Source organism: Geminicoccus roseus DSM 18922, from assembly GCF_000427665.1.
GTDB lineage: Bacteria > Pseudomonadota > Alphaproteobacteria > Geminicoccales > Geminicoccaceae > Geminicoccus > Geminicoccus roseus.
On the sequence record NZ_KE386572.1, the window covers coordinates 4,115,186 to 4,226,999 of the forward strand.

General features: G+C 70.6%; 103 protein-coding genes, 1 tRNA gene, 1 other RNA gene, 5 pseudogenes and 1 riboswitch (2 of these 111 cut by a window edge). Of the genes and pseudogenes, 58 read left to right on the top strand and 52 right to left on the bottom strand.

Annotated elements, in window-relative coordinates; genetic code table 11:
* Positions 1-164 carry the start of a hypothetical protein gene (locus tag GEMRO_RS0120430; RefSeq protein ID WP_027135491.1) on the bottom strand. The gene continues 280 nt to the left of window position 1, outside the view, so only the first 164 of its 444 coding nucleotides appear in the window; it begins with the start codon at positions 162-164; its stop codon lies off the left edge, out of view.
* Between the two features lie 172 nt (positions 165-336).
* Here GEMRO_RS0120430 and ku point away from each other — a divergent pair, with 172 nt between their 5' ends.
* From ku to GEMRO_RS0120470, 8 genes are all read left to right on the top strand, one after another.
* Positions 337-1,239, top strand: a complete 903-nt coding sequence (gene ku, locus GEMRO_RS0120435) for a non-homologous end joining protein Ku (protein WP_027135492.1) — start codon at positions 337-339, stop codon at positions 1,237-1,239.
* 9 nt (positions 1,240-1,248) lie between these two features.
* Positions 1,249-3,834 carry a DNA ligase D gene (gene ligD / locus GEMRO_RS30855; RefSeq protein WP_051329289.1) on the top strand — a complete coding sequence of 862 codons (2,586 nt, stop codon included), beginning with the start codon at positions 1,249-1,251 and terminating at the stop codon, positions 3,832-3,834.
* Between the two features lie 231 nt (positions 3,835-4,065).
* Positions 4,066-5,151: a fatty acid desaturase gene (locus tag GEMRO_RS30860; protein ID WP_051329290.1), complete on the top strand. Its 1,086-nt coding sequence runs from the start codon at positions 4,066-4,068 to the stop codon at positions 5,149-5,151.
* Positions 5,152-5,581: 430 nt separating this feature from the next.
* Positions 5,582-5,717, top strand: a riboswitch (TPP riboswitch).
* Between the two features lie 46 nt (positions 5,718-5,763).
* Positions 5,764-6,765 carry an FAD-dependent oxidoreductase gene (locus GEMRO_RS0120450; protein WP_027135493.1) on the top strand — a complete coding sequence of 334 codons (1,002 nt, stop codon included), beginning with the start codon at positions 5,764-5,766 and terminating at the stop codon, positions 6,763-6,765.
* Positions 6,762-6,959 (top strand): sulfur carrier protein ThiS, encoded by a 198-nt coding sequence (thiS, locus tag GEMRO_RS0120455; protein ID WP_027135494.1) that lies wholly within the window; start codon positions 6,762-6,764, stop codon positions 6,957-6,959. The genes GEMRO_RS0120450 and thiS overlap by 4 nt, the downstream gene beginning before the upstream one ends.
* A gap of 6 nt (positions 6,960-6,965) precedes the next feature.
* Positions 6,966-7,736: a thiazole synthase gene (locus GEMRO_RS0120460; protein WP_035485708.1), complete on the top strand. Its 771-nt coding sequence runs from the start codon at positions 6,966-6,968 to the stop codon at positions 7,734-7,736.
* 4 nt (positions 7,737-7,740) lie between these two features.
* Positions 7,741-8,343 (top strand): thiamine phosphate synthase, encoded by a 603-nt coding sequence (locus GEMRO_RS0120465; RefSeq protein WP_027135496.1) that lies wholly within the window; start codon positions 7,741-7,743, stop codon positions 8,341-8,343.
* Positions 8,340-9,311 (top strand): HesA/MoeB/ThiF family protein, encoded by a 972-nt coding sequence (locus GEMRO_RS0120470; RefSeq protein WP_027135497.1) that lies wholly within the window; start codon positions 8,340-8,342, stop codon positions 9,309-9,311. Before GEMRO_RS0120465 ends, GEMRO_RS0120470 begins: the two co-directional genes overlap by 4 nt.
* A gap of 348 nt (positions 9,312-9,659) precedes the next feature.
* On the opposite strand, the gene GEMRO_RS0120475 is transcribed toward GEMRO_RS0120470, so the two are convergent.
* From GEMRO_RS0120475 to GEMRO_RS0120485, 3 genes are all read right to left on the bottom strand, one after another.
* On the bottom strand, positions 9,660-9,854 hold the full coding sequence (locus tag GEMRO_RS0120475) for a hypothetical protein (protein ID WP_027135498.1): 195 nt from the start codon (positions 9,852-9,854) through the stop codon (positions 9,660-9,662).
* 99 nt (positions 9,855-9,953) lie between these two features.
* Positions 9,954-10,577: an MlaC/ttg2D family ABC transporter substrate-binding protein gene (locus GEMRO_RS30865; protein ID WP_027135499.1), complete on the bottom strand. Its 624-nt coding sequence runs from the start codon at positions 10,575-10,577 to the stop codon at positions 9,954-9,956.
* Positions 10,578-10,722: 145 nt separating this feature from the next.
* Positions 10,723-12,321, bottom strand: a complete 1,599-nt coding sequence (locus GEMRO_RS0120485; protein ID WP_027135500.1) for a glucan biosynthesis protein — start codon at positions 12,319-12,321, stop codon at positions 10,723-10,725.
* Positions 12,322-12,475: 154 nt separating this feature from the next.
* Between GEMRO_RS0120485 and betI the strand changes: the two genes are divergently transcribed.
* The 6 genes from betI to GEMRO_RS0120515 all read left to right on the top strand — a co-directional run bounded on the left by betI (position 12,476) and on the right by GEMRO_RS0120515 (position 20,235).
* Positions 12,476-13,090 carry a choline-binding transcriptional repressor BetI gene (gene betI / locus GEMRO_RS0120490; RefSeq protein ID WP_240476726.1) on the top strand — a complete coding sequence of 205 codons (615 nt, stop codon included), beginning with the start codon at positions 12,476-12,478 and terminating at the stop codon, positions 13,088-13,090.
* A complete protein-coding gene (gene betA, locus GEMRO_RS0120495) occupies positions 13,090-14,757 on the top strand; it encodes a choline dehydrogenase (protein ID WP_027135502.1) in 1,668 nt (555 codons plus the stop codon). The genes betI and betA overlap by 1 nt, the downstream gene beginning before the upstream one ends.
* A 27-nt stretch (positions 14,758-14,784) precedes the next feature.
* Positions 14,785-15,726: a choline ABC transporter substrate-binding protein gene (locus tag GEMRO_RS0120500; RefSeq protein ID WP_035485713.1), complete on the top strand. Its 942-nt coding sequence runs from the start codon at positions 14,785-14,787 to the stop codon at positions 15,724-15,726.
* Positions 15,727-15,816: 90 nt separating this feature from the next.
* Positions 15,817-16,671, top strand: a complete 855-nt coding sequence (gene choW / locus GEMRO_RS0120505) for a choline ABC transporter permease subunit (RefSeq protein WP_027135504.1) — start codon at positions 15,817-15,819, stop codon at positions 16,669-16,671.
* The gene (choV, locus tag GEMRO_RS0120510) at positions 16,668-17,855 is read left to right on the top strand and encodes a choline ABC transporter ATP-binding protein (protein ID WP_027135505.1); all 1,188 of its coding nucleotides are present in this window, start codon (positions 16,668-16,670) and stop codon (positions 17,853-17,855) included. Before choW ends, choV begins: the two co-directional genes overlap by 4 nt.
* 223 nt (positions 17,856-18,078) lie before the next feature.
* A complete protein-coding gene (locus GEMRO_RS0120515) occupies positions 18,079-20,235 on the top strand; it encodes a calcium-binding protein (protein ID WP_027135506.1) in 2,157 nt (718 codons plus the stop codon).
* Here the strand turns inward: GEMRO_RS0120515 and xylB are convergent.
* Positions 20,228-21,739, bottom strand: a complete 1,512-nt coding sequence (gene xylB / locus GEMRO_RS0120520) for a xylulokinase (protein WP_027135507.1) — start codon at positions 21,737-21,739, stop codon at positions 20,228-20,230. The two genes, GEMRO_RS0120515 and xylB, sit on opposite strands and share 8 nt — an antisense overlap.
* A 334-nt stretch (positions 21,740-22,073) precedes the next feature.
* Between xylB and GEMRO_RS0120525 the strand changes: the two genes are divergently transcribed.
* Both GEMRO_RS0120525 and GEMRO_RS0120530 read left to right on the top strand, forming a co-directional pair.
* A complete protein-coding gene (locus GEMRO_RS0120525) occupies positions 22,074-23,249 on the top strand; it encodes a flagellin N-terminal helical domain-containing protein (RefSeq protein ID WP_027135508.1) in 1,176 nt (391 codons plus the stop codon).
* A 138-nt stretch (positions 23,250-23,387) separates the two neighbouring features.
* Positions 23,388-23,879 (top strand): YciE/YciF ferroxidase family protein, encoded by a 492-nt coding sequence (locus GEMRO_RS0120530; protein ID WP_027135509.1) that lies wholly within the window; start codon positions 23,388-23,390, stop codon positions 23,877-23,879.
* A 121-nt stretch (positions 23,880-24,000) separates the two neighbouring features.
* Here GEMRO_RS0120530 and GEMRO_RS0120535 read toward each other — a convergent pair whose 3' ends face one another.
* Positions 24,001-24,951: a hypothetical protein gene (locus GEMRO_RS0120535; RefSeq protein ID WP_027135510.1), complete on the bottom strand. Its 951-nt coding sequence runs from the start codon at positions 24,949-24,951 to the stop codon at positions 24,001-24,003.
* A gap of 120 nt (positions 24,952-25,071) precedes the next feature.
* Between GEMRO_RS0120535 and hisG the strand changes: the two genes are divergently transcribed.
* The 6 genes from hisG to GEMRO_RS0120565 all read left to right on the top strand — a co-directional run bounded on the left by hisG (position 25,072) and on the right by GEMRO_RS0120565 (position 29,574).
* Complete coding sequence (hisG, locus tag GEMRO_RS0120540) at positions 25,072-25,950, top strand: ATP phosphoribosyltransferase (RefSeq protein ID WP_027135511.1); 879 nt, start codon at positions 25,072-25,074, stop codon at positions 25,948-25,950.
* A 40-nt stretch (positions 25,951-25,990) separates the two neighbouring features.
* Positions 25,991-26,581: an imidazoleglycerol-phosphate dehydratase HisB gene (hisB, locus tag GEMRO_RS0120545; protein WP_027135512.1), complete on the top strand. Its 591-nt coding sequence runs from the start codon at positions 25,991-25,993 to the stop codon at positions 26,579-26,581.
* Positions 26,578-27,171 (top strand): imidazole glycerol phosphate synthase subunit HisH, encoded by a 594-nt coding sequence (hisH, locus tag GEMRO_RS0120550; RefSeq protein ID WP_035485716.1) that lies wholly within the window; start codon positions 26,578-26,580, stop codon positions 27,169-27,171. The genes hisB and hisH overlap by 4 nt, the downstream gene beginning before the upstream one ends.
* Before the next feature lie 2 nt (positions 27,172-27,173).
* Positions 27,174-27,926 carry an imidazole glycerol phosphate synthase subunit HisF gene (hisF, locus tag GEMRO_RS0120555; RefSeq protein WP_027135514.1) on the top strand — a complete coding sequence of 251 codons (753 nt, stop codon included), beginning with the start codon at positions 27,174-27,176 and terminating at the stop codon, positions 27,924-27,926.
* A complete protein-coding gene (gene hisE / locus GEMRO_RS0120560; protein ID WP_027135515.1) occupies positions 27,923-29,167 on the top strand; it encodes a phosphoribosyl-ATP diphosphatase in 1,245 nt (414 codons plus the stop codon). Before hisF ends, hisE begins: the two co-directional genes overlap by 4 nt.
* A 62-nt stretch (positions 29,168-29,229) precedes the next feature.
* A complete protein-coding gene (locus tag GEMRO_RS0120565; RefSeq protein ID WP_157505671.1) occupies positions 29,230-29,574 on the top strand; it encodes a hypothetical protein in 345 nt (114 codons plus the stop codon).
* A 49-nt stretch (positions 29,575-29,623) separates the two neighbouring features.
* On the opposite strand, the gene GEMRO_RS0120570 is transcribed toward GEMRO_RS0120565, so the two are convergent.
* The 3 genes from GEMRO_RS0120570 to GEMRO_RS0120580 are packed head-to-tail and all read right to left on the bottom strand — an operon-like array spanning position 29,624 to position 33,188.
* Entirely contained in the window at positions 29,624-31,243 is a 1,620-nt protein-coding gene (locus tag GEMRO_RS0120570) for an acyl-CoA dehydrogenase (RefSeq protein WP_027135517.1), read from the bottom strand.
* Positions 31,243-31,755 carry an O-acetyl-ADP-ribose deacetylase gene (locus GEMRO_RS34730; RefSeq protein WP_027135518.1) on the bottom strand — a complete coding sequence of 171 codons (513 nt, stop codon included), beginning with the start codon at positions 31,753-31,755 and terminating at the stop codon, positions 31,243-31,245. The genes GEMRO_RS0120570 and GEMRO_RS34730 overlap by 1 nt, the downstream gene beginning before the upstream one ends.
* A complete protein-coding gene (locus GEMRO_RS0120580; RefSeq protein WP_051329291.1) occupies positions 31,752-33,188 on the bottom strand; it encodes an FAD-binding oxidoreductase in 1,437 nt (478 codons plus the stop codon). The genes GEMRO_RS34730 and GEMRO_RS0120580 overlap by 4 nt, the downstream gene beginning before the upstream one ends.
* Before the next feature lie 132 nt (positions 33,189-33,320).
* On the opposite strand from GEMRO_RS0120580, the gene dapD reads away from it, so the two are divergent.
* The 5 genes and pseudogenes from dapD to GEMRO_RS30870 all read left to right on the top strand — a co-directional run bounded on the left by dapD (position 33,321) and on the right by GEMRO_RS30870 (position 37,499).
* A complete protein-coding gene (dapD, locus tag GEMRO_RS0120585; protein ID WP_027135520.1) occupies positions 33,321-34,163 on the top strand; it encodes a 2,3,4,5-tetrahydropyridine-2,6-dicarboxylate N-succinyltransferase in 843 nt (280 codons plus the stop codon).
* Complete coding sequence (gene dapE / locus GEMRO_RS0120590) at positions 34,163-35,329, top strand: succinyl-diaminopimelate desuccinylase (protein WP_035485722.1); 1,167 nt, start codon at positions 34,163-34,165, stop codon at positions 35,327-35,329. The genes dapD and dapE overlap by 1 nt, the downstream gene beginning before the upstream one ends.
* 4 nt (positions 35,330-35,333) lie before the next feature.
* Entirely contained in the window at positions 35,334-35,894 is a 561-nt protein-coding gene (locus tag GEMRO_RS0120595) for a hypothetical protein (RefSeq protein ID WP_027135522.1), read from the top strand.
* A gap of 242 nt (positions 35,895-36,136) precedes the next feature.
* Positions 36,137-36,220 (top strand): annotated as a pseudogene (locus tag GEMRO_RS35430) (IS5/IS1182 family transposase); the annotation flags it as partial.
* Between the two features lie 53 nt (positions 36,221-36,273).
* Positions 36,274-37,499 (top strand): annotated as a pseudogene (locus GEMRO_RS30870) (IS3 family transposase).
* A gap of 710 nt (positions 37,500-38,209) precedes the next feature.
* On the opposite strand, the gene queF reads toward GEMRO_RS30870, so the two are convergent.
* The 4 genes from queF to def all read right to left on the bottom strand — a co-directional run bounded on the left by queF (position 38,210) and on the right by def (position 41,010).
* Positions 38,210-38,674: a preQ(1) synthase gene (queF, locus tag GEMRO_RS0120610; protein WP_027135524.1), complete on the bottom strand. Its 465-nt coding sequence runs from the start codon at positions 38,672-38,674 to the stop codon at positions 38,210-38,212.
* A gap of 80 nt (positions 38,675-38,754) precedes the next feature.
* The gene (gene truA, locus GEMRO_RS0120615; protein WP_027135525.1) at positions 38,755-39,519 is read right to left on the bottom strand and encodes a tRNA pseudouridine(38-40) synthase TruA; all 765 of its coding nucleotides are present in this window, start codon (positions 39,517-39,519) and stop codon (positions 38,755-38,757) included.
* The gene (gene fmt, locus GEMRO_RS0120620; RefSeq protein ID WP_240476727.1) at positions 39,516-40,505 is read right to left on the bottom strand and encodes a methionyl-tRNA formyltransferase; all 990 of its coding nucleotides are present in this window, start codon (positions 40,503-40,505) and stop codon (positions 39,516-39,518) included. The genes truA and fmt overlap by 4 nt, the downstream gene beginning before the upstream one ends.
* On the bottom strand, positions 40,495-41,010 hold the full coding sequence (gene def / locus GEMRO_RS0120625; protein WP_027135527.1) for a peptide deformylase: 516 nt from the start codon (positions 41,008-41,010) through the stop codon (positions 40,495-40,497). The genes fmt and def overlap by 11 nt, the downstream gene beginning before the upstream one ends.
* Positions 41,011-41,222: 212 nt before the next feature.
* Between def and GEMRO_RS0120630 the strand changes: the two genes are divergently transcribed.
* Positions 41,223-42,185: a calcium/sodium antiporter gene (locus tag GEMRO_RS0120630; RefSeq protein WP_027135528.1), complete on the top strand. Its 963-nt coding sequence runs from the start codon at positions 41,223-41,225 to the stop codon at positions 42,183-42,185.
* Between the two features lie 17 nt (positions 42,186-42,202).
* Here the strand turns inward: GEMRO_RS0120630 and GEMRO_RS0120635 are convergent, their stop codons facing one another.
* From GEMRO_RS0120635 to ffs, 5 genes are all read right to left on the bottom strand, one after another.
* Positions 42,203-42,415 carry a hypothetical protein gene (locus tag GEMRO_RS0120635; RefSeq protein WP_027135529.1) on the bottom strand — a complete coding sequence of 71 codons (213 nt, stop codon included), beginning with the start codon at positions 42,413-42,415 and terminating at the stop codon, positions 42,203-42,205.
* 114 nt (positions 42,416-42,529) lie between these two features.
* The gene (gene recR, locus GEMRO_RS0120640) at positions 42,530-43,138 is read right to left on the bottom strand and encodes a recombination mediator RecR (RefSeq protein ID WP_027135530.1); all 609 of its coding nucleotides are present in this window, start codon (positions 43,136-43,138) and stop codon (positions 42,530-42,532) included.
* 32 nt (positions 43,139-43,170) lie between these two features.
* The gene (locus tag GEMRO_RS0120645) at positions 43,171-43,494 is read right to left on the bottom strand and encodes a YbaB/EbfC family nucleoid-associated protein (protein ID WP_027135531.1); all 324 of its coding nucleotides are present in this window, start codon (positions 43,492-43,494) and stop codon (positions 43,171-43,173) included.
* Positions 43,491-45,206: a DNA polymerase III subunit gamma/tau gene (locus tag GEMRO_RS30880; protein ID WP_051329292.1), complete on the bottom strand. Its 1,716-nt coding sequence runs from the start codon at positions 45,204-45,206 to the stop codon at positions 43,491-43,493. The genes GEMRO_RS0120645 and GEMRO_RS30880 overlap by 4 nt, the downstream gene beginning before the upstream one ends.
* 60 nt (positions 45,207-45,266) lie before the next feature.
* An RNA gene (gene ffs, locus GEMRO_RS33670) (signal recognition particle sRNA small type) lies at positions 45,267-45,362 on the bottom strand.
* Between the two features lie 79 nt (positions 45,363-45,441).
* On the opposite strand from ffs, the gene nudC reads away from it, so the two are divergent.
* The gene (gene nudC, locus GEMRO_RS0120655; RefSeq protein WP_027135532.1) at positions 45,442-46,335 is read left to right on the top strand and encodes an NAD(+) diphosphatase; all 894 of its coding nucleotides are present in this window, start codon (positions 45,442-45,444) and stop codon (positions 46,333-46,335) included.
* Between the two features lie 22 nt (positions 46,336-46,357).
* Here the strand turns inward: nudC and GEMRO_RS34735 are convergent.
* Positions 46,358-46,465 (bottom strand): annotated as a pseudogene (locus GEMRO_RS34735) (aldo/keto reductase); the annotation flags it as partial.
* A gap of 271 nt (positions 46,466-46,736) precedes the next feature.
* Here GEMRO_RS34735 and GEMRO_RS0120665 point away from each other — a divergent pair.
* Positions 46,737-47,150 carry a DUF1801 domain-containing protein gene (locus GEMRO_RS0120665; protein WP_205625042.1) on the top strand — a complete coding sequence of 138 codons (414 nt, stop codon included), beginning with the start codon at positions 46,737-46,739 and terminating at the stop codon, positions 47,148-47,150.
* A gap of 233 nt (positions 47,151-47,383) precedes the next feature.
* Here the strand turns inward: GEMRO_RS0120665 and purN are convergent, their stop codons facing one another.
* A complete protein-coding gene (gene purN / locus GEMRO_RS0120670; protein ID WP_027135534.1) occupies positions 47,384-48,031 on the bottom strand; it encodes a phosphoribosylglycinamide formyltransferase in 648 nt (215 codons plus the stop codon).
* Complete coding sequence (purM, locus tag GEMRO_RS0120675) at positions 48,004-49,098, bottom strand: phosphoribosylformylglycinamidine cyclo-ligase (protein WP_027135535.1); 1,095 nt, start codon at positions 49,096-49,098, stop codon at positions 48,004-48,006. The genes purN and purM overlap by 28 nt, the downstream gene beginning before the upstream one ends.
* 181 nt (positions 49,099-49,279) lie before the next feature.
* Between purM and GEMRO_RS0120680 the strand changes: the two genes are divergently transcribed.
* The 5 genes from GEMRO_RS0120680 to GEMRO_RS0120700 are packed head-to-tail and all read left to right on the top strand — an operon-like array spanning position 49,280 to position 53,585.
* Positions 49,280-50,362 carry a DUF2066 domain-containing protein gene (locus GEMRO_RS0120680; protein WP_157505673.1) on the top strand — a complete coding sequence of 361 codons (1,083 nt, stop codon included), beginning with the start codon at positions 49,280-49,282 and terminating at the stop codon, positions 50,360-50,362.
* A complete protein-coding gene (locus GEMRO_RS0120685) occupies positions 50,311-50,943 on the top strand; it encodes a CDP-alcohol phosphatidyltransferase family protein (protein ID WP_051329293.1) in 633 nt (210 codons plus the stop codon). The genes GEMRO_RS0120680 and GEMRO_RS0120685 overlap by 52 nt, the downstream gene beginning before the upstream one ends.
* 13 nt (positions 50,944-50,956) lie before the next feature.
* Positions 50,957-51,679, top strand: coding sequence for an HdaA/DnaA family protein (locus GEMRO_RS30885; RefSeq protein ID WP_035487689.1), 723 nt, complete (start codon positions 50,957-50,959; stop codon positions 51,677-51,679).
* Positions 51,679-52,458: an SDR family oxidoreductase gene (locus GEMRO_RS0120695; RefSeq protein ID WP_027135538.1), complete on the top strand. Its 780-nt coding sequence runs from the start codon at positions 51,679-51,681 to the stop codon at positions 52,456-52,458. Before GEMRO_RS30885 ends, GEMRO_RS0120695 begins: the two co-directional genes overlap by 1 nt.
* A complete protein-coding gene (locus tag GEMRO_RS0120700) occupies positions 52,455-53,585 on the top strand; it encodes an anhydro-N-acetylmuramic acid kinase (RefSeq protein ID WP_051329295.1) in 1,131 nt (376 codons plus the stop codon). The genes GEMRO_RS0120695 and GEMRO_RS0120700 overlap by 4 nt, the downstream gene beginning before the upstream one ends.
* A gap of 279 nt (positions 53,586-53,864) precedes the next feature.
* Here the strand turns inward: GEMRO_RS0120700 and cobA are convergent, their stop codons facing one another.
* From cobA to GEMRO_RS0120730, 6 genes are all read right to left on the bottom strand, one after another.
* The gene (gene cobA / locus GEMRO_RS30890) at positions 53,865-54,668 is read right to left on the bottom strand and encodes a uroporphyrinogen-III C-methyltransferase (protein WP_051329296.1); all 804 of its coding nucleotides are present in this window, start codon (positions 54,666-54,668) and stop codon (positions 53,865-53,867) included.
* Entirely contained in the window at positions 54,665-55,357 is a 693-nt protein-coding gene (locus tag GEMRO_RS35435; protein WP_051329297.1) for a histidine phosphatase family protein, read from the bottom strand. The genes cobA and GEMRO_RS35435 overlap by 4 nt, the downstream gene beginning before the upstream one ends.
* Positions 55,358-55,492: 135 nt before the next feature.
* The gene (locus tag GEMRO_RS0120715) at positions 55,493-56,365 is read right to left on the bottom strand and encodes a DMT family transporter (RefSeq protein WP_027135540.1); all 873 of its coding nucleotides are present in this window, start codon (positions 56,363-56,365) and stop codon (positions 55,493-55,495) included.
* Positions 56,362-57,108: an ATP-binding cassette domain-containing protein gene (locus GEMRO_RS0120720; protein ID WP_027135541.1), complete on the bottom strand. Its 747-nt coding sequence runs from the start codon at positions 57,106-57,108 to the stop codon at positions 56,362-56,364. The genes GEMRO_RS0120715 and GEMRO_RS0120720 overlap by 4 nt, the downstream gene beginning before the upstream one ends.
* Positions 57,101-58,129 carry an ABC transporter permease subunit gene (locus GEMRO_RS0120725; RefSeq protein WP_027135542.1) on the bottom strand — a complete coding sequence of 343 codons (1,029 nt, stop codon included), beginning with the start codon at positions 58,127-58,129 and terminating at the stop codon, positions 57,101-57,103. Before GEMRO_RS0120725 ends, GEMRO_RS0120720 begins: the two co-directional genes overlap by 8 nt.
* Positions 58,130-58,207: 78 nt before the next feature.
* The gene (locus GEMRO_RS0120730) at positions 58,208-59,188 is read right to left on the bottom strand and encodes an ABC transporter substrate-binding protein (protein WP_051329298.1); all 981 of its coding nucleotides are present in this window, start codon (positions 59,186-59,188) and stop codon (positions 58,208-58,210) included.
* A 128-nt stretch (positions 59,189-59,316) separates the two neighbouring features.
* Between GEMRO_RS0120730 and GEMRO_RS30900 the strand changes: the two genes are divergently transcribed.
* Positions 59,317-59,526 carry a hypothetical protein gene (locus GEMRO_RS30900; RefSeq protein WP_157505674.1) on the top strand — a complete coding sequence of 70 codons (210 nt, stop codon included), beginning with the start codon at positions 59,317-59,319 and terminating at the stop codon, positions 59,524-59,526.
* Positions 59,527-59,536: 10 nt separating this feature from the next.
* Here the strand turns inward: GEMRO_RS30900 and wrbA are convergent, their stop codons facing one another.
* The 5 genes from wrbA to GEMRO_RS0120760 all read right to left on the bottom strand — a co-directional run bounded on the left by wrbA (position 59,537) and on the right by GEMRO_RS0120760 (position 63,704).
* Positions 59,537-60,139, bottom strand: a complete 603-nt coding sequence (gene wrbA, locus GEMRO_RS0120740) for an NAD(P)H:quinone oxidoreductase (RefSeq protein WP_027135544.1) — start codon at positions 60,137-60,139, stop codon at positions 59,537-59,539.
* A 120-nt stretch (positions 60,140-60,259) separates the two neighbouring features.
* Complete coding sequence (locus tag GEMRO_RS0120745) at positions 60,260-61,042, bottom strand: adenine nucleotide alpha-hydrolase family protein (protein ID WP_035485735.1); 783 nt, start codon at positions 61,040-61,042, stop codon at positions 60,260-60,262.
* Entirely contained in the window at positions 61,039-62,208 is a 1,170-nt protein-coding gene (gene larC / locus GEMRO_RS0120750) for a nickel pincer cofactor biosynthesis protein LarC (RefSeq protein WP_084507269.1), read from the bottom strand. Before larC ends, GEMRO_RS0120745 begins: the two co-directional genes overlap by 4 nt.
* On the bottom strand, positions 62,192-63,490 hold the full coding sequence (locus tag GEMRO_RS0120755; protein ID WP_027135547.1) for a nickel-dependent lactate racemase family protein: 1,299 nt from the start codon (positions 63,488-63,490) through the stop codon (positions 62,192-62,194). Before GEMRO_RS0120755 ends, larC begins: the two co-directional genes overlap by 17 nt.
* Before the next feature lie 127 nt (positions 63,491-63,617).
* Positions 63,618-63,704: transfer RNA gene (locus tag GEMRO_RS0120760), tRNA-Leu, on the bottom strand.
* A 105-nt stretch (positions 63,705-63,809) separates the two neighbouring features.
* On the opposite strand from GEMRO_RS0120760, the pseudogene lipB reads away from it, so the two are divergent.
* Positions 63,810-64,550: pseudogene (lipB, locus tag GEMRO_RS30905) on the top strand (lipoyl(octanoyl) transferase LipB); the annotation flags it as partial.
* Positions 64,547-65,080: a pentapeptide repeat-containing protein gene (locus GEMRO_RS30910; protein ID WP_051329300.1), complete on the top strand. Its 534-nt coding sequence runs from the start codon at positions 64,547-64,549 to the stop codon at positions 65,078-65,080. The pseudogene lipB and the gene GEMRO_RS30910, both read left to right, overlap by 4 nt.
* A gap of 24 nt (positions 65,081-65,104) precedes the next feature.
* Here the strand turns inward: GEMRO_RS30910 and GEMRO_RS32885 are convergent, their stop codons facing one another.
* From GEMRO_RS32885 to GEMRO_RS0120785, 3 genes are all read right to left on the bottom strand, one after another.
* Positions 65,105-67,990 (bottom strand): EAL domain-containing protein, encoded by a 2,886-nt coding sequence (locus tag GEMRO_RS32885; RefSeq protein WP_169728419.1) that lies wholly within the window; start codon positions 67,988-67,990, stop codon positions 65,105-65,107.
* A 148-nt stretch (positions 67,991-68,138) separates the two neighbouring features.
* Positions 68,139-69,578, bottom strand: a complete 1,440-nt coding sequence (locus tag GEMRO_RS0120780; protein ID WP_027135548.1) for an NAD(P)H-hydrate dehydratase — start codon at positions 69,576-69,578, stop codon at positions 68,139-68,141.
* Between the two features lie 50 nt (positions 69,579-69,628).
* On the bottom strand, positions 69,629-70,045 hold the full coding sequence (locus GEMRO_RS0120785) for a tellurite resistance TerB family protein (RefSeq protein ID WP_169728420.1): 417 nt from the start codon (positions 70,043-70,045) through the stop codon (positions 69,629-69,631).
* Positions 70,046-70,132: 87 nt separating this feature from the next.
* On the opposite strand from GEMRO_RS0120785, the gene GEMRO_RS0120790 reads away from it, so the two are divergent.
* The 3 genes from GEMRO_RS0120790 to GEMRO_RS32890 all read left to right on the top strand — a co-directional run bounded on the left by GEMRO_RS0120790 (position 70,133) and on the right by GEMRO_RS32890 (position 73,048).
* Positions 70,133-71,047 carry a pseudouridine-5'-phosphate glycosidase gene (locus GEMRO_RS0120790; protein WP_027135550.1) on the top strand — a complete coding sequence of 305 codons (915 nt, stop codon included), beginning with the start codon at positions 70,133-70,135 and terminating at the stop codon, positions 71,045-71,047.
* 137 nt (positions 71,048-71,184) lie between these two features.
* On the top strand, positions 71,185-71,928 hold the full coding sequence (locus GEMRO_RS30920) for an Hpt domain-containing protein (RefSeq protein ID WP_035485738.1): 744 nt from the start codon (positions 71,185-71,187) through the stop codon (positions 71,926-71,928).
* A gap of 214 nt (positions 71,929-72,142) precedes the next feature.
* Complete coding sequence (locus tag GEMRO_RS32890; protein ID WP_051329303.1) at positions 72,143-73,048, top strand: OmpA family protein; 906 nt, start codon at positions 72,143-72,145, stop codon at positions 73,046-73,048.
* Positions 73,049-73,138: 90 nt separating this feature from the next.
* On the opposite strand, the gene GEMRO_RS0120805 is transcribed toward GEMRO_RS32890, so the two are convergent.
* On the bottom strand, positions 73,139-75,151 hold the full coding sequence (locus GEMRO_RS0120805; protein WP_027135551.1) for a CocE/NonD family hydrolase: 2,013 nt from the start codon (positions 75,149-75,151) through the stop codon (positions 73,139-73,141).
* Positions 75,152-75,453: 302 nt separating this feature from the next.
* Between GEMRO_RS0120805 and GEMRO_RS30930 the strand changes: the two genes are divergently transcribed.
* A complete protein-coding gene (locus tag GEMRO_RS30930) occupies positions 75,454-76,608 on the top strand; it encodes a PepSY-associated TM helix domain-containing protein (RefSeq protein ID WP_035485740.1) in 1,155 nt (384 codons plus the stop codon).
* Between the two features lie 22 nt (positions 76,609-76,630).
* On the opposite strand, the gene GEMRO_RS0120820 is transcribed toward GEMRO_RS30930, so the two are convergent.
* Entirely contained in the window at positions 76,631-78,181 is a 1,551-nt protein-coding gene (locus GEMRO_RS0120820) for a trimethylamine methyltransferase family protein (RefSeq protein ID WP_027135552.1), read from the bottom strand.
* A 179-nt stretch (positions 78,182-78,360) separates the two neighbouring features.
* Between GEMRO_RS0120820 and tatA the strand changes: the two genes are divergently transcribed.
* The 4 genes from tatA (at position 78,361) to GEMRO_RS0120840 (ending at position 83,026) form a co-directional block, all read left to right on the top strand.
* On the top strand, positions 78,361-78,600 hold the full coding sequence (tatA, locus tag GEMRO_RS30935; protein ID WP_051329305.1) for a twin-arginine translocase TatA/TatE family subunit: 240 nt from the start codon (positions 78,361-78,363) through the stop codon (positions 78,598-78,600).
* A gap of 119 nt (positions 78,601-78,719) precedes the next feature.
* Entirely contained in the window at positions 78,720-79,751 is a 1,032-nt protein-coding gene (locus GEMRO_RS0120830) for an ABC transporter substrate-binding protein (protein WP_027135553.1), read from the top strand.
* A 9-nt stretch (positions 79,752-79,760) separates the two neighbouring features.
* Positions 79,761-81,974, top strand: a complete 2,214-nt coding sequence (locus tag GEMRO_RS30940) for an ABC transporter permease (RefSeq protein ID WP_035485744.1) — start codon at positions 79,761-79,763, stop codon at positions 81,972-81,974.
* Entirely contained in the window at positions 81,968-83,026 is a 1,059-nt protein-coding gene (locus tag GEMRO_RS0120840) for an ABC transporter ATP-binding protein (RefSeq protein ID WP_027135554.1), read from the top strand. The genes GEMRO_RS30940 and GEMRO_RS0120840 overlap by 7 nt, the downstream gene beginning before the upstream one ends.
* 15 nt (positions 83,027-83,041) lie before the next feature.
* On the opposite strand, the gene GEMRO_RS30945 is transcribed toward GEMRO_RS0120840, so the two are convergent.
* Positions 83,042-84,811 (bottom strand): adenylate/guanylate cyclase domain-containing protein, encoded by a 1,770-nt coding sequence (locus tag GEMRO_RS30945; RefSeq protein WP_276202837.1) that lies wholly within the window; start codon positions 84,809-84,811, stop codon positions 83,042-83,044.
* A gap of 225 nt (positions 84,812-85,036) precedes the next feature.
* Between GEMRO_RS30945 and GEMRO_RS0120850 the strand changes: the two genes are divergently transcribed.
* The 8 genes from GEMRO_RS0120850 (at position 85,037) to GEMRO_RS30960 (ending at position 92,543) form a co-directional block, all read left to right on the top strand.
* Entirely contained in the window at positions 85,037-85,801 is a 765-nt protein-coding gene (locus GEMRO_RS0120850) for a class II aldolase/adducin family protein (protein ID WP_035485747.1), read from the top strand.
* Between the two features lie 55 nt (positions 85,802-85,856).
* Complete coding sequence (locus GEMRO_RS30950; protein ID WP_035485750.1) at positions 85,857-87,440, top strand: ABC transporter substrate-binding protein; 1,584 nt, start codon at positions 85,857-85,859, stop codon at positions 87,438-87,440.
* Positions 87,433-88,389: an ABC transporter permease gene (locus GEMRO_RS0120860; RefSeq protein ID WP_205625043.1), complete on the top strand. Its 957-nt coding sequence runs from the start codon at positions 87,433-87,435 to the stop codon at positions 88,387-88,389. Before GEMRO_RS30950 ends, GEMRO_RS0120860 begins: the two co-directional genes overlap by 8 nt.
* The gene (locus tag GEMRO_RS0120865) at positions 88,389-89,216 is read left to right on the top strand and encodes an ABC transporter permease (RefSeq protein WP_035485752.1); all 828 of its coding nucleotides are present in this window, start codon (positions 88,389-88,391) and stop codon (positions 89,214-89,216) included. Before GEMRO_RS0120860 ends, GEMRO_RS0120865 begins: the two co-directional genes overlap by 1 nt.
* 5 nt (positions 89,217-89,221) lie before the next feature.
* Positions 89,222-90,817, top strand: a complete 1,596-nt coding sequence (locus GEMRO_RS0120870; RefSeq protein WP_035485753.1) for an ABC transporter ATP-binding protein — start codon at positions 89,222-89,224, stop codon at positions 90,815-90,817.
* Positions 90,818-90,846: 29 nt separating this feature from the next.
* Positions 90,847-91,005, top strand: a complete 159-nt coding sequence (locus GEMRO_RS36010) for a hypothetical protein (RefSeq protein WP_169728421.1) — start codon at positions 90,847-90,849, stop codon at positions 91,003-91,005.
* A gap of 76 nt (positions 91,006-91,081) precedes the next feature.
* Positions 91,082-91,459, top strand: a complete 378-nt coding sequence (locus GEMRO_RS36015; RefSeq protein ID WP_240476831.1) for a DMT family transporter — start codon at positions 91,082-91,084, stop codon at positions 91,457-91,459.
* Positions 91,460-91,547: 88 nt separating this feature from the next.
* Positions 91,548-92,543 (top strand): YihY/virulence factor BrkB family protein, encoded by a 996-nt coding sequence (locus tag GEMRO_RS30960; protein WP_051329669.1) that lies wholly within the window; start codon positions 91,548-91,550, stop codon positions 92,541-92,543.
* A gap of 43 nt (positions 92,544-92,586) precedes the next feature.
* On the opposite strand, the gene GEMRO_RS0120890 is transcribed toward GEMRO_RS30960, so the two are convergent.
* From GEMRO_RS0120890 to GEMRO_RS0120915, 6 genes are all read right to left on the bottom strand, one after another.
* Entirely contained in the window at positions 92,587-93,459 is an 873-nt protein-coding gene (locus tag GEMRO_RS0120890; RefSeq protein WP_027135560.1) for an SMP-30/gluconolactonase/LRE family protein, read from the bottom strand.
* Between the two features lie 46 nt (positions 93,460-93,505).
* Positions 93,506-94,378: an SMP-30/gluconolactonase/LRE family protein gene (locus GEMRO_RS0120895; RefSeq protein WP_027135561.1), complete on the bottom strand. Its 873-nt coding sequence runs from the start codon at positions 94,376-94,378 to the stop codon at positions 93,506-93,508.
* Between the two features lie 15 nt (positions 94,379-94,393).
* Positions 94,394-95,170 (bottom strand): SDR family oxidoreductase, encoded by a 777-nt coding sequence (locus GEMRO_RS0120900; protein WP_027135562.1) that lies wholly within the window; start codon positions 95,168-95,170, stop codon positions 94,394-94,396.
* Positions 95,171-95,186: 16 nt separating this feature from the next.
* Positions 95,187-97,262 (bottom strand): ABC transporter permease, encoded by a 2,076-nt coding sequence (locus GEMRO_RS0120905; protein WP_027135563.1) that lies wholly within the window; start codon positions 97,260-97,262, stop codon positions 95,187-95,189.
* On the bottom strand, positions 97,259-98,803 hold the full coding sequence (locus tag GEMRO_RS0120910) for a sugar ABC transporter ATP-binding protein (protein ID WP_027135564.1): 1,545 nt from the start codon (positions 98,801-98,803) through the stop codon (positions 97,259-97,261). Before GEMRO_RS0120910 ends, GEMRO_RS0120905 begins: the two co-directional genes overlap by 4 nt.
* Before the next feature lie 79 nt (positions 98,804-98,882).
* Positions 98,883-100,016 carry a sugar ABC transporter substrate-binding protein gene (locus tag GEMRO_RS0120915; protein ID WP_027135565.1) on the bottom strand — a complete coding sequence of 378 codons (1,134 nt, stop codon included), beginning with the start codon at positions 100,014-100,016 and terminating at the stop codon, positions 98,883-98,885.
* A gap of 159 nt (positions 100,017-100,175) precedes the next feature.
* Here GEMRO_RS0120915 and GEMRO_RS0120920 point away from each other — a divergent pair, with 159 nt between their 5' ends.
* The gene (locus GEMRO_RS0120920) at positions 100,176-100,856 is read left to right on the top strand and encodes a GntR family transcriptional regulator (protein WP_035485756.1); all 681 of its coding nucleotides are present in this window, start codon (positions 100,176-100,178) and stop codon (positions 100,854-100,856) included.
* A 17-nt stretch (positions 100,857-100,873) separates the two neighbouring features.
* Here GEMRO_RS0120920 and GEMRO_RS36020 read toward each other — a convergent pair.
* A pseudogene (locus GEMRO_RS36020) lies at positions 100,874-101,839 on the bottom strand (IS5 family transposase).
* Positions 101,840-102,029: 190 nt separating this feature from the next.
* Between GEMRO_RS36020 and GEMRO_RS0120930 the strand changes: the two are divergent.
* A complete protein-coding gene (locus GEMRO_RS0120930; RefSeq protein ID WP_027135567.1) occupies positions 102,030-102,818 on the top strand; it encodes a methyltransferase domain-containing protein in 789 nt (262 codons plus the stop codon).
* Positions 102,819-103,239: 421 nt separating this feature from the next.
* Here GEMRO_RS0120930 and GEMRO_RS0120935 read toward each other — a convergent pair whose 3' ends face one another.
* From GEMRO_RS0120935 to GEMRO_RS34405, 3 genes are all read right to left on the bottom strand, one after another.
* Positions 103,240-103,671, bottom strand: coding sequence for a DUF1772 domain-containing protein (locus GEMRO_RS0120935; protein WP_027135568.1), 432 nt, complete (start codon positions 103,669-103,671; stop codon positions 103,240-103,242).
* Between the two features lie 11 nt (positions 103,672-103,682).
* Entirely contained in the window at positions 103,683-104,174 is a 492-nt protein-coding gene (locus tag GEMRO_RS30970; RefSeq protein WP_051329310.1) for a MarR family winged helix-turn-helix transcriptional regulator, read from the bottom strand.
* An 879-nt stretch (positions 104,175-105,053) separates the two neighbouring features.
* Positions 105,054-105,410 (bottom strand): hypothetical protein, encoded by a 357-nt coding sequence (locus GEMRO_RS34405; RefSeq protein WP_157505677.1) that lies wholly within the window; start codon positions 105,408-105,410, stop codon positions 105,054-105,056.
* Positions 105,411-106,064: 654 nt separating this feature from the next.
* Between GEMRO_RS34405 and GEMRO_RS0120950 the strand changes: the two genes are divergently transcribed.
* Positions 106,065-107,153, top strand: coding sequence for a BMP family ABC transporter substrate-binding protein (locus tag GEMRO_RS0120950; protein WP_035485758.1), 1,089 nt, complete (start codon positions 106,065-106,067; stop codon positions 107,151-107,153).
* A 1,464-nt stretch (positions 107,154-108,617) separates the two neighbouring features.
* Here the strand turns inward: GEMRO_RS0120950 and GEMRO_RS0120955 are convergent.
* Positions 108,618-109,049 (bottom strand): YciI family protein, encoded by a 432-nt coding sequence (locus GEMRO_RS0120955; RefSeq protein ID WP_027135570.1) that lies wholly within the window; start codon positions 109,047-109,049, stop codon positions 108,618-108,620.
* Between the two features lie 60 nt (positions 109,050-109,109).
* Positions 109,110-109,535 (bottom strand): VOC family protein, encoded by a 426-nt coding sequence (locus tag GEMRO_RS0120960; RefSeq protein WP_027135571.1) that lies wholly within the window; start codon positions 109,533-109,535, stop codon positions 109,110-109,112.
* A gap of 201 nt (positions 109,536-109,736) precedes the next feature.
* Here GEMRO_RS0120960 and GEMRO_RS0120965 point away from each other — a divergent pair, with 201 nt between their 5' ends.
* The gene (locus GEMRO_RS0120965; protein WP_027135572.1) at positions 109,737-110,924 is read left to right on the top strand and encodes a hypothetical protein; all 1,188 of its coding nucleotides are present in this window, start codon (positions 109,737-109,739) and stop codon (positions 110,922-110,924) included.
* On the opposite strand, the gene GEMRO_RS0120970 is transcribed toward GEMRO_RS0120965, so the two are convergent.
* A complete protein-coding gene (locus GEMRO_RS0120970; protein ID WP_027135573.1) occupies positions 110,876-111,694 on the bottom strand; it encodes a carbohydrate ABC transporter permease in 819 nt (272 codons plus the stop codon). The genes GEMRO_RS0120965 and GEMRO_RS0120970 overlap by 49 nt on opposite strands.
* Positions 111,691-111,814, bottom strand: partial view of a carbohydrate ABC transporter permease gene (locus tag GEMRO_RS0120975; RefSeq protein WP_027135574.1) — the final stretch only. The gene runs 740 nt beyond the window's last position; only the last 124 of its 864 coding nucleotides appear in the window; its start codon lies beyond the right edge, outside the window; the stop codon is at positions 111,691-111,693. The genes GEMRO_RS0120970 and GEMRO_RS0120975 overlap by 4 nt, the downstream gene beginning before the upstream one ends.

Below are 111,814 nucleotides of genomic sequence, written 5' to 3' on the forward strand. Positions count from 1 at the left end.
GCATCCTCGGCCATTGCCGTGGCGGAGCCGCCGGTCACCCAGCCGCCGAACCCGAAGCCGACCACGATGGTGGCGATCACGGTGCCGACGCACGACCAGAACCACATGGTCTTGGAAGGCGTGAACTCGTTCCAGCGCTGGCTGACACTCTTGCTGTCGGACATGAGGTTCTCCTGGGAAAGGATCTCTCACCCTAGCCTATTATGAATTTTGGTCAATAATTCATTAATTTTTTATTTAGATTCGGCCGGGCTGCGGCCCCTGGGAACCCGGCGATCCTGCCGGGCGTTGCCGTTTCGGATCGGCCTTTTCGCCGGTGCCGGCATGGGGATCGCCATGGCTTCGCGTCCGACCTGGAAGGGTTATCTGAAACTGGCGCTGGTGACCTGCCCGGTGGCGCTGTTCACCGCGACCAGCACCGCCCACCGGATCTCGTTCCACACCTACAACCGCGAGACCGGCCATCGCGTGCGCCGCCAGTACATCGACGCCGAGACCGGCGAGGTGGTCGAGGACGACGAGCAGGTCCGCGGCTACGAGGTGAAGGACGAGGGCTATGTCGAGATCGAGGACGAGGAATATGCCTCGGTCGCCCTGGAAAGCACCCACACGATCGAGATCGACAGCTTCGTGCCCCGCTCGCAGGTCGACGAGATCTATGTCGACACGCCCTACTACCTGGCGCCCACCGACAAGGTCGGCGAGGAGGCGTTCGCGGTGATCCGCGAGGCGATGCGCAGCCGCAAGATGGTGGGGCTGGCCCGGCTGGTGCTGTACCGGCGCGAGCGGGTGGTGATGCTGGAGCCGCGCGAGAAGGGCATGCTGCTCACCACGCTGCATTACGTCGGCGAGGTGCGCGACGACGCGGAGTATTTCGAGGACATCGGCGACACCCGGATCGGCAAGGACATGCTCGACCTGGCCGGGCACATCATCGACACCAAGATGAGCCGGTTCGACCCGTCCCGGTTCAAGGACCGCTACGAGGAGGCCCTGGCCGAGCTGGTCAAGGCGAAGGCCAAGGGCAAGCAGCCCAAGCCCGCGAAGGCGCCGCGCAAGCCCGGCAACGTGGTCAACCTGATGGACGCGCTCAAGGCCAGCCTCGGCTCCAACGACAACAGCAGCGACGAGGACGAGCCCAAGCCCCGCAAGGGCAGCGCCTCGTCCGGCAGGTCGAAGAGTTCCGGCACGGCGAAGAAGAAGCCCGCCGCCAAGCCGGCCAGGCGCAAGGCCGGGTAGTCGCCGCCCATGGCGCTGGACGAATACGCCGCCAGGCGCGACTTCACCCGGACCGGCGAGCCCAAGGGCGGCAAGGCCCGCTCCGGCGGGAACAGCTTCGTGGTCCAGAAGCACGATGCCCGCCGCCTCCATTACGACCTGCGCCTGGAGATGGACGGCGTCCTCAAGAGCTGGGCAGTGACCCGGGGCCCGAGCCTGGTGGCCGGGGACAAGCGGCTGGCGGTGCAGGTCGAGGACCATCCGCTGGACTACGGGACCTTCGAGGGAAACATCCCGCCCGGCGAGTATGGCGCCGGCTCGGTGATCGTCTGGGACCGCGGGAGCTGGCGGCCCGAGGGCGATCCGCAGGCCGGGCTGAGCAAGGGCCACCTGTCGTTCACCCTGGATGGCGAGAAGCTCGCCGGCGGCTGGCACCTGGTCCGGATGCACCGCAGGCGCGGCGAGAAGCGCGACAACTGGCTGCTGATCAAGCAGGACGACGAGGTCGCCCGATCGGAAGGGGCCCCGGACATCCTGGACGAGGCGCCGGATTCGGTGGCGAGCGGCCGGTCCAACGACGAGGTCGCCGCCGGCGCCGGACCATCCGAGAAGAAGCCCGCTGCGCGCAAGACGGCGTCGAAGGCCAAGCCCCGAAAGAAGGCGAAGCCCCCCAAGGTCCAGCCCCTGCCGGACTTCATCCCGCCCTGCCTGGCCAGGCTGGAGGCGGCGCCGCCCGCCGGCGATCGCTGGCTGCACGAGATCAAGTTCGACGGCTACCGGATCCAGGCCCGGGTGCTGGACGGCCAGGTCACCCTCTTGACCCGCTCCGGCCTGGACTGGAGCAACCGGTTCGGCACGGCGATCCCAAAGGCGCTGGCGGGGCTGGACGCGCACAGCCTGGTGCTGGATGGCGAGATCGTGGTCGAGAACGAGGCAGGCGCCTCGGACTATGTGGCGCTGCGCACCGCCCTGTCCGAAGGCCACGCCGGGCAGTTCCGCTGCTACCTGTTCGACCTTCTGCACCTGGACGGCCAGGACCTGCGCGGCCAGCCGCTCTGGCAGCGCAAGCAGACGCTGCGCCAGCTGCTGCACGGTTTGGGCGACGACCAGCCGCTGCGGTTCAGCGAGAGCTTTCCCGAGCAGGGCGACCTCGTGCTGCAGCATGCCTGCCGGCTCAGCCTGGAGGGCATCGTCTCCAAGCGCAAGGACGCCCCCTACCGCTCCGGGCGCAGCGGCGACTGGATCAAGTCGAAATGCACCGACCGCCAGGAATTCGTGGTGGCCGGCTGGGTTCCGTCCAGCACGTCGTCCAAGGCGGTGGGCTCGCTGGTGCTGGCCTATCACGAGGATGGGGAGTTGGTGCATGCCGGCCGGGTCGGCACCGGCTTTGGCCGGGCCATCGCCAGGGAGCTGTGGGCGCGGCTGCAGGAGCTGGGCAAGGGCCGGATGCCGTTCCGGCAGCGCCCGGAGCGCAGCGACCGCGACGTGCGCTGGGTGCCGCCGGAGCTGGTGGCCGAGGTCGAGTTCCGCGGCTGGACCGGCGACCGCCTGCTGCGGCATGCCTCGTTCCGGGGGCTGCGCGACGACAAGCCGGCCACCGAGATCGTGCGCGAGGTTCCCGAGCAGGCGGAGCCCGCGGAACAGCCGGAGCCCGCGCCGCCTGCGAAGAAGCGCCAGGCCGCCCGCAAGCCGCCCACCAACGCCCGCCTCACCCATCCCGACCGGGTCTACTGGCCGGATGCCGGGATCACCAAGGAGGCCCTTGCCAGCTATTACGCGGAAGTCTGGCCGGCGATGGCGCCGCACGTGGTGGCAAGGCCGCTGTCCCTGCTGCGCTGCCCGGACGGCATCGGCGGCAAGTGCTTCTTCCAGAAATCGCCCTGGCGCGGGATCGGCCAGGCCGTCTCGGTGCTGGAGAACCCGGGCGACGGCGGCGATACCGTGCTGGCGATCGAAAACCTGGACGGGATGATCGCGCTGGTCCAGGGCGGCGTGCTGGAGGTCCATCCCTGGGGGGTGCGGGTCGACGACCTGGGCCATCCCGACCAGCTCACCTTCGACCTGGACCCGGATCCGGGGATCGGCTGGGAGGCGCTGAAGCAGGCGGCGCTGGAGGTGCGCGCGCGGCTGGCGGAGAGCGGGCTCCAGAGCTTCCTGAAGACCACCGGCGGCAAGGGCCTGCATGTCGTGGTGCCGCTGAAGCCCAGGGCGGACTGGACGGCCGCCAAGGCGTTCGCGAAGGATCTTGCCGGCGCCATGGCCAAGGACAGCCCCGGCCTCTACACCGCCACCATGTCGAAAAAGGCGCGGGCCGGGCGGATCTTCGTCGACTGGCTGCGCAACGGTCGCGGCAACACAGCCGTCGCCGCCTTCTCGACCCGGGCCCGTCCGGGGGCGCCGGTCTCCACGCCGCTTGGCTGGGATGAGCTGGGCCCGGACCTGCGCGGCACGCAGTTCAGCCTGGGCAGCGTGCCCGCGCGGCTCGGCCACCTGACGGCCGATCCCTGGAAGGGCTTCTTCAGGACCGGGCAGGTGCTTCCGGCAGGGAGCGGGAGCAAGCGAAAGTCCCCTGGAAAGCCGAAGGAATCCAGGGCGAAGGAGCGAGATGCCCATTGAAAGTGATCGGATGCCATCGCAATGCCGTACCCAGTCTTCAGTTGCGACGCCGGGACAGTCGCTTCATCTACATGGATGGCGGAGTAGTTGCTAATGTGGCCCTGGGGCAAGTGACATCATTTGCCGTTGGCCGGTGGTGAAAGCGCGCCGATCCAAATTGGATTTCTTCGAGTTTCCGCCTATCTGTAATTCGCATTCTGCCATGCGCTCGGATTGGCCGCGCGTGTCCGGATGCATGGACAGGAACGATCGTTGACCGCGAGCACGCCTCTTGACGTTTCCCGGGCCCATGCCGCCCGGGACTGGATGAAGAAACTCAGCCCGTACCGGGAAGCCAGCACCAGGCGCAGCCTGTTCGAGCTCGCCGTCACCGTGGTGCCGTTCCTGGCCGCGTGGATCGCCATGGCGGCCGCGGTGAACTTCGGCCAGTACTGGCTCTATGCGCTGCTGCTGGCCCCGGCCGCGGGCCTGGTGGTCCGCCTGTTCATGATCCAGCACGATTGCGGCCACGGCTCGTTCTTCCCGCGCCGCGGCCCCAACGACTGGACCGGGAGGGTGATCGGCATCCTGACCCTGACCCCCTACGACTACTGGCGGCACAGCCACGCGATCCATCACGCCAATTCCGGCAAGCTGGAGGGCCGCGGGATCGGCGACGTCGACACGCTGACGGTCGAGGAATATCTCGGCCGCTCCCGGCTCGGCCGGATCCGCTACTGGCTGTACCGCCACCCGGTCGTGATGTTCGGGATCGGCCCGGCCTATCTGTTCGTGCTGCAGTACCGCCTGCCGCTGGGCTTCATGGGCAAGGGCCGGCCCTGGCTCAGCACGATGCTGACCAACCTCGCGATCGCCGCCATGGCCGCCGTCCTGATCTGGCAGGTCGGGCTCGCCACCTTCCTCCTGGTCCATGTGCCGGTGGTGCTGCTGGCCGCCGCCGCCGGGGTCTGGCTGTTCTACGTCCAGCACCAGTTCGAGGAGACCCACTGGGCGCCGGATGTCGACTGGAGCATGCCGGAGGCTGCCCTGCACGGCAGCTCGCACTACGACCTGCCGGCGGTGCTGCGCTGGTTCACCGCCAACATCGGCATCCACCATGTCCACCACCTGGTCAGCCGGATCCCCTACTACCGCCTGCCCGAGGTCCTGCGCGACCATCCCGAGCTGCGCGAGGTCGGCCGATTGACCCTGCGCGAAAGCCTGGGCTGCGTGCGCCTGGTGCTGTGGGACGAGACCAGGAAGCGGCTGGTGTCGTTCCGGGAAGTGCGCCGCCAGCGCCGCCTGGACCTGGAAGCCGGCGCCCTGCCGGCCACCTGAGCCGGCACCCGCGCGCTCGCTCAGGAGCGCGCGGGTGCCCGAAAGCCCCGCCCACCGCCAGCGCGTCGCGGACCTGAGGCAGATCGGGCGGGCGGCGAGCCCGGGCGTGAAGCCGCGTCGGCGCGGGCAGGGCGTGAGGCCATGCTGAACCCCGTCGCCAAGCCCCTTGCCGGCCTGCAGCCTGTCCGGCTGCTTTGCCGGCCTGCCGAGGCACGGCGGTACCGGCGGCACCGCCTCGATCGGGGGCGCCCCTGGCTTGCCGGTCCCCGCAGCCTTTGCCGGCGCTCGGCTGGCAACCCGGGGAATGCTGATCCGCTCGGCTGGACGCGCCGCGCCCCGGCGCTCGGCAGGTTCCACGACGGGATTCCGGCCGGGCTTAAGCGCGCCCGCGCCCAACCCATTTGACTCCGGGGCCCGGCGGCCCCACGTTTCGCTCACCTAGGGGAGCCCCGCGAGGGGGCTGAGAGGCCATCGGCATCCGGGCAGCCGCCCGTCGGATGCGGCATGGCGACCCTTCGAACCTGATCCAGTTCATGCTGGCGTAGGGATGGGTGACCGCTGCAATCCGGCAGAGATCGACCCCCCATCGCCGGGATGGGGAGTTGCCGCCGCATGCGCGTTGCCGTCATCGGAGCCGGGGTCGCCGGCCTGACCGCCGCCCTGGCCTTTGCCCGGCGCGGCTGCGAGGTGCGCGTCTACGAGCGGGGACCATCGCTCGGCGCCACCTCCTGCTCGCGCTATGCCGGGGGCATGCTGGCACCCTGGTGCGAGCGCGAGAGCGCCGAGCCGCAGGTCGTCGAGCTGGGCCGGGAGGCGCTGGCCTACTGGCCGAAGGTCCATCCCGGTACCCTGCAGCATGGCAGCCTGGTGCTGGCGCCCAGGCGCGACGAGCGCGAGCTGGACCGCTTCGCCAGGCGCACCAGCCGCTACCAGACCCTCGACGCTGACGGACTGGCCGAACTGGAGCCGGACTTGGCCGGGCGGTTCGGCCGGGGCCTGTTCTTTGCCGACGAAGCCCATCTCGACCCGCGCGCCGCCCTGCCGTCGCTGGCCGACCGCCTGGCGGAGCAGGGAGTCCCGATCCGCTTTGGCGTCGACGCGCTGGCCGAGCCGCCCAAGGCCGACCTGCGGGTCGACTGCCGAGGCCTTGCCGCCCGCGACCGGCTGGCCGACCTGCGCGGCGTGAAGGGCGAGATGCTGATCCTGCGCTGCCGGGACGTGACCCTGAACCGGCCGGTCCGCCTGCTGCACCCGCGCTTCCCGCTCTACATCGTGCCGCGCCCGGACAATCTGTTCATGGTCGGCGCCACCATGATCGAGAGCGACGAGCGCAGCCGGGTGACCGCCCGCTCCATGGTCGAGCTGCTGAACGCCGCCTATGCGCTGCACCCGGCGTTCGGCGAGGCCGAGATCGTGGAGATCGGCGCCGATGTCCGCCCGGCCTTTGCCGACAACCTGCCGCGGGTCCGCCGGGACGGCGACAACCTGTACCTGAACGGCCTGTTCCGGCACGGCTTCCTCTTGTCGCCGGCCCTGGCGCGGATCGCCACGGAGCTGGTCCTGGATAATCAACAGATCCAGGGCATTACCGAGATAACCGGAGGTCATAAATGAAGATCGTGGTCAATGGCGAGCCGGTGGAGACTGCCGCGACCTCGCTGGCGGCCCTGCTGGAGGAACTGGGCTATGGCGCCACGGTGGTGGCGACCGCGGTGAACGGCAGCTTCACCCCGGCGCCCCGGCGGCCGGAGACCGGGCTGAACGAGGGCGACCAGGTCGAGATCCTGGCGCCGATGCAGGGAGGCTGAGCAATCATGGAGGTTTACGGGACGATCCTGAACTCGCGTCTCCTGCTCGGCACCTCGCAATATCCTTCGCCGGCGATCCTGGCCGATTCGGTGAAGGCGGCCGGGTCGGAGCTGGTGACCGTGTCGCTGCGCCGGGAATCCGGGGTCGAGCGGGCCGGGCAGGGCTTCTGGTCGCTGATCCGCTCGCTGGGGGTGCGGGTGCTGCCCAACACCGCCGGCTGCCACACGGTCAAGGAAGCGGTCGCCACCGCGCAGATGGCGCGCGAGGTGTTCGGCACGCCCTGGATCAAGCTGGAGGTGATCGGCAACCACGACACCCTGCAGCCGGACGTGTTCGCCCTGGTCGAGGCGGCACGGATCCTCAGCGCCGACGGCTTCCAGGTCTTTCCCTACACCACCGACGACCTGATCGTCGGGGAGAAGCTGCTGGAGGCGGGCTGCCAGGTCCTGATGCCCTGGGGAGCGCCGATCGGCTCGGGCAAAGGCCTGAACAACCTGTTCGCCCTGCGCAGCATGCGCGCGCACTTCCCCGACACGCCGCTGGTGGTCGATGCCGGGATCGGGCTGCCCTCCCATGCCGCCCAAGCGATGGAGCTGGGCTACGACGCGATCCTGCTCAACACCGCGGTGGCCAAGGCCGGCGACCCGGTGCGGATGGCCCATGCGTTCAAGCTGGCGGTCGAGGCCGGCCGGGCCGCGTTCGAGGCCGATCCGATGGAGCCGCGCGACATGGCGGCCCCGTCCACCCCGGTGCTGGGCACCGCGTTCCGGAGCTGAAGCGATGCTCGATCCCTTCTACCTGATCGTCGATCATCCGCGCTGGATGGAGCGGCTCTTGCCGGTGGGGGTGCGCCTGGTGCAGCTGCGCGCCAAGGACCATCCCGAGCCGGAGCTGCGCCGGATGGTCCGGCAAAGCCGCGACCTGGCCGTAGCCGCCGGGGCGCAGCTGGTGGTCAACGACCATTGGCGGCTGGCGATCGAGGAGGGCTGCGACTTCGTTCATCTGGGCCAGGGCGACCTGGACAGCGCCGACCTGGGCGCCATCCGCGCCGCCAACATCCGGCTGGGCGTCAGCACCCATGACGATGCCGAGCTGGAGCGCGCCCTGGCGCTGCGCCCGGACTACCTGGCGCTGGGACCGATCTACCCCACCATCCTGAAGAAGATGCCCTGGGCGCCGCAGGGGCTGGAGCGGATCGGCAGCTGGAAGGTGCGGACCGGCGGGATCCCGCTGGTCGCGATCGGCGGGCTGACCCCGGAGCGGGCGCCGGGCGTGCTGGCGGCCGGCGCCGACAGCGCCGCGGTGGTGACCGACATCCTGCTCCATCCCGACCCGGAGGCGCGGACGCGCAAGTGGCTGGCGGTCACCCGGAGGCAGGCATGACCACCGACCGCTATGCCCGCCAGAAGGTCCTGGCCGAGGTCGGCGACGCCGGCCAGGAACGCCTGGCCGCGGCCCGGGTCCTGGTAGTCGGTGCCGGCGGCCTGGGCTCGCCGGTGCTGGCCAACCTGGCAGGAGCCGGGATCGGCCGGCTTGCCGTGGTCGACCATGACCGGGTCGAGACCTCCAACCTGCACCGCCAGCCCTTGTTCCGGCAGGTTGATGTCGGGCGGCCGAAGGCGGAGGCCGCCCGCGACGCGCTTCTTGCCTATAATTCAGAGATTTGCGTGGATGCGCTCGTCCTGAAGCTCAAGGCCGGCAACGCCGCAGGCCTGGTGGCCGCCGCTGACATCGTGGTGGACGCGGCCGACAGCCTGGCGGTCACCTACATCCTGAGCGATGCGTGCCGGGAGGCCGGCAAGCCCCTGGTGTCGGCCGCGGTGCTGGGCCTTGGCGGCTATGTCGGCACGTTCTGCGGCAGCGCCCCCAGCTACCGGGCGGTGTTCCCCGACATGCCTACCCAGGTTGGCTCCTGCGCCGCCAACGGCGTGCTCGGCCCGGTGGTGGCCACCATGGGCTCGCTGCAGGCGCACATGGTCCTTCAGCTGGTCCTGGGCCTCGACCCCTCGCCGGCCGGGCGGCTGGTGTCGGTCGACCTGCGTCGTTTGTCGTTCGGCGGCTTCTCCTTCCTGGGCACGCCGGAGCCCGACGGCCCGGCCCTGCCGTTCATCGACCTGGACGGGCTGCAGCCCTCCGACCTGGTGGTCGACCTGCGCGACCCGCAGGAGGCCCCGGCCACGGTGACCGACGCCGCCCGGCGGATCCTGCCGGCCGAGATCGCCCAGGCGCAGCTTCCCCGCGACCGCCGGATCGTGCTGGCCTGTCCCGGCGGCATCCGCGCCCATCGCGCCGCCCGCGTCCTGGCCGGGCGCGACTACCAGGACCTGGCGGTGGTCGCGATCGGCAGCTGACGCCGCGGTGCGGGACTCGGCCCCGGCACCCCACAGCCCGCCGCTCGCCACCCGCCAGGCCTCCTGGCTTGGCCGGCGCGGGCCGGCGCCGGCGGCGGCCGTGGGCTGCCGGCCGCACCGGCTCCGGTCCGCCATGCCGCTCCTGCGCCCGTCCCCCGGCCAGGGTCCGCCTTGCCCAAGAACCCGTGTGCTTGCCCAGGGTCCCGGCAAAAGGACCGGCCCCGCGCGGGAGCCGGCGATCCTTCCTCCGACTGCCGCCCTGCCCGGGCCGGGCATCCGGCCGGCTCGACCCAGTTCGGCCCCATCCGGCCCGGCGGCTTCCACCGGCGGCCTGCCGCAAGCGCGCCGTCAGCCCGGCGGGCGCGGCTCGGCGGGTGCGGCAATGGCGGTTCCCATCAGCTTGGCGAGCTCGGCCCGGAGCTGGTCACCGAAGGTCGAGAGGGTGCCGACCACGGCCACGGTGGCGAGCACCGCCACTAGGCCATATTCCAGGGTGCTGGCGCCGCGCCGGCTGGCCGGCGGGCGGGGAGGCGGCTTGGCCATCGGGATCTCCGGGGCAGGGGGAAGGGGTATCTGCGCCCGATCCTGCCAGCCCCGGGTTAACGCCGCGTTACCGCCGGCACGATTGTTCGCCGGGCGCACTCAGGGCTGCGCCTTCGCCAGCCGGTCGATCAGCCCGTCCAGCCCGTCCTGCTCGATCACCGCGGCGAACTCGTTGCGCCAGGTCAGCACCATGCTGACCCCCTCCACCGAGGCGTCGATGATCTGCCAGCGGTCGCCCTCGTCGCGGACCCGCCAGACCACCTCGATCGGCTGGCCGCCTTGCGCGCTGACGCGGCTGGCGACCAGCACGTCGTCGCCGGCGGGCTTCTGCCCGGCCACCTCCAGCCGCTCGCCGGCATAGCTGTCGAACCGGCGGCTGTAGGTGCCGATTAGGTGCTGCTCGAACACTTCGGTGAAGCGGGCGCGCTGGTCGGGATCGGCGCTCCGCCAGGCCCGGCCCAGCACCAGCGCCGCGATCTTCGGCATGTCGACATCGCTGCGCATCAGCTCGGCGAAGCGGTCGCGGCGGGCGGCGGGATCGTCGCGGGTGGCGTCCAGCGCGGCCACGGCGCGCTCGCCGAACGCCGTGATGAACGCGTCGGGCCCGATCGCGGGTGCGGCCTCGGCGCGGCCACCTGCACCGAACAGGGCGCCGCTCCCCAGGGCCAGGAGGAGGGCCGTCCGGGCGATCAGGCTGGACAGGCGCCGGCGGGTCTGCGGCATGGCTCGAACTCCATCAAGGCCCATGAGATCTGCGGCCCTTCATGACGGAGCCCGGTTAAGAAGATCTTGCATGTTCTGGCGGTGATCTTGGTCACTGCGATGGCAGGCGCCCCGAGCAGGCACCCGCCTACGCATCGACCGTGGCTCAGCGGTGGGCCAGCACCTGCGGATGCAGCTGGTAGAGCCAGGTCTCGGTGATCTGCTCGTCGCCCAGGGTGAGGAAGCAGCGCAACTCCACCGGCTCCTCGCCCTCGAACTTCAGGTCGAACTCCGAGCGCCAGCGGTCGGTGTACCAGATCGGCTCGGCGCGCTGCAGGCTGAGCTCGCCGCGGGACGCCGAGGCCACCACCCTGGGGCGCTCGCCCCAGGGGATCGACTTCAGGACCGGGCCGTCCCACTCGACCACCATCTTGACGACGTCGGCCGGGCGCTCCTTGCCCGGCTCGCCGCCCCGGCCGATCCGGGTCGCCACCGCCTTGGCGAAGTTGGCGACGGGGTAGAACGGCTCGTCCTTCAGCCAGTGCATCCGGTAGCGGTAGGTGAGCGCGTCGCCAGCCTTGGCCGGCTGGTCGGACAGCCAGAACGCCACGATGTTGTCGTAGATCTCGTCGTCGGTCGGGATTTCGACCAGCTGCACCACGCCCTGGCCCCAGTCGCCCATCGGCTCGATCCAGCAGGAGGGCCGCTTGTCGTAGGAGACGCCGTCCAGATAGTGGTCGTAGTTGCGGTCGCGCTGGGAGATGCCGTAGCCGCGCGGGTCCTGGTCGGCGAAGCTGGAGGCGACGATCCGGGGCGGGTTGATGAGCGGCCGCCAGAGCCGCTCGCCGGCACCGTTCCACATGGCCAGGCCATCGGAATCATGGACTTCCGGCCGCCAGTCGTGGCTGTGGGTCGAGGGGTGCTCGCCGTACCAGTACATCGAGGTCAAGGGTGCGATCCCCAGGCGCTCGACGTCGGCGCGCAGGAACAGGTGCTTCTCCACCTCGATCACCACGCCCACGCCGCGATGCATGCGGAAGCGGTAGGCGCCGGTCAGGCTCGGGCTGTCCAGCAGCGCCGAGAACACGAAGGGCTCGCCCTCGCTCTGGGTGGGCTCCAGGTAGAACTCGGTGAAGTCCGGGAACTCCTCCGGCCCCGAGCCGCCGCTGTTCAGGGCGATGCCGCGCGCCGACATGCCCACCTGGCCGAGCTCGCCCACGGTGCGAAAATAGGAGGCGCCGACAAAGGTCGCCCAGGGCTCCCGCTCCGCCCAGTCGCCGGCACGGTTGCTTTCGCGCACCCAGAAGCCCGCGAACGCCGAGGCATCGGTCGGGATCTGCCGGGCGACATGGTCCTCGGGCATGGTGAAGTAATCGGGATCGTAGAGGATCTCGCGCGCCTGGCCGTCGTTGCCGACCGCGCTGATCCGGACGCTCTTCTGGAAGTAGCGGCCCAGATGCACGAAGGTGACCGGATAGACCCCCTCGCCATGCGCCCAGAGCGCGTGCTCGGGCTTGTAGCGCAGCTTGCCGTGGGCGTCGTAGTCGATCTGCTCGGTGACCTCGGGGGCAGGACGGGGCGGCGGCTGGTACTCGGTTCCGGCCAGCTCCCGCGCCCGGTCGACCAGGCCGGCGAAGCTGAACGGCTCCGCCTCGCCAAAACGCAGGCCGGCTTCCTCGGCGGCGCGCAGGCCGGCCGGCGAGGCCAGGAACGCGGCGAGAACGGTGAACGAGGCAAGGGTGTCGCGGCGCGAGAGCGTGGGCATGGGCTACTTCATGTCGTCGGCGATTGTGGCTGGAAATGGCGGGCCGCCGGTGGAGCGTCAAGCCAGCGGCGCGCCGAGAGATCCTTTTCTACAGTGCGGCATGGATTTTTGATTGAACGTCCAACCAGGAATAGGCAGGCTGGATGGAACAAGCATGGGGAGCGCCTTGCCGAAGCTGGGCATGGAGCCGGTACGCCGGGGCCAGCTGATCGATGCCGCGATCGAGACGCTGCGCCGGCATGGCTGGCAGGACACCACCGTGGTCCGGATCGCCCGGGAGGCCGGGCTGTCGCCGGGCATCATCCACCACTATTTCGCCGGCAAGGACGACCTGCTGGCGGCGGCGATGCGCCGGATCCTGGTGGAGTTCCGGACCGAGGTGACCAGGCGGCTGGGCCGGGCCGACTCGCCGCGCGACCGCCTGCAGGCGATCATCGACGGCTGCTTCGACCCCTCGCAGTTCCGCCCGGAGATCTGCGCGGCCTGGCTGGCGTTCTGGGCGCAGGCGCCGTTCGCCCCGGCCCTGGACCGGCTGCGGCGGATCTACCTGGCGCGGATGCGCTCCGGCCTGCTCGCCGACCTGCGCCGGCTGCTGCCGCCTGAGCGGACCGAGGCGGCCGCCCTGTCGCTCGGCGGGCTGATCGACGGCCTGTTCCTGCGCGCCGCTTCCGGCGATGCCAGCGTCACGCCGCAGATCGCCCGGGCCCTCGCCACCGACACCCTGGACCGTTACCTGGCGGACGCCCCCCGCCAGCGGGAGCTTTGCTGATGCCGGCCTCGTCAGGCTTCGACTACGTGATCGTGGGGGCGGGTTCCGCCGGCTGTGTGATGGCCGCGCGCCTGTCCGAGGATCCGGACGTCCGGGTGCTGCTGCTGGAGGCGGGACCGCCCGGGCGGACCTGGAAGATCGCGATGCCGGCGGCGCTCACCTACAACCTGATGGATGACCGCTACAACTGGTACTACCAGACCGAGCCGCAGCCCCACATGGACGGCCGGCGCCTGTACTGGCCGCGCGGCCGGGTCCTGGGCGGCAGCTCCTCACTGAACGCGATGGTCTATATCCGCGGCCATGCGAGGGACTATGACCGCTGGGCGGAGCAGGAGGGCTGCGCCGGCTGGGCCTATGCCGACGTGCTGCCCTATTTCCGCAAGGCCGAGAGCTTCTCGCTGGGCCCCGACGACTACCGGGGCGGCGACGGGCCGCTCTCGGTCTGGCGCGGCACCTCGACCAACCCGCTGTTCGACGCCTGGCTGAAGGCCGGGCAGGAGGCCGGCTACCCGTTCACCCCCGACATGAACGGCTACCAGCAGGAAGGGGTCGGGCGGATGGACATGACCATCCGCAACGGCCGGCGCTGCTCCACGGCGCTGGCCTACCTGAGGCCGGCGATGCGCCGCCCGAACCTGACCGTGGTCACCGGGGCGCTCACCCGGCGGATCCGGGTGGAGCGCGGCCGGGCCACCGGGGTCGACTATGTCGAGAACGGCCTGCCCAAGAGCGTGCGGGCGGAGCGGGAGGTGATCTCCTGCGGCGGGGCGATCAACTCGCCGCAGCTCCTGCTCCTGTCCGGGATCGGCCCGGCCGACGAGCTGCGCGCGCTGGGCATCGAAGTGGCGCACGACCTGCCGGGCGTCGGCGGCAACCTCCAGGACCATCTGGAACTCTATGTCCAGCAGGCCTGCACCCAGCCGGTCACCCTGCTCGAGACCATGAAGCCGCACAACATGGTGCTGGCCGGCCTGCGCTGGTTCGCCTTCCAGGACGGGCCGGCCGCCTCGTCGCACCTGGAGGCCGGCGGCTTCGTGCGCACCGAGGCGGGGGTGGAGCATCCCGACATCCAGTTCCACTTCCTGCCGGCCCTGGTCAGCGACCATGGCCGCTCGGCCGGCAAGCAGCATGCCTTCCAGGCCCATGTCGGCCCGATGCGGCCGCAGAGCCGGGGCCGGCTCACCCTGCGCTCGACCGACCCCAGGGAGCATCCGCGGATCGAGCCGAACTATCTCGCCGAGGAGCGCGACCGCTGGGAGCTGCGCCGCTCGGTCGAGATCACAAGGGAGATCTTCGCGCAGAAGGCCTTCGAGCCGTTCCGCGGCGAGGAGATCCTGCCGGGCAGCCAGGTCCGCACCGCCGCCGAGATCGACGCCTTCGTCCGCGCCAAGGCGGATTCCGCCTACCATCCGTGCGGCACCTGCAGGATGGGCGACCCGGCCGACCCGGCCACCGTGGTCGACCCCGCCTGCCGCGTGGTCGGGCTGGACGGCCTGCGGGTGATCGATTCCTCGATCATGCCCTCGGAGCCGTCCGGCAACCTGAACGCGCCCACCATCATGATCGCCGAGAAGGCCGCCGACATCCTGCGCGGGCGGGATCCGCTGCCGCGCTCGAACGCCCCGGTCTACCTGGCCCCCGACTGGCAGACCCGGCAGCGCTGAACCGACCCCCACCGCGAGGAGCCTCCGATGTCGAGAACCCACCTGGCCGCCGCCACCGCCGCCGCCATCCTCCTGGCCGGCAGCGCGCAGGCCGCCGATTCGGAATCCTGCAAGACCGTGCGCTTCTCCGATGTCGGCTGGACCGACATCACCGCCACCACGGCGCTCACCTCGGTGGTGCTGGAGGGGCTGGGCTATGATCCCACCGCCACGATCCTGTCGGTGCCGGTGACCTACCAGTCGCTGGCGAACAGCGACATCGACGTGTTCCTCGGCAACTGGATGCCGACCATGGAGGCCGACATCCGGCCCTATCTGGACGCCGGCACCGTGGAGAGCGTGCGCGCCAACCTGCAGGGCGCCAAGTACACCCTGGCGGTGCCGACCTACCTGGCCGAGCAGGGGCTGAAGGACTTCGCCGACATCGCGACGTTCGAGGACGAGCTGGACGGCAAGATCGTCGGGATCGAGCCCGGCAACGACGGCAACCGGCTGATCCAGTCGATGATCGACCAAAACCAGTTCGGCCTGGGCGACTTCCAGCTGGTGGAGAGCTCCGAGCAGGGGATGCTGGCCGAGGTCAACCGGGCCAGCCGGCGCAAGCAGCCGATCGTGTTCCTGGGCTGGGAGCCGCATCCCATGAACGTCAACTACGAGCTGACCTACCTCACCGGTGGCGACGAGGTGTTCGGCCCCGATTTCGGCGGCGCCACCGTCCATACCAACGTGCGCACCGGCTATCTCCAGGAATGCCCGAATGTCGGCCGGCTGCTGGAGAACCTGACCTTCACCCTGCCCATGGAGAGCGAGGTGATGGGCGCCATCCTGGACGAGGGCGAGGAGGCCGAGGATGCCGCCGCCGACTACCTGAAGGCCAATGCGGACGTGCTGGAGCCCTGGCTGGACGGCGTGACGACGCTGGACGGCGAGGACGGGCTGGCAGCGGTCCGCACGCATCTGGGCCTGTGACCGGCATCCACTGAGCGGCACGCGGGACGGGGCCGGCCGCCGTCGTTCCGCGCCGCGTTCGTTGCCGCGGCCGTCGCTGGGAGGACGCCCATGGAATGGCTGACCGAACACAAGATCCCGCTCGGATCCTGGATCTCGGCAGGGGTGGATCTCCTGAACGAGCATGCCTGGTGGATCTTCGACTTCATCTCGATGGTGCTGGGCACCGCGATCGAATCGCTGATCGACCTGATGAAGGCCTGCCCGCCGCTTTTGCTGATCGCCCTGTTCGGCCTGCTCGCCTGGGTCCTGCACCGCTCCTGGCAGCTGGTGGCGCTGGTGGTGCTGTCCTTTCTGCTGATCGCCAATCTCGGCTACTGGACCGAGACGATCGAGACCCTGGCGCTGGTGGTTTTCGCCACCGTGGTGTGCCTGGTGATCGGGATCCCGCTCGGGATCGTGGCGGCGCACCGGCCCTGGGTGATGACCGTGCTGCGGCCGATCCTGGACCTGATGCAGACGATCCCGACCTTCGTCTACCTGATCCCGACCCTGATCCTGTTCGGCCTGGGCGTGGTGCCGGGCCTGATCTCCACGGTGATCTTCGCCCTGCCGGCGCCGATCCGGCTGACCCATCTGGGCATCTCCTCGGTTCCGAAGCCCTTGCTGGAGGCCGGCGAGGCGTTCGGCGCCACCCGCTGGCAGCGCCTGGTCAAGGTCGAGCTGCCCTCGGCCGCCCCGCAGATCATGGCCGGGCTCACCCAGTGCATCATGCTGGCCTTGTCCATGGTGGTGATCGCGGCCCTGGTGGGCGCGGACGGGCTGGGCAAGCCGGTGGTGCGCGCCTTGAACCAGGTCAACGTCGCGCGCGGCTTCGAGGCGGGCCTCGCGATCGTGCTGGTCGCGATCGTGCTGGACCGGCTGTGCAAGCAGCCCGGGCCGCGCGGCCCTGGAGGCCGCTCTTGAACGCCGTCCTGTTCGACCGGGTCGACATCCTGTTCGGCAGCCGGCCCGAAACCGCCCTGCCGCTGGTCGACCAGGGCGCCAGCCGCGAGCGGATCCTGGCCGAGACCGGCCAGGTGCTGGGGGTGGCCGGCGCCTCGCTCGCCATCGAGAAGGGCCAGATCTGCGTGCTGATGGGCCTGTCCGGCTCGGGCAAGTCGACCCTGCTGCGCGCGGTCAACCGGCTGAACCGCACCACCCGCGGCCGGGTCCTGATCGAGGACGAGGGCGGCCAGGTCGACGTGCAGAGCTGCGACCCGACGACCCTGCGCCGCCTGCGCACCCGGCGGATCGCCATGGTGTTCCAGCAGTTCGCGCTGCTGCCCTGGCGCACGGTCGAGGAGAATGTCGGCTTTGGCCTGGAACTGCGCGGCGTTCCGGCACCGGAGCGCCGGCGGATCACCCAGGAGAAGCTGGCGCTGGTCGGGCTGGAGCCCTGGGCCGGCAAGTACGCCCACGAGCTGTCGGGGGGCATGCAGCAGCGGGTGGGCCTGGCGCGCGCGTTCGCCACCGACGCCGACATCCTGCTGATGGACGAGCCGTTTTCCGCCCTGGACCCGCTGATCCGGATGCGGCTGCAGGACGAGCTCCTGGAGCTGCAGCGCCGGCTGAACAAGACCATCATCTTCGTCAGCCATGACCTGGACGAGGCGCTGAAGCTGGGCTCGACCATCGCGATCATGGAGGACGCCCGGATCATCCAGGCCGGCCATCCCGAGGAGATCGTGGCCAGGCCCGCCACCGACTATGTCCGCGACTTCGTGGCCAACGTGAACCCCCTGAACGTGCTGACCGCCTGCAACCTGATGCGCGAGCGCCGGGAGCTGGAGCCCTGCCCGGACGGCTGGCTGTGGCTGGACCGGCGGCGCACCGTGGCGGTGCTGCTGGACGAGGACGGCGTGCTGGTGCGCGCCCGCCAGGGCGAGCGGGAGCTGGCGCCCCGGCCGATCGGCGAAGCCGGGGCCGCGGCCGATGCCGCCCGGCTGGCGGTGGGCGGCGCCAGCACGCCGATGCGCGAGGTCATCCAGGTCATGAACGCCAGCGGCGGGCCGGTGCCGCTGGTGGACGGCACCAACCGGCTGGTGGGCTCGGTGGGCATGCGCGACGTGCTGGGCGCGATCCTGCGCCGGAGCGAGAACGGCGGTTGAGGCGGTCGGGCAAGGTCGCGCCATTTCAATTATTTGGCGACGACTTCTCCAGCTATTGTTCATTTCGTCTTGCTGGCGACTTGCGGGTTCACGTCGAATGTAACCACAGGTAGAAAAATCCTTTGTAATTAAAGTGCTGCCCAACTAACCTGCAGGTAGATTGGTATTCACGGGCAGTCGCTGTCTCCGCGCGGTATTCCGCCGGCACAGCGGGAGAATGGCCATGTCTCTCCAGGCGACGGGCGGGGTGGAGCAGGGCGGCGTGGCCGCGGGCGCGCTGCAGCTGGAGGACGAGCGCAAGCCGCGTCCGGACAACAAGGCGGCCGAGCGCCGCCGCCGCGCCGACCCGGCAGCGCTTGGAATGCCGCTGGGGGCGGCGTTCGTCGGCCTGCTGATGGCCCAGGGCCACCAGGCCTTCGCGGCCGATGCCCGGGCCGGCCAGGGCGAGGCCGGCCAGGCCGGGCGGCTGGGCGATCGCGGCCTGGCGCCGGCGCGGGGCGAGGCGTCGTCCGGCGGCGCCGGCCAGGCGCCGGGCGCCCTGGCGGCCGGGGCTGCCGTGCCGGTGCTGGATCCTTCCGGCTCGATGCTGGCGGCGACGACCGGGATCCTGTCCGGCGGGCAGGGCTCGCCGGCGCTGGCCGGGTCGGCCGGCGGCGACGAGCTGCAGGCGCGCGACGACCTGTCGGGCCTCGGCGGGATCAGCACCTCCCTGACCGTGAGCCGGCCGGCTTCCACCGAGGTGCCGCCGGTCGAGATCGACGATTCCGACCGGGGCGGCGAGGGCCTGGGCCCGATCGGCAAGGTGGTCCGGGGCGGCAGCGGCGACGACACCATCATCGGCACTGACCGCGACGACGTCATCAAGGGCGGCGACGGCGACGACTATATCGACGGGCGCGACGGCAATGACGACCTGGACGGCGAGGCCGGCGACGACGTCGTGCTGGGCGGCCGGGGCAACGACATCATCCAGGGCGGCTCCGGCAACGACCTGGTCGACGGCCAGGACGGCGACGACATCGTGGATGGCGGCACCGGCGGCGACACGGCCCTTGGCGGCTCCGGCAACGACCTGGTCGGCGGCGGGGCCGGCGACGACGTGGTCGACGGCGGCACCGGCACCGACGTGGTGACCGGCGACGGCGGCAATGACCGGATCTTCATCGGCAGCGTGCGCGACTTCGCCATCGAGAACCAGGAAGGCTTCGACAAGGGCGGCATCGACACCGTCGCGGTCCGCGACACCTATGCCACCAGCCTGCGTACCGAGCTGCCCCATCTCTCGCCCGACGGCTTGGCGACGTTCGTCCTGGGCGACCAGGTCGGCGTGCCGCTGCCGGCCGGCTTCAACCCGTTCGTCCAGCAGATCCACCCGGCGATCGAGAACATCGACCTTCTGGGCTCGATCGCCCAGGACGTGGTCGGCGGCAGCGGCGCCAACCGCATCCAGGGCAATGCCGGCGACAACATGCTGGCCGGGCGGGGCGGCGACGACTGGATCGACGGCGGCGACGGCCGCGACGTGGTCTGGGGCGGCACCGGCGCCGATCAGCTCTACGGCGGCGCCGGCGACGACCGCCTCTACGGCGAGGCCGGCGAGGACCGCCTCTACGGCGGTGCCGGGGACGACGTGCTGGATGGCGGGGCCGGGGCCGACCTGCTCTATGGCGGTGCCGGCTCGGACAGCTACGTGTTCGGCCTGTCCGAGGCGAAGCCCGACCGGATCTTCGATTTCGACGGGCAGAACAGCATCAGCCTGCTCGACGCCGAGGCCGGCGACGTCCAGGCGATCGTGTCCGGCCCGGACCTGTTCATCCGGGTCGGCGGCCAGGACGTCGCGATCATCGACCAGTACATGACCCACCAGTCGAACTGGACGGGCGTGCTCACCAAGAACGGCCTGAAGGGCATCTCGGAGCTGATCGGCGACGGCCAGGTGGTGACCGACCCGACCCTGCCGCAGCCCTCGCCGGACGTGATCGGCTCGGCCGGCAACGACATCCTGCGGGCCCCCTCCGATGCCGGCCACCACCTGCGCGGCATGGCCGGCGACGACCAGCTGTTCGGCGGGGCCGGCGCCGACCGGCTGGACGGGGGCAAGGGCACCGACACGCTCCACGGCGGTGCCGGCAACGACACCTATGTCCTGCGCCACGGCGATGGCGGCATCGACCGGATCGTCGACCACCAGGGCAAGTCGACCATCGAGATCCAGGGCATCGACTTCAAGGACCTGGCGGCCTGGAAGGTCGGCGACGATCTGTGGCTGGCGGTCGACACCACCCCGCTCGGCATGGTGGAGGACTGGCAGTCCGGCCATGCCGACTGGTCGGTCAGGGTCGGCGACCGGACCGTGGCCGCCGACGACCTGTTCAGCTGACCGAAAGGCCGCGCAGCGCCGGGTAGAGGGCCGCGTAGTGCTCGTGCAGGGCCGCATAGCGGGCGGCGCGCTCCGGGTCCGGCTCGGTGCGCTTCGCCGGCGGCCGGATCATCGCCGCCACCGCATGCTCGACATCGGGATGAACCCCGCCCGCCACGCTCGCCAGGATCGCCCCGCCCATGGCCGGGCCCTCCTCGGCGGCCGGCACCACCAGCGGCAGGCCCAGCTGGTCGGCCAGCATCTGCCGCCAGGCCGGGCTCTTCGCGCCGCCGCCCACCGCGACCAGCTCGTCGAAGCTGGCCCCCTCGGCGCGCATCCGCACCAGGCAGTCGCGGAACGCGAAGCCCACGCCCTCCAGCAGGGCGCGCACCATGTGGCGCCGGTCATGGGACAGGGTCAGCCCGATCCACGCACCGCGCGCGGCAGCGTCCATGTGCGGCGAGCGCTCGCCCGACAGGTAGGGCAGGAAGAACAGCCCGTCGGCGCCGGGCTCGATCTCGGCCGCCTCGGCCAGCAGCAGGTCGTAGACGTCCTTGTTGTCCTGGCCTGCCTGCCTTCGCTCGTCGAACGCCACCGCGTCGCGATACCAGCGCAGCGCCCCTCCGGCCGCCAGGATCACCCCCATCAGGTGCCAGCCGCCCGGCACGGCAGCGCAAAAGCCGTTCAGCGCGCCGTTCGGGTCGCGCATCGCCTGGTCGGCATGGACGAAGATCGTGCCGGACGTGCCGATCGACAGGACGCCCTGGCCGGGCCGCACCACCCCGGCGCCCAGCGCCGCCCCGGCATTGTCGCCGGCCCCGGCCGCCACCGGCAGCCCGGCCGGCAGCCCGGTCGCCCGGGCCGCCTCGTCGGTGAGGTTGCCGGCATGGTCCGGGCTCTCGACGACGTCCGGCAGCCAGGCCGGCGGAATGTCCAGGGCCGCCAGCAATTCCTCCGACCAGCTGCGCGCGGCCAGGTCGAACAGCAGCGTGCCCGACGCGTCGGCGGCGTCCGCCACATACTCGCCGGTCAGCCGCAGCCGCACGAAGTCCTTGGGCAGCAGCACCTTGGCCAGCCGCGCATAGGCGTCCGGCTCGTGGTCGCGCAGCCACAGGATCTTGGGCGCCTGCATCCCCGCCGAGGCGGCGTTGCCGGTGATCTCGATCAGCCGCTCGCGGCCGACTGTGCGCTCGATCTGCAGGACCTGCTGGCCGGTCCGCCCGTCGTTCCAGAGCAGGGCCGGGCGGATCACCTGGTCCTGTCCGTCCAGGAACACCGAGCCGTGCATCTGCCCGGCCAGGCCCAGCCCGACCAGCTCGGCGTCGTGGCCGGCCAGTTCCCGCAGCACGGCGACGGTGGCCTGCCACCAGGCCTCCGGGTCCTGCTCGGTCCAGCCGGGTGCGGGGGTGAGCAGGGGATAGTCCCGGAACGCGCTGGCCAGGACCCGGCCGTCCGTGGCGACCAGCAGCCCTTTGACCGCCGACGTTCCGACATCGATTCCGATCGTGGCGCGGGTGCGCGTCATCGCGGGTGCTCCTCCTGATCCGTCGGCCGCATCCGTGGCGCGGCCAGGCGCGGCGCGCAACCGCTTAAGGCAGGGACGTGCCCCCCGCCCGGCAATTCCTGCCGGGTAGATTGTGCCGGGTGGGCAGGAACTGCCGGGTGGCAGGGTTGGCTTGGCCGCTTTTGGCCGGGCTGGCGCCGGTCTCGGCCGGGCGGCGGGGCTCTGGCACGGCGTGTGCTTGAAGGATCGGGGCCGGCCGGGGAGGGATCCTCGGTTTGGCGGGTCCGGCAGGTAGCCGGGCCTGGGCTCCCGGGAGGTCCGGGAGGCTCGCTTCAGGTAGAAGGAGTTTCGCTCGATGGTCCTGACCGCCACCACCAATGTCTCGGCCAACACCGCGCTGCGCTATCTGTCGCAGAACTCGGCGGCCGCCTCCTCCTCGCTGGCCAAGCTGTCCAGCGGCTCGCGGATCGTGAAGGGCTCCGACGACGCCGCCTCGCTGGCGGTGGGCACAAGGCTGAAGGCCGACGTCACCGCGCTCAAGCAGGCCGCCTCCAACACCGCGCAGGGCCAGAGCCTCCTGCAGGTCGCCGACGGCGGCATGTCCAAGGTCGCCGACATCCTGCAGCGGATGAAGGCGCTCGCGGTGCAGTCGCAGTCCGGCTCGCTCACCGACAACGAGCGGCAGTTCCTCAACCAGGAATACAGCCAGCTCAACACCCAGGTCGGCGACATCGCCAGCCAGACCAAGTTCAACGGCGCCCAGCTGCTCAACGGCTCGGCCGGCAAGACCCTGACCGTGTCGACCAGCGGCGCGTTCGCCAAGTTCGAGGGCGACGGCGACCTCAACGCCAACTTCCGCGGGGTGACCCTCAACCTCAACGGTGCCGCCACCGGCAATGTCAGCTTCGCCTATGTCGGCGCCGACAGCGCCACCGGCACCCATGCCACCGACGCCACGATCGGCACCTTCACGCTCACCTACGGCAACGTCACCGACACCATCCAGCTGGAGTTCGCCACCGACCAGCGGGTGGTCGAGGGCCAGCTGAACTTCCGCAACGCCGGGGTGTCGATCTCCCTGTCCAACTTCGACTTCTCCACCGAGCTGACCGCGGAGAGCTTCACCGTGGGCGGCGGCGGCGATCTGACCTTCCAGGTCGGTGCGCAGTCGGCCGACACGGTGGTGGTCAACATCGACGACATGACCACCACGGCGCTGGGCACCGCCGGCACCGACATCTCGACCTCGGCGGGGGCGGTCACCGCCGGCGACGCGATCGACCAGGCGATCGCCCAGGTCAACGGCTCCCGGGCCGAGCTTGGGGCGATGATGTCGCGCTTCGAGTTCTCCGCCGCCAACCTCGCCACCTCGATCGAGAACCTGGACGCCGCCCGCTCCACCCTGATGGACGTCGACATGGCCGCCGAGATGAGCCGGTTCACCTCGGCCAACATCCTCACCCAGGCCAGCGTCTCCATGCTCGCCCAGGCCAACCAGATGCCCCAGACCATGCTCCAGCTCCTGCGCTGAGCCAAAGCGCCGGCCCCGCCCCCGCCGCCCCTGGCTAAGCGGCGGGGGCGGGGCGGTCGCGGGAGGGCGGCGGGATGGTGGAACCGTTCCGCCGTCGGCCGGTTCGGATGCTCGAATCGGCCAACACAGAGGCGGCACATGAGCAAGGGCAACTCGCTCCAGGACCTGTTCCTGGAGACGCTCAAGGACATCTACTACGCCGAGAAGAAGATCCTGCGTTCCTTGCCGAAGATGGCCAAGGCCGCGGAATCCGACGAGGTGAAGGAAAGCTTCCGCCTTCATCGCGAGCAGACCGAAGGCCAGATCCAGCGCCTGGAGCAGGTGTTCGAGCAGCTGGGCAAGACCGCGCGCGGCAAGACCTGCGACGCCATCCTGGGGATCCTCGCCGAGGGCGAGGATGCGATGGAGAGCTACGAGGGCGCCCCGGCGCTGGACGCGGCGCTGATCGCCTCGGCCCAGGCGGTCGAGCATTACGAGATCGCCCGCTACGGCACGCTGAAGAACTGGGCGACCCAGCTCGGCATGACCGAGGCCGCCGCCCTCCTGCAGGAGAACCTCCAGGAGGAGGAGGCGACCGACAAGCTGCTGAGCAAGATGTCCAAGGCCGCCAACAAGAAGGCGGCCGCCTGACCGGCCTGGTCCAGGGCCTCAGGCGGATCGGCGGGCGGCGTGCCGGATGGTGCGCCGCCCGTCGGCTGTCATCGGGCCGCGCCGGCCGTCAGCCGGCCGGCTTCTTTCGGGATGCCCGGCGTCAGTGCTGCCGCTCGATCGCGTCGTTGACCGCGATCCGCCAGTGCTCCTTCAGCTCCGCCGCCGGGGCGACCGGCTCGACATGGCCCTCCTTCTTGGCGAACAGGTCGGGATAGAGCCAGTACAGCGCGGCGGTATCGTCCCAGATATAGCCGTCGGCGACCGAGGTCGGGTTGATCTGCATCATGACCCCCACCGTCGCCGGCAGGCCGGTGGTGGCCAGGCCGCGGAACATGTCCGGGCCGGGCACGTAGCTCTGGTCGGCGGTCTCGGGCAGCGCCACCCAGGTGATCCTGGGCGTCAGGTCCTCGTTGTCCATCATGTCACGGCAGGTCTGCAGGTCGTAGCTGCAGTTGAAGCCGAGCGGACCGTCGCCGGTGGGCGGCAGCCCCTGGGCGATCACCCGCTCGATCCGGTCGCCGATCTCGGGCCCGTACACCGCGAACGAGCTCCAGGGCGCCAGGAGCAGCACGTCCACGCTCTCGCAGCTGCGCAGGGCGAGGTCGACCTCGTGGGCCAGATAGGTCTCCGGCGGGTCGAGCGGCACGGTGGTGGCCAGGAAGTAGCCCAGCCGCTCGGCGCTCTCGCGGGAGCGTGCCAGCCATTCCGGCCGGGTCGGCGCCGGCGAGGGCTGGCCCACCAGGATCCGGACCGGCTTGCGGCTGGTGGACACCAGGTGCGCCGCGGCCGAGGCGCCGTATTCCGGCCGGGTCACCCCGCCGGTCGCGACGATCACCTTGACCTTCTCGGTCGGCACCATCGCCGCCACCGCCCGGGCGTCGTCCAGGGCCATGTCGGTGTCGATCAGCACGCAGGCCGCCGCGGCGGCATTGGCGCCTGGCGCCGGCCGGCCCGGCTTGAAGATCTCCAGGGACGGCATCTTCCCGCAGCCCCCGAGCACGGCCGTCGCCGCCACCAGGGCCGCCAGCCGCCCCGCATTCCTCACCCGCATCGTCTTTCCCTGCCGAAACCAGCCTGCCGATGTCCCCGGTGTTTGCGCAGACCGGGCCTAAGCGTCTATAGCCGAGCGCGCTCGCCTTGAAGCGGGCCGACCACTTCCGGATCTCGCACCTTGCCCGACCAGACCGCCGCCCCGGCCGTTGTCCATCTCGCCCTGCCCAAGGGCCGGATGCAGGAGAACGTCCAGAAACTCCTGGGCGAAGCCGGGATCCGGCTGACCTTCGACCGGCGCGGCTACCGCCCGATCCTGTCGCTGGACGGCTTCGAGACCAAGCTGCTCAAGCCGCAGAACATCGTCGAGATGCTGCATGTCGGCTCGCGCGACATCGGCTTCGCCGGCGCCGACTGGGTGGCCGAGAAGGAGGTCGAGCTCCTGGAGCTGTTCGACACCGGGCTGGACCCGGTGCGGATCGTCGGCGCCTGCGAGCCGTCCTTCCTGGAGAACGGCCGGCCGCGTCCCGGACCGTTCCTGGTCGCCACCGAGTACGAGCGGCTGACCAGGCGCTGGCTGGAGCGGGAGAAGCTGGAGGGCAGGGTGGTGCGCACCTATGGCGCCACCGAGGTGTTCCCCCCCGAGGACGCCGACTGCATCGTCGACAACACCTCCACCGGCGCCACGCTGAAAGCCAACGGCCTGACCATCTTCGCCGAGCTTCTGCGCAGTTCCACCCGCATGTACGCCCACCCGCGCTCGATGGACGATCCGGCCAAGCGCGACGTGATCGAGCACCTGGTGCTGCTGGTCCGCTCGGTCACCGACGCGCGCCGCCGGGTGATGGTCGAGATCAACGTGCCGACCGACCGGCTGGAGGAGCTGGTGGGCATCCTGCCCTGCATGCGCTACCCGACGGTCTCGCCGCTGCATGCCGGCAGCGGCTTCGCGGTCAAGGCCGCGGTGCCGCGCGAGGGCCTCCCGGTCCTGATCGCCCGCATCAAGGCGGCCGGCGGCACCGACATCGTGGTGTCCGACATCGCCCAGATCGTACCCTGACCCTGTTGCCGCGAGCGCGCGCCCCATCCGGAGTCCGTCGTTGACCGAGCCCCGCATCGCCTCCGTCGACCGCTCGACCAGCGAGACCGAGATCAAGCTGACCCTGAACCTGGACGGCAGCGGCCGCGCCAGCCTTGCCACCGGGATCGGCTTTCTCGACCACATGCTGACCGCGCTCGCCAAGCATGGACGGTTCGACCTGGAACTGCAGGTCAACGGCGACCTGGACGTCGACGACCACCACACCACCGAGGACACCGCCCTGGCGCTTGGCGCCGCCCTGGACCAGGCCTTGGGCGAGCGGCGCGGCATCGAACGGTTCGCCCATGCCTATGCGCCGCTGGACGAGGCGCTGGCGCGGGTGGTGGTCGACCTGTCCGGCCGGCCGTTCGCCCGGGTCGACATCCCGTTCCGGCGCGAGGTGATCGGCGACGTCGCCACCGAGAACCTCGCCCATTTCTTCCAGTCGCTCGCGATGACCGCCCGCATGGCGCTGCATGTCGACGTGCTGGAGGGCGAGAACGACCACCACAAGGCGGAAGCCGCCTTCAAGGCGCTGGCGATCGCGCTGCGCCGCGCGGTGGCGCGCACCGGCGACGACGCGATCCCGAGCACGAAGGGCAGTCTATGACGAAGCAGGTCGTCATCGTCCCGACCGGGGTCGCCAACATCGCCTCGGTCAAGGCAGCCTGGGCGAGGCTGGACGCGGAGCCGGTGGTGAGCGACGACCCGCGCACCGTGCGCGACGCCGCCTACGCGATGCTGCCGGGTGTCGGCTCGTTCGGCCCGGCCATGCAGGCCCTGGCGAGCAACGGCCTGGACGAGGCGCTGCAGGCGCGCATCGAGGCGGACCGGCCGACCATCTGCATCTGCGTCGGCCACCAGCTCCTGTTCAAGAGCTCGGAGGAAAGCCCGGGCGTGCGCGGCCTGGCCGTGATCGACGCCCATATCGGCCGGTTCTCCGACGAGGTCCGGGTGCCGCAGTTCGGCTGGAACGCGGTGGAGGCGCAGCCGGACTGCACCCTCCTGCAAAGCGGCCACGCCTATTTCGCCAACAGCTACCGCGCCCTGGCCGCCCCCGGCTGCGCGGTGGCCCTGGCCGACCATGACGGCCTGTTCGTGGCCGGGCTGGAGCATGGCAACCTGCTCGGCTGCCAGTTCCACCCGGAACTGTCCGGCGCCTATGGCCGGGCCCTCCTGTCCCGCTTCCTGGAGCGCTGAGCATGCTCACGAAGCGCATCATTCCCTGCCTCGACGTCGCCGACGGCCGGGTGGTCAAGGGCATCCGCTTCCAGGGCCTGCGCGACGCCGGCGATCCCGCCGAGCGCGCCGCCCTCTACGAGGCGCAGGGCGCGGACGAGATCGTGATCCTGGACGTGGCCGCCACCCCGGCCGGCCGCGGCCACCAGCACGAGACGGTGCGCCGGGTCCGCTCGGTCCTGTCGATCCCGCTCACCATCGGCGGCGGCGTGCGCACCGCCGAGGATGCGGCGGCCCTGCTGGAAGCCGGTGCCGACAAGGTCAGCGTCAACACCGCCGCCGTCGAGCGGCCGGAACTCCTGGCGGAGATATCCTCCCGCTTCGGCGCGCAGTGCTGCGTGCTGGCGATCGACGCCAGGCAGAACGGCCAGATCTTCGAGGTGCTGGTCAAGGGCGGCCGCGAGGGGACCGGCAAGGACGCCCTGGCCTGGGCGCTCCAGGCGCAGTCGCTTGGCACCGGCGAGATCCTGCTCACCTCCTGGGACCGCGACGGCACCCGCTCGGGCTACGACCTCCAGTTGACCGGGGCGGTTGCCCGGCATGTCCACCTGCCGGTGATCGCCAGCGGCGGCGCCAATTCGGCCGAGCATATCCGCGAGGCGTTCGAGGCCGGGGCCGACGCGGTGCTGGCCGCCTCGATCTTCCATGACGGCGACACCACGGTGGGCGACGTGAAATCCTATCTGGCGGCCAAGGACGTGGTGGTGCGGCGATGATCGTTCCCTCGATCGACCTTCAGGGCGGCCACGCCGTCCAGCTCATCGGCGGCGAGACCAAGGCCATCGACGCGGGCGATCCAGCTCCCATCATGGAGCGATTCCGCCTGGCCGGCGACGTCGCGGTGATCGACCTCGACCGGGCGCTGTCCATCGGCGACAACGACGCGGTGATCGAGCGGCTGATCGCCATGGGCAACGTGCGGGTCGGCGGCGGCATCCGCTCGGTGGAGCGGGCGCTGCACTGGCTGAACAAGGGTGCGGCCAAGATCATCCTGGGCACCGCCGCCACCCCGGAACTTTTGTCCCAGCTGCCCAAGGACCGGCTGATCGCGGCGCTGGACGCCCGCAACGGCGAGGTCGTGGTCGAGGGCTGGACCAAGAACACCGGGGCCGGCGTGCTCGACCGGATCGCCGCGCTGAAGGAGCATGTCGGCGGCTTCCTGGTCACCTTCGTCGAGCGCGAGGGGCGGATGCAGGGCACCGACCTGGCGTTCGCCAAGGCGATCGTCGAGGCGGCCGCACCCGCCAAGGTCACCATCGCCGGCGGCGTCACCACGCTGGAGGAGCTGGTCGAGCTCGACCGGATCGGCGCGGATGCCCAGGTCGGCATGGCGCTCTATTCCGGCCGGATGGACTTAGGCGACGCCATCGCGGCACCGCTGGTCTCCGACCGGCCGGACGGGCTGATCCCGACCGTGGTCGCCGACGAGCAGGGCGTGGCGCTGGGCCTGGTCTATTCCTCGCACGAATCGATCCGCCACGCGGTGGCCGAACGGCGCGGGATCTACTGGTCGCGCTCCCGCAACAGCCTGTGGCGCAAGGGCGAGAGCTCCGGCCATGTCCAGGAACTCCTGGCGGTCACCCCCGACTGCGACCGCGACGCCCTGCGCTTCACCGTCCGCCAGCACGGCGCCGGCTTCTGCCACCTGGGCTGCCGGACCTGCTTTGGCGAGGACGGGGGCCTTGGCAGCCTGTCCCGCCTGCTCCTGGACCGGCGCGACCACGCCCCGGAAGGCAGCTACACCGCGCGGCTGTTCCAGGATCCGGGCCTGCTCGCCGCCAAGCTGCGCGAGGAATGCGAGGAACTGGTCGAGGCCAAGGACCGCGACCACGTGATCCACGAGGCGGCCGACGTGCTCTACTTCACCCTGGCCAGGCTGGCGCGCGAGGGCATCGGCCTGGAGGAGGTCGAGGCGCATCTGCGCCGGCGCGGCCGCCGGGTGACTCGGCGCGACTGAGCGGGGAGCTGGGGGCAGGGCAGCCCTGAGCCGCTTTAACGCTTCGTTAGGGATTGGCTGCGATGATCGGCCTCGTCCCCGAACCGAGGCCCGCCATGCAAGCCGCCGCCACCGTGGTCCTGTCCGCCCTTGCCAGCGCCGCCAGCTTCCTGGCGGCGTTCGGCCTGCTCCTGCCGCTCTTGTTTCTGTGGGACCGCCGCAACGGGGCGCGCCCGGCGCGCGAGCCCGGGCCCATGCGCCTGCGCGTGATCGGCGCCGACGGCACGGTGCGCCGGCTCGAGATTGCCCGCGACGTCGACGAGCTGATGGAAGCCGCCCGTCGCCGGGAGCTTGCCCGGGAGGGCGAGGTCACCCTGCGCCTCCATCCCCGGGCCGGCCCCGCCGTCCGGATGCCCTTTGCCGGCTGAGGCCGCCCGTGCAAGGGGCGGCCCGGGTCCGGTGCGGCGGAGGATCGCCCTAGAAGATGTCCTCGGCGCCGGCGCGGATCTCCGCCAGCCGCGCCCCGGCCAGGGGCAGGACCCGCGTCGCCCAGTAGCGGGCGAGCCGGCCATGCTCGCCTCCGGACAGGGCGGCACATTCCGCCAGCAGCCAGCCGCCGATCAGGTCGCCCATCAACCGCAGATAGGCCACCGCCGCGGCGGCCTGGTCGTCGGCGCCCGCCTCCAGCAGATGGCCGGTCGCCTGCTCCGCCTGGTCCAGGGCCAGGCCCAGTTCGGTACCGGTCGCCAGCGCCGGCAGGCGGGCGCGGATCCGGGCGAACAGCCGGTGGGCGACCTTGCCATCCTCCAGCGGCAGCTTACGCAGCACCAGGTCCTGGGCCTGGATGCCGTTGGTGCCCTCGTAGATCGGCAGGATCCGGGCATCGCGGTAGAGCTGGGCGACCCCGGTCTCCTCGATGAAGCCCATCCCGCCATGGACCTGCACGGCGTCCGAGGCCAGCTCGACCGCGCGGTCGGTGCACCAGGCCTTGGCGATCGGGGTGAGCAGGCTGGTCAGAGCCTGGTCGCCCCGGTCCAGCTCGAACGCGGTCAGGTAGCAGATCCCGCGCGCCGCCGCGGTGGTGGCGCGGATCCGGGTCAGGGTCGCCGCCACGTCCGGATGGGCCGCGATCGGCACCAGCTCGCCGCCGCGCCGGCCCTGCCTGCGCTCGGCCGCATAGGCGTCGGCGGCCTGCAGCGCCCGCTCGGCGATCCCCAGCCCCTCGACCGCCACGCCCAGCCGGGCATTGTTCATCATGGTGAACATGCATTTCAGCCCGGCATGGGGCGCGCCCACCAGCCAGCCGGTGGCGCCGCCGCTGTCGCCATAGGCGATCACGCAGGTGGGCGAGCCGTGGATGCCGAGCTTGTGCTCCAGCCCGGCCACCCGCCAGTCGTTGCGGCTGCCGTCGGGCAGGAATTTCGGCACCAGGAACAGGGAGATCCCGCGGCTGCCGGCGGGCGCATCCGGCAGGCGCGCCAGCACCAGGTGGACCACCTGCTTGGTGAAGTCATGGTCGCCGAAGGTGATGTAGATCTTCTGGCCGGTGATCTTGTAGGAGCCGTCCGCCTGCGGCTCCGCGCGGGCGCGCAGCGCGCCCAGGTCGGAGCCGGCCTGCGGCTCGGTCAGGCACATCGCGCCGGTGGCGGCGCCGCTCACCATGTCGTGGAGATAGCGCTCCTTCAGCTCGTCGGAGGCATGGTGCAGCATGGCCTCGATGGCGGCCTGGGTCAGCAGCGGGGCGAGGTACCAGGTGAGGCTGGCGGCGTTGAAGCTGTCGGCCAGCACCGTCGCCACCGTCCAGGGCAGGCCCTGGCCGCCGCTATCCTCGGGAAACGGCAGGCCCAGCCAGCCGGCGTCGGCGAACTGCCGCCAGGCCTCGGCATAGCCGGTCGCGGTGCGCACCACACCGTTGTCGAGCCGGACACCCTCCCGGTCGCCCACCGGGTTCAGCGGCGCCAGCACGTTCTCGGCAAAGCGGCCGCCTTCGCGCAGCACCTGCTCGACCAGGTCAGGATCCAGGCCTGGCAGGCCCGCCTCGCCGGCAACGGCGCGAAGGGTCAGGAGCTGGTCCTGGACGGGTGCGCTGAACGGAATCAATAGGGGACCTCCAGGGCTTGGCGGTGCAGGCGCGCGGATGCGTCGCCAAAGCAGGCGAACACGATCCGGTCCATGTCGGGATGGGCATGGGCGGCGGTCCGGGCGGCGGCCACCGCGATCGGGGCGGCGCGCTCGGGCGGAAAGCCGTAGATGCCGGTCGAGATGGCCGGAAACGCGATCGAGCGGCAGCCGAGTTCCTCGGCAAGCTCGATGGCGCCACGGTAGCAGGCCGCCAGGAGCTCGTCCTCCCGCTCGGCGCCGCCCTGCCAGACCGGCCCCACCGCATGGAGCACGAAGCGGGCCGGCAGGCGGAAGCCCGGGGTGCTGCGGACCCCGCCGGCGGGGCAGGGGCCCAGCGCCGCGCAGGCCGCCGCCAGCTCCGGCCCGGCCGCCCGGTGGATGGCGCCGCACACCCCGCCGCCCGGCGCCAGCTGGGCGTTGGCGGCATTCACCACCGCGTCCACCTCGAGGGTGGTGATGTCCGCCTCCAGCACCTGGAACAGGGTCATGGCCGTGGCTCCGGCTCGGCGATCACGCCGGGATTGAGGATGTTGGCGGGATCCAGGGCCTGCTTCAGCCGCGCCATCAGCCGCCGCTCCACCGGGTCCTTCAGCCGCTCCAGCGCACCGCGCTTCCAGCGGCCGATGCCGTGCTCGGCGGAGAACGAGCCGCCCATGCCCGCCACGATGTCGAACAGCGCGTCCTGGATGCGGCTGCGGTCCTCCGGCGAAAGGCGGTCGGGCGAGGCGGCCAGCACGTTCACGTGCAGGTTGCCATCGCCCAGATGGCCGAACGGGAACACCACGATGCCTGGCCGGACGGCGGGCAGCACCTCGTCGCAGCGCCGGACCAGCTCCGGAACCCGGTCGGTCGCCACCGCCACGTCGGAGCGCCAGACCGAGCCCTTGCGGGTCATCGCCTCGGACTGGCCCTCGCGCAGCTTCCACATCACCGCCCGCTGCGCGTCGTTCTGGGCGATGGTGCCGTCCAGGACCAGGCCCGCCTCCATCGCCTCCTCCAGCACCGCCTCCAGATGCGCCATCAGCCCGTCGGCGAAGCTCCAGGCGACCGTCACCAGCAGGTGCCAGGGATGGCGCTCCTCGACCACTCTTGCGCCGAACGCCTGCTCGGCCGCCTCGACCCCGGCATCGGCGATCAGCTCGAAGGCCGAGATCGTCTCGCCCAGCCGGCTGCGGAACAGCCGAAGCAGCTCGACGCCCGCCTCGGGGCTCTCGATCGCCAGCCAGAGGTCGTGGCGCTCGCGCGGGCGCGGTGCCAGCGCCAGGGTCGCCGCGGTGATCACGCCGAGCGTGCCCTCCGAGCCGATGAACACCTGCTTCATGTCGTAGCCGGTATTGTCCTTGGGCAATGCCCGCAGGCCGTTCCACAAGGTCCCGTCGGCCAGCACCACCTCCAGGCCCAGCACCAGCCGCCGGGTCATCCCGTAGCGCAGCACGTTGATCCCGCCGGCATTGGTGGCGATGTTGCCGCCGATCCGGCAGCTGCCCTCCGCACCCAGCGAGAGCGGGAACAGCCGGTCGGCCGCCGCGGCGGCCTCCTGCACGTCCTGGAGCACGCAGCCGGCCTCGGCCACCAGATGCTCGCCGGACGGCGCCAGCTCGCGGATCCGGTTCAGCCGCTCCAGGTTGAGCACCACCTGGCGGCCGCTGCTGTCGGGGATGTTGCCGCCGACCAGCCCGGTATTGCCGGACTGGGTGACCAGCGGGACCTGGTGCGCCGAGGCGGCGCGCAGCACCGCCTGCACGCCGGCCGTGTCCTTGGGCCGCACCACCAGCCGGCTGGCGCCGGTGGAGAGATGCCAGAAATCGGTGAGATAGGGCGCCATTGCCGCCGGCTCGTCGACCATGGCCGCATCGTCCAGCGCCAGGGCCAGCTCCTCGACGAAGCCCCGAAATGCTTCTCCCTCGACGCCCGCCACCATTCCATCCTTCCCCGATCACCCAGACTTGACCCGGCATGGCCATACCCGGCGGCCATGTGCCGGCCAGCCCCGCATTGACGCTGCATCCGCCGCCACTAGTCTACGGCCGCGCTCGTGAAGATGGGAATGATGATGGATATCGAGGCCCTGCGCCGCCAGGTCGAGGATGCTTTCAACCGTGCCGGCGAGATCGGCCCGCACACGACCGGTGCCGATCGCGAGGCCGTCGACGCCACGCTGGACCTCCTGGACAGCGGCCGGCTGCGCGTCGCCGAGAAGATCGACGGGCAGTGGCAGGTCCACCAGTGGGCGAAGAAGGCGGTGCTGCTCTCGTTCCGCCTGAACGCGATGAGCCGGATCGAGGGCGGCCCCGGCGGCTCGGGCTGGTGGGACAAGGTCCCCTCCAAGTTCCAGGACCGCGACGCCGGCTGGTTCGAGCAGCAGGGCTTTAGGGCAGTGCCGAACGCGGTGGTGCGCCGCTCCGCCTATATCGCGCCGGGCGTGGTGCTGATGCCGTCCTTCGTCAATCTCGGCGCGTTCGTCGACAAGGGCACCATGGTCGACACCTGGGCGACCATCGGGTCCTGCGCCCAGATCGGCAAGAACTGCCACATCTCCGGCGGCGCCGGGATCGGCGGGGTGCTGGAGCCCTTACAGGCCGGCCCGGTGATCATCGAGGACGACTGCTTCATCGGCGCGCGCTCCGAGGTTGCCGAGGGCGTGCTGGTGGAGACCGGCTCGGTGCTGTCGATGGGCGTCTATCTGGGCGCGTCGACCAGGATCGTCGATCGCGCCACCGGCGAGGTGTTCAAGGGCCGGGTTCCGCCCTATTCGGTGGTGGTGCCGGGCACCATGCCGGGCAAGCCGCTGCTCGACGGCTCGCCCGGGCCCGGCCTGTACTGCGCCGTGATCGTCAAGCGCGTCGACGCGCAGACCCGCTCCAAGACCTCGATCAACGAACTGCTGCGCGACTGATGGCCACCATCGACCCCGTCGACCTCACCTCCGCCCTGGTGCGCTGCCGCACGATCACCCCGGCCGAGGCCGGGGCGCTCGACCTGCTCGGCCGCGAGCTCGAGAAGATCGGCTTCACCGTGCACCGGGTGCCGTTCCAGGCGGAGGGCACGGCGCGGGTCGACAATTTGTTCGCCCGGCTGGGCGACACGTCCCCGCATCTGGCGTTCGCCGGCCATGTCGACGTGGTGCCGCCCGGCGATACCGAGGCCTGGACCCGGGACCCGTTCGGCGGCGAGGTGGTCGACGGCATGCTCTACGGCCGCGGCTCGGCCGACATGAAGAGCGGGATCGCCTGCTTCGTGGCCGCGGCCGCCGCCTACCTCGCCGAGAAGGGCGCCCCGGCCAGAGGCTCGATCTCGCTGGTGATCACCGGCGACGAGGAGGGACCGTCGATCAACGGCACCCAGCCGCTCCTGCGCTGGATGGACGAGAACGGCCACCGCCCCGATGCCTGCCTGGTGGGCGAGCCGACCTCGGTGGAGCGCAACGGCGACATGATGAAGGTCGGCCGGCGCGGCTCCGCCAACGGGGTATTGGTGGTGGAGGGCCGCCAGGGCCACACCGCCTACCCGCACCGCGCCGACAACCCCGCGCACCGGATCGTGCGGATGCTGGAGCGGATCCTGGCCGAGCCGATCGACCAGGGCACCGAGTTTTTCGCGCCCACCGACCTGCAGGTCACCTCGATCGACATCGGCAACCCGTCCAGCAACGTGATCCCGGCCGAGGCCAGCGCCCGCTTCAACATCCGCTACAGCGACCTGCAGGACCGCGACCGGCTGGAGGCCTGGCTGCGGGCGCGCTGCGACGCGGTGGGCGGCAGCTACCGGCTGGAGCTGGCCTCCAGCGGCGACGCGTTTTTGACCAAGCCCGGCATGTTCACCGATCTGGTGGCGGGCGCGGTGGAGAGCGTCACCGGAGCCCCGCCCGAGGCCTCCACCAGCGGCGGCACCTCGGACGCAAGGTTCGTGAAGAACTACTGCCCGGTGGTGGAGCTGGGCCTGGTCGGCCAGACCATGCACCAGGTCGACGAGCGGGTGCAGACCGCCGACATCGTTTCCCTGACCCGGTGCTACCAGACGATCCTGGATCGCTGGTTCGCCCGGCCGCAGAACGGCGCCTGACCGGGTGGCCCTGGCCGACGCCGTCCGCGGCTTCACCGCGGCATCGATCCTGGCCCGCGGCGACGCGCGCGGCATCGACGTGCTCGACCTGTCGGTGGGCGGGTTCTGGCGCTCGTTCCAGGCGGTGCTCTGGCTGGTGCCGCTCCACGCGCTGCTGCTGCTGGTGCTGACCCGTTCCGCCGAGGGCGACGCGGTCGCGATCGACTGGACTGCCGAGTACGTCTCCCTGTTCGCCCGCTTCGCCCTGTTCCCGCTCGTAGCCCTGCTGCTGACCCGGCTGATGGGCCTGACCGCCCGCTTCGTGCCGCTGGTCACCGCCGCGAACTGGGCCTCGGTGCTGCAGGGCGGCTTTTTGGTGACCGCCCTCCTGCTGATCTCCCTGCTGCCCCCCGACAGCCGGCCGATGCTGCAGTTCTTCGCGTTCGCCGCCACCATGGTCTACGGCTGGTTCGTCGCCCGCTCGGCCCTGCAGACCAGCGGCGCCATCGCGTTCGGCTTCGTCCTGGCCGACTTCCTGAGCTCCCTGGTCCTGGACCAGATGCTCGACCGCCTGTTCCTGGCCTGAGGCGCAGCCGGCAAAACGCCGCCGCCCACCCAAGCCAGGGAGCCGACACGCGCTTCCAAAAAGGTTGTTCAGCCTCCGCCAAGGACAGAGCAGAGCGATGCCTGAGTGACGTCGGCGGAGGTTGAAGCGGTCGATCCAGGATCAATCGCGCTTTGCCGGGGATGAGGAGCCGCAGCGCCTGACGCCAAGCGCATGTCGCAGGCTGGCCTGGATGAAGCGTTCGGCCTTCAATCGAGGCGATACCGTCGGTCCGCCCGTGCATTGGGCGACCGAGGAAGCGCCCGGCCAAGCTACACGCTGACAAGGGCTGCGAGTTCGAGCACTGCCCTACAGTTGACTGAGACACCCTGTTAGCGGACGCGATCCGCGGAGGGTGACGATGACGATAGAGACGACGGACGCCGCTGAACTTGGCCGTGGCGGCCGGATGTCCCGGCAGCGCAAGCGGGACGCGGTGCTGCGTCTGCTGCGGGGCGAGGACCTGGAGACGGTTTCGCGTTCGCTGGGGGTGACCGCGGCGACGCTGAGTGGCTGGCGCGACGCCTTCCTGGCTGCCGGCGAGGCGAGCCTGACGATCCGGCCCGAGGATGGCGCGTCGCTGGAGAGTGCGCGGCTCAAAGCGCGCCTGGGTGAGATGTTGCTCGAGCGGGAACTGCTGGAGGCCAGAATCGCGGCCCTGGAGGGCAAGCACCCTTTGGCCCGGCGGAGATTGAGATCATGAGCCGCACCCTCTCGCCCAGCAGCGGCAGGCCCTATGGTCTCGCCCAGGTCTGCCGGACCTGGCGCATGGCCCGGGCCACGGTCTACCGTCATCGCCTGCCGCTGAAGGCAGATCCGCCGCGGCGTCCTGGTCCGACCGGGCCGAAGCCGGATGCTGCCCTGGTAGCAGCGATTTGTGCCGTGCTTGTCCAGAGCCCCTTCCACGGCGAGGGCCATCGCAAGATCTGGGCAAGGCTACGCCTGAGCGGCATCCGGACCTCGCTCCGTCGGGTGCTGCGCTTGATGCGCGAAAACGACCTGCTGGCGCCAGGCCGGGTCGGTAGACCCCGAGGTCCATGCAACCCGAAGGCACCATCATCCCGGATGCGGTGGACACCATGTGTGGCACTGACATGACCAGCACCTGGACCCGCTAGGGCCAGGCCGCCGTGTTCATCGCCGTCGACCACCACAGCGCCGAGTGCGTCGGCATTCATGCTGCCCGTCGCGGCACCCGCTTCGAAGCGTTGGAGCCGATCCGCCAGGGCGTACGACACCACTTCGGCAGCTTCGCAAAGAACGTCGCTCCTGGCCTCGCCGTCCGCCACGACCACGGAAGCCAGTACGTGTTCGACCCCTTCCAAGGCGAACTGCGCTTCCTCGGCATGAGGAACTCGCCGCCTTCATTCGGGCGCCGGAGGGAAACGGCTGCGCCGAGCGCTTCATCCGCACGCTGACGGAGAACCTCCTCTGGTGCGGACCTTCGACACCATCGAAGAGTTGCGTTTGGCGCTGCTGGCATTCCGGGAAACCTACAATACCACTTGGCTGATCGAGCGGCACGGCTTCCAACCACCCGCCGCCATCCGCCAGCAGCAGCTTCAACCTGCAGCCTTGGCCGCGTAGGCTTCAGACCGGTGTCTCAGAAACCGCAGGCGGGACACATCTTCGGCTGGCCCCGGGACCGAGACGTTGCGCTGGCAGCCATGCGCCCGTGGATCATCGAGGCTGCGCGGTCGGCCTTGCCTGCCCTGCCGGAGAACGGTGGCGTGGTGGGCCGCTGGCGCACAGGACATCCGATGGGGAAAGCGCCCGCCTTTCCCGGATCGTGGCGCCTGCCGCCTTCGGGTGCCGCCAGAATGGCCGGCTCCTGGCACGTGGCTGGATGCGGCTGCACTCGGTCGAGAAACAGCAATGCTGGCGGCGAAGGATCAGCCTTTCCCCCGGCACAGCCCTCCCGGCCGCCGTTCGAGGCCATGGCGCGATGCCAGCAATCGCGCCGCACCAAAGGATGCGCAGATCATGACGGTCGGTGGCCCGTGGCGTCGTGCTGCGGCAGCAACCGCGCGGCTTCCGATCGCCATCGTGCAAGCAGGAACATGGTGGTCGGGGCGCGATCGGGTCGCCGTGCCGGCCAACCTGCATGGGCCAGCCGGCACGCATCCCGGCTTCCTTGGAAACCGAACGGACCACACCCGTTCCATGAAGGCAGCGTTTTCGGAGAAGATATCCGTCCGGTAGGCCATGCGCGGTTCCCAGGACCTGCCGGCGACGGAGTCACGCGCTGGACAACCCCGGTGGGCCGCCCGGGGATGGCCACAGGCCCGCTCGCTGGTTCAGCCGCGGCCGCGATAGGGCGGCACGCCCTGGTCCGGCAGCCACACCCCCTCCGGAGCCGGGCCGGTCTGGTAGAACACGTCGATCGGGATGCCGCCGCGCGGGTACCAGTAGCCGCCGATGCGCAGCCAGACCGGCGCCAGGACCTCCACCAGGCGCCGCGCGATCCCCACCGTGCAGGCCTCGTGGAACCCGGCATGGCCGCGAAACGCGTGCAGGTAGAGCTTCAGGCTCTTGCTCTCCACCAGCAGCCGGTCGGGCACGTAGTCGATCACCAGATGGGCGAAATCCGGCTGGCCGGTCACCGGGCAGAGCGAGGTGAATTCCGGGCAGGTGAAGCGCACCAGGTAGGGATGGCCCGCCTGCGGGTTGGGCACCGCCTCCAGGATTGCCTCATCGGGTGAGGCCGGCCGGGGGCTGGCATGGCCGAGCTGGGTCAGCCCGGCATAGGTTTCGGCTGTCATTGGATCCTCCTCCGCCCTGGCCGCTGCAGGGCGGTCGGGGGCGGCATGGTCATGCGAGGGAACGGTGCCGGCCTTGCGGCTCAGCGATGCTCCCGGCTGTTCCAGCCGGGGTAGCCGATTTCCATCAGGGTCAGGCCGTCGGGCGGGGCGGTCGGGCCGGCTTGGGTGCGGTCGCGGGCCTCCAGGACCTCCTGGATCCAGCCATGCGGCCGCTTGCCGCTGCCGACCAGCGCCAGGGAGCCCACGATGTTGCGGACCTGGTGGTGGAGAAAGGAGCGCGCGCGCACGTTCACCTCGACCACATCGCCCAGGCGGCGGACATGCAGCAGGTCCAGGGACTTGCGCGGCGAGCGCGCCTGGCAGGCGACCGCGCGGAAGCTGGTGAAGTCGTGCACGCCCACCAGCGTCTGGCCGGCGTCGTGCATCACTTCCGCGTCCAGCCGGTTCGGGTGGTGCCAGACTAGGCCGCGCTCGGTGGTGGGCGGCGCGCGCCGGGTCAGGATCCGGTAGCGGTAGGCCCGGCTGACCGCGCCGAAGCGGGCATGGAAATCCTCCGGCATCGGCCGCACCGCCAAAACCGCCACCGGGGCCGGGCGCAGGTGATGGTTGAGCGCGTCGCGCATCCGCCCGGGATCGACCGCCCGGTCCAGGTCCAGATGGGCGACCTGGGCCGCCGCGTGCACGCCGGTATCGGTGCGCCCCGCCCCCACCAGCACGGGCTGCTCGCCGCAAAAGCGCCGGACCGCCTCCTCCAGGGCCGCCTGCACCGTCGGGCCGTTGTCCTGGCGCTGCCAGCCGACGAACGGACGGCCGTCATACTCGACGACCAGGGCCAGCCGCGTCATCCGATGGGATCGAACCGAGTGCCGACCGGCAGCTTCCAGCCGCGCAGCAGGTCCGCCGCGGCCATGGCCTTCTTGCCGGGGCGCTGCAGCACCTCCAGCCGCAAGGCGCCGCTGCCGCACGCCACCACCAGGGGCGCGGCCACGACCTCGCCCGGCTGCCCGCCCGCCGGCCGGTCCGCGTCCGCCACCACGCTCGCCCGGCGCACCGTGATCCGCTCGCCGTTCAGCACCGCGAACGCGCCGGGCCTGGGCTCCAGCGCCCGCACCATCCGCTCCAGCTCCGCCGCCGGGCAGGAGAAATCCAGCCGGCCGGTGTCCTTGTGCAGCTTCTCGGCATAGGTGACGCCCTCCTCGGGCTGCGCCACCGGAAGGAGCGCGCCGCTGGCGATCCCGGCCAGGGTCGGCAGCAGCAGGTCGGCCGCCAGCAGGGCCAGGTCGCGATGCAGGTCGGCGGCCGTGGTGTCGGGCCCGATCGGCAGCCTGCCTTCCGCATAGACCGGGCCGGTGTCCAGGCCCGGCTCCATCTGGAACAAACAGACCCCGGTCTCGCGGTCGCCGGCCATGATCGCCCGCTCGATCGGCGCCGCACCCCGCCAGCGCGGCAGGAGCGAGGCGTGCAGGTTGATGCAGCAAAGGCGCGGCACGTCGAGGACCGCCCTGGGCAGGATCAGCCCGTAGGCGCCGGTGACGATCAGGTCCGGCCGATAGCCGGCCAGGCGCTCGACCGCACCTTCCTCCTTGAACCGCGCCGGGGTCTCCACCGGGATCCCGGCCTCCATGGCGCGCTCGTGCACGTCGGTGCGCCGCAGCTGCTGGCCGCGCCCCTTGGCCGCCGGCGGCCGGGTATAGACCGCCACCACCTCGTGGTCCGCCGAGGCCAGCAGCCGCTCCAGGCTCGGCAGGACGAACCCGGTCGAGCCCATCACCACGACCCGCAGCGGGCCGTCCGTCCCGGAGGTTTTCGGGGAGCCCGGGTCAGCCGGCACGCTGGCGCCGCTGCTTGTCGAGCTTCTTCATCAGCATCTCGCGCTTGAGCCGGCTTAGATGGTCGGTGAACAGGATCCCGTCCAGATGGTCGATCTCGTGCAGCAGGCAGCGGGCCAAGAGCCCGTCCGCCTCGATCCGCTGCTCCCGGCCGGCCTCGTCCAGGAAGCGGACGGTGACCTGGCTCGGCCGCTTCACCGGCGCGAACTGGTTGGGCAGGCTCAGGCAGCCCTCCTCGGCCTCGACCGGCTCGCCGGAGGTTTCCACCACTTCCGGGTTGATCAGCCGGATCGGGTTGGGCTCCTCCTCCTTGGCCGCCACGTCCACCACCACGATCCGCTCGTCCACGCCGATCTGCGGGGCGGCCAGGCCGATGCCCGGGGCGGCGTACATCGTTTCCAGCATGTCCTCGAGCAGGGCGGCGACGCGGGCGTCGACCGCCGCCACCGGCCTGGCCTTCTGGCGCAGGCGCGGATCGGGAACTTCCAGGATGGGCAGCAAGGCCATGCGCGATATTCTTCGGCGAAGGGAGGGTGACGGGCAGGTCAGGTAGGCAGTAGCGCCAGATCGGTCAACCGACCGGCCGGCATCCCGGCCTCCAGCACCAGCACCGCAAGGACGCCCGATGGCCATCTTTGCCTGGTTCGGCGGGCACGGCCGACCCATCTCGCCCGTTCCAGGGACGTCCCCCCTGGAACGAGCCACAAGAAAGGAACCCGATGACCTGGCTGTTGATCCTGTCCGGCCTCGTGCTGCTGGTCGTCGGCGGCGAACTGCTGGTCCGCGGCGCGGTCAGCGCCGCCCGGGCAATCGGCATCTCGCCGTTGATGATCGGGCTGACGCTGGTCGGGTTCGGCACCTCCGCCCCGGAGCTGGTCACCAGCCTGATCGCCGCGTTCCAGGGAGCGCCCGGCATCGCGGTCGGCAACGTGGTCGGCTCCAACATCGCCAACATCCTGCTGATCCTGGGCGTCACCGCGCTGATCTATCCCCTGGCCGTGGCGCCGCCCGCCTTCCGCCGCGACGGCCTGGCGCTGGCCGGCTCGACGGTAGCTTGCCTGGGCGCGGTGCTGTGGGGCTTCATGGACCGCTGGATCGGCCTGCTGTTCGTGGCGGTGCTGGTCGCCTACATCGCCTGGGCCTACCGCAGCGAGCGCGCGGCACCCGATGCCGAGGCGGAGATGCACGAGCATGTCGCCGAAGACGCGCGGGCCGGACCGGGCGGCATCCTCGGCTCGGTCGTGCTGGCGCTGGTCGGCATCGCCGCCACCGTGGGCGGCGCCCGCCTGCTGGTCGGCGGGGCGATCGAGCTTGCCCAGTCGGCCGGCATCTCGGAGACCGTGATCGGCCTGACCATCGTGGCGGTGGGGACCTCGCTGCCGGAACTGGTCGCCTGCGCGGTCGCCGCGCTGCGCCGGCATGCCGACGTGGCGCTGGGCAACGTCATCGGCTCGAACATCTACAACGTGCTGGGGATTTTGGGCATCACCTCCTCGGTCCATCCGATCGCGATCCCGGTCGAGATCGCCCGGCTGGACATCTGGGTGCTGATCGCGGCGACGGCGCTCGTGCTCCTGTTCCTGCGCACCGGCTGGACGCTGCGGCGCTGGGAGGGCGCGGTGTTCGTGCTGCTCTACGGCGCCTATGCCGGCTACCTGGTCGTGGATGCCGGGATGGCCTGAGCGGCGGTGCACGGAGCTCATCCGTCCTGCACCGGGTTCGTGAGCAGGATGCCCGGGGCGGGCTCTTCCCGGCAGCGATCATCGTGATGGCCGGCCAGGCCGACATGGATGCAGTGAAGCCTCCGATCCATCCGCTCGCGGGCCGCATCGAGGGAGACCGCCGCCATGCCGATCGGAACCAGCCATATCAGGCTGACGCACGTCACCATCCACAGAAGCCGGATCAACATGGGCTGCCTCGCATGAACCTTGCGAAGCCATCATGCAGCCCAGGTCGTTAACGACCGGTTGATGCGGCACCAGAATTCCAGGGCTGCGGCGAAAATCGCAGCTTCCCGCCCCGCTCAGCCGAGCGGCCGGCGCGCCCGGTAGGCCGCGGCGAGGGTGCCCTCGTCCAGATAGTTCAGTTCGCCGCCCACCGGCACGCCCCGGCCAAAGCCGGTGACCTGCACGCCCAGGCCGTGCAGCCGCTCGGCGATGTAGTGGGCGGTGGTCTGGCCCTCGACGGTGGCGCCCAGGCCCAGGATCACCTCCTGGATGCCCTGGTCCTGCACCCGGCCCAGCATCTGGCCGATCCGCAACTCGTCCGGGCCGATCCCGTCCAGGGCGGACAGGCGGCCGCCCAGCACATGGTAGCGGCCCTTGAAGAAGCCGGCCCGCTCCACCGCCCAGAGGTCCTCGACCTCCTCGACCACGCACAGGCTGGCGGTGTCCCGGCCGGGATCGGCGCAGATCGAGCAGGGGTCGGTGGCGTCCAGGTTGCCGCAGACCGAGCAGCGCCGGACCTGCTCCCTGCAGTTCTCCAGCGTGCGGATCAGCGGCGTCATCAGCACGTCCGGCCGCTTGAGGAGGGCCAGCGCCGCGCGCCTGGCCGAGCGGGGTCCTAAGCCCGGCAGGCGCGACAGGCGCTTGATCAGCTCGTCGATGGCGCCAGGCGCGCTGTTGCGGCTCAGGGTTCAGGCTCCGCTCGTTCGGTCCGCTTCGCTCAGAACGGCAGCTTCATGCCGGGCGGCAGCTGCAGCCCGCCGGTCAGCTTCTGCATCTCTTCCTGCATCTGCGTCTCGATCTTGCCCTTGGCGTCGTTGACCGCGGCGACAATCAGGTCCTCCAGGATCTCGACGTCGTCGGCGACCATGAGCGACGGGTCGATCTTGATCTTCCGCATCTCGCCCTTGCCGTTCAGGACCACCGAGACCAGGCCGGCGCCGGCACCGCCCTCGACCTCCATCTCCGCCATCTTCTGCTGCATCTCGCCCATGCGGGCCTGCATCTTCTGGGCTTCTTTGAGCATGTTGCCGAGATTCTTCATGCGCGCTCGATCCTCTGTTCGGTTGGGGGGCTGGCAAGTTCGCTGGCGGATGGCCGGACATCCTCGATCCGGGCGCCGGGATAGGTGTCCAGGATGCGCCGGATCGCCGGGTCCGCCGACAATTGCTCGATCAGGCGGTCGCGCACCACCGCGCGCTGCTCGGCAAGCGTCGGGGCGCCGCGCTCGTTGACGATCGCGACCATCCAGCGCCGGCCGGTGCGCAGGAGCAGGGCGTCCTGCAAAAGGTTGGCCAGGTCCGGCCGCACCCCGGCGGCCGGGCGGATCTCCAGGCGCTGCGGCGCCATCCGCACCAGATGCACCCCGGTCTCCAGCATGGAGGCCAGCATCGGCTCGTCATGGCCGCGCAGGAAGGTCACCAGCTCGGCGAAGTCGGCGAAGTCCGGGGCGGCGGCGGCGCGCGGCTCGGCCGGGGGACGGCTCGCCAGGGCAGGGGGAGCCTGGGCCACCGGCGGCGCCACCAGCACCGCGGCCGGGCCGGCGCTGGCCGGCTCGGGCCGGACAGGGGCAGCCGAGCCACCCTGGCCCAGCTGCTCCAGCTTGCGCAGCAGGTCGGCGGGTGGCGGCAGCTCGGCCAGGCAAGCCAGGCGCAAGAGCAGCATCTCCGCGGCCATGGCGCCGTCGGCGGCGGCCTTGACCTCCTCCAGGCCGCGCAGCAGCACCTGCCAGGCGCGGGCCGCGGCCGGCAGGCCGACCCGGCCGGCGAGCGCTAGGCCGCGCTGATGGCCGTCCTTGCCGGTGTGCCAACCCGGATCGGCGTTCGGGTCGAGCTTGAGCCGGGACAGCCAGTGGCAGGCGCCGAGCAGGTCCTGGATCACCGCCACCGGGTCGGCGCCGCGGGCGTGCAGCTCGGCGAAGACGTCCAGCGCCTCCTTGGGCCGCGCGGTCAGCAGCGGCTCCAGGAGGTCGAGCAGGCGCGCCCGGTCGGCCAGGCCCAGCATGTCGGCGACCTGGGCGGCCTCGACCCGGCCGCCGCCAAGGGCGATCGCCTGGTCGAGCAGCGAAAGCGAATCGCGCACCGATCCCTCGGCGATCCGCGCGACCAGCGCCAGCGCGTCGTCCTCGGCCTCGACCTGCTCCTTGGCGCAGATCCGGGCCAGATGAGCGGACAGCACCGAAGGCGGCACGCGCTTGAGGTCGAAGCGCTGGCAGCGCGAGACGATCGTCACCGGCACCTTGCGCTGCTCGGTGGTGGCGAACACGAATTTGGTGTGGGCGGGCGGCTCCTCCAGCGTCTTCAGCAGCGCCGCAAACGCGCTGGCCGAGAGCATGTGCACCTCGTCCACGATGTAGACCTTGGTGCGCAGCGCGGTGGGGCCGTAGCGGACGCTGGCCAGCAGGTCGCGCATGTTGTCGACGCCGGTATGGGTCGCGGCGTCCAGCTCGACCACGTCGATGGCGTTCTGCGCCTCGATCGAGCGGCAGGGGCCGCACACGCCGCAGGGCTCGGGCGTTGGCCCGCCCTTGCCGTCCGGCCCCTCGCAGTTCAGGGCCTTGGCGATGATCCGGGCGGTCGTGGTCTTGCCGACCCCGCGGATGCCGGTCAGCAGGAAGGCATGGGCCAGCCGGCCGGAGGCGAACGCATTGGTGAGGGTGCGGACCAGGGCGTCCTGGCCCACCAGTTCCGACAGGCGCTGGGGGCGGTAGGCTCTCGCCAGGACCTTGTAGCCGGACGCGGTGGTGTCGTCTCGCATGCGCCCGTCTGATCTTGTTCGCGGCACCAGCCGGCGCTGGCCGGCGCGGATGCTCTGCAGGTGGAAGGCCGGCTGCGACCCGGACCGGAACTCGTTGCGGCTGCTTCCTTCCGGACCTGACCGAATTGGCGAGGAGCCCGTCCGCCGCCGACCTTCCGAGGGGGTATATCGACGCTCGCGCCCGCTCGTGCAAGATGCGACCGTACGATCAATGAGGATCGTGGAGGCTCTCCCCTTGCTGCGTCGCCTGAAACCACCGCCGCACGTCTATTCCAGCGTCGGCTTCGACCGAGCCGCCATCTACCGCAAGGACCTGGCCTGGCTGACCCAGCGCCGGTCCGACCATGCCACCAGGGTGATCCTGTCCCATGGCCTGAACCTGGCGGTGCTGGAGGCGGAGGACGGGCCGCATGCCGGCTTCCTGACCGTGGCCGATCTTGGCCAGGAGCTCGACGACAACGCCGTGTTCCTGGGCGTGATCGACGGGGTCGCCTATTTCGTGGCCGAGCTGGACGATCCGGCCAAGGCGACCCTGCCGCTGGTCGACCTGCGCAGCGTCGGCCCGGTGCTGCCGCCGCACGAGGCCGGCATGATGGCCTCCGCCCGCGCCCTTCTGCACTGGCACACCACCCACCGGTTCTGCGGCAGCTGCGGCACCGCCACCCTGCCGACCGATGCCGGCCATGCTAGGCGCTGCCCGAACTGCGGCCGCGACCATTTCCCCCGCACCGATCCGGCGGTGATCGTGCTGGTGACCCATGGCGACCAGGCCCTGCTCGGCCGCTCGGCGCGCTTCCCGCCGGGCATGTACTCGACGCTCGCCGGGTTCGTGGAGCCGGGCGAGAGCCTGGAGCAGGCGGTGGAGCGGGAGATCTTCGAGGAGTCCGGCATCCGCCTGGAGCAGATCCAGTACCGTTCCTCACAGCCCTGGCCGTTCCCGCAGTCGCTGATGCTGGGCTTTCGGGCGACGGCGGCCTCCACCGAACTGAAGATCGACCTCGACGAGCTGGAGGACGCCTTGTGGATCCCCCGCGAGGTGCTGGGCGACCCGGAGCGCTCGCCGGTGCTGCTGCCGCGCGAGGACAGCATCGCCCGGTTCCTGATCGAGGAGTGGCTGGCCGAGGGGTAGGGGCTCAGTCCACGGCCTGGCGGTTGGTGCCCTCCCGGTCGTACTTGCCGGACAGGAGCCCGCCGGCCAGCGGGCTCCACACCATCAGGCCGATCCGCTCGGCCTCCAGCAGGGGCTCTCTCTCCCGCTCCGCCAAGAGCCACCGATTGCCTTCCATGACGCGATACCGCCGCTGGTCGGCATGATGGGCGGCATTTCCAGGACCGCTGCTGTACCTGCTTGGGCATGACTTATGATCGGTAGCGGGTCGCGGCCCGGCCGGAATCGCGGGCCAGCCAGATCCAGGCAAGAACACGGTCATTCTTGCCGCTGACGAAGACCGCTGCCTGTGGTCGCACGGTTGTGGCAAAAGGTTGCCCTAATGCCGAAGCATCAGACTTGACCGGGGGAGAATGCCAAAGATGACAGGTGTCGAGAGACCCAAGCTGCTGTCGAGCGGCAATCCCCAGATTCCGAAGGGCGAAGGCGACGCACCAGTCCAGGCGTACATCGCCGCGATGCCCGGCTGGAAAAGCGACATCGGACGCAGGCTGGATGAGATTGTGGAAAGGATTTCCCCCGGTGTCATCAAGGCGGTCAAGTGGAATACGCCGCTCTATGGTAAGAATGATGGCTGGTTCTTCTCCATGTATTGCTACACGCGATATGTTCAGTTGACCTTCATGCGCGGGGCCTGCCTGTCACCCGTCCCGCCGGGAAAGTCCAAGGTCGAGGGGACCCGATACTTCAACATCTACGAAGGGGATGAATTGGACGAGGCCCAGATCGAGAACTGGGTGGAGCAGGCCAGCCGGCTGCCGGGCGTGGCGCTTTAGCAAGCGAACGATAGGAGCAACCGAGGAATCGGACCGCTGGAGCAGAGGCTTCTTTTGTCTGCCCGCCCGACATGTACCTTCAGTCATGCAGGCCGTCGGCAAATGACTGTTTCGGGCCCATCGTCGCAAGGATGCGCATGTCCTGGTTCCCTCGCTCGAAGAGGCGCCGACGTGCCGGAAGCGCCGGCACCGCAACCGCGACCGCCCGGCGACGGCTCCCCCCGGACCGGCGCTCAGCCGAGTTCGGGATGGACGATCAGCGTCGGCGTGCCGGGCTCGACCCGGACCACCTCGCCCTCGACCCGGGCCCGGCCGGACGCCAGCAGGTCCAGCGCCAGGGGATATGCGCGGTGCTCCAGCCGGATCACCCGCGCGGCCAGGCTCGCGGCGTCGTCGCCGGGCAGCACCGGCACCACGCCCTGCACCACGATCGGACCGTCGTCCAGCGCCGGGCGGACCACGTGGACGGTGCAGCCATGCAGGCGCACCCCGGCGGCCAGCGCCTGCTCGTGGGTGTGCAGGCCCTTGAACGAGGGCAGCAGCGCCGGGTGGATGTTGAGCATCCGGTCGGCCCAGGCCTCCACCAGCTCCGGCCCCAGGATCCGCATGAAGCCGGCCAGGCAGACCAGCTCCGCGCCGCTTTCCGCCAGCGCCCGGCCGAGCGCCTGGTCGAACGCCGCGCGGCTGGCGAAGCCGCGATGGTCGATCACCTGGTGGGCGATCCCGGCGCGCGCGGCCCGCTCCAGCCCGAAGGCGCCGGCCACGTTGGAGATCACCCGGACGATCTCGTAGCTGGCCTCCGGGCTGGCGCCATGGTCGATCAGGGCCTGCAGGTTGGAGCCCGACCCGGAGATCAGGACGGCGACGGGACGGCGGGCCATGTCTGCTCGATATGCTGGAAGACGACCGCGGCGCCGGCCGCGCGCGGGGCGATGGCGCCGATCCGGGTGACGGTCTCGCCGGCCTGGCGCAGGACCGCTTCCAGGGCGTCGGCCCGGCCGGGCTCCACCACCAGCACCATGCCGATCCCGGCATTGAAGGTGCGGCGCAGGTCGGCCTGGGGCAGCCGGCCGGCCTCGGCCAGCCAGCGGAACACGGGAGGCAGCTCCCAGGCCCGGGTGTCGATCACCGCGGCCGCCCCCTCGGGCAGGACTCGCGGCAGGTTCTCCTCCAGCCCGCCACCGGTGATGTGCGCCAGCGCCTTGACCCCGCCGGCCCGGATCGCCTCCAGGCAGCTCTTCACGTAGATCCGGGTGGGGGTGAGCAGCGCCTCGGCCAGGGACTGGCCGGGCGCGAACGGGGCAGGGGCGTCGAGCTCCGCCTTGGCCTCGTCGATCACCAGGCGGACCAGCGAGAAGCCGTTGCTGTGCACGCCCGACGACGCCAGGCCCAGCAGCACGTCGCCTTCCGCCACGTCGGGACGCGGCAGGAGGGCGCCGCGCTCCACGGCGCCCACCGCGAAGCCGGCCAGGTCGAAATGGCCGGGCGCGTACATCTGCGGCATCTCGGCGGTCTCGCCGCCGGTGAGCGCGCAGCCGGCCTGCCGGCAGCCCTCGGCGATCCCGGCCACGATCTTGGCGGCAGACGCTGCGTCGAGCTTGCCGGTGGCGAAATAGTCCAGGAAGAACAAGGGCTCGGCACCCTGGACCACCAGGTCGTTGACGCACATGGCGACCAGATCGATGCCGATCGCCTCGATCCGCCCGGTCTTGGCCGCCAGCAGGATCTTGGTGCCGACCCCATCGGTGGCCGAGACCAGCAGCGGGTCGCGGTAGCCGGCCTCCTTCAGGTCGAACAGCGCGCCAAAGCCGCCCAGCGCCCCGGTGGCGCCAGGCCTCGCGGTGGCGCGGGTCAGGCCGTCGATCCGGCGCACCAGCTCGTTGCCGGCATCGATGTCGACCCCGGCCTCCGCATATCTGCCGCCGGCTGGCTGATCGGCGTTCTGCATTCGGCGACCCTCGACCGAAAGTGGCTTGTCCTGATGAGGTGCGGCGAAGGCTTGTCAGGCCGAGGCTCCCGTGGTCCCCTCCGCCCGGCGCAACGGCCATGTTGGCCTTGCACGTCGTCCGCTCGTCCTCGCGTCGGGGTGATCTGCCATGGCCTCGCGCCGCCCGTCGATAGCGTTGCTGGTGCTATCCGCTCTTCTCCTGCTCTCGTCCGTGCCAGCAGCGGACGCCCAGAGCACCGACCAGCGCCAGTTCGTCGAGCACGACGTGCCGGCGGAGGCATCTGCCGACGATGCCGTGCAGGCCCGCGCCGCCGCCATCGCCAAGGGCCAGGTCACCGCCCTGGAGCGGCTGCTGGTGCGGCTGACCGGCGCCAACCCTTCCCGGGTGCCGACGGTGCCGGAAGACCAGATCGACCAGTATGTGCGCAGCTTCGAGATCCAGCAGGAGCAGGTCGGCGCCAGGACCTATTCGGCCGAGCTGACCGTGACCTTCCGGCCGGAGCCGGTCCAGGAGCTCCTGCGCAGCAACGGTTTGTCCTACGGCATCGTCGAGGTGCTGCCGACCGTGCTCCTGGCCTACGGGCCGGACGGCGACCCGTTCCTGGAGGGCGACCCCTGGCGCGACGCGGTGATCGAGGCTGCCGGCCGCTCGGCCGCGGTGGAGCCGGTGCTGCCGCTGGGCGACGCCCAGGACCTGGCGATCCCGCAGGCCGCCGCCCAGGCCGGCGACCAGGGCACCCTGCAGCCCGTGGCGGACCGCTACGCCGCCAAGGCGGTGCTGGTCGCCCAGGCGGCGCTGCGCCCGCAGGCGGATGGGAGCCAGGGCCTGACGGTCCAGGGGCAGTATCTGGGCCAGGACGGCAGCGTCCGGGCGCTGCCCGCCCAGGAGGTGCCGCCCACCGCCGAGGGCCTGCCCGACTACGAGATCGCCGCCCGCAGCCTGCTGGACTCGCTCGACCGTCAGGTCGGGCAGAGCGTGGTGCGCAGCGACGCCATCGTCGAGCTCCTGACCGTGAGCGTGCCGCTTGCCGACCTTGGCGCCTGGGTCCAAATAAGGCGGGCACTCGCCGAGACCCCGGAGATCCGCACGACCAAGGTCCAGCGGTTCAGCCGCCGGGAGGCGCAGGTGGTGCTGGGCCATGTGGGCAGTGTCGAGGACGTGCGCGTCGCGCTGGCGCGGCGTGGCCTCGACCTGAGCCAGGAGATCGAAGGATGGCGGTTGCGTCGAGCGGGCGACCCGCCGGTGTCGACCATCGGCGGCTGACGGCCACGTCCCCCTCTGGCGCCAGCTCGGCCGTCAACCTCGCCAATGCCGTGACGGTGCTGCGCCTGCTTTCGGTGGTCCCGATTGCACTGATCCTGCAGGCCGGCGAGTTCCAGCTGGCCTTCTGGCTGTTCGTGGCGGCCGGCCTGTCCGACGGGGTCGACGGCTTCCTCGCCCGGCGGGTGGTGGGGGTGTCGCGGCTGGGCGTGGTGCTGGATCCGATCGCCGACAAGGTGCTGCTGGTCGGCACCCTGGTCCTGCTGGGCTGGCAGGGCCTGGTCCCGTCCTGGGTGCCGGGCCTGGTGATCCTGCGCGACCTGGTGATCTCGGTGGGGGCGCTGCTGATGCGCGCCCGGGTCGAGGGCTTCGCGATCGCCCCCTCGCTGCTCGGCAAGGCCTGCACCTTCACCCAGATCCTTTATGTCGGCGCCGTGCTGGCCGGGGCGGCGGAGCTGGTCGGCGTCGCCCAGCACCTGGCGCAGCTGGTCCTGCCGGCGATGGTGCTGCTCACGATCGCGTCCGGCGCCGCCTACACGATCGGGGCGATCCGGCTGGCCGTGGCCGGTGCGGGCCGCTCCTGAGCCGGACGGCAGCGTGAGCCGATCCGCCCCGCACCAGCTCACCCTCGACCTGCCCCACACCGAGAGCAGCGAGGAACGCGACTTCCTGCCCTCGTCCTGCAACGCCCAGGCGCTGGCCCATCTCGGCCGCTGGCCGGACTGGCCCTCGCCGGTGACCGTGCTGTTCGGCCCGGAAGGCTCGGGCAAGACCCACCTGGCCCGGATCTGGGCGGCGCGGGCGCGGGCGGTCTGGCTGGAAAGCGAGGGGCCCTGGCTCCTGCCGCCCCGCGACCTGTTCCCCGCCCCCGCCACCTGCCTGGCGATCGACGAGGCCGACCTGGTCTGGGACACCCAGGTCCTGTTCCACCTGTTCAACCTGGTGGTGGAGCGCCGCGGCAGCCTCCTGATGACCTCGACCCTGCCGCCGGCCGGCTGGCCGGTCGAGCTGCCGGACCTGCGCTCGCGCCTGGCGCTGGCCACCCCGGTGGAGATCGGCCCGCCCGACGACGCGCTGCTGGCGGCGCTCTACGTCAAGCAGCTGGCCGATCGCGGCCTGCGCCCGGACAAGGGGGCGGTTGAATGGCTGATCGGCCACGGCCCGCGCAGCTTCGCCGCGGTGCGCCGGATCGTGGGCGAACTGGACCGTGCGTCCCTGCGGGCGCGCCGCCCGGTGACCACGGCGCTGGCCCGCGGCGTTCTGGTCGACATCGCGGCCGGCGGCAGCGAAGATGCCGCCGCTCATTGGGAGGATAGTTGATGGATCTCGGTATTGCTGGCCGCAAGGCGATCATCGGCGGCGCCAGCAAGGGCCTGGGCTATGCCTGCGCCGAGGCGCTGGCCGCGGCCAAGGTCGACGTGACGATCTGCGCGCGCAGCGCGGACGAGGTGAAGGCGGCCGCGGACCGGCTGGCCCAGAAATACGGCGTGACCGCCACCGCGGTCGCCGTGGACGTCACCACCCCGGACGGGCGCGCCCGCCTGCTGGAAGCCTGCCCGCAGCCGGACATCCTGGTCACCAACACCGGCGGCCCGCCGATGGGCGACTGGCGCGGCTTCGCCGACCAGGCCTGGCACGACGCGGTCGACAGCGTGATGCTGACGCCTTTGGCCCTGATCCGCTCGACCATCGACGGCATGGCCGAGCGCGGCTTCGGCCGGGTGGTCAACATCACCTCCTCGGTGGTGAAGTCGCCGCGCGCCGAGCTGGCGCTGTCCTCCGCCGCCCGCGCCGGGCTGACCTCGGCGCTGGCCGGGGTGTGCCGCGAATACGCCGCGCGCAACGTCACCGTGAACAGCCTGATGCCGGGCCCGTTCGAGACCGCCCGGCTGAAGGACAACATGAAGGTCCGCGCCGAGCGCACCGGCACGCCTTTGGAGCAGATCGAGGCGGGTGCCGTCGCCGCCACCCCGGCCGGCCGCTTCGGCGACCCGGCCGAGCTCGGCGCCTTCTGCGCGTTCCTGTGCTCGGCCCATGCCGGCTTCTTCACCGGCCAGTCGCTGATGCTGGACGGCGGGGCCTATCCCGGCATGCTGTGAGGGAGCCGATCCGTCTGCCCGAGGTCGAGGCCCGGGACGACCGCGTCGTCCTGGGCCTGATGTCGGGCACCTCGATGGACGGGCTGGACCTGGCGCTGGTGCGGATCGGCGCCGGGGCCACCCCCAGGGTCGCGACCCTGGCGCACCGCACCGCTGCCCAGCCGGACGAACTGGCGCTGAGCCCGAAGGCCTGCCTGGCCCTGGACACCGCCGGCCTTGCCCGGCTGAACACGGCGCTCGGCCGCTTCTACGGCGAGGCGGCGCGCCTTTTCTGCGACGAGTTGGGCCTGCGCCCGGACCTGGTCGGCCTGCACGGCCAGACCGTCTACCACGAGCACGGGCTCACCACGCTCCAGATCGGCGACCCGCATTTTTTGGCCGAGATGCTGGCCTGCCCGGTGGTGAGCGACTTCCGCTCCGCCGACGTCGCGGTGGGCGGCTCAGGCGCGCCCCTGGTGCCGTTCGTCGACCGGCTCCTGCTGGCCGATCCGGCCGGCACCGTGGTCGCCCTCAACCTGGGCGGCATCGCCAACGTCACCATCCTGCCGGCCGATGGCAGCCCCGTGCGCGGCTTCGACACCGGGCCCGCCAACAGCCTGATCGACGCTGCGGTGCGCGCCCTGACCCAGGGCCGCAGCCGCCACGACCAGGACGGCGCCTGGGCGGCGCGCGGCCGGGTCGACGCCGCTCTCCTGGCCGAGCTCCTGGCCCATCCGTTCTTCGCCCTGCCGCCGCCCCGCTCCACCGGGCCGGAACAGTTCGGCGCCGCCCTGGCCGAGGAACTGCTGCGCCGCCCGAACTTGGCCGAGGCCGACCTTCTGGCGACGCTCACCGAACTCACCGCCCAGAGCGTCGCCCAGGCGATTTCCCTTCATGCGCCCGGGACGCTGCGGGTCGTCGCCAGCGGCGGCGGGGTCCGCAACCGCCACCTGATGGACCGGCTGGCCCAGGCCCTCTCCGGCACGCCGCTGGTCAGCTCGGCCACCGCCGGGATCGACCCGGACGCCAAGGAGGCGATCGCCTTCGCCCTGCTGGCCTCCCTGCGCATCGACCGCATCCCCACCAACCTGCCGGCGGTCACCGGTGCCTCGCGCCCGGTGCTGCTCGGGCGGATCTGCGAGGTCTGACCACGGGCGAGGAGTGCGGTCCGGCGCGGTCGCAGGCAAGGGGTACCTGCCGAGGGCCACGATGCCGGAAGCCGCAGGGGCCCGAGGCTGTGCAGCTTCGCGTGCCACGGCTTGCGGTGCGGCCAGCATCGCCGCCACCCAAGAGGCCATCGGCCGGAGATGCTGCCGGCCGGCCTGGAAGCGCCCGGGACCTTCATTTCGCGCGCGAGACGCTCTGGAAGATCATCGCCGGACACCCTTTCGCATCCGGGTATCCGGGACAGCAGCAGGGACGCGCCGTCAGTTCACCGGCTGCGAAAGCTCCGCCGCCCGCTCCCGGCCGGCCGGGGCATCGGCACGGTCGAACCAGGCCAGCTGGTCGCGCAGCCCCACCACCGAGCCCACGATCACCAGGACCGGTCCGTCGAACTGCACGCTGGCCGCCAGCTCCGGCAGGGTGGCCAGCGTGCCGGTGACCACCCGCTGCTCGGGCAGGGTGCCGCTCTCGATCGCCGCGGCCGGCAGGTCCGGGCCAAGCCCATGCTGCACCAGCTTGGCGCACAAGGCTTTCAGCGGCTTCAGGCCCATGTAGATCACGATGGTCTGCCTTGGCTGGCAGATCGCGGTCCAGTTCAGGTCCGGCTCGCCGTTCTTGGTGTGGCCGGTGACGAACAGCACCGACTGGGCGTGGTCGCGATGGGTCAGCGGGATGCCGGCATAGGCGCCAACCCCGTTGGCGGCCGACACCCCCGGCACCACCTCGAACGGGATGCCGGCCTGGACCAGCGTCTCCAGCTCCTCGCCGCCCCGGCCGAACACGAACGGATCGCCGCCCTTCAGCCGCACCACCGTGCGCCCGGCTTTCGCCAGCTCCACCAGCAGCTGGTTGATGTCGTTCTGCGGCAGGAAGTGGAAGTCGCGGCGCTTGCCGGCGAAGATCCGCTCCACATGGGGCGGCACCATCTCCATCAGCTCCGGCGCGATCAGCCGGTCGTGGACGATCACGTCGCAGCTCTGCAGGACTCGCAGCGCCTTCAGCGTCAGGAGCTCGGGATCGCCAGGGCCGGCGCCCACCAGATAGACCTTGCCGACAGGCTCGTTCACGTTTGTTTCGATCCAGCCTCTGCGCGGGGCGACGGTCCCGCCGGACCGCTCGGGTTTCGGGGTCGCGGCGGCTGGCTCCCTACCACGTCGCCTAGCGACGCTACCAGCGGCGCCGGCGCCGGCTTGCCCCAATCGCCGCCGGTCAGGCGCGCGAGCGACAGGGGCGCCACGCTCCGCGCCAGCGCGTCCCTGGCCGCCGCTCCCTCCGCCCATGTCAGGAGCGCCCGGATCGGGCCGGCATGGCCGACATGGAGCAACGTCTTGCCCGCAAGCTCCCGGTCCAGTCGCCGCCAGGCGGCAAGCGCCCGCTCCGCCAGCATGGCAGCGCTTTCGCCGCCGGGCGGGCAGGCGTGGAACGGATCGTCCCAGAACGGCCAGTAGCCAGGATCCCGTTCGGCCAGCTGGTCATAGGCCTGTTCTTCCCATTCGCCGAAATCCTGTTCCATCAGGCCGGGCTCGACCATGAGCGCCGGCACCTCCAGGCCCGCCGCCTGCAGCCCCGCCAGGGTCTCCCGCGTGCGGCGCAGCGGCGTCACCACCGCCACGTCGATTTGGCCGATCCGCTCCACCAGCATCCGCGCCTGGTCAGACGGGATCGCCCCGACCGGCCGGTCCGACCGTCCGGCGAACCTTCCGGGCAGGCCCAGGATCGGCGCATGGCGCAGGAGCCACCAGCCGGCCGCCGTCATGGGGAAAAGAGCCTGGACATGAATTCCTGGTGGATGGCCGCGGCGGCAGCTTGCGCCGATCCGCGCGGGATGGGTGAATCAGAAATAATACGGGCCGGACCCGGAAACTTCTAAAACAACAGCAAAAACATGGGATTAACGGGACGCCGGGACCTTCCGGTTGACCAGCACGACCCCCGCCAGGATCAGTCCGCCCGCCGCCAGGAGCGGCCATCCCGCCGGCTCGCCCAGGCCCAGCACGGCGACCCCGGCGCCCAGGATCGCGCCCACCGAGCCGATCTGGCTGAAATAGACCGGGCCGGCGATCTTCTGCAGTACGAAGTACAGGGCATAGGTCAGGGCGAACACCGCGATCTGCGCCAGCAGGAGCCAGCCCGCTTCCGGGCCGCCGGCCGCCCAGGCCCGCCCGTCCAGCAGCACCGCCGGCAGGAGCAGCAGGGCCCCGCCCAGCAGCATGCCCGGCGCCAGGGAAAGGGCGCTGGCCCCCTGCGGCCAGCGCCGGGTCCGGTAGATGTTGCCGGCCGCGATCACCAAAGGTGCGGTCAGGGCGGCGATCGCCCAGAAGGTGGCGGCCCCGCCGCCGCCGGTCCGGCCGGTGGCCAGGACCAGGGCACCCGCCAGCCCCAGCGCCAGGCCGGCGGCCCGGGTGGCCCGCACCCGCTCCATGCCGAAGCCCAGCGCCAGCAGGTAGGTCGCCATCGGCGGGAAGGCCAGGCAGAGCGCCACGAAGCCGGCGCCCACATGGGCCACCGCCGAGAAGAACAGGGCGTTGGGCAGGGCGATGCTGAGCAGGCCCGACCAGAGATAATAGGCCAGCGCGGCGCGGCCGCTGCCGGGCGGGTCGCGGCGCAGGAAGGTCGCCAGCAGCAGCAGCAGGCCTGCGCCAAGCGTCGCCCAGAACAGGAAGGCCAAAGGCGGCCAGCCGGCCTGGAGCGCCAGCTTCACGATGTTGGCGGTAAGGCCCAACAACGCGCCCACCGCCAGGAGCAGGGCGAGCGGCAGCGTCACCCGCCCACCATCATCTTCACCACCTCGTCGCCATTGGTCTCGCCGATCGCTCGCTCGCCGGCATTGCGGCCGCGCCGCAGCACCAGGATCCGGTCGGACACGGCGAAGATATCGTGAAGGTTGTGGCTGATGAAGATGATCGCGACACCCTGGGCCTTCAGCCGGCCGATCAGCTCCATCACCTTGCGCTGCTCAGGGACGCCCAGCGCCGCGGTCGGCTCGTCCATGATCAGCAACTCGGCCTTCCAGTAGATCGCCCGGCCGATCGCCACCGCCTGGCGCTGGCCGCCCGACAGGTTGCGCACCGGCTGGGTGAGCTTCTTCGGCTCGATGTCGATCTCGAGCTGCTCCAGCACCTTTTCCGATTCGGCGCGCATGGTCTCCCGGTCCAGCCGGGGCAGCACGCCCAGGAATGTCTTGAAGCGCTCGCGGCCCAGGAACACGTTGGCGCCGACGTCCAGATTGTCGGCCAGCGCCAGGTCCTGGTAGATCGTCTCGATCCCGGCGGCGCGCGCCTCGGACGGCGTCTCGAACGAGACCGGCCGGCCCTTGAAGGCGATCTCGCCCTCGTCGCGGGCATGCACCCCGGCGATCGCCTTGATCAGGGTCGACTTGCCGGCGCCGTTGTCGCCGGCCAGCGCCAGCACCTCGCCGCGATGCACGGTCAATCCGACGTCCGATAGGGCGGTGACGCCGCCAAACCGCTTGGTCAGGCCACGGATTTCCAGAAGCGGCTCACTCACTGCGGCGTCCTCCGCCGGTCAGCCGCTCGCGCGACTGGTCGATCAGCACCGAGACGATGATCACCACGCCCACCGCCACGAACTGCCAGAACGGGGCGACGTTGATGAACACCAGGCCGTACTGGATCACCGCGATGATGAACGCGCCGATCACCGTGCCGATGATCGTGCCGGAGCCGCCGAACAGGGAGGCCCCGCCGATCACCACCGCGGCGATGCTGTCCAGCAGCAAGGGCTCGCCGCCCTGGGCGGCGCCGGCCGAGAAGCGCGCGGTATAGACCACGCCGGCGATCCCGGCGCAGAAGCTGGCCAGCATGTAGAGCAGGATCGTGTGTTTGGGCACGTTGATGCCGGCCCGGATCGCCGCCGGCTTGCTGCCGCCGATCGCGTAGGTGTAGCGGCCGAAACGGCTTTCCTGCAAAAGCCAGTGCATCACCAGGACCACCACCGCGGTCAGGATCACCGGGACCGGGATGTGCAGGATCCGGGCATTGCCGAGCGCGAACAGCCAGGGATTGTTGACCGGCACGGTGGTGCCGCTGGCGGTGAGGAAGCCCACGCCCCGGCACACCCCGTACATGCCGAGCGTGCCGATGAAGGCCGGGATCGCCAGCTTGGCGATCAGCGTGCCGCTGATCAGCCCGGGGATCACGCTGACCAGCAGGGCCGCCAGGATGCCGATCAGCAGCGACAGGCCCGGGTGCAGCCCGGAGGTCGCCTGCATCACGGTCGCCATGATCACCGCGGCCAGGCCCATCACGAAGCCCACCGACAGGTCGATCCCGCCGGCGATGATCACCAGGGTCTGGCCCAGGCCCAGCAGCAGCGGCATCGAGGCCGCAAGGGCGATGCTCTGCAGGTTGTAGGGGTTGAGCACGAAGGTCGAGCCGTACTGGACGCGGGCCCAGATCTCGAAGAACAGCACCAGGACCAGGAGAAACAGCCAGGACCAGGCGATCGCGATGAAGGCGAGCAGCGGGTGGCGTTCGGCTGGGGCGTGCGGGGCGGCGGCGGTGGCCAAAGGGCGGCCTCTTCCTGCAAGGACATGCTGACGACGAGGAGCGGGGCGGCCGTCATGGCCGCCCCGTGGGGGACCAGGTCAGTCCGAGTAGACGAACCTCTGGATTTCCGGGTCGTCGATGTTGTCCTTGGTCATCACGGTGAAGCCGGTGCCGATCGTGGTGGGCACCGACTGGCCGGTGAGCGCCGCATAGGCGGTCATCACCCCGTAATAGCCGATCTCGGCCGGGTGCTGGGCGATCGCGAAGTCGACCGAGCCGCTCTTCAGGTCGTCGATGATCCGGGTGGGGGTGTCGAAGGCCACCACCTTGATCTCGCCGGTCTTGCCGGCGGCCTTGACGCCGTCGGCGGCGCCGAACGCCGAGAACAGGTTGGCGCCGAACACGCCGGCCAGGTCCTGGTTGCGGGCGAACACCGCCTGGAGCTGCGAGGAGGCCTTGTTGGCGTCGTTGTCGTTGAACTGGGTCTCCAGGACCTCGATGTCCGGGAACTCCTCCATGCCCTGCTTGAAGCCCTCCTCCCGCTGGTCGGTGGTGGAGATGCCGGGCTTCACGTTGCTGACATAGACCTTGCCCTTGCCGCCGATCGCCTCGGCCAGGGCGCGCGCGGCCATCTTGCCGCCCATCACGTTGTCGGAGGCGACATAGGAGAGCGGGAAGTCGCCAGGCCCGGAGCCGTCCTGGTACTGGCCGTCATCGATGAAGGTGTCGACGGTGATCACCTTGATCCCGGCATCCACCGCCTGCTGCAGCGGCGCGATCAGCTGCTGCTTGTCGGTGGGCGCGATCAGCAGGGCGTCCGGCTGCCTTGCGATCACCGCCTGGAGGACCGGGACCTGCAGGGTCGGGTTGAAGTCGGGGGCGCCCTGGAACACCAGCTCCACGCCCAGGGCATCGGCCGCGGCCTGGGCGCCTTTGTGCATGGTGATGTAGAAGGCGTCGGTGGTGAGCCCCGGAATGAGGGCGATGGTGTATTTCTCGTCCTGCGCGGAAGCGGGCCCGATGGACGCACCGGCGAGCGCGGCCAACGCCAGCGCCCCCGCGAAATGGCGGCGGATCATGATTGCTCTCCCTGATCGTTCCTTGGTTGCGGAACGTGGCGGGACGCTAGCGGTGGCGCTACACCCGCACAAGCGATCAGCACCCGCTTTCTTGAACCTGGAGGAGCCTGGATTTGGACGCACATCCGATGCTCAAGCCGCTTGCCGTGCGCATCGGTCTTCTTCTGTTCTGCCTGGCCTGGACCGCGTTCGAGGCCTGGCACGAGCCGAACTCGATCTGGTTCTGGATGTTCGCCGGCGTCACCGTCTATGCGGTGTTCGAGTTCTTCATCTCCGACAAGTACCGCAAGGCGGGCGCCGCCCCCGCAGCCGGAAGCGACGCACCGCCGGAAGCCTGAGCCGGCCGGCTCAGCCGTGCAGCTTCGTGGTGATCTCCGCCACGTGGCGGCCCTGGAAGCCAGCGCCTTCCAGCTCGACCTTGGAGGGCTGGCGCGAGCCGTCGCTGCCGGCGATGGTGCTCGCGCCGTAGGGCGAGCCGCCCTTGACCTCCTCGTAGCCGGACTGGCCGGCGAACGAGTAGGGCAGGCCCACGATCACCATGCCATGATGCAGCAGCACGGTGTGGAACGAGGTGATGGTGGTCTCCTGGCCGCCATGCTGGGTGGCGGTGCTGGTGAACACGCTGCCGACCTTGCCGACCAGCTTGCCCTGCGCCCACAGCCCGCCGGTCTGGTCCAGGAAGTTCTTCATCTGCGCGCACATGTTGCCGTAGCGGGTCGGCGTGCCGAAGATCACCGCGTCGTAGTCCGCCAGCTCGGCCGGCTGGGCGATCGGGGCCGGCTGGTCGGTCTTGTAGTGCGCCTTCTGCTGCACCTCCTCCGGGACCAGCTCGGGCACCCGCTTCACCACGACCTCGGTGCCGGCCACCGACCTGGCCCCTTCGGCGGCGGCATAGGCCATCTGCTCGACATGGCCCCAGCTCGAATAATAGAGCACCAGGATCTTCGCCAACGTCTGTCTCCTCGGCAGGATTTCGTCGGCGAAACAGATGGACCAGGGTGATGACGTTTCCAATCGTCAATTCCCGGCGCGGATCGTTTCCCATCCGGCAACAATGGTTGGTCGGTTGGCTCAGCGCAGGAAGGCGGAACCGCGCCGGTAGGGGCGCACGCCCAGAAAGGTCCGGCCATGGGCCTGCGCCAGGCCGGCGGCATGGGTTGCTGCCACCGCGCCGCCCCCGGCCCCGGCTCCGTCCAGCTCCACCACCGCGCCGGCATGGGTGATCCGGCAGCGCAGGGTGGCGCCTTTCGGCAGCAGGGCCGCCAGCTCGCGCTCGACCAGGTCGACGAACGCCAGGTCACCGGCGTCGATGGCGATCCCGGTCTCGACCCGGCTGGCCAGGCAGGGCTGGGCCGGCAGTTCCGCCAGGTCGTCCAGCCCGTGCCGTGCCGCCAGCGCCCGCACGCCGACCTTGGCGATGCCGGCCTCGACATAAGGATGCACGACCCGGTGCTCGGTGGCGGCGATCAGGCCCGGCCGGTAGTCGGACAAATCGTCCAGGTTGGCCCCGGACGCGATGGTGCCCGACGTCAGGCCGCGGATCCGCCCGTAAAGGTTGGTCTTGCAGAAATAGCAGCGGTTGGCCGGGTTGGCCCGGTAGGACGGGTCGTCGAACTCGCCGGCCCCCACCACGTCCAGCCGCCAGCCATGCAGCGCCGCGTGGCGCTCGACCCGCGCCGTGGCGGCGGGCGGCACCGCCGGGGAAACGGCATGGACCATCCGGACCGGATGCCGGCCGAACCGGTGCGTCAGGTAGGCCAGGGTCATGCTGTCGACCCCGCCGCTCACCGCGATGGCGAGGTCGTCGTGGCGGTCCAGGGCCTGGAGCAGGGCGGTCTGCGGATGCTCGCTCAATCTTCCTCGCACTGGCGGGCCAGGCGACGCCGCTCCGCCAGGCTGGCGCCGGTCAGGTCGTCGCTCTCCGCCTTGAAGGTGGTGACGCCACCCGGCCGCCGCACCCGCTTGCGCCGGATGCCGTCCCGCTGATCCAGCTCGCGGATCAGGCACAGGCGGCTTTCCTCGTGCCAGCGCAGCCCGATCGTGGAGGTCTCGGTCAGGCAGGCGGCCTGCACCGCCGCCAGCGCGTCCGGGCGGACCAGGAGGCGGAACGATTCCATCGGCCGGTTCTTCTTGCCCCGCCGGGTCGCGGTGGACAGGTCCAGCACCCCGTCCAGGGCGCGCAACCGGTCGCAGGCGGTCCCGATCTCCTCGCCGGTCATGTCGTCGACCTCGAAGCTCAGCACGGTGATCCGCTCGGCCTGCCCAGGTGCTTCCAGCCGCGCCACCATCGCCCGCAGGATGTTGGGCATCTCCGGCAGATGCCGCGTCCCGGCGCCGGTGCCGACTGCCTCCAGTTCCAGCGCTGGCGGCCGCCCGGCCTTCACCAGATGGCGCAGGATCGCCGCCCCGGTGGGGGTGACCCGCTCGCCGGACACGCCGTCGTCCCGCCAGGCAAAGCCCTTCAGGATCTCGGCGGTGGCCGGGGCCGGGACCGGCAGCAGCCCGTGCCGGGTCCGCACCAGCCCGCCGCCCAGCGGCAAGGGCGAGACCGACCAGCTGGCCCCCTCCAGCGCCGCGGCGATGCTGCCCGCCGCCACCACGTCCAGCAGCGAATCCCAGTCGCCGATCTCGTGGAAATGGACCTCGGCGATCGGGACCTGGTGGATCGCAGCCTCGGCCTTCGCCAGCACGGTCAGGATCGCCACGGCGTGGGAGGCGGTGCCGGGATGCAGCGGCGCCCGCTCGATCAGCCGGACCATCTCGGTGAAATGGCTGGCATGGTGGTGCGGCGCGTTCTCGGCCGGCTTCAGCCCGAAGCGCTTGCAGCGGATCGCGTTGCTGGTCCCGCCCTCCAGGAACGGCTCGCCCGCACCCGGCGGCAGCACCGCCCGGGCGTCGGCCAGGACCCGCGCCTGCAGGTCCGGCAGCGCGTCCAGCAGGGCCGCCACGAACATGTCGCCCGCGACCCCGCCCGAGGCGTCCAGGTGGATGTGCCGGCAGGCCTCAGCCGGCTGGGGCATGGACCGGGATCACGTAGGGACCCTCGGGAATCACCGCCACCGCGCTGTCCCCGTGCCGGGCCATGGCCGCCGCCACCGCATCGTCCAGCGAGGGCACGATCTCCACCCCGGTGATCCGCCGCTCCTCGGGCGAAAGCCCGGTGGTGAACATCTGGATGGTGCCGAGCCGCATCGGCTTGAGCTGCATCTCGGTCTGCCACTCGTCGATCTCGGCCAGCGACTTGGCGGTCAGGGTCTGGAGGAACTTCTCCGGGCCGAGCTCGACCAGCCTTGCCTGGGCGTCCTTGAATTCCTCCGAGCCGAACCCTTCGGAGCACTCCGACACCATGATCAGCGTGCCGCCCGGCTCCAGGATGTCCAGCGGCGTCACCATGCCCTTCACGGTCTGGTAGTAGGTCTTGTCCAGCGGGTAGCCGGCCGAGGACGTCACCAGGGTCTTGAACTTGCGCGGCACCCGGACCTGGGAAACGTCCTGCACGAACGCCACCGCCGCCAGGTGGCTCTCGATCACCTCGCCGAAATTGACGTGGGCGAGGTCGCGGTCCTCGTCCAGGATCGTGTTCAGCGCATAGACCGGGCCCAGCCTGCGCACGATGTCCAGCTGCTCCTCGTGGAGCGGGTTGCCCACCAGGTTGCACTGCACCGCCAGCGGGTCCTCCATGAACCGGGCGGAATGGAAGGTGCGGATCGTGGTGTGGTGCGCCACGCCCGGCGCCACCACCTTCCGCCCGCCCGACCAGCCGGCCATGAAATGCGGCTCCACCAGGCCGGTGGAAATCTTCAGGTCCGCCTCGACCAGCCGCCGGTCCAGCCGGATCGGCACCTGGCGCTTCTCGGTGAAGCCCAGGTCGACATGCATGGCGTCGTCGCGGGCGAAATGGTTCTCGACCCGGACATGCTCCAGGACCCAGGGATCGCCCACCAGCTCGGCCAGCTCCTCGCCCTCGTTCGGGCGGTGCAGGCCGGTGGCGACCAAGACGGTGATCTGATCCATCGGAATGCCCGAGGCGACCATGGTCTCGATCATCGGCCGCAGGAACAGCCTGTTCGGCACCGGCCTTGTGATGTCGCAGATCAGGATGCAGGCGCTCTTCTTGCCCTTGGCCAGCTCGGAGAGGGGCGGCGAGCCCACCGGGTGGGCCAGGGCGTCCCGCACCGCGCGCGCCGGATCGGGCAGCTTGGGCAGGTCGGCCTTGCGGATCACATGGGGGGAGGCGTCGGCCGGAAGGTTCAGCTTCACGTGCGACCGCCCGAACGCGATCTCGATCTTCTGTCCGGTCACGGTAGCTCTCTCCCTGGGTCGTCGCCGTCACGTCGCCGGCAGGGAGGGTGAAGCGCATGCGCCTGCACCACTCAAGCCCAGAAGGCCCGCGCCCGTGACGATCATCGCTCAACGAGATGGGGAGAGATGGTGCGGTCGAGAAGACTCGAACTTCCACGCCCTTTCGGGCACAGCGCCCTCAACGCTGCGCGTCTACCAATTCCGCCACGACCGCACATCGCTGGGGAGCCAGAACCTATCGGCTGCCGGCGCCGCGCGGTATAATCGGTCCTGGCCGGGCCTGCAATAGACGCCTGTCAGGAAAAGGAAGAAGGAGAGCTCCTTGTCGCTCGAATGGCGTGTGGAACCAGGGCTGGTCAGCTACCCGGACGCGGTGGCGGCGATGGAGGAGCGGGTCCGGGCGATCCGCGAGGACGGCGCCGACGAGCTGGTCTGGCTGGTGGAACATCCGTCGCTCTATACCGCCGGCACCTCGGCCGCCCCGGACGAGCTGCTCGATCCCGCCCGCTTCCCGACCTACAAGACCGGCCGCGGCGGCCGGTGGACCTATCACGGCCCGGGCCAGCGGGTCGCCTATGTCATGCTCGACCTGCAAAGGCGCGGCGTCGACCTGCGCGCCTATGTCGCCCGGCTGGAAGGCTGGGCGATCGCGGCGCTGGCGAGCTTCGGGGTGAAGGGCGAGCAGCGCGACGGCCGGGTCGGCATCTGGGTGACCAGGCCGGATGGGTTCGAGGAGAAGATCGCCGCGGTGGGGGTGCGGGTGCGCCGCTGGGTCACCTATCACGGCATCGCCATCAACGTGGCCCCGGACCTTGGCCATTTCGCCGGGATCGTGCCCTGCGGGATCGAGGAGCACGGCGTCACCTCGCTGGCGAAGCTCGGGATCCAGGCCGACCTGGCAGCGGTGGACCGGGTGCTGCGCGCCCGCTTCGACGAGATGTTCGACCAGGACTTCGCTCCGGCCGCTGATCCGGCAACGGCCGCGGCAGGGGCCCTGGCCGCAACAATGACCGCCGGCCAATTGATCGGTGACGATCTCGTAACTATTTGTAGGTCATGAAGATCGCTCCCGCCCTGGTGGCCCTGACCCTCCTGGCAGCCCCGGCCGCGGCCCTGGCCGATTGCGCGGATGCCGCCGGACCCGGCATCGAATGGCGCCGCTGCCTGATGGACGGCGAGGACATGAGCGGCGTGGTGCTGATCGGAGCCGACCTGCGCAGCGCCTCGTTCAAGCGCACCAACCTGGCGGGCGCCGACCTGACCGAGAGCCGGGCGACCGGCACCAAGTTCATCAGCGCCGACATGACCGGGGTGCAGATGGACCGCGCGGTGATGCTGCGCGCCGACTTCACCAGCGCCAACCTGACCGGCGCATCGTTCCGCAACGCCGACCTGCGCCGGGCGCGCTTCTACGACGCCAAATTGTGGAACGCCGACCTGACCGGCGCACGCCTGGAAGGCGCCGACCTTCTTCGCACCGATTTCTCGGGGGCTACCTGGACCGACGGCGCCACAATCTGCGCGGAAGGCTCGATCGGCCGCTGCATCGCCACCTCGCCGGCCGGCGAGCAGGTCGACGACGGCTCCTGAGCCGGCAAGCCCGCTCGGCCGGCCTCAGCCGGGCGGGCGACTGCCGTTCTTCAGCCAGGCGAACGCGTCGGCTGCCGGCATCGGCCGGCCGATCAGGTAGCCCTGGCCCTCGTCGCAGCCGAGCGAGCGCAGGAAGTCGAACTGCGCCTGGGTCTCCACGCCCTCGCCGACCACCCGCACCTTGAGCGTCTCCGCCAGCGCCACCACCGCCCGGGCGATCGCGGCGTCGTTCTGGTCGGTGGTGACGTCGGCGACGAAGGAGCGGTCGATCTTGAGCGCGCCGATCGGGAAGCGCTTCAGATAGGCCAGCGAGCTGTAGCCGGTGCCGAAATCGTCCACGGTGACCCGCACCCCCATCTCGGCCAGTTCGTGCAGCCGGTGCACGGTCTCGTCGACGTCGCGCATGATGCTGCTCTCGGTCAGCTCCAGCTCCAGGCAGGGGCCGGGAAAGCCGCTGTCGCCCAGGATGCGGCGCACCTTGGCCACGAAGTCGCGCGCCTGGAACTGCCGGGCGGAGATGTTCACCGCGATCCTGAGCCCGTCCAGGCCCTCGCCATGCCAGTCGCGCATCTGCGCCACCGCCTGGCGCAGCACCCACTCGCCGATCGGCAGGATCAGCCCGGTCTCCTCGGCGATCGGGATGAAGTCGGAAGGCGGGATCGGCCCCAGCTCCGGGCTGCTCCAGCGCAACAGGGCCTCGACCCCGGCGATCCGGCCGCTGGCCAGCTCCACCAGAGGCTGGAAGTGCAGCTGCAGCTCGTCGCGGTCGACCGCCTTGCGCAGCCGGCTCTCCAGCACCAGGCGCTGGTAGGCCTTCGCATTCATGTCGGTGGTGTAGAACTGGTAGCTGTGCGAGCCCTGCTCCTTGGCGCGGGCAAGGGCGGTGCCGGCGTTCTTGAGCAGCTGGTCGGGGTCGTCGCCGTCGAAGGGGAACAGCGAGATCCCGATCGACGCCGCCACGGTCGGCTCGTCGCCGGCGATCTGGAACGGTGCCTGCAGGCTGTCCAGGGTCTTCTGGGCGACCTTGGCGGCGCCCTCGGCGCCGTCGGTCGCGAGCGCCAGGATCAAAAACTCGTCGCTGCCGGGCCTGGCCACCGTGTCGGACTTGCGCAGCGAGTTGCCGATCCGCATCGCGACCGCGCGCAGCACCCGGTCGCCCTTGTCCAGGCCCAGGCTCTCGTTGATCAGCTTGAACCGGTCCAGGTCGACCATCATCACGGCCAGCTGCTGCTTGGTCCGCTTGGCCCGCTCGATCGCCTGGCCCAGCCGGTCCAGGAACAGGAGCCGGTTGGGCAGGGCGGTGAGCGGGTCGGTGTAGGCCAGGTTGCGGATCGTCTCCTCGGTCTGCTTGCGCAGGGTGATGTCGCGCACGATCAGCACGCTGCCCTGCCGGCCGCCGGTCATCGGCGCCGTCGCGACCTCGACCGGCACCAGCTCGCCCGACGCGCGGGCGGCGGTGCGCTCCTCGTAGACCGCCTGGCGGCGGTCGTCCGCGCCGGAACGCCGCCGGGCGTCACCGCCAAGCGGCGAGGGCAGGAACAGCCCCGCCACCGGGCGGTCCAGCAAACCGCCCTCGGCCAGGTTGAAGATCCGTTCGGCCGACTGCGAGGCGCGCCGCACGATGCCCTTCTCGTCCACCACCAGCACCCCGTCGGAGACCTGGTCCAGCACCAGGCGCAAAAACGGGTCGTCGCTCTGCTCGGCCGGGGACGGCGGGGCGGGGACCTGGGCCTGCGGCCGGATCACCAGCAGCACCGTGTCCGGCGTCGCCGGCGCCAGCACCATCTGCCAGGACTGGCCCGAGGCCGGCCAGCGGAAGCTGGTCTCGACCTGACGGCCACCGGAAAGCGCCTGCTCGACCCGGTCCTGCCATTCCGCCAGGAGCTCGTCGCCCAGGATGCCGTCGAGCGGGCCGCTGCCCTGCTCGCCCAACGCCTCGAACAAGGGCTCGTCCCGCCCGGCCACCGCCCAGAGCAGGCATGCCTCGGAGTCCACCGCCAGGATGGCGGCGCCCAGCAGCTCGGCCACCGGGCGGAACCCCGACGGCGGCAGGTCGGCCTGGCGCGGCTCGTCGCCGGGCCCGGCCAGGCGCAGCGTGCCCACCGCCCGGTCCACCGGCACGCCTGTGGAATGGGCCGCGGCGGCCCCGCCGCGCAGCGGCCGGGCGCGGTCGAAGAGCCGGATCTCGCTGCCGCCGGCGGTGCGCAGGCGGTAGCTGGTCTCGGTGGCGATCCCGCTCATCAGGTCCAGGTTGCGCCGGCGGATCCGGGCGCGGTCGCGCGGCACCACCAGGCCGCTGAGCCCGCCGCGCGCCTGCAGCTCGGGCAGGGCGTAGCCGGTCAGCCGCTCCACCGCCGGGTCGGCCCATTCCAGCTTCAGCCCGCCATCGATGTCGGCGGCCAGGCGGTAGAGCCCGCCCGCGACCAGGTCGCCCAGCATCCGCGCCACCGAGGGCAGGTCGGCGTCCAGCCCGTCCCGGCCGACCGGCTCCAGGATCAGCAGGCAGCGCTTGGCGTCGCCCAGCACCTGGCTGCGCGCCGCCACCCGCAAAGGCTCGCGGCGGGCGGTGGCGAGCAGCAGCTCGCCGCTCCAGCTCTCGCCGGCGGCCAGGGCGTTGAGCAGGGCGGCAAAGGCCGGGTCGGTGGGGTCGCCGGCGCGCAGCAGCCTGAGGCGCGCCTGGGCGAGGTCGCGGCCGGCAAATCCGGTCAGCGCCTCCAGGGCATGGTTCCACCAGAGGACCAGCGGGTGCGGGCGCTCGCGCTCGGGCCGGCTCACCAGCAGCATGGCCTGGCCGGTGGCGTCCAGGATCGCCCGCAGGTCCGCGTCCGGCAGGCCGTCCGCCGTCCTGGCATCGGGCTGCCGGTGCCGGGTCTCGTCGAACGGTCCGCCCGGCTCGCTCACTTCGTCCACGCACATTCTCTCAACGCACGACCACCGGCCCCGGCCCCGCCGGCTGCCCGGGCGACACCGTCGCTTGAATATCCAGGGGTTAATACGCCCGGGCTGCGGCAACCAGAGCGTGACAGCCCCACCGCCGGCATTCTCTACCGGAACGTGCTCAGTGGAGCGCAAGCCGGGCGGCGATCGCCTTTGGCAGGTCGGCGGAGATCAGGCCCGTGCCCAGCGCGGCGCCGGCCTCGGCGTGCAGCCGCACTGCCGCCGCCGCCGCCAGAAAGGCCGGCATGTTCTGGGCCAGCAGGCCCAGGATCGCACCGGTGAGCACGTCGCCGGCCCCGGCGGTGGCAAGGGCCGGGGCATCCAGCTCGAGGATCGCGACGCGCCCGTCCGGCGCCGCCACGATCGTGTCGCCGCCTTTGAGCACCACGACCGCACCGCTGCGTGCGGCGGCCGCGCAGGCGCGCTCGATCCGGGCGCCCTTGAGATCGGGAAACAGGCGCTGGAACTCGCCCTCGTGCGGGGTGAGCACCAGGTCGGTGCCGTCGGCGAGCCGGCCCTCGCAGGGGGCGATGCTGGTCAGCGCGTCGGCATCCAGCACGGCGCGCTTGCCCGCCGCCAGGATCCGGCCGATCCGGCCCCGGGTCCGCTCGCCCACCCCGGCGGCTGGGCCGATCGCCACCGCGTTTCGGCGCGGGTCCTCCAGGAGCCGGTCGAGATCGGCCTCCTCAGCGACCGGCCGGGTGATCAGGTCGGCGCTCTCCTGGGCATAGAACGGGACGGCGTCCGGGTCGGCCGCCACCGTGACCACCCCGGCGCCGATCCTGAGCGCGGTCATGGCGCTCAGCCGGGCAGCACCAGTGGCATCGGCCCGCCCGCCGATCATCACCGCATGGCCGAACCGGTATTTGTGGGAAAGAGCGTCGCGGCGGGGCAGGGCGTCCCGCCACCAGGAAGGCTGGTTGATCCTGACCGTTCCCTCCAGCTCCGCCAGCTGGTCGCTGCCGATCCCGATATCGGCGACCTGCACCGTACCGGCATGGCTGCGCCCGGGCAGCAGCACCAGGCCCGGCTTCTTGCGCACGAAGGTGACGGTGAGGTCGGCCCGCACCGCCTGGCCGCGCACCAGGCCGGTGGCGCCGTCAATGCCGGACGGGATGTCGACCGCGACCACCGGGCAGCCGGCCTCCGCGATCCGCCGGATCAGGAGGGCCGCCTCGCCGTCGACGTCGCGGGCAAGCCCGGCGCCGAACAAAGCGTCGACCACCAGCTCGCCCGGACTTGGGCGCGCGTCCTGGAGCTGTTGCCAGGCACCGTCCCAGGCGGCCGCGGCACGGGCGGCGTCGCCGCCGAGCCTGGCCGGATCGACCAGGGAGAGCAGCGTGACTGGCCAGCCGGCCGCGCGCAGGAGGCGCGCCACCACCCAGCCGTCGCCGCCATTGTTGCCCGGCCCGCACGCCACCAGCACCGGGCGGCGGGCGAAGCGGGCGGTGATGGCGCGGGCGACCGCCAGGCCGGCCCGCTCCATCAGGACATGGCCCGGCGTTCCCAGTGCGATCGCCCGCTGGTCCAGGCGGGCGACATCCGAAGGCGCCAGCAGCATGCCGTCGTCCGGCGCCTTTCTGGGAAAGCCGTGCATCGGGGTGGCCCCGCTCAGCCGTGCTTGCGGTAGCGTGCCCCGGCCGCGCGCTCCAAAGCGGCGGTGGTCAGCCCGTCCAGCTCCAGCCAGTCGCGCAGGTTCTCCAGGATCTCCAGCTCCTCGTCGCCGGCCACCCCGTCGGCGGCGGCGACGTCGCAGGCCAGCACGTACGCGGTCTCGCGCAGCGGCCGGTCCAGGGCCTCCTGCAGCTCCTTGACCAGCTCGTTCAGGCCCTTGGACTTTTGCAGGAGCACGGTCACGTGCCGGCCGATCTCGGGGATGCTGTCCTTGTCGAAGTCCTGGAACACCGGCAGCGTCGAGACCAGCCGGCCAATCATGGTCAGTTCGCTGTCGGTCATCTCCCCCTCGGCCGCCGCGATCAGGACCATGGTGGAGACCAGCGCTTTTTGTTGACGAGCGAACGACGACATTGGCATGCCCTTTGACTAAAGATGTACGATGCGCCCAGTGGCCGCTGGGCCTGGCACATATGCGGATGTCGGGAGAAGGTCGCAACCATGCCGATCGAGGTGGCGCCGGAGATCCGGGCGGCGCTGGATGCCGGACGCCCGGTGGTGGCGCTGGAAACGACCCTGGTGAGCCACGGCCTGCCCTGGCCGCATAATCTGGAAACCGCGCTCAAGATGGCCGATGCGGTCCGCTCCGAGGACGCGGTGCCGGCGGTGATCGGGGTGCTGGACGGCCGCCTGCGCGTGGGCCTCACCCAGGGCGAGATCGCGAGGTTCGCCAAGGAGCCGGGCATCGCCAAATGCTCGACCCGCGACCTGCCGCTGGCAATGGCCGGCGGCGGCAACGGCGCTACCACCGTGTCCGCCACCGTGGAGATCGCCGCCAGGGTCGGGATCCGCTGGATGGCCACCGGCGGGATCGGTGGGGTGCATCGCGGCATCGAGCGCAGCGGCGACGTCTCCGCCGACCTGGACGCGATTCGCCGCTCGAAGGTGGTGGTGGTGTGCTCCGGCGCCAAGATCATCCTCGATTTGCCGCGCACCGTGGAATGGCTGGAAACGCTGGGGGTGCCGCTGCTGGGCTGGCAGACCGGCCAGCTGCCGGGCTTCTACACCGCCGAGACCGGCCTCGAGGTGCCGGAGATCGCCGACTGCCGGGCGCTGCAGCGCTGGCTCGCCGCCTGGGAGGAGCTGGGCTTCCAATCCGGCGTGGTGCTGGCCGCGGCACCGCCGGCCCACCTGGCGATGGGCGGGGCCGAAGTCGCCCAGCTGGTGGCCGCGGCGCTGGACGAGGTGCCGGAAGCCGAGCGCAGCGGCAAGGCCGCCACCCCGGCGCTGCTGGCGGCGATGGCGCGCCTGTCCATGGGCCGTACCGTGGAACTCAACCGGGAGCTGATCGTCGCCAATGCCGGGCTGGCCGCGCGCTGCGCCCGCCAATGCGCCAAGCTGCGCGAGGCCGCATGACGGGGCAGGGCGCCCCCTGATACCACACCGGGAACTGAACCGGTCCAATTCAATCTATGCGGGAATTTAGCGCTTGACCCGTCCTCCCGGCGCCCGCCAGTGTCGGGGCCGGATGGTCGAACGGGTTTCCCTGGCTGATGGACGCTATTCCTGCGACGCGTCGGATCCTGCTGACCGGCGTGACCTCCTCCACCCGGCTCCTGGTGCGCCACGTGCTGCAGAGCCTGGGCTATCTGGTCGACGAGGCGGCCGAGGCCGTGGGCGGCGCGCCCGGCCGCTACGCCCTGGTGGTGGCCGGACCGCGCGCCCTGGACGTGGACGGCCGGCTCTCGGCGCAGGCCGGGCCGGACACCGCCGTTCCGGTGATCCTGATCGGCGCCGGCGAGGCGGCCCCAGGCGAGCCGGTCATCGGCGGGGGGGCGGGCAGCGTCGACCTGCGCGCCTGCCTGGCGGAGCCGCTGGAACTCGCCCGCTTCCTGGCGATCGTGCGCGGCGTGCTGGAGAGCGGCGCGGCGCTGGCGCGGGGCAGCGTCCCGGAGCAGCGCCCGGCCGAGGACCCGGTCGACCTGGAGCGGCTGCACGACTTCGCCGGCGACGACCAGGACCTCGTCGAGGAACTGTGCTCCCTCTACTTCACCACCGCGCGCAGCTACCTGGCCGAGATGGCCGAGGCGCTGCGCCCGGGCGGCGACACCACCCGCTCGGCCCATGCGCTCAAAGGCGCGTCGGCCAATTTCGGTGCGCGCGAGGTCGCTGGCCTGGCTCTGGCCGCCGAGACCCAGGGGGTGACCCAGGAGCGCCTGGAGCAGCTGCGCCGGGCACTCGGCCGCGCCGAGGCCTTCATGGCGAGGCAGCTGCCGCCGGCGCGGATGCCGGCATGAAGGCGGTGCCCACTCGCCGTCCGCCCGCGTCCGCCCTGCAACACAAGCTGGCCCAAGCTGGCCCAGGCAGGACTTGGCCGGTGGAAACGCTTGAAGGTGATGCGCGCCTGTTCTGTTGTCGCCACGCTGCAGCCGTGGCACCGCAGGGCGCCCGGGAAAAATCGCGGTCTTGGAACAGCTTCGGTGGAAGCGGTGGTTGGATGAGGTGTGCACGATGCTGAAAGGTGCTCGGCTGCTGGTGGCCACGAGCCTGGGTGTACTGGCTGCGGGCTGCACGTACGCGCCGGCTCCGGATTTCGGCACGCTCCAGCCCACCGGCCTCGATGACTATTACCTGAACCAGTACGACATCGAGGCGGTCCGCCGGATGGTCCCGCAGGGACCGCCGTTCAACGACCAGCTCCGGGTGGGCTACCTCGAGCTGGCCGACATGATCGGCGGCCATGGCGACGAGGCCGACCAGGACCATTTCCTGCGCAAGGCGGTGGCCTCGGCCAAGGGCCTGTCGCAGGTGCCGGATGCGGTGGTGCAGCCGGACGCCATGGACTATCGCGCTGCCGGCACCGATTCCGACGGTGCTCTGGCCACCGGCCGCGCCCGCCTGGTCGATGCTCTGGGCCGCAACGCCCGCAAGCTGGCGCCGCTCGACGCCGCCGAAGCCCAGGTCGCCTGGGACTGCTGGTTCGAGGGCGCCGAGGCCGGCCGCGCCCAGCAGGTCGCCGACTGCCGCCAGCGCTTCGAGGACGCGATGGACCGGGTCGACGCCGCCCTGGACGGCGACGAGGAGCAGGCCTTCATCGTGTTCTACGCCTGGGACGACGCCACCATCACCCCGGTCGGCCGGACCGTGCTGGAGCAGGTGGCTGAGGCCTACCAGGATGGCAGTTCCCCGGTGGTGGTGCTGGCCGGCCATGCCGACCGCTCCGGCCCGGCCGACTACAACATGCAGCTCTCCGAGCGCCGCGCCCGGAACGCTGCGGCGGAGCTGGGGCGTATGGGCGTGCCCGCGGAGGCCATGGACATCACTTGGTACGGCGAGACCGAGCCGCGCGTGCCGACCGAGGACGGGGTGCGCGAGCCGCAGAACCGCCGGGTGGAGTTCACCCTGCCAGCCGACTGAGCCGGCAGAAGAGTTTTCCGAGTTACGTGCGACCAAAGAAAGAAAAGGAGGATGCCCCCGGGCATCCTCCTTCCGCTTTTCAGGCGCTGCTCACACGCAGACCCTGGGGTGGCTGGAGGCGAACTCCTTCTCGAACACCAGGACCTCGCCCTCGTAGGCTTCGATCCGTGCGGTCAGGTGGAAACGGCTGCGGTCCGCCCGCATCGTGGCGAAGGTCTCGGTGCGCACCGACCAGTCGCCGCGCGCCGAGGTCTCGGTCCAGTGGGTGCGCATGTGCGCCGAGAGCGGGTCGTCGGGGTGGATCTCGTACCATTCCCGGGCGACGCTGCCGGTCAGGAGCCCGTGCTCCACGATCTCGAACAGGCCGAAATCGTCCTCGATCTCCAGCCGCTGCATGCCGGTCGCCGCATCGATCGTGGTGATCCGCCGGTTGGATGCCGGCCGGTGCACGATCTCCTGCAAGGGCGGGGCCATCTCCGGCTCCTCGAACGCCGGCGCCGGGTCATCGGCCGGCGCCTCGCGCACCGGCAGCACCAGGCAACAGTCCTCCAGCCGCAGGGTCACCGTCGCCGGCTCCGGTGAGGGCCAGATCAGCGGCCAGTAGGCGGTGGAGACCGCCAGGCGCAGCCGGTGCCCGGCCGGGAAGCGGTAGCCGACCTCGTCCAGCTCGATCCGCGCCCGGTAGATCTGGCCCGGCAGCAGTTCCTCGGGCTGCTCGTGGCTGGCATGGTGGCAGAGGTTGAGCACGCCATAGGTCGCCCGCGCCGAGGCGCCGCTCGGCCCCACGTCGCACAGGCGCACCACCAGGTTCGCCTGTGGCCGGTCGACGGTGAACGCCACCTCCAGCACCGGCCCGCCCAGGATCGCCAGCTCGTCGGCCAGGACCGGCCCGTCGAACAGGAGCGAGCCGCCATCCTCGATCCGCTGGTCGCCCGGCAGTTCGGGCCCAAGCCAGATCGGGCAATACTCGCCGGCCGCCTGGCCCACCGTCTGCGGCGAGCAGATCGAGGCGCTGCCGCCCGGGCTGGGCCTGCGGGTCAGCTGGTGCGGCCCCAGCTGCCAGGCCTGCTGGCGGATGCTGGGCGATGGCCAGTCGGGCTCGGCCACCCAGCGGCCCGGCCGGTGCGTGTACATGGTGGCCGGCGGCACCCCGTCCATCAGGTAGGCGCGCAGGGCAGGGGCCCGGTCGGCGCCGTTGTCCTGGTCCTTCAGGTAGCGGTCGTAGAAGCGCACCGCCTCCTGCAGGAAGCCGATCCGCGGGCCCGGCACCGCGAAATGCGGGTACTTGTGCACCCAGGGGCCCAGGATCGCCTGGCGGGGGCAGGTCAGGTGGCGCAGCATCCGGGGCACCGGGTCGTGGTAGCTGTCGGCCCAGGCCCCCACCAGCATCACCGCGGCTTGGATCCGCCCGTAATCCTCGCAGATCGAGCCGTGCTTCCAGAACGCGTCGCGGGTCAGGTGGTCCATCCAGACCTCGGCCAGGTGCGGCTCCTTCTCCAGCCGCTCCAGCCATTGCGCCCGCCAGCCGTCGCCCACGATCGCCGGGTCGGCCGGGCGCGAGCTGTAGGCCAGCATGGTCGACGACCAGCCGAGCTGCTCGGCCAGAAGGCAGCCGCCCTTGTAGTGGATGTCGTCGGCATAGCGGTCGTCGGTCGAGCAGAGCGAGATCACCGCGTCCAGCCCTTGCGGCTGGCGGTACGCCACCTGCAGCCCGTTGAACCCGCCCCAGGAGATCCCGATCATCCCGACCCTTCCGGTGGACCACGGCTGCTGGCGGATCCAGGCGATCACCTCCAGGGCGTCGTCCTGTTCGGTCGGCAGGTACTCGCCCTCCATGATCCCGTCGCTGTCGCCGTTGCCGCGCATGTCGACCCGCAGGCAGGCATAGCCCCGGGCGGCCAGATAGGGGTGGGTGAGGGCGTCCCGGTGCACGGTGCCGTCGCGCTTGCGGTAGGGCAGGTATTCCAGCACCGCCGGCACCGGCCGCTCATGCGCATCCTTCGGCAGCCAGATCCGCGCCGCCAGCCGGGTCCCGTCGGACAGCGGGATGAAGACGTTCGGCCATTCCACGATCTCGACTGTCGCCTGCTCGTCCATGGCCATGCCGGTCTCTCCCCCTCGCTGCGCCGCCTCGCTCCCTGTTACCGCGCCACGCCCGGATTGCCAGCCTCCCGCGACAGGCCGGCCCGACGCGGCGCCAAACGGCACCCTGCATCGATTCTAAACTATTTCCAGTAAATAATCGTCGTACACTCGGCGTGTTACAGTACGAAACCAAATCATCTATGGATGATGCCAGACATCGTCGCTATCAACGCCCCGCCGGGGCAAGACAAGCCCGGCAAACAGATTATCACGATTGTTGCGGACCACCGGGCAGCTTTGTCCGCGGGGCAGGAGGAAGCATGATGAACGGCGCGCGGCGCTTCTGGCTGAACGTGCATCTGTGGACCGGGCTGGTCGCCGGGCTGTTCATGGTGATCCTGGGCATCTCCGGCAGCGCCCTGATCTGGCATGACGGGCTGGACGAGCTGCTCAACCCGCAGCGGGCCGCCAGCACCGCGGCGCCGGCCCTGCCGGCCGCCTCCTATCTGGACAGCGCCGCCGCGGCGCTGGGCGAGGACGCGCGCCTGTCCAGCCTGCGGATGCCCGAGGCGGCGGGCGAGGCGGTGCGGGTGACCGGGATGGTGCCGGTCGCGGAAGGGCGGCCGCGCTTTCTGACTGCGTGGCTGGAGCCCGCCGACGCGCGCGTGCTCGATTCCGGCGATTCCCGGCAATCCCTGGTGGGCGTGCTCCACGTCCTGCACGGCAGCCTGCTGATCCCGCAATGGTCCGGCCGGCAGATCGTCGGCTGGCTGGGCGTGGTGATGGCGATCTCCGCCGCCACCGGGATCTGGCTGTGGTGGCCAAGGGTCGGCTCGCTGCTCAAGGCGCTGTGGTGGCGGCGCGGCCGCAAACCCACCGCCAACCTCCACAACGTGCTGGGCGCCTGGATCGCCGTGCCGCTGTTCGTGGTGTCGGTGACCGGCGTCTACATCTCCTTCCCGCAGGCCGCCCGCGCCCTGTTCGGCCCGGCCGAGACCGAAACCGGCGGCGCGCCCCGGCCGTCCCGCTTCGCCCCCCCGCTGGAGAATCCGGCCTTGAGCCCCGACGGCGCGCTGGAGCTGGCGCTCGCCGCCGAGCCCGGCGCCCGGCTGGTGAGCCTGTCCCTGCCGACCGAGCCCCTGCCGGCCTGGCGGGTCCAGCTCGCCGGCGACGGCGGCGCGCCCGTCACGCTCGAGATCGACGACGCCAGCAGCGAGGTGCGCCCGGTCGCGGTGACGGCCCCCGGCAGCGCCGACCCGGTGGCGCGGCTGATGCGCCAGGTCCATGACGGCCACGGCATGGGCCTGGTCTGGCAGGTCCTGGTGTTCCTGAGCGGCCTGCTGCCGGCCCTGCTCTGGGTCACCGGGATCTTCATGTGGCTGCGTCGCCGCCGCGTCCGCCGCCCGGGTGCTGCCAGGCCCGGCGCCGGCCGGGCGCGCGATGCCGCAGCACCCGCCGCCCGCCCGGCCGGCTGACCCCGGCGTTCGGCCGGGCCGCTCAGGCCGGCCGGCCGATGCCCCGGGCGATCTCCGCCTTGCGTCTGGCCACGAACGCCTCCAGCGCCTCCAGGATCGCCGGGTCCAGGGGCGGCGGCTCGAACCCGGCCAGCCGCTCCTGCCAGATCCGGGTGGCGCGCGCCGCGGCGTCGGGGGCGCCGGCCGCGGTCCATTGCTGGAAATTGCGCCAGTCCGAGAGGATCGGCAGGTAGAAGGCGCGCTGGTAGCGGGCCATGGTGGTTTCGGTGCCGAAGAAATGGCCGCCGGCCGGCGTCTCCAGGATCTGGGCCAGCGCCTGCTCGACATCCTCCTCCTCGCCGCCGGCCACGATCTCGGCGATCCCCTGCACCAGCTCGCAGTCCAGCACGATCTTCTCGAACGAGGCGACCAGCCCGCCCTCCATCCAGCCGACCGCGTGGTAGACCATGTTCGCCCCGCCCATCACCGCGGCAAACAGGGAAAACAGCGATTCGTAGGCGGCCTGGGCGTCCAGGGCCACCGAGGCCGAGGCGTTGGACGCCCGGTAGGGCAGGCCGACATGGCGGGCGAGCTGGCCGGCGATCAGGGTCGCCTTGACGTTCTCCGGCGTGCCGAACGCGGGCGCGCCGCTTTTCAGGTCGACGTTCGAGGTGAACGCGCCATAGGCCATCGGCGACCCGGCCCGGGTGAGCTGCACCAAAGTCAGCCCGGCCAGCGCCTCGGCATGCTGCTGGATCAGCGCCGCGGTGAGCGAGACCGGCGCCATCGCCCCCATCAGGGTGAACGGCGTCACCACCACCGGGTGGCCGAGCTCGGCCATCGCCATCAGGCCCTCGCCCATCGGCCCGTCATAGCGGCGGGGGCTGTTGGCGTTGATCACCGTGCTGCAGCCGGGGGCGCCGAGCGCCTGGTCCAGCGTCAGCCCGCGCGCGATCGCCGCCATCTCCACCGAATCCTGGGCCCGCTCGCGGCCGATCGCGCTGCACCCCCAGGGCTTGTCGCCTTCCACGATGTTGGCGAGGCAGGCGTCCAGGTGGCGGCTTTCCGCCGGCAGCTCGGTGGGCGGCACCGGCTGGTTGCCCAGGTAGTTCACGATCGGGAAGCACTGGGCGAGACGCACCAGCTCCCGGTAGTCGGCGAGGTTGCCGGGCCGCCGGCCGCGCACCGCGTCCTGCACCGTGGGCGGCCCCGAGACCAGGCCGAACGCCACCGCGTCGCCGCCGATCTGCAGCGTGCGCTCGGGATTGCGGGCGTGCAGCAGGTAGGCGTTCTGCGCCTTGGCCAAAGCGTCCGCCACCAGCTCGCGCGGGATCCGCACCACCATGGTCTCCGGGTCGACCGCAGCCCCGGCCTGGCGCCAGCGGTCGCGGGCGCCGGCACCCAGAAACTCGATCCCGGCATCTTCCAGCAGGCGCAGCGCCGCCTCGTGCACCGCCTCGACCCGGCCCGTCGGCCAGGGCTCGATCGGCGGCAGGGCGCGCCGCAACTGACTGGCGGTGCCGGCCACCACATGCCCCTGCTGGGGGGTGCGGCTCCTGCCGCGCCGCCCGACCGCCGTCGCCGACCGTTCCATGGCCCTGCTCCCAACCCCCGGGCGGCCCTTGGCGGCCGCGTCCCGCCGCGAGACTAGCGCTGCATGGCCGGCGCCGTCAGCATCACCGTGGTGGAAGCCGCTTGGTTCTTCCCGGGCGCTGTCCATATACCGGGGACAAGCGCCTGCGCGGCAGGCCGCGTCAGCGGAGGAAGCGGATCGTGAGCATCGGGGTGTGGCAGCTGTTGATCGTCCTCGCGATCGTCGTGCTGATCTTCGGCGTGGGCAAGCTGCCCAAGGCCGCCAGCGACGTCGCCCAGGGGATCAAGGCGTTCAAGCGCAACATGAAGGACGACGACGAGGTCGACCAGCCGGTGGCGCCCGCCCACCCGCCGGCCAAGGCGCCGGAGCTGATCGCCGCCGAGAAGGTCGCCGCCGAGCGCGATCGCGGCCCGGTCTGAGCCTCCGGCCGCCGCCTTTCCGGTCCCTCCAGGGTTGACGCGGCTGCTCTGTCACGAAACTGTCATCCCCACGGAGAACCAAGCGGCCGGTGCTGTCCGGACCGCGGCCAGGGGAGGCGATGATGCGCACCAATCTGCTGTTGGGTGCCGGTGCGGTGGCGTTGATGGCCGCCGCGGCAACACCGGCCGAGGCTGCCGGCAAGCTCACGCTCTACTGCGTCGTTGATGAGAACTGGTGCCAGCTCATGACGACGGAGTTCGAGAAGGAGACCGGCATCGACGTCGCCATGACCCGCAAGAGCTCGGGCGAGACTTATGCCCAGGTGAAGAGCGAGGCCGACAACCCCAAGGGCGACGTCTGGTGGGGCGGCACCGGCGACCCGCACCTGCAGGCGGCCGAGGAAGGGCTGACCGAGGCCTACCAGTCGCCGCTCAACGACGAGCTGCACGACTGGGCGCTCAGCCAGTACGAGGCGTCGGGCGGCCGCACCGTCGGCATCTACGCCGGCGCGCTGGGCTTCGGCTACAACACCGAGCTCCTGGCCGAGAAGGGCCTGGAAGCGCCGAAATGCTGGGCCGACCTGATCAAGCCCGAGTTCAAGGGCGAGGTCCAGATGGCCAACCCGAACAGCTCCGGCACCGCCTACACCGCGCTCGCCACCTTCGTGCAGCTGATGGGCGAGGACGAGGGCTTCGACTACCTCAAGAAGCTGCACGCCAACATCAACCAGTACACCAAGTCCGGCTCCGCGCCGATCAAGGCGGCAGCGCAGGGCGAGACCATGGTCGGCATCGTGTTTCAGCACGATGCGGTGACCATGAAGGCCACCGGCGCGCCGATCGCGGTGGTCAGCCCCTGCGAGGGCACCGGCTACGAGATCGGCTCGATGAGCATCATCGCCGGTGCGCGCAACATGGAGGAGGCCGAGCAGTTCTACGACTTCGCGCTGCGCGCGGACGTCCAGGAGAAGGCGCGCGAGGCCAAGTCCTACCAGGTGCCCTCCAACAAGAACGCCGAGCCGCCCCCGGAAAGCCCGAAGCTGTCCGACATCAAGCTGATCGACTATGATTTCGCCAAGTATGGCAGCTCGGACGAGCGCGGCCGGCTCTTGAAGAAGTGGGACGAGGAAGTCAGCGCGCTGCCGCGCTGAGGCGACCGCATGAAGTCGCGCCACGACACGACGCTCATCGGTTGGCTGCTGGTCGGCTGGTGCGGCTTCCTGCTGCTTCCCTGGTACGCCCAGGATGACGGCTTCTTCGCCCTGGACTGGCTGAACGCCGGCTTCCTGGCCGACCGGGACTATGCCCCGGCGCTGGTCCAGGCCCTGTGGCACGGCCGGATCTGGCTCCTGCCGCTCGTCGTCCCGCTGGTCCTGCCGCTCCTGGCACTCTCCCCCGGCGCCACCCCGCGGCGCCGGGCGGACTGGCTGATCCTGGCCGGCGTGCTGGGGCTGGTCTGGCTGGCGGTGCAGGGCATGGCCGTCACCCATCGCGGCCCGGCCGACTGGCTGGCGCCGCTCGTCCCGGAGCGCTCCCGGCAGTACGGGGTCGGGGCAGGGGCGGTCCTGGTCGCGTTGAGCTTCCTGTTCACCCTGACCAACGGCCTGGCCGCGCGGGGTGCCGTGAAGGGCGACCGGTTCGTCGCCGGCTCGATCGGGCTGGTGGTGGCGGTGGTGGCGCTGTTCGTGTTCCTGCCGGTCGGCATGGTGCTGGTCGGCGCCCTGCAGGACAGCGAGGGCGCCTTCGCCCCGGCCTTCTTCGTCGCCCAGTTCTCCGATGCGCGGATCTGGGGCGTCGCCTGCATTTATTCTGAGCTGCGCTGCGGGGTCGCCTGGAACTCCTTCCTGCTGGCGGTGCTGACCGGCCTGTCCACCACGCTGCTGGGCCTGGCCTTCGCCCTGATCGCCACCCGCACCGCCTTCCCGTTCAAGCGCTCGCTGCGCGTGCTCACCGTGCTGCCGATCATCACCCCGCCGTTCGTGATCGGCCTGGCGATCATCCTCCTGTTCGGCCGCAACGGCACCATCACCCAGTTCGTGTCCGACCTGTTCGGCATCGCGCCCGGCCGCTGGATCTACGGCCTGCCGGGCGTCTGGTTCGCCCAGACCCTGGCCTTCACCCCGATCGCCTTCCTGGTCCTGATCGGGGTGGTGGAAGGGGTGAGCCCGTCCATGGAGGAGGCGGCCCAGACCCTGCGCGCCGACGGCTGGACCACCTTCAAGACCGTGTCCCTGCCGCTGATGCGCCCAGGCCTGGCCAACGCCTTCCTCCTGGGCTTCATCGAGAGCCTGGCCGATTTCGGCAACCCCTTGGTGCTGAGCGGCAATTTCGACGTGCTCTCCACCGAGATCTTCTTCGCGATGGTGGGCGCCCAGCACGATCCCGGCCGCGCCGCAGTGATGGCCCTGGTGCTGCTGGGCTTCACCCTGCTGGCGTTCTGGGCGCAGCAGCGCTGGCTCGGCCGGCGCAACTACACCACCGTGACCGGCAAGGGCGACGGCGGCGTGCCGCTGCAGCTGGTGCCGCCGCTGCGCTGGACCCTCTACGCGGTCACCATGCCCTGGGCGGCGCTCACCATCATGCTCTACGCCCTGATCCTGATGGGCGGCCTGGTGGAGTTCTGGGGCCGCGACTACACCCCGACCCTGCGCCACATGGTGGCCGCGTTCGGCGTCACCACCGGCGAGCACGGCCTGGTCTGGTCCGGCACCGCCTGGAACAGCTTCGGCACCACGATCGCGATCGCCCTGATCGCTTCGGTGCCCACCGCCATCATCGGCCTGCTCACCGGCTGGCTGCTGGTGCGCCAGGATTTCGGCATGAAGCGCAGCTTCGAGTTCGGCACCATGCTGAGCTTCGCCATCCCCGGCACGGTGATCGGCATCGCCTACATCCTGGCGTTCAACGTCCCGCCGATCGAGATCACCGGCACCGGGATCATCCTGGTGATCTCCTTCGTGTTCCGGAACATGCCGGTCGGCGTGCGCGCCGGGATCGCGTCGATGAGCCAGCTCGACAAGAGCCTGGACGAGGCGTCGCTGACCCTGCGCGCGTCGAGCTTCACCACCATGCGCCGGATCATCCTGCCGCTCCTGCGCCCCGCCATCCTGGCAGCCCTGGTCTACAGCTTCGTCCGGGCGATGACCGCGATCAGCGCGGTCGTGTTCCTGGTCTCCGCCCAGTACGAGATGGCGACCACCTACATCCTGGGCCGGGTCGAGAACGGCGAGTACGGCGTGGCCGTCGCCTACGCCTCGGTCCTGATCCTGGTGATGCTGGTCGTGATCGGCATCTTCCAGCTCCTGGTCGGCGAGCGGCGGTTGGGCCGCCGCCGCGCCGGGCCGGTGGCAGCCCCCGTGGGAGCAGCATCTTGAGCACCGCCAGCGTCCGTTTCGAGAACGTCACCAAGGCGTATGGCGAGGTCGTGGCCGTGCGCGGCATCGACTTCGCCGTGGAGGCCGGCACCCTGGTCACCCTGCTGGGCCCGTCCGGCTGCGGCAAGACCACCACCTTGCGGATGATCGCCGGGCTGGAGCTGGCGACGTCGGGGCGGATCCTGATCGGCGGCCAGGACGTCACCCATCTGCCCGCCACCGCCCGCGACGTGGCGATGGTGTTCCAGTCCTACGCCTTGTTCCCGCACATGACCGTGCGCGAGAATGTCGGCTACGGCCTGTCGGTGTCGGGGCGGCCGAAAGCGGAAGTGCGCGAGCGCGCCGAGCAGGCTTTGGAGACGGTGGGCCTGGCCGGCTATGGCGACCGGCTGCCGGCCGAGCTCTCCGGCGGCCAGCAGCAGCGGGTCGCGGTGGCCCGCGCCATCGTGCTGGTGCCGCAGGTGCTCCTGTTCGACGAGCCGCTTTCCAACCTCGACACCAAGCTGCGCCGCCGGGTGCGCGAGGAGCTGCGCGACCTGCAGAAGCGCTTAGGCATCACCTCGATCTACGTCACCCACGACCAGGAGGAGGCCCTGGCGGTCTCCGACCGGATCATCGTGATGAACCAGGCGGTGATCGCCCAGACCGGCACCCCCCGCCAGCTCTACGAGGAGCCGGCGTCGCGCTTCGTGGCCGACTTCATCGGCGACGCCAACCTCCTGCCCGCCGAGATCACCGCCAGCGACGGCGAGCGCGCCGCGGTGCGCCTGGGCGCCTCGACCCTGGACCTGCCGGCCCGCGGCCTCAAGCCCGGCGCCTGCACCCTGGCGATCCGCCCCCACGCGATCCGGGTCCATCCCGGCCAGGAGCCCGGCGGCAACCAGATGACGGTGCGCCACGCCATCTATCTGGGCAGCCACCTGGAATACGAGCTGGAAGGCCGGATGGGCCAGCTGTTCGCCACCGTGCCGGTGGCCGACCGGATCATCCCGCCGGGCGAGCGGGCCTGGGTGACCTTCGACGAGCGCTCGGTGGCGCTGGTGCCGGCCTGAGCTGTTGTCGGTCGGCTAGGTCCGCGGACCGAGGTCCTGCAGCGCGCGCAGCACGTGGCTGGCGATGTTCGGGTGCGCGAACCCTTGGAGCAGGCGAGCCGCATCGTCCGTGGCGGCTCCGCCGGACCGCTGCAACTCGGCAAGCGCTTCGCCGGCCTCGTCGCGGCGATCCAGCGCTGCGAGGCTGCAAGCGAGGACAGCCTGGCCCAGAAGGCATCCACGTCCCTTGGCCACCGCGTCGGCGGCCCAATGCGCCGCCTCCTGGAAATCGCCCTGCACGAAGTTGGCGATCGCCAGGAAGGGTAGCCAGATGGAGGCATGGGGGTCGTTCGGGCTCAGGCGCAGGCCACGCTGCAAGGGTTCGATCGCAAGATGCGCCCGATCCGCCCGGAGGCGCGCCATGCCGAGGAGCATGAAGCCCAGGGCGAAGTTCGGGCTCAGGTCGATCGCACGCTGCGCCGACGCGATCGCCCGCGCCGCCTGTCCCATCGCGATGCTCATGATGCCGACGGCATAATGCGCATAGGGGTCTGCCTCGGCGAGGCGCGTTGCCTGCTGCGCTGCCTGCCAGCCCTCGGCGATATCGGCGGCGCGATGGTCGCTCCAGCCGAGCAGGATGATCCCGGCGCAGCACCGTCCGAGCCAGGTATGGCTTTCCGCCAGGGCCGGAGCCGCCTCGACGGCTGCACGAAAATGCTCGCGGGCGCGCTGGTAGTCGTCCCGGTTGATCTGATGGAAGTGCCACATGCCGCGGAAGATCAGGTCCCAGGCGGTCAGGTGCGCCGGAGTCATGCCATGCGCGCGCGCCGTCTCGGCCTTCAGGAGCGCCGGCTCGATGGCGCCGATGACCTGGGCTACGATCTCGTCCTGGACGGCGAACAGGTCGGCGAGGTCGCGGTCGTAGCGCTCGGCCCAGAGGTGGCGTCCGGTCAGGGCCTCGACCAGCTGGGCGGTCATGCGGACCGTGCCGCCCGAACGGCGGGTGCTGCCTTCCAGGACGTAGCGGACCCCCATCTCGCGGGCGACCTGCTGGATCGACACCGATCTTCCCCGGTAGCCGAAGCTGGAGCCCTGGGCGATCACGAAGAACCAGCGGAACTTCGCGAGCGCGGTGATCAGGTCCGCGGTCAGCCCATCGGCGAAGTAATCCTGGTCGGGATCGCCGCTGATGTTCGCGAACGGCAGCACCGCGATCGATGGCTTGTCGGGCAGCGGCAGGTCGCCGCCGCGCAATCGGCCGATCGGGAGCGGCGCCTGCAGGCTCCAGTCCACGCGGAAGACCTGCACCGGCCGTCCAATGTTCTTGACCGCTCGCTCGCCGGCGAACTGGCAGGGAAAGCCGAGCCTGCCGGCGATCTGCTCATGGACGCTGACGGAGATGTAGATCTGGCCGGGCTCGGCCAGCGCCTGCAGCCGTGCCGTGATGTTGACGCTGTCGCCGTACAGGTCCTCGCCCCGCGCGATCACGTCACCCAGGGTCACGCCGATGCGGAAGACCAGGCGCCGGGGCTCCGGCAGGTCGGCATTGCGCCGCCCCAGCGCACGCTGCACCGCGACCGCGGCGCGGACCGCCATGACCGGGCTGGCGAACACCGCCATGATGCCGTCGCCCGCCACGCTGAAGATCCGACCTTCATGCTCTGCGACCAGGCCCCCGATGACCTCCTGGTGGCTGGCGAGCGTCGCGAGCGTCGCCTCCTCGTCCTCGCCCATCAGGCGGCTATATCCCGCGGCGTCTGCGGCCCAGACAACGGCGAGACGCCGCTTGGCCTCGACGGCTGGCACGGCATCATCTCCTGCTTCGTCCGAAGATCGTACACCCAAAGGAGGTCCGCGTAACGGCAGTCCAAGGCAGGCGCGGCACTCCGCGATGCCGAGCCAGGCGGCGATCGTGAACCCTCGTTTGTAGCCGTACAATTTCCTCTGAGCGACGCCCGGCGTCCGCTACTCAATTGCGGCGGCGTTGAAATGTCGTAAGTTCCCCCGGCAGGGAACAAGCAGGTGAACCGAATGACCGCCCAACCAGCGAATCTGGCCCATTTCTCCGACGCGGCGGAGGTCAGCCAGCGGCGGATCGAATTGGCAGGGGCGCTGCGACTTGCGGCGCGGTTCGGATTCAACGAGGCGATCGACAACCATTTCAGCTACGCCCTCGATCAGGACCGCTTCCTGATCAACGGCTATGGCAAGCACTGGTCGATGCTTACCGCCGGCGACGTTCTGCTGATCGACGGCGAGGGCAACATCCTGGCCGGGGAAGGCGAGGTCGAGCCCACCGCCTTCCACATCCACCGCGCCGTGCACCGCCGCTATGCCGAGGCCCGCGCGGTGCTGCACACCCACATGCCGCACACCACCGCGATCGCCTGCTGCGAGGGCGGCCGCCTCTTGCCGATCAGCCAGACCTACTGCCTGTTCCACGACCGGATCGGCTACGACGAGCACTATAACGGCATGGGCGACCATGCCCAGGAAGGCGACCGGATCGCCTCGGCCATGGGCGGGCGCCCGGTGGCGCTGCTCGCCAGCCATGGGCCGATCGTCACCGGGCCGACCATCGGGCAGGCCTTTTCCTGGCTCTATTACCTGGAGCGCGCCGCCGAACTGCAGGTCCTGGCGGAATCGCGCGGCCAGAAGCTGAAGCTGCTGACCGAGGACGTGATCCGGTCGACGCAGGCCAGCTGGGACGGCGCGCCCGGCCTGCACGACCGCCATTTCGCGGCGCTGCTGGCGATGCTCGACCGGGAACAGCCGGAGTATCGCACCATCAGCTGACCATCTATCGACCGACCGACCGACACCGCGACCAGCGCCCGTAGGAGAGAAGAGAATGAGCCGAATCGACAGCTACGACCACCTGCTCAGACAGGGTGGCCTGGACCGGCGCAGCCTCGGCAAGCTCGCGGCGATGCTGGGGGCCGGCGCCGCGATCGGCGCCATGCTGCCGGGCCTGGCGCGCGCCCAGGAGACGCCCAAAAAGGGCGGCGACCTGATGATCGGGATCACCGGCGGCGCCACCACCGACACGCTGAGCCCGCTGCCCTCCACCGCCTCGATCCACACCTGCTCCAGCTTCATGTGGGGCAACTGCCTGGTCGAGTACGGCACCGACGGCTCGGCTGTGCCGGAGCTGGCCGAGAGCTGGGAGCCGTCGGCGGACGCCAAGACCTGGAAGTTCAACATCCGCAAGGGCGTGACCTTCCATGACGGCAAGGAGCTGGATGCCGAGGACGTGGTCTGGTCGCTCAACCTGCACCGCGGCGAGAACAGCGAGTCCGGCGCGTCCGGCTACATGAAGCAGGTCGTCGACATCAAGGCGGACGGCAAGCACGCGGTGATCATCGAGCTGGATTCGGGCAACGCCGACCTGCCCTACCTCCTGACCGACTACCACATGATCATGATGCCCAAGGACGGCGACGTCACCTCGGGCAACGGGACCGGCGGCTACAAGATCACCGAGTTCGACCCGGGCGTGCGGGTGTTCGGCGAGCGCAACGAGAACTACTGGAAGGAAGGCCGCGCCCACGCCGCCACGGTGGAACTGGTCGCCATCTCCGACCCGGCCGCGCGTACCGCGGCGCTGCAGACCGGCCAGATCAACATCATGGAGCGGGTCGACCCGAAGACGGTCGAGCTGATGGGCCGGGTCCCCGGCATCGTCATCCACCAGGCCGCCGGCGGCGGCCATTACCCGCTGCTGATGCGCTGCGACACGGCACCTTTCGACAATGTCGACCTCCGGCTGGCGCTGAAACACGCCGCCAACCGCGAGGACATCGTCGACAAGGTCCTGCGCGGCCTGGGCAAGATCGGCAACGACCATCCGGTCCCCTCGGGCGACCCGTTCTTCGCGTCCAGCCTGGAACAGCGGACCTACGATCCGGACAAGGCCAAGTTCCACCTCAAGAAGGCCGGCTATGGCGGCGAGGCGCTCCCGCTCTCGACCTCCGACGCCGCGTTCGCCGGCGCGGTCGACACCGCCGTGCTCTTCCAGCAGCACGCCAGCGCTGCCGGCATCAACATCGAGATTGTCCGCGAGCCGTCCGACGGCTACTGGAACGATGTCTGGATGAAGAAGCCGTTCTGCCTGTCCTACTGGGGCGGCCGACCGACCGCGGACCTGATGCTGTCGGTGGCCTACAAGTCGGACGCCGCCTGGAACGACACGTTCTGGCGCCGCCCGGACTTCGACAAGATCCTGATCGAGGCTCGCGCCGAGTTGGACACCGCCAAGCGCCAGGAAATGTACACCCAGCTCCAGACGATGATCCGCGACGATGGCGGCGCGCTGATCCCGATGTTCAACGACTTCGTCGACGCCTCCACCGAGCAGGTGAAGAACTTCGAGCTCAGCCCGCAATACGGCCTGTGCGGCATGCGGGCCCCGGAGCGTGTCTGGCTCGATGCCTGATCTGGTCCGCCTGATCGGCAAGCGGCTGCTGCTGGGGCTGCTGACGCTGTTTGCCGTCTCGGTGCTGGTGTTCGCCGGCACCGAGCTCCTGCCGGGCGACCTGGCCGAGGTGATCCTCGGCCAGAGCGCCACGCCCGAGGCGGTGGCCGCGATCCGCGCCAAGCTGCATCTGGGCGATCCGGCGATCGTCCGCTACTGGCGCTGGTTCAGCGGCGTGCTCACCGGCGACCTCGGCAACTCCCTGGCGTCCGGCCGGCCGATCAGCACGGTGCTGGCGCCCAGGCTCGGCGCCACCCTGTTCCTGGCCAGCGTCGCCGCGGTGATCGCCGTGCCGCTGGCGATCACCCTGGGCCTGCTCTCGGCTTTGTGGCGCGACCGCACCTTCGACAAGAGCGCGTCCGCCGCCACGCTGGCCGCGATCTCTATGCCGGAATTCTTCATCGGCTACCTGCTGGTCTACATCTTCGCGGTGCAGCTCGGCTGGTTTCCGGCGATCTCGCGGATCTCGCCCAGCGCCGGGTTCGGCGACCGCCTTTGGGCGATCGCACTGCCGGCCCTGACCCTGACCATGGTCACCACCGGCCACATGATGCGGATGACCCGGGCGGCGATCGTCCAGGTCCTGGCCGCCCCTTACGTCGAGATGTCCGAGCTGAAGGGCACCCCGCGCAAGGCGATCATCTTCCGCCACGCGCTGCCCAACGCGATCGGGCCGATCGCCAACGTGGTGGTGCTGAACCTGGCCTTCCTGGTGGTCGGCGTGATCCTGGTGGAGGTGGTGTTCGTGTATCCCGGAATGGGCCAGCTCATGGTCGATGCCGTCGCCAAGCGCGACATTCCCCTGATCCAGGCCTGCGCCATCGTGTTCGCGATCACCTATGTCGGGCTGAACATGCTGGCCGACATCGTCTCGATCCTCGCCAACCCGCGCCTGCGGCACCCACGCTGATGGGCGCGCTGTGGCGGCGGATGCCGTGGATCACCCGTCTGGGCCTCGTCCTGGTGGCCCTGTTCGCCTTTCTGGCCCTGTTCGGCCCCTGGCTTGCCCCCCATCCGGAGGCAGCGGCGGTGGGCGACGTCTGGCAGCCGATCGGCGCCGAGGGCTACCCGCTCGGCACCGACACGCTCGGCCGGGACATGCTGAGCCGGCTGCTCTATGGCGCCCAGCGCTCCATCGGTCTTGCGCTGATCATCACCGTGATCTCGTTCGGGCTGGGGGCCATCTGCGGCTTCCTGGCGGCGATCGCCGGCGGCTGGATCGACCAGGCGGCGTCGCGCATCGTCGACGTTTTCATGTCGTTCCCGGCGCTGATCCTGGCGCTCTTGGTGCTCTCGGTGATGGGCAGCTCGATCCCGGTGCTGATCGCCACCCTGGCCTTCATCGACGGGACCCGGGTGTTCCGCCTGGCCCGTGCGGTGGCGGTCGACCTGAACGTGCTGGAGTTCGTCGAGGCGGCCAGGCTGCGCGGCGAGGGAATGGTCTGGATCGCCCGCAAGGAGATCCTGCCCAACGCCCTGCCGATGCTGCTGGCCGAGTTCGGCGTGCGTTTTTGCTTCTCCTTCCTCCTGATCAGCGCCCTGTCGTTTTTGGGCCTGGGCATCCAGCCGCCCGCCGCCGACTGGGGCGGGATGGTCAAGGACAACGCCCAGGCGATCGCGTTCGGCCTGCCCGCACCGCTCCTGCCGGCCGCCTGCATCGCGCTGCTCACCATCTCGGTGAATCTCGTGGTCGACTTCATGCTCGACCAGGCTTCTCGCCGCTCACGTCGGGGCTGACCGTCATGCTGCTGGAAATGACTGATCTGCGCATCGACGGGGCCGATCTGGACGGGCAGACCGTCCAGATCGTCAAGGGCGTGTCGCTGTCGGTGGATCGCGGCCAGGTGCTGGGCCTGATCGGCGAATCCGGGGCCGGCAAGTCCACCATCGGCCTGGCGGCGCTGGGCTATGTCCGCCCGGGCTGCCATTTCGCCGGCGGCAGCGTCCGGCTGGACGGCCAGGAGCTGATCGGCGCGTCCGAGGACGTGCTGATGCGGATCCGCGGCCAGAAGGTCGCCTATGTCGCCCAGAGCGCCGCCGCCTCGTTCAACCCGGCGCACCGGCTGATCGACCAGATCTGCGAGGTCCACCAGCGCCATGGTCTCGGCCCGCGCGAGGAGGCCGAGCAGCGCGCGGTGGAGCTGTTCGCCAAGCTGGGCCTGCCCGAGCCGGAGATCTTCGGCCAGCGCTACCCCCACCAGGTCTCCGGCGGCCAGCTCCAGCGCGCCATGACCGTGATGGCGCTGATCGCGAAGCCCGACCTGGTGGTGTTCGACGAGCCGACCACGGCTTTGGACGTCACCACCCAGATCGAGGTGCTGGCGGCCATGCGCACCGCGATCCGCGACGAGGGCACCGCGGCGCTCTACGTGACCCACGACCTGGCGGTGGTCGCCCAGGTCGCCGACCGGATCCTGGTGCTGCGCCACGGCAAGGCGGTGGAGCTCGGCGACACCGCCCAGGTCCTGGAGGAGCCGCGCCAGGACTACACCAAGGCCCTGGTCAGCGTGCGCCGCGCCGAGACCCAGACGCTCGCCGCCCACGCCCATGCGCCGGTGCTGGAGGTGCGCAGCGTCGATGCCGCCTATGGCCGGCAGAAGGTCCTGTTCGACGTCTCGGTGCTGGTGGAGCGCGGCGCCACCGTGGCGGTGGTGGGCGAGAGCGGCAGCGGCAAGAGCACGCTGGCACGGGTGGTCACCGGCCTCCTGCCCGCCGCCAAGGGCGAGGTCCTGTTCCAGGGCGAGAAGCTGTCCGCCGACCTCGCCGGCCGCAGCAAGGAGCAGCGCCGCCGCCTGCAGCTGATCTACCAGATGCCCGACGTGGCGGTGAACCCGCGCCAGACCGTTCTGGAGATCATCGGCCGGCCGCTGACCTTCTATGCCGGGATCACCGGCAAGGAGATGCGCCGCCGGGTCGAGGAGCTGCTCGCCACCATCGAGCTGCCGGCCGACTTCGCCGACCGCTTCCCGGGCGAATTGTCCGGCGGGCAGAAGCAGCGGATCTGCATCGCCCGGGCGCTGGCCGCCGAGCCGGAGCTGATCATCTGCGACGAGGTCACCTCCGCCCTGGACCCGCTGGTCGCCGACGAGATCCTGAAGCTCCTGCTCAAGCTCCAGGAGGAGATCGGCCTGTCCTACCTGTTCATCACCCACGACCTCGCCACGGTGCGCGCCATCGCGCACGAGGTGGTGGTGATGCAGCGGGGCAGGGTGGTCGACAGCGGCAGCAAGTCGGACGTGATGGCCCCGCCCTTCCACGACTATACCGGCAAGCTGCTCCGCTCGGTCCCGGAGATGCGCACCGACTGGCTGGACGAGGTCCTGGAAAAGCGCGACTAGGCGGGCCCTCTCCGCCTGGGGCTTCCCCCGTGGCGGGTCTCGGCATCGTCCTGCTCCTTCATTCCGCCCTCCTGTTCGGCGCCGGCACGCCGCTGGCCAGGCTGCTGCTGGGCACGGTCGTCCCCTGGATGCCGGCGGGCCGGCTCGATTGCCGACGCCGGGCTGGATCGCCGGGCCGCTTCTGCTGATGTTCGGCCTGGCCCGCAGCAACGCCGCCGCCGCCTGCTGCTCGGGGCCGCCGCGATTCCGGCCGGCGCGCTGATCCTGTCCTGGCAGGGCAGGGCCGCCTCCAAGCCAGGCACGCTCGCGGCGGTCGGCGTGGCGGGCTTCCTCGGCTACGGCGCCAGCTTGGTCCTGTTCGTGCTGGGCCTGCGCCATCTTAGCACCGCGCGCACCGGCGCCTGTTTCTCGCTCGCTCCGTTCATCGGCCCGCTCCTCGCCATGGTGCTGCTCGACGAGCCGCTGACCATCCGCCTCCTGGCCACCGGCCTGCTGATGGGGCTGGGCCTGTGGTTGCACCTGGCCGAGCGCCACGAGCACGACCCTGTCCACGCGCCGATCCGCCACAAGCACCCGCACTGCCCGGACCTGCACCACCGCCATTCGCATGGACGCGGACAGGCCCGATCCTCCGTCCTTTGAGGGCACCATTGCCGCAACCGCCTGTTGAGCCCCCATGGATGCCGCGCCCGGCGCGGCCTGCACCCTTCCGCACGGGGAATCTTGGGTCATGAACAGCACAGCAGCGGCCGATCCCGGACGGAGCCCGGGCACCGGCCTCGCCCGTGGCCGCGGACGCCGGGCGCGCTCGCCCGGCGAGATCTCCAAGAAAGGCTGGTGGGACATCCTCTGGCGGGTCAAGAACGAGATCGGCGACGACCATGTCTCGATGATCGCGGCGGGCGTGGCCTTCTATGGCCTGCTGGCCATCTTTCCCGCCATCGCCGCTCTGGTCGGCATCTGGGGCCTGATGGCCGACCCGCAGCAGATCCAGTCGCAGATCTCCCAGGTCACCTCGGCCCTGCCGCCGGAAGCGGGGCGGATCCTCGAGGACCAGGTCACCAAGGTCGCCTCCAACACCGGCGGCGCCAGCTTCGCCGCGCTGGGCGGCCTCCTGTTCACGCTCTACAGCGCGTCCAAGGGCGTGAAGGCCGTCATCGAGGGCCTCAACATCATCTATGACGAGGAAGAAAAGCGCGGCTTCATCAAGCTGAACGCCATCGCCCTGGCGCTCACCGTCGGCGTGGTGCTGGTGATGGTGCTGGCGCTGGGCCTGATCGCGGTCCTTCCGGCCGTGGTCGCCGGGCTGGGCTTGGGTGGCACCATCGCGACGGTCGTCTCGCTGGCGCGCTGGCCGATCCTGTTCGTGGTGATCATGGCGGTGCTGGCGATCCTCTACCGCTACGCGCCCAGCCGCGACGAGCCGCGCTGGCGCTGGGTGAGCTGGGGCGCGGTGCTGGCCACCGTGCTCTGGATCGTCGGCTCGATCGCCTTTTCGATCTATGTGCGCAATTTCGGCAGCTACAACGAGACCTACGGCTCGCTGGGGGCCGTGATCATCCTCCTGATGTGGTTCTGGCTGTCCTCGTTCATCGTCCTGCTGGGCGCGGAGGTGAACGCCGAGATGGAGCACCAGACCGCCGAGGACACCACCGAGGGGCCGGAGCAGCCGCGCGGCCAGCGCGGTGCCCGGATGGCCGACACGGTCGGCGAGCAGAAGAACTGACGGGGAAGGGCGGCCAGGCGGGTTCAGCCTGGCCGCCCGGCATTCAGCCGGCGAAGCGCGCCTCCGGCACACCGCGCACGCCGAGATCATGGATCGCGAACAGCGAGCCGCGCGGCGCCGGGTCGTCGGGGAAACGCGGCAGCGGCGGCTTGGCCATCGAGGTCACGTAGAGCACGTCCAGCTTCGGCCCGCCGAACATCACGCTGGTCACCTTCTTGACCGGCATCTCGATCACCCGGTCGACGCTGCCGTCCGGGGCGAAGCGCACCAGCTTGCCGGCATAGACGATCGAGCTCCAAACGCAGCCCTCTTCGTCCACCGTGGCCCCGTCGAACGCGCCGCCCTCCCACTGCATCTTCGCAAACGTGCGCTTGTTGGCGATGGCCCCGGTTGCGGTGTCGTAGTCATAGGCCGAGATCTCGCCCGACCAGGTGTCGGTGAAGTAGAAGGTCTTGCCGTCCGGGCTCCAGCACGGCCCGTTGCTGACGATGATCCCGCCCTCCAGCTTCGTCACCGACAGGTCCGGGTCCATCCGGTAGAGCGCACCGTTGGGGCCTTCCTCCATGGTGTCCATCGAGCCCGCCACGAACCGTCCCTGCCGGTCGACCTTGCCGTCGTTGATCCGGTTGTTCGGCCGGTCCGGCTCCGGGTCGTGGATCAGCTCGACCTCGCCGCTCTGGAAGTCGAGGGAGTGCCAGCCGCGCTGCAGGGAGACGATGGCGCCGCCCTTCTTGCGCAGGCACATCGAGCCGATCTTCTGCGGCACGTCCCAGGCCCGCACCTCCCGCCCGTCCTCGGTGCAGCGGAACACCCGGCCGTCGAAGCTGTCGATCCAGTACAGGCGCTGCTCGTCCATGTCCCAAAGCGGGCCTTCGCCGAGCGTGGTCTTGACGTCGACCAGAACCTCGATGCGCATCTGCTCGTCCTTCCCCAATTCTGTCTTCTGTTCCCGGCCCGCCGGCCTAGCCCTTGAACCGCGCCTCCGGCAGGCCGCGAACGCCCAGGCCATGCACCGCGAACAGCCCGCCCGCCTCGCGCTCCTGGCGCCGGCGTCCCCCGAACGGCCGCGCCATCGAGGTGACGTAGAGGATGTCCAGCTCCGGCCCGCCGAACGACATGCTGGTGATGCTGTCGACCGGCATGCCGACCAGCCGGTCGATGGTGCCGTCCGGGGCAAAGCGCACCAGCCGCCCGCCATAGACCTCCGCGCTCCACACGAAGCCTTCCGCGTCCACCGTGGCCCCGTCCGGGTAGCCCCTCAGATGGCCCTCGAAATCAGCGAACAGCCGCCGGCTCAAGAGGTCGCCGGTCGCGATGTCGTAGTCATAGGCCCAGATCTTCCGGGTCCAGCTGTCGGCGAAATAGAAGATCGTCCCGTCCGGGCTCCAGCACGGCCCGTTGCTGACGATGATGTCGCCCTCCAGCCTGGTCACGCTCAGGTCGGTGTCCAGCCGGTACAGGCCGGCCAGCGGCTCGCGCTCCTCGTAATCCATGGCGCCGGCCACGAACCGTCCCTGCCGGTCGACCTTGCCGTCGTTCATCCGGGTGCGGCGAATGCCGGCCTCGGGATCGGCGATGGGCCGCACCGCGCCATCATCGAAGTCCAGGAAGTGGAAGCCGGTGCGCAGGGAAACCACCGCGCCCCCGCCCTCGCGCAGGCACATCGAGCCGATATGCTCGGGCACGCTCCAGCTCTTCAGGTCGCCGCCCGCCGCATCGCAGCGATGGATCGCCTTGCCGTGGCTGTCGATCCAGTAGAGGCGCTGCTCCCGGACGTCCCAAAGAGGACCTTCGCCCAGCTCGTCGCGGGCCTCGGTCAGCAGTTCGATGCGCAGCATGGAATCCGATCCTCACAAGGCTTCGACATTGCCGTCGACGCTCAGCGACTGGCCGGAGATGTTGCGGCCCTGCGGCGAGACCAGGAACAGCACCATGGAAGCCACGTCGTTGGGGCTGACCATCCGGCGCAGCGAGACCCGGCTCAAATACTGCCGCTCCATCTCCTCATAAGGGACGCCCACCTGCTGGGCGCGCGCCCGAATCACGCCCTCCATGCGCGGCCCCTCGACGATGCCCGGCAGCACCGCGTTCACGGTGATGTTGTCCGGGCCCAGCTCCTTGGCGAGGCTCTGGGTCAGGCCGATCACCCCCCATTTGGCCGCGGCATAGGGCGTGCGGAACGCGTAGCCGAACTTGCCGGCGGCCGAGGACATGTTGATCATCGCCCCGCCGCCCGCGTCGCGCAGCATCGGCACCGCCCGCCGGGCGCACAGGAACTGGCCGGTCAGGTCGATGTCCAGGCAGCGCCGCCAGTCGGCCAGGCTCAGCGTCTCGATCCCGCCGGTGGGCCCGGCGATCCCGGCATTGTTGACCAGCACGTCCAGCCCGCCGAGCGTCGCCTGCACCTCGTCGAACATTCGGTCGACCTGGCCCTCGTCGGACACGTCGGCGACACTCGTGCCGACCTCCGGCCGGGCCTGGCGCAGGGCGGCCAGTGCCGCCTCGTCCACGTCGCAGACATGGATCCGGGCGCCGGCTTCGGCCAGCGTGTCGACGATCGCCCGGCCGATGCCCGACGCCCCCGCCGTCACCAGGACCCGGCGTCCTTCTGCCATCAGTTCCGCCATCGGTTCGTTGTCCTTCTCAAGCGTGGCGCTCGCGCAGCGCCAGCACCGCCGCCAGCACCACGAGGCCCAGGATGATGTCGCGCACCGCGCTCGGCAGGGTCGTGCCGGCCAAGAGCGTGGCCAGCGCGGTGAGCAGCAGGACGCCGCCCAGCATCCCGGCATAATGGCCGCGCCCGCCGGTGATCAGCGTGCCGCCCACCACCACCGCCGCGATCGAGGGCAGCAGGTACTCGTCGCCCATGCCGAGGCTGGCCTGGCCGGAAAAGCCGGACAGGAGGATGCCGACCAGCGCCGCGCAGAAGCCGGAAAGCGCATAGGTGCCGATCAGCGTCCCGCCGACGCCGACCCCGGACAGCTTGGCCACGGTCGGGCTGTTGCCGACCGCATAGACCCGCCGGCCGAACGCGGTGCGGTTGAGCAGCAGGAGGGCCACCGCCACGAACAGCACCAGCAGCCAGATCACCGGGGTGACGCCAAGGAAGCTGCCGGTCATCAGCCAGCGCTGGGTCGGCGAGGCGAAGCCGGCGGGTGTGCCGTCGCTGTAGACCAGGGCGGCTCCCTGCAGGATGCCGTTCATCGCCAGCGTCATCACGATCGGCGGCAGGCCCAGGAACACGATCCCGGCCCCGTTCAGGGCGCCCAGCCCGATGCCCAGGAGCAGGCCGAACGGCACCACCCAGAGCGCGCTCATATCCGAGCCGCTGATCAGGTCGGCGGTGACGATGCCGATCAGGCCGATCATCCAGGGCAGCGACAGGTCGAGCCCGCCGGTCAGGATCGCCGCGCCCTGACCCAGCGCCAGGATCGCCAGGAAGGAGGAGAGCACCAGCAGCGAGTTGAAGTAGGAGGGGTTGGTCAGCGTGTTGCCGTAGATCAGGTGGGTCGCCAGCAGCACGATCGCGGCCCCGGCGAACGCCGGCAGCACGAAGCGCAAGGTGTGGCGGTGCCGCTCCAGCCAGGACGGCCGGACCAGCCCGGCCTTGGCGGCAGGCGCCGAAAGCTTCGGCGTGAACGGGGCGGAGGGGTGCGCCGCCGCCAGGGTGCCGGCCCGCCAGGCCCGCAGCTTCAAGACGCCCAGGCGCAGGTACTCGGCGATCGGCGAGTGCCTGTTCAACGATCCCACCAGCACCGCCAGGATCAGGATCGCGCCCTCGACCACCGAGCTGTAGTAGGCCGAGACATTGAGCACGAGCAGGATGTTGACCACGATCATCAGGATGTAGGCGCCGACCAGCGAGCCCACCGCCCCGCCGCGCCCTCCTCCCAGCATGGTCCCGCCCAGCACCACGGCGGTGAACACCTGGAGCAGCATCGGCCGGCCGATCAGCGGGTCGGCCGAGCCGGTCTGCGCGGTGACGAAGGCGCCCGCCGCCCCGTAGAACAGGCCCGCCAGGGTGTAGGTCCAGAACTTGATCGCCCGGGTCGACATGCCGGCGGCGCGGGCGGATTCCTCGTCGCTGCCGACCGCATAGATGCCGGTGCCGAAGCGCGAGTTCTTGATCAGGAACCAGATCAGCAGCGCCACCGCCAGGATCACGATCGGCGCCGGCAAAAGCTCCGGCATCGCGTCGCCGGTCAGGAACATGGAGAATTCCGGCGGGGTCATCCCGCCCGGCTTGTCCATGATCAACAGCGTGATGCCCTGGACGATGAACATCGAGGACAGGGTGACCACGATCGGCTGCAGGCGCACGAACGCCACGAAAAAGCCGTTGAAGGCGCCGACCAGCCCGCCGATCGCCAGCGCCGCCAGGGCCATGGTGACCTGCGAGCCGATGCTGGGTCCCATCCAGGTGGCCAGCACCACGTTGACCAGCGAGATCACCGCGCCTGCCGAGAGATCGAAGCCGCCGCTCAGGATCACGAAGGTCTGGCCCATCGCCGCCAGCGCCAAAGTGGCGCCGCCGGACGACATGAAGCTCAGCTCGAAATAGCTGAACGGGCCCGGCGTGATCGCCGCCACCACCATGAACAGCGCCACGAACACGGCGACCGCGACGAGCAGGCCGCGCCCGCGCGCCAGGGTGAGGGCCCAGCGCGGCCGGTGGCGGGCGGGACGGGCGGGCTGGCCCATTGAAAGGGACGCGCTCATGCCGCCGCTCCCCGCTGCTCGCCAAGGGCGCTGCGCATGATCGCTTCCTCCTCGATCGCTTCACCGGCGAGCTCGGAAACGATCCGGCCGCCATACATGACCAGGACCCGGTCGCACAGGTTCACCAGTTCGGCGATCTCGGTCGAGTAGAACAGGACCGCGCCGCCGGCATCGGCGAACGCGCGCATCAGGAGATAGAGCTGGTGCTTGGTGCCGATGTCGACGCCGCGGGTGGGGTCGAACATCAACAGCGTGCGGCTGCCGGCCAGCAGCCACTTGCCGATCGCGATCTTCTGCTGGTTGCCGCCGGAAAAGGCGCCGGCCGGGGTATAGAGCGCGCGGGGATCGACCTCGACCTGGCGGAACACCCTGGCCACCGCGTCGGTCTCGGCCTTGCCGTCGATCAGCCCGCCCTTGGTGAAGCGCTCGATCACCGGCAGCGCCACGTTGCTGCGCCCGTCCATTTTCAGGAACAGGCCCTCGGTCTTGCGGTCCTCCGGCACCAGGCTGATGCCGATATTGGCGCGGATCGCGTCCTGCGGCGAGGCCAGGGTGACCTCGCGGCCATCGATCAGGATCTGCCCGGCCGAGGGCGGCGCCATGCCGAAGCAGGACAAAAACAGCTGCTGCTGGCCCATGCCCTGCAGCCCTGCGATGCCCAGGATCTCGCCCGGATGCAGCGCGAAGCTTGCCCCCTTCAGGCGGCTGCCGACCGAAAGGTCGCGTGCCTCCAGGAAAGGGGTGACGCCGTTCCGGGCGCGCGGCGGGGCCTTGGGCGGAAAGGTTGCCGCCAGCGAGCGGCCGATGATCATCCGCACCACCTCGTCGTCGGTGATCGCATCCACGGTGGCGGTGCCGACTTCCTTGCCGTTGCGCAGCACGGTCAGCCGGTCGCAGAACAGGCGGACCTCCGGCATCCGGTGCGAGATGAACACCACGGTGACGCCCTCCTGGGTCACCCGCCGGATCAGCTCGCCCAGCCAGTCGATGTCGCGCCCGGACAGGCTGGAGGTCGGCTCGTCCAGCAGGAGGATGCGCGGCTTGCGGAACACCGCGCGGGCGATCTCGATCTTCTGGCGGACCGGCAGGTCCAGGTCGCGGATCTCCGCGCGCGGGTCGATGAAGTCCAGGCCGAGCGCGGCCAGGTGCCGGACGACCCGGCGCTCGCCCTCGCGGCGGCGCAGCTGGCCCAGCAGGCCGGTGGGGGCGTGCGGCAGCAGCATGTTCTCGGCGACGGTCAGGTCGCGGACCAGGGTCATCTCCTGGTACGCGGTCTGCACGCCGTGGCGCTGCGCCTCCAAGGGCTCGCCCAGCCGCACCGGCTGGCCGAACAGCTCGATACCGCCCTGGTCCGGCTGCACCAGGCCGGAGAGCATCTTCACCGTGGTCGACTTGCCGGCCCCGTTCTCGCCCAGGAGCGCGTGGACCTCGCCCGGCGCCACCTCGAACGACATGCCGTCCAGCGCCACCGTGGCGCCATACGCCTTGACGACGCGCTCGACCCGCAGGGCATGGGGGATGGTCGGGGAGTTGGCGGCCATGCGGGCTTTCCGGCAGCGGGAACGACAAGAACAGGGGTCCGGGCGCCGCGGACGCCCGGACCCCGTCAGCAAGGGCGGCTTACTGCTCCGGCTCGCCCACCAGGGCGGCCTGCAGGCCCACTTCCGGCGTGTCCGGCGAGTAGATCGAGGCGAACCAGCCGGGGTTGGTGATGATCGAGGGCTGGAACACGTTGCAGCCCTCGGACATCTCCTGCCAGGTGCCCTCGGCGCAGAGCTTGATCTCGTCGCTGGTGTAGAGCGGCAGGGGCAGGACGGTCTTCTGGGGGATGTCCTGGCCTTCCAGCTTCTGCACCGCGAGCTTGAGCGCCAGGGCGCCGGAATAGGGCGGGGAGGCGTAGGAGATGCGCGGCGCGCCCATCGGCATGTAGGTGCCGTTGGCGCCCTCGACCTCGGTGCCCTCCGGCAGCGCCTGGATGCGCCCGCCATTGGAGCCCTCGCCGGCGCAGGGCTTCAGGTTGGCCGGCTCGATGCCCGCCTCGATCTGCATCGAGTTGGCGGTGAAGCAGCCGGCCTGCATCCACAGCCCGTCGATGTCGTCCCATTTGTGGGTGGCCAGGATCTTGGACAGTTCGGTGCGGGCGTTGGCCTGGCTCCACATGCCCGGCGCCTCGGCGATGATCTCGATCTCCGGGTGCTGGTCGAACACTTCCTTGGCGGCCTGGGTGCGCAGCGTGTCCACCGAGGTGCCGGGCACGCCGGTGATCGCCACGATCCTGCCCTTGCCGTCCAGCTGCTGGACCAGCCACTCGGCGGTCTTGCGCCCGGCCTCTTCCTGGTCGATCGCGATGTTGTAGGCGCAGGGCTCGGTGATCTCGGCATCATAGGCGATCACGGTGACGCCCTTGTTGCAGGCGTTCTTGACCACCTGGTTCAGGGCGGTGGGCGAGATCGGGAACACCACGATCGCGTCGGCGCCGGCCTGGACCATCGAGTTGATCTGCTGGATCTGGCGCTGGGCGTTGGGGCCGGAGACCTGGACCTGCAGGTCGACCTTGTCCTGCATGGACGGATGCGCCGCCATCGCCTTGATCATGTTGGCGGCCTCGGCCTGCCAGTCATTGCCGATATAGCTCATCGACAGGAAGATCTTGTGCTTCTCGTCGGCCGCCTGTGCCGGCGCCGCCAGCCCGGCCGTCCCGGCAATGCAGCCGGCCGCCAGCAGCGACGAGAGGAGCTTGCCACCCAGTTTCATTGATCCCGCCTCCCTGAACGGGGGCGGACGCGGCGTCCTGGCCGTCGCTGCCCCCTGCGTTTTCGTTGATTGATCTTTGATCATAGATCACGAACACTGGCAACGGCGGAAAATCGGGGGCACCGGCCTGCCGGGGGCGGGCGGAACAGAGGCGATCTCATGGCACTGGCAGAGGACATCCGGCAGCTGCCGCTGCGCCCGGTCGGCAGGGAAAGCATGCAGGACCGGGTCTATCGCCAGCTGGTGGCGATGATCCTGGACGGCGAGCTGGAGCCCGGCCGCACCGTGACCATCGCCAGCATCGCGCAAGCCTTCCAGGTCAGCGCCATGCCGGTGCGCGAGGCGCTGCACCGGCTGACCGCGGCCAAGGCGCTGACCGTGGTGGCCGGCCGCTCGGTGGGCATCCCGCCGCTCAGCGTCGAGCGCCTGTCCGACCTGCGCCGGGTCCGGGTCGAGGTGGAGGGGCTGGCGGCGGAATGGGCCGCCGCCCATGTCACGCCCGCCATGCTGGCCCGGCTGGACAGCCGGATCCAGGCGATGTCGGCCTGCGTGGCGACCGGCGACCAGGGCGGCTTCGTCCCGGCCAACCGCGAGTTCCACTTCACCATCTACGAGGCCGCCGGCTCCGCCTCGCTGCTGGCCCTGATCGAGAGCCTGTGGCTGCAGATCGGCCCCTATCTCAGCCTCTTGCGCGGCTCCGGCAACTGGCGCAACGCCAACATCCAGCACCAGGTCCTGCGCGACGCCCTGGCCCGCCACGACGGCAAGGCCGCGCGCGCCGCCCTGGAAGCCGACATCACCGACGCCGCGGTGATCCTGGAAGGCCTGCTGCGGGGCTAGAAACGGCCTTCGAATGCTTAAGCTGTGGATCGTGCGAGCCTTCTCAGCATGATCCGGCTCATGGCGGCATAGATCATGGTCTCGCTTGTCTGAGGTAACCATTCATAGTCGCTGCAGAGCCGCCGTGACTGGCCGAGCCAGGCAAAAGTCCTCTCCACCACCCATCATCGGCCAGCAGGCCGATGATCCGTTTCCCGAAGGGACCGCGGTCAGCAGACCGCGGAGGCGCCTCGGCAGGACGCGAAACGCGTTCGTGGGCTTTTCCTTGAGCCTGTAGCGCCAGAGCTGGCGGTCGGGGTTGCGCGGCACTTCAAGATGCCATCCTCGTTCGGCCTCCAGCTGAGCGACCAACGCACCAGCAAAAGCGGCATCAGCCCATACCAGCTCGAGTTGCGGCAGGTCGTCCTGAGCGGCCGTGCTCAAGAGCATCTGTGCACCTATCCGATCGGGTAGGTCGGCGGCATGCGCACAGACGAGCAGGATGAGGCCAAGCGTGTCCACCAGCAGGTGGCGCTTGCGGCCCTTTGCTCGTTTGGCCCCGTCATAGCCTCGCGCTGGCCCACCGATACTGGTCGTTCTGGCGGTCGGACTGTCGAGGATGGCGGCGGTCGGGTCTGCTGACCGTCCTTCAGTGTCCTGAACCGTACGGCGGAGCCGCTCGTGCGCCTCGTGGAATGCGCCACTGATCCGCCAGCGCCGGAACTGCGTGGAGACGGTCCGCCCTGTCAGCTGTGCTGACATCACTCCGTGGGATCGATGCTTCGCATCAATGGCGGATACTCGCGCGGCAGCAGCCGCCATGGGCAGCCAGAGCGCAAGAGGTAGAAGATCGCGTCGGCGATCCGCCGCCTCGGCCACTTCGGCGGCCGTCCATGACGGCCATGCCTCTCCAGCAACGGCGCCCGGAGCACCCACTCCGGGTCCGACAGGTCGGTCGGGTACAGGCGGCGGTGCTCGGTCAGGGCAGCAGCCCCAGCGATCATGGATCGCCTGGCGCTACACGCATCCCCTCCGCAGGCCGCTATCCATTTCGAAAGCCGTTTCCAGTGGCTCGACGCGGACGCTTGGTACCAGCCCCCACGTAGATTGCAGCCGCCTTCGCGTTCGCCGGCGGCGACGGGAACGCGTAGCATTCCGTCCGCCCTTCGCCCACCGAAGCCGGGAGGACGCGCCGTGGCCAGCAGCATGCCGTTCGACGAGCAGGCCGCCCGCCGGATCGAGGCAGTCTACGCCAGCCCGGACGTGGCCGCCACGCGCGCGGCCGTGCTCGGCGCCCTGGAGCCGCGGCCCGGGGAGCGGATTGTCGACCTGGGCTGCGGGCCGGGCTATCTGACCCGCGACTTGGCGCTCGCCGTCGGCCCGGGCGGGCGCGTCCACGCGCTGGACTTGAGCGGGCCAATGCTGGCGCTGGCCCGGCGGCGCTGCCGGGGGCTACCCGCGGTCGGGCTGGCGGCCGGCGACATGACGGCGTTCGCCCTGCCCGACGGCTCCGTCGACGCTGCCGTGGCGGTGCAGAGCCTGGCCTACGTGCCGGACGTCGCGCGCGCGGTCGGGGAGATCGCCCGCGTGCTGCGCCCGGACGGACGGGCGGTGGTGCTCGACACGGACTTCGCCAGCGTGGTCTGGCATGGCCGCGACCAGGCCCGCGTCGACCGCATCCTGGCAGCGTATGACGCCCACGTCGCGCACCCGGGGCTGCCGCGGCGGCTGAGCCGGCTGGCGTCGGACGCGTGCCTCGCGACCGTCCGACGCGAGGTGGTGCCGATCCTGAACGCATCGTTCCGCCCTGGCACCTTCGCCCACGGCATCGCCCCGTTCATCCGCGACTTCGTCGTTGGCGCCGGCCGGGTGCCGGCCAAAGAGGCGGACGCCTGGCTGGCAGAGGGCGCCGCGCTTGACGCAGCGGGCGAATTCTTCGCGAGCCTCAACCGCTACCTCTTCGTCCTGCGCAGTCCAGGCTGAGGCGGGCTGGGTATCTTCTGTCCGCCTCTGACCACTAGAGCGGCGGTCGCCGCCCGGGAATGGAGCGGTCCCGCCAGCGCTGCAGGACCACCGAAGGGCGCATTGCCCTTGATCGGGAGCCTTGGCCAACGTCGCGCCCACGACCGCGTTCATTCCCTGGTCATTGCCGGTCGCGGGCAGGTCGCCGGCGCCATGCCCGGATGGAAGACCGCCGGCTGCCACGATCATCGCGGTCGGGGTCGTGCGCGCCAGAGGGTCGGCCGGGCATCACCCTGCGTCCCTGTAGCCTTGGCCTTCTGCCTGGGGGGAGGTCCGTCGGCCGATGCAGGATGGGTGGCCGGGCGCCCGGTCGCCCGGGCAGACGGCGGCCGATGATCCCTGCCGCCGCCGGACTTGCCCCGCGCCTTGGCCAGGTGCCCGCTCAGGAAAGGGAGGCCCAGAGGAAGGCGAGGGCAGCGGCGAAGCCGAGCGCGGTCCGCCCCGCGTGCAGCGCGCCCCACCTCTCGATCATCACCCGGCTCTCCACGCCGGCCGCCGCCGGTTCCGTCGCCATGAGCCGCTTGTTGGTCGGCATGATGGCGAGAAAGGTGTACGGCCAGTTGGCGATCATCAGCAGCGCACCCAGCGCCCATCCGGGGTGGCCGGCCTGCCACCATACCGCCATTCCGAGCACGAAGCCCAGCACCGCCAGGGGCGCCTGCATGGCGGTGCCGCGCCGGTAGGCCGGTTTCCAGGCCGCCAGCAGCGGCCGGGGGTCCAGCACCAGGCGGGCGGGCTGCTCGACTAGGCTGATATAGAGCGCCGCGCCCGCGAACAGGGCGGCCGTGGCCAACGCGACTTGTCCGAGAAGCATGGCGACCTCCGTCATTTCACCGGTCCAGGCGCATGGGCGTCCCGTGTCTCCCGGTCGTCCCCGCCGGCCGGTTCGGCCTCGAGGCGGTTTCGCAGGGTGCGGAGCAGGCCGGTGGCGGCCTCGATGCCCTCCGGCGGCAGCCCCCGGGCGAGGGATTCGGCCCAGGGCCGCTGGCGTTCGGCGGCAGCCTCGAACAGGGCCCGCCCATGCTCCGTCAGCAGGACCAGCCTGGCCCGCTGGTGGTGCGGGTTCGGCGCGAAGCAGACGATCCCTTGCGACTCCAGCTCGCCGGCGATGCGCTGCACGCCCTGGCGCGACAGGCCCATGTTGCGGGCGATGTGGGCGACCGGCAGGGGCACCGGCGACATCGCCACCGCGCCCAGAACCTGCCAGCGCGCGCTGGTCAGCCCGAGGTCGCGGACCAGGGCGTCGCCGGCCGCCAGCAGGCGCCCGTTGAGGCGGAAGGTCTCCAGGATCAGCTCGGTGACCGCGTCGATGATCATGGGTACATGTCACCATATCGACAGTATGTTGTCAAACAAGTTCGCCGGAGTAGCGCCTTGCGTTGTGGGGTCTGGGGCGCATCGTTGCAGGCGCGCGAAGGTGGAGTCCCAGTGGTAGTCCTGGGTGCGAATGCGCTCCCTGGCAGGGTCGTAGGTGTCCCACACGTCCTCACCGAGCGGGATCCTGGCAATGAGCTCGCAGGCCCGGTCGACCGGTGTCCGGCCACCAAGCGCGCCATGCGGACGCTGCTTCGATCCGCTCTGCGGCTCGAATGTAGAACGTCTGCCATTCGTCGAGCTGGTCGGAGAGGGTCGTGTCTGCCAGGTCCACGGTCGGCCAGAACTTTTCAAGGGCTGTGCGCTGGGCCCGCTCAACCTTGCCGTTCAGGTGCGGCGAGCGGGGCCGGATGGGCCGGAACTTGATGTGCCAGTCGCGTAGCTGGTCCTGGACCTGGTAGCCAAAGAACTCCTGGCCGCGGTCGGTCTGGATGCGCCCGCCGAGGTCTCCTGACCTCGGCTCCTGCGGAGATGGATCGGCCCGGCTGCTGCCGGCCGATGGATGGCGAACGGCATCTCCTCCAGCACCCGCTCCAGGAAGCGGACGGTGTTGGCGGCGGTGCGCCGTGGATAGAGGCCGACGACCTGGAACCGTGAGCCGTCGTCGATGGCGGTGTACTGGTTGAGCTTGGGCGTGATCTTGCAAGCCAGAACACAATTGCTGCATCGACCGGACGAACTGACTTTCCCACAAAAGCGCCGATCTGCCATCAGCTACGCCATCCAGCCGTCACCGTTTTACTTTCTGAAATCTACGTCCACGATGCGCACGGCCCACACAAGTGAAGCTGGATCTTCTGTCGTATCTAGTTTCGGGATCCCTCAGCACAATCCGCTAAAGTCTTTCGAGCCAGTAATTGAGTCATCAATACGTCTATTATTAGACGCCAAGTTGCGGCTTCTCCCTTTGTATCGAGCCTCCAGATAGAACTCAATCTGTTCGATGGTCTTTGTGCTGTTGTTTATGAATATAACGCTGATGGGATAATCTTGCTGGGTGCAGTATTCGCTTTCCATTCCCTTGAATTTGGCAGAGCCCTGGATCTGGGAGAGGTGCCGATCATAGGTAACGTACTGATAGAGCCAAATTCCGCCTCCTCCGATCATTGCCAGCAGGGCTGGAACCAGCACGAAGCCGGCGGCCCACTTAATACCGTTGGTGAACCAGTTCCGGATCAATGTTCTGTTCCCGTAGTCTACTTCTGGCCTGGAAATGCCACATCCCATGTCGATGCGTTCAGGGGAAATAGCCTCTTTACTGAGCACAATTGCGAAGGTTCATGGGAAATGTTGATATGACCGTAGCGCATTTCTTCTGAACCCAGGCTGGCAGCGACTTCGAGAGTAAGCCTTTACCTTGTGATCCGCTGTCCTTTCCTTTGGTGAGGATATGCTCCGGATGTTGATGGCTTGATGAAGTTTCTTGGACGAGGATTCGTCTGTTTCTTTTCTGCAATGGGCGCATCCAGATGAAGCTCCACTCCACTGTAAGTCTCGCCATTCTAGTTAAGGGCTTCGGACGCAGCTTGCAGGCAGAAGTCGAGCCGCCTCCTATGACGCCTGGACCCCAGCTCAAGTATGCGGCGTCGCGTCGGTCGGGCAGGGAGGACCTGCCGCCATAGCGCATCCTCCTGCCCGGACGGAAACGCGCTTTGACGTCCCATGCCTGCACTTCAACCCCACGATCCACCTTGCCGGCTTTCGCGACCGCTTCGTGCCCATGCGCCACCGTCATGAGCCACACCGGTTGACCGCCTGGCGTTTCCGGTGTGACCTCGACGCACCGGTGGCAGGGGGCAGGCGCGGGGCCGGCCCCAGGGCGTGGAGCACGTGATGATCGATCGCAGGACCTTGGTGGGCGCCGGCTTGAGCGCACCCTTCCTCCTGGGCGGCCTGAAGGGCGCCCGCGCCCAGGACGGCGGGCCGCTCAAGATCGCCTTCATGTATGTCGGTCCGATCGGCGACCTCGGCTGGTCCTACCAGCACGACCAGGGCCGCCTGGCCGTCGAGAAGGAGTTCGGCGACAAGGTGCAGACCTCCTACGTGGAGAGCGTGCCCGAGGGTGCGGATGCCGAGCGGGTGCTGCGCCAGATGGCCCAGGCCGGCAACAAGCTGGTCTTCGCCACCAGCTTCGGCTTCATGCAGGCGGCGCTGAACGTCGCCAAGCAGTTCCCCGACACCGTCTTCGAGCATTGCACCGGCTTCAAGACCGCCCAGAACCTGGGCGTCTACAATGCCCGCTTCTATGAGGGCCGCTATGTCTCCGGCGTGCTCGCCGGCCGGATGAGCCAGGCCAAGACCATCGGCTATATCGGCTCCTTCCCGATCCCCGAGGTGGTGATGGGCATCAATGCCTACACGCTGGGCGCCCAGAAGGTGATGCCCGACGTCAGCACCAAGGTGGTCTGGGTCAACAGCTGGTACGACCCGGGCAAGGAGGCGGAGGCCGCCAACGCGCTGATCGACCAGGGCTGCGACTTCATCGTGCAGCACACCGACAGCCCGGCCCCGGTCCAGGCCGCCGAGAAGCGCGGCGTGTGGTGCGTGGGCCAGGCCTCCGACATGGGCCGGTTCGGGCCGGAGCGCTGCCTGACCTCGGTGGTCGACGACTGGGCGACCTACTACATCAAGACTGCCCGCGAGGTCATGGAGGGCAGCTGGGCCTCCACCGTCTACTGGGGCGGCATGGCCGAGGGCTCGGTGGTGATGACCCCCTGGAACCAGAACGTGCCGGCCGACGTCCAGGCCGAGCTCGACGAGCTCGTCGCTGGCATCAAGGCCAAGACCGTCCATCCGTTCCAGGGCCCGGTGAAGAACCAGGCCGGCGAGGTGGTGATCCCCGAAGGATCGGTGATCAGCGACGCCGACCTCTTGCAGATGATGTACTATGTCGAGGGCGTCGACAGCACCCTGCCGGGCTGAGTCTCGTACCTCCGGACGCAGGGCCGCCCCCGGCGCCGCCTGTCCGCGCCAGGCCGCGTTTCCGAACCGGTTCGTGCTCCCAGGCCAGCGGGATGGGCATGGCGGCGTGGGTCGCCATGTCGCCGGCTGGCCAAGGACCGCCGCCAGATGCCGGACGGGACCTTGCGGACCCTGCGCCCGGACGCCCGCTGACCGGACCTGCCGGCGCGGTGCGGGTCATCGCGCAGCGCTCCCCCCGAAGCGATGTCGGCACAGCGGGCAGGACAGGCGTCAGCCAGCAGCCTCTACCGCTGTCGGCAGGCCGATGGCTGGCCGTGGATGCTGGCCAGCACGCTGCGCCGTGGGTCGACAGGGCGGTGGTCCGGGCGCACCAGCCCGAAGCGCCCGGCCACAGCCCGCGGCGGGTTCTCGACGACGATCCATGTCCGCCGCCCCTTGCCGGCGGGCAGCTTGCCTGGCCGCTTCCCTGGCCGGCCGACGCGCGGTCATGCCGACGGCACTGCCTCGGCCGGTGGCTCGGGAAGCCTGCTGTCGTGCCCGTTCCCCGTCGCGCGGTGGGGGCAAGCGGGATCCTGCCGCCGCCGGCCGGCAGGTGCCGCCTGCGGCCGGACCCGCCATGGCCGGCCGAACGCGCCCCGGTCGCCTCGCACCCTTCTTTGCCGCAGACGGTGCGCTTTCGACTGCAGCCCGGCGCCACGCGACGGCGTTCGCCCAGCCCAGGTGGTGGACCTGGTGCAGCCGCACCCACCCGGCGGCATTTCGCCAGTCCCACGGCATCCGCCAGCAGGCCATGCCGGAGCCACAGCCGGTGTTTGCCAAGGCAGGATATCCTTGCTCAAGGCCGGTACGCGGCACGAACAGGTTGCCCACCATCGCCCTGCGATCACGGATTGGCGGACGGTCGCCCTCCGCCAGGGGCCCGCGCGCGGGAGGAGCGGCTCGGCCAGCCGCCACAGTTCATCATAAACCATGGGGGTCTTTCCCGTGGTCGGCTCGACGCAGCGCGCCTGCGCGCTCAACAGGTTCCGTGATGGCCTTGGAGGCGGCCATGGTGCGACGACAGCCAGGTCCGGCCGTAGTTCTCGTCCCGGGTCCGGATCGCCGCGCCGCCGGACGCGCCCGCTCCCGCCGTGGCGGTGGCTGCCGGGCGACAGCCAGGCTCGGCAGTTGTCTTGCGCGCACATCCGGGTACCGCCCGCCGGCCGCGTCCTGCTCCCGGCGAGGCGGTGGCCGCCAGGTGGCAGCCAGGTCCGGCAGCGCTCTTGCTCGCCCGTCCGGATGCTGCCCGGCTGCCGCCAGGCTGGCCGCGTCACGTGCCCGGCGGCGTGGCGGCCTCGGGGGAGCCGTGCATGTGGTGGGCGGTCGGGCCGGCGTTCGGCCGGGAGGATGCCGCTCCGCAGGCAGAGAAGCCGGCCCGGTCGGGCGGCTGATCCAGCCGGGCGTCCCGGCATGCGCCGTCGGGCCTCAGGCTTCCGGGTCGCGCCGCCGGTCCTGCATCCCCTCCAGGCCACCGGCCGCCGCCTGCACGTCGGCGGGAAAGTCCTCGAACTCCTGCACCTGGCGCAGCTCGATCAGGTCGCCGTCGGCGGCCGGGCAGCGCGCCGCCCAGGCCAGCGCCTCGGCCTTGGAGGCGGTGCGGATCATCCAGTAGCCGCCGACGCAGGCCGTGCCGGCCGTCCATCCGGCGCGGCCTTCCTCGATGCTCGGCCGGCCATGGGCGAAGGAGATCCTGGCGCCCATCGAGGGCGGATGGAGCCCGTCCAGGGCCAGCAGCACGCCCGCCTCCTGCAGGGCGCGGTTATAGGCCATCATCGCTGCTACCGCCTTCGCGTCCGGCAGCGTGCCCGGGGCGGCGTCGGCGTAGTTCTTCGGAATCATCAGCATCATGAAGCGCATCGCGTCGCTCAGCTCCCCGGTCGCGGGCCAGCGGCCCGTCCTGTACGGTTTCGGGCCGGCTCAGGCCGGGGCAGGGGCCGGCACGTGGATCATCCAGCTGACCCCGAACCGGTCGGCCACGATCCCGAAGCGGCGCGCGAAGAAGGTGGAACTCATCGGCATCTGCACCTGGCCGTCCTCGGCCAGCGCCGCGAACGAGCGCTCCGCCAGCGCCTCGTCGGCCATCTCCAGGCTCAGCGACATGCCCTGGAAGCTGGTTTGCCCGGCGCAGCAGCCATCCGAGGCCATCAGCGTGTTCTCGCCGATCCGCATCGCCATGTGCATGATCTTGTCCTCGCTGCCCTCCGGGATGCTGCCCGGCTGGCCGGCCTCGGGGCTCTCCTTGAAGCGCATCATCATGGTGACCTCGGCCCCCAGGACCTGCTGGTAGAACTTGGCAGCCTCCTCGCAGCGGCCGTTGAAGAACAGATAGGGCGTGAGCTGCATCGGCGTCGTCCTCGCTGGATCCGGGAAGGGATGGGGCGCAGGGACCCGGGCGGGCACGCCGCCGCCTGCGCAATATAAACCAACAAGTTAAGTATTCAGCACCGGACCGCGTCCGTCAATCCCATCGCTTCGATGTAGATATAGGAACATACACCTTGAACTGCTAGACTGCCGCCGCCTCCACCCTCCACGGGACCCGCCATGCCCCGCTCCCCCGCCCAGGCCGAAGCCTCCCGCCGAAACGGCGCCCGCAGCCATGGTCCGGTCAGCGACGCCGGCAAGCGCCGCTCCGCCCAGAACGCCCGCAGCCATGGCCTGCGCGCGCGCTCGACGCTGCCGCCCCTCCCGGGCCAGCAAGCGGCCCATGCCTCGATGGAGAGCCGCCTGCTCGACCAGTTCCGGCCGGCCACCCCGGAAGAGGCCGCCGCCTGCGCCCGGTTCGTGCAGGCCAGCTGGAACTGCCACCAGGTTGCCCGCCTGGAAGCCGATTTCTGGCGAAGGCGGCATGATCCGCCCGGCATGGGCCGGCGCCGCCTGGGCCTGGCGAGCCTGGTCCGCTACCTGGCCGCCGCCGAGAAGGCGCTGCACCTGGCCCTGCTCGACTTCGCCCGCCTGCGCCGTGGCACCGCCGCCGGCACGAACGAACCCGAGCCGCCCTTGCGCCAGGAACAGGCGGCCAGGCCAGCCTCCGCCGCACCGGCAAGCCGCACCCGACCGGCGGCATCGCCCGTCCCCGACCGTTCGCGCACCAACGAACCCGTGCGGCAGCGCACCAACGAACCCGAGCGCCAGCGCCCGCTTGCCCGGGGCATGGCGCCCGCGGACCTCCGCAATTGCCATCCGCACGCCTGCCGCACGAACGAACCCGAGCCGCCCATACCCCCGCTCGCCACGGCCGGTGCTGCCGCCTGCACCAGCGCTGCGCCCCTGGCCCCGGAAGCGGTGCGGGCCGGCGCCGTCCGCTGCACGAACGAACCCGGGCGAGCCTGGTCGCCCCGTCAGGACCTGACCCTGCCAGCGTCCCTGTCCTTCACCCCGTCGGGATCCGGCCTGTCCAGGCCCGCGGCTTCGTGCCTGACCGGGTCGGCTGCAGCGCCTTTGTCCCGGACCGCACGTCCTGCCCATCCGCCATCCGCCACCTCCATCCTGCCGGCGATCCGCCATCGCCCCGCCGCCCATCCTAGCGGCAAGATCCTAACGAAAGGTGAACGGAGGCAGGGACCGGCGGAGCCGTCCATCGGCGCCGGGCTCAACCGCCGGGATCGCCGCCACCTGGCGGCGATGGCGCGGCGGGCAGGCCAGGCAGCGGGGGCGGACCAGGTAGCCGGGCCGGGCCCGGCTCAGCCCTTGACCGCGCCGGCGGCCAGGGACTGGCCGATCCGCCGGTAGAGCAGCAGGCCCAGCACCACCGGCGGCAGCACGCTCAGCATCATCACCGCGGCGGCCGCCCCCCAGCGCACCCCGCCGCCGGACGCGGCGAAGAAGAACGACGCGCCCACCGTGGCGGTCACCGCGTCGCGGGTGGTCAGCATCAGCGCGAACAGGAACTCGTTCCAGGCATACACGAAGCCCAGCACCATGGTGGTGGCCAGCGCCGGGCCGGCCAGCGGCAGCACGATCCGCCAGAGCAGGGTGAAGGTCGACGCCCCGTCGACCCTGGCCGCCTCGTCCAGCTCCACCGGCAGGTCGCGGAGCGCCGCGGCCAAAAGGATCAGCACCAGCGGCAGGTTGACCACGCACAGGATCAGCGCCAGGCCCAGCTTCGTGTCGAGCAGGCCGACCCGGGCATAGACCAGGTAGAGCGGGATCGCGAACACGATCAGCGGGATCGCGCGCAGGTTGACCACCAGCGGCATCAGCCAGCGCCGCCCGGCGCCGAAGCGCACCAGGGCAAAAGCCGCCGGGAACGCCAGGACCAGCGACAGGCCGGCCCCCAGCAGCGCGGAGGCAAAGCTGTTCCACAGGTAATGTAGCACGTCGAACCGGTCGGCCATCGCGAACACGCCGGCATAGTTGGCCAGCGTCGGCGCCTGGATCCACCAGGAAGGGTTGGAGGCGATCTCCGCCTCGGACTTGAACGAGGTGACCAGCGTCGCGATCACCGGGAAGTTCATGGCGAGCGCCGCCACGGCGAACACCAGCCAGCGCAGCAGGTTCATGCCCGGCGCTCCGAGACGCGGTGGACCAGCGCCAGCACCAGCCAGGACGCCGCCAGCAGCAGCATCGAGGCGGCCACCGCCTGGCCGATGTCGCCGGACTTGAAGAAGGCCTGGTAGACC

What these genes read in the sequence shown, in the direction of transcription:
- GEMRO_RS0120635 (WP_027135529.1), bottom strand. Translation starts at nt 42,415, where the DNA reads ATGTTGATCCGGCTTCTGTGGATGGTGACGTGCGTCAGCCTGATATGG.
- GEMRO_RS0120460 (WP_035485708.1), top strand. Translation starts at nt 6,966, where the DNA reads ATGGAGGTTTACGGGACGATCCTGAACTCGCGTCTCCTGCTCGGCACC.
- GEMRO_RS30970 (WP_051329310.1), bottom strand. Translation starts at nt 104,174, where the DNA reads ATGATCATCGACGCGGTCACCGAGCTGATCCTGGAGACCTTCCGCCTC.
- GEMRO_RS0120915 (WP_027135565.1), bottom strand. Translation starts at nt 100,016, where the DNA reads ATGAAACTGGGTGGCAAGCTCCTCTCGTCGCTGCTGGCGGCCGGCTGC.
- GEMRO_RS0120530 (WP_027135509.1), top strand. Translation starts at nt 23,388, where the DNA reads ATGAGCAAGGGCAACTCGCTCCAGGACCTGTTCCTGGAGACGCTCAAG.
- xylB (WP_027135507.1), bottom strand. Translation starts at nt 21,739, where the DNA reads ATGACGCGCACCCGCGCCACGATCGGAATCGATGTCGGAACGTCGGCG.
- GEMRO_RS0120515 (WP_027135506.1), top strand. Translation starts at nt 18,079, where the DNA reads ATGTCTCTCCAGGCGACGGGCGGGGTGGAGCAGGGCGGCGTGGCCGCG.
- GEMRO_RS0120695 (WP_027135538.1), top strand. Translation starts at nt 51,679, where the DNA reads ATGGATCTCGGTATTGCTGGCCGCAAGGCGATCATCGGCGGCGCCAGC.
- betI (WP_240476726.1), top strand. Translation starts at nt 12,476, where the DNA reads ATGGGGAGCGCCTTGCCGAAGCTGGGCATGGAGCCGGTACGCCGGGGC.
- hisE (WP_027135515.1), top strand. Translation starts at nt 27,923, where the DNA reads ATGATCGTTCCCTCGATCGACCTTCAGGGCGGCCACGCCGTCCAGCTC.
- ku (WP_027135492.1), top strand. Translation starts at nt 337, where the DNA reads ATGGCTTCGCGTCCGACCTGGAAGGGTTATCTGAAACTGGCGCTGGTG.
- ligD (WP_051329289.1), top strand. Translation starts at nt 1,249, where the DNA reads ATGGCGCTGGACGAATACGCCGCCAGGCGCGACTTCACCCGGACCGGC.
- larC (WP_084507269.1), bottom strand. Translation starts at nt 62,208, where the DNA reads ATGCCCCAGCCGGCTGAGGCCTGCCGGCACATCCACCTGGACGCCTCG.
- dapE (WP_035485722.1), top strand. Translation starts at nt 34,163, where the DNA reads ATGGCCACCATCGACCCCGTCGACCTCACCTCCGCCCTGGTGCGCTGC.
- GEMRO_RS30950 (WP_035485750.1), top strand. Translation starts at nt 85,857, where the DNA reads ATGAGCCGAATCGACAGCTACGACCACCTGCTCAGACAGGGTGGCCTG.
- GEMRO_RS0120630 (WP_027135528.1), top strand. Translation starts at nt 41,223, where the DNA reads ATGACCTGGCTGTTGATCCTGTCCGGCCTCGTGCTGCTGGTCGTCGGC.
- GEMRO_RS0120580 (WP_051329291.1), bottom strand. Translation starts at nt 33,188, where the DNA reads ATGGTGGCGGGCGTCGAGGGAGAAGCATTTCGGGGCTTCGTCGAGGAG.
- GEMRO_RS30960 (WP_051329669.1), top strand. Translation starts at nt 91,548, where the DNA reads ATGAACAGCACAGCAGCGGCCGATCCCGGACGGAGCCCGGGCACCGGC.
- betA (WP_027135502.1), top strand. Translation starts at nt 13,090, where the DNA reads ATGCCGGCCTCGTCAGGCTTCGACTACGTGATCGTGGGGGCGGGTTCC.
- hisF (WP_027135514.1), top strand. Translation starts at nt 27,174, where the DNA reads ATGCTCACGAAGCGCATCATTCCCTGCCTCGACGTCGCCGACGGCCGG.
- GEMRO_RS0120900 (WP_027135562.1), bottom strand. Translation starts at nt 95,170, where the DNA reads ATGGCGGAACTGATGGCAGAAGGACGCCGGGTCCTGGTGACGGCGGGG.
- GEMRO_RS0120870 (WP_035485753.1), top strand. Translation starts at nt 89,222, where the DNA reads ATGCTGCTGGAAATGACTGATCTGCGCATCGACGGGGCCGATCTGGAC.
- GEMRO_RS0120665 (WP_205625042.1), top strand. Translation starts at nt 46,737, where the DNA reads ATGACAGGTGTCGAGAGACCCAAGCTGCTGTCGAGCGGCAATCCCCAG.
- GEMRO_RS0120965 (WP_027135572.1), top strand. Translation starts at nt 109,737, where the DNA reads ATGCCCCGCTCCCCCGCCCAGGCCGAAGCCTCCCGCCGAAACGGCGCC.
- purM (WP_027135535.1), bottom strand. Translation starts at nt 49,098, where the DNA reads ATGCAGAACGCCGATCAGCCAGCCGGCGGCAGATATGCGGAGGCCGGG.
- GEMRO_RS0120500 (WP_035485713.1), top strand. Translation starts at nt 14,785, where the DNA reads ATGTCGAGAACCCACCTGGCCGCCGCCACCGCCGCCGCCATCCTCCTG.
- GEMRO_RS0120450 (WP_027135493.1), top strand. Translation starts at nt 5,764, where the DNA reads ATGCGCGTTGCCGTCATCGGAGCCGGGGTCGCCGGCCTGACCGCCGCC.
- choW (WP_027135504.1), top strand. Translation starts at nt 15,817, where the DNA reads ATGGAATGGCTGACCGAACACAAGATCCCGCTCGGATCCTGGATCTCG.
- GEMRO_RS35435 (WP_051329297.1), bottom strand. Translation starts at nt 55,357, where the DNA reads ATGACGGCGGCCGGCTGGTGGCTCCTGCGCCATGCGCCGATCCTGGGC.
- GEMRO_RS30880 (WP_051329292.1), bottom strand. Translation starts at nt 45,206, where the DNA reads ATGCGAGACGACACCACCGCGTCCGGCTACAAGGTCCTGGCGAGAGCC.
- GEMRO_RS0120485 (WP_027135500.1), bottom strand. Translation starts at nt 12,321, where the DNA reads ATGCCCACGCTCTCGCGCCGCGACACCCTTGCCTCGTTCACCGTTCTC.
- GEMRO_RS30900 (WP_157505674.1), top strand. Translation starts at nt 59,317, where the DNA reads ATGCTCAAGCCGCTTGCCGTGCGCATCGGTCTTCTTCTGTTCTGCCTG.
- thiS (WP_027135494.1), top strand. Translation starts at nt 6,762, where the DNA reads ATGAAGATCGTGGTCAATGGCGAGCCGGTGGAGACTGCCGCGACCTCG.
- GEMRO_RS0120790 (WP_027135550.1), top strand. Translation starts at nt 70,133, where the DNA reads ATGCCGATCGAGGTGGCGCCGGAGATCCGGGCGGCGCTGGATGCCGGA.
- GEMRO_RS30910 (WP_051329300.1), top strand. Translation starts at nt 64,547, where the DNA reads ATGAAGATCGCTCCCGCCCTGGTGGCCCTGACCCTCCTGGCAGCCCCG.
- GEMRO_RS0120565 (WP_157505671.1), top strand. Translation starts at nt 29,230, where the DNA reads ATGATCGGCCTCGTCCCCGAACCGAGGCCCGCCATGCAAGCCGCCGCC.
- GEMRO_RS0120525 (WP_027135508.1), top strand. Translation starts at nt 22,074, where the DNA reads ATGGTCCTGACCGCCACCACCAATGTCTCGGCCAACACCGCGCTGCGC.
- GEMRO_RS0120860 (WP_205625043.1), top strand. Translation starts at nt 87,433, where the DNA reads ATGCCTGATCTGGTCCGCCTGATCGGCAAGCGGCTGCTGCTGGGGCTG.
- GEMRO_RS0120905 (WP_027135563.1), bottom strand. Translation starts at nt 97,262, where the DNA reads ATGAGCGCGTCCCTTTCAATGGGCCAGCCCGCCCGTCCCGCCCGCCAC.
- GEMRO_RS0120960 (WP_027135571.1), bottom strand. Translation starts at nt 109,535, where the DNA reads ATGCAGCTCACGCCCTATCTGTTCTTCAACGGCCGCTGCGAGGAGGCT.
- GEMRO_RS0120780 (WP_027135548.1), bottom strand. Translation starts at nt 69,578, where the DNA reads ATGCTGCTGGCGCCTTCGGATGTCGCCCGCCTGGACCAGCGGGCGATC.
- GEMRO_RS30930 (WP_035485740.1), top strand. Translation starts at nt 75,454, where the DNA reads ATGATGAACGGCGCGCGGCGCTTCTGGCTGAACGTGCATCTGTGGACC.
- def (WP_027135527.1), bottom strand. Translation starts at nt 41,010, where the DNA reads ATGGCCTTGCTGCCCATCCTGGAAGTTCCCGATCCGCGCCTGCGCCAG.
- GEMRO_RS0120645 (WP_027135531.1), bottom strand. Translation starts at nt 43,494, where the DNA reads ATGAAGAATCTCGGCAACATGCTCAAAGAAGCCCAGAAGATGCAGGCC.
- GEMRO_RS0120950 (WP_035485758.1), top strand. Translation starts at nt 106,065, where the DNA reads ATGATCGATCGCAGGACCTTGGTGGGCGCCGGCTTGAGCGCACCCTTC.
- GEMRO_RS34730 (WP_027135518.1), bottom strand. Translation starts at nt 31,755, where the DNA reads ATGACCCTGTTCCAGGTGCTGGAGGCGGACATCACCACCCTCGAGGTG.
- GEMRO_RS0120850 (WP_035485747.1), top strand. Translation starts at nt 85,037, where the DNA reads ATGACCGCCCAACCAGCGAATCTGGCCCATTTCTCCGACGCGGCGGAG.
- queF (WP_027135524.1), bottom strand. Translation starts at nt 38,674, where the DNA reads ATGACAGCCGAAACCTATGCCGGGCTGACCCAGCTCGGCCATGCCAGC.
- GEMRO_RS0120910 (WP_027135564.1), bottom strand. Translation starts at nt 98,803, where the DNA reads ATGGCCGCCAACTCCCCGACCATCCCCCATGCCCTGCGGGTCGAGCGC.
- hisH (WP_035485716.1), top strand. Translation starts at nt 26,578, where the DNA reads ATGACGAAGCAGGTCGTCATCGTCCCGACCGGGGTCGCCAACATCGCC.
- GEMRO_RS0120785 (WP_169728420.1), bottom strand. Translation starts at nt 70,045, where the DNA reads ATGTCGTCGTTCGCTCGTCAACAAAAAGCGCTGGTCTCCACCATGGTC.
- GEMRO_RS30940 (WP_035485744.1), top strand. Translation starts at nt 79,761, where the DNA reads ATGAAGTCGCGCCACGACACGACGCTCATCGGTTGGCTGCTGGTCGGC.
- GEMRO_RS30860 (WP_051329290.1), top strand. Translation starts at nt 4,066, where the DNA reads ATGCATGGACAGGAACGATCGTTGACCGCGAGCACGCCTCTTGACGTT.
- GEMRO_RS0120470 (WP_027135497.1), top strand. Translation starts at nt 8,340, where the DNA reads ATGACCACCGACCGCTATGCCCGCCAGAAGGTCCTGGCCGAGGTCGGC.
- GEMRO_RS0120465 (WP_027135496.1), top strand. Translation starts at nt 7,741, where the DNA reads ATGCTCGATCCCTTCTACCTGATCGTCGATCATCCGCGCTGGATGGAG.
- purN (WP_027135534.1), bottom strand. Translation starts at nt 48,031, where the DNA reads ATGGCCCGCCGTCCCGTCGCCGTCCTGATCTCCGGGTCGGGCTCCAAC.
- GEMRO_RS0120920 (WP_035485756.1), top strand. Translation starts at nt 100,176, where the DNA reads ATGGCACTGGCAGAGGACATCCGGCAGCTGCCGCTGCGCCCGGTCGGC.
- GEMRO_RS0120970 (WP_027135573.1), bottom strand. Translation starts at nt 111,694, where the DNA reads ATGAACCTGCTGCGCTGGCTGGTGTTCGCCGTGGCGGCGCTCGCCATG.
- GEMRO_RS0120830 (WP_027135553.1), top strand. Translation starts at nt 78,720, where the DNA reads ATGATGCGCACCAATCTGCTGTTGGGTGCCGGTGCGGTGGCGTTGATG.
- GEMRO_RS0120730 (WP_051329298.1), bottom strand. Translation starts at nt 59,188, where the DNA reads ATGATCCGCCGCCATTTCGCGGGGGCGCTGGCGTTGGCCGCGCTCGCC.
- GEMRO_RS0120475 (WP_027135498.1), bottom strand. Translation starts at nt 9,854, where the DNA reads ATGGCCAAGCCGCCTCCCCGCCCGCCGGCCAGCCGGCGCGGCGCCAGC.
- GEMRO_RS32890 (WP_051329303.1), top strand. Translation starts at nt 72,143, where the DNA reads ATGCTGAAAGGTGCTCGGCTGCTGGTGGCCACGAGCCTGGGTGTACTG.
- dapD (WP_027135520.1), top strand. Translation starts at nt 33,321, where the DNA reads ATGGATATCGAGGCCCTGCGCCGCCAGGTCGAGGATGCTTTCAACCGT.
- GEMRO_RS0120685 (WP_051329293.1), top strand. Translation starts at nt 50,311, where the DNA reads ATGGCGGTTGCGTCGAGCGGGCGACCCGCCGGTGTCGACCATCGGCGG.
- GEMRO_RS30920 (WP_035485738.1), top strand. Translation starts at nt 71,185, where the DNA reads ATGGACGCTATTCCTGCGACGCGTCGGATCCTGCTGACCGGCGTGACC.
- GEMRO_RS0120820 (WP_027135552.1), bottom strand. Translation starts at nt 78,181, where the DNA reads ATGGAACGGTCGGCGACGGCGGTCGGGCGGCGCGGCAGGAGCCGCACC.
- GEMRO_RS0120805 (WP_027135551.1), bottom strand. Translation starts at nt 75,151, where the DNA reads ATGGCCATGGACGAGCAGGCGACAGTCGAGATCGTGGAATGGCCGAAC.
- truA (WP_027135525.1), bottom strand. Translation starts at nt 39,519, where the DNA reads ATGACGCGGCTGGCCCTGGTCGTCGAGTATGACGGCCGTCCGTTCGTC.
- GEMRO_RS0120535 (WP_027135510.1), bottom strand. Translation starts at nt 24,951, where the DNA reads ATGCGGGTGAGGAATGCGGGGCGGCTGGCGGCCCTGGTGGCGGCGACG.
- GEMRO_RS0120890 (WP_027135560.1), bottom strand. Translation starts at nt 93,459, where the DNA reads ATGCGCATCGAGGTTCTGGTCGACGTCAAGACCACGCTCGGCGAAGGC.
- GEMRO_RS0120955 (WP_027135570.1), bottom strand. Translation starts at nt 109,049, where the DNA reads ATGCGCTTCATGATGCTGATGATTCCGAAGAACTACGCCGACGCCGCC.
- GEMRO_RS0120865 (WP_035485752.1), top strand. Translation starts at nt 88,389, where the DNA reads ATGGGCGCGCTGTGGCGGCGGATGCCGTGGATCACCCGTCTGGGCCTC.
- GEMRO_RS30865 (WP_027135499.1), bottom strand. Translation starts at nt 10,577, where the DNA reads ATGCCGCAGACCCGCCGGCGCCTGTCCAGCCTGATCGCCCGGACGGCC.
- GEMRO_RS0120935 (WP_027135568.1), bottom strand. Translation starts at nt 103,671, where the DNA reads ATGCTTCTCGGACAAGTCGCGTTGGCCACGGCCGCCCTGTTCGCGGGC.